Annotated in this window: 91 protein-coding genes (1 of these 91 running past the window's edge); 44 read left to right on the forward strand and 47 right to left on the reverse strand. The window is 65.7% G+C overall.

Features of this window, described 5'->3' with window-relative positions:
- Nucleotides 1-127: 127 nt before the first annotated feature.
- The 5 genes from AC07M9_RS14545 to AC07M9_RS14565 all read right to left on the reverse strand — a co-directional run bounded on the left by AC07M9_RS14545 (nucleotide 128) and on the right by AC07M9_RS14565 (nucleotide 7,915).
- Nucleotides 128-1,294, reverse strand: a complete 1,167-nt coding sequence (locus AC07M9_RS14545; RefSeq protein WP_494884535.1) for a hybrid sensor histidine kinase/response regulator — start codon at nucleotides 1,292-1,294, stop codon at nucleotides 128-130.
- Entirely contained in the window at nucleotides 1,294-1,863 is a 570-nt protein-coding gene (locus tag AC07M9_RS14550) for a chemotaxis protein CheB (RefSeq protein WP_494884536.1), read from the reverse strand. The genes AC07M9_RS14545 and AC07M9_RS14550 overlap by 1 nt, the downstream gene beginning before the upstream one ends.
- Nucleotides 1,860-2,702, reverse strand: coding sequence for a CheR family methyltransferase (locus tag AC07M9_RS14555; RefSeq protein ID WP_494884537.1), 843 nt, complete (start codon nucleotides 2,700-2,702; stop codon nucleotides 1,860-1,862). The genes AC07M9_RS14550 and AC07M9_RS14555 overlap by 4 nt, the downstream gene beginning before the upstream one ends.
- Nucleotides 2,703-2,797: 95 nt before the next feature.
- Nucleotides 2,798-6,211 (reverse strand): response regulator, encoded by a 3,414-nt coding sequence (locus AC07M9_RS14560; protein ID WP_494884538.1) that lies wholly within the window; start codon nucleotides 6,209-6,211, stop codon nucleotides 2,798-2,800.
- A gap of 150 nt (nucleotides 6,212-6,361) precedes the next feature.
- Nucleotides 6,362-7,915, reverse strand: a complete 1,554-nt coding sequence (locus AC07M9_RS14565; RefSeq protein ID WP_494884540.1) for a glycerol-3-phosphate dehydrogenase — start codon at nucleotides 7,913-7,915, stop codon at nucleotides 6,362-6,364.
- Between the two features lie 167 nt (nucleotides 7,916-8,082).
- Between AC07M9_RS14565 and glpK the strand changes: the two genes are divergently transcribed.
- Nucleotides 8,083-9,576: a glycerol kinase GlpK gene (gene glpK / locus AC07M9_RS14570; protein ID WP_494884542.1), complete on the forward strand. Its 1,494-nt coding sequence runs from the start codon at nucleotides 8,083-8,085 to the stop codon at nucleotides 9,574-9,576.
- Nucleotides 9,577-9,583: 7 nt separating this feature from the next.
- On the opposite strand, the gene AC07M9_RS14575 is transcribed toward glpK, so the two are convergent.
- The gene (locus AC07M9_RS14575; protein WP_494884544.1) at nucleotides 9,584-10,891 is read right to left on the reverse strand and encodes a sigma-54-dependent transcriptional regulator; all 1,308 of its coding nucleotides are present in this window, start codon (nucleotides 10,889-10,891) and stop codon (nucleotides 9,584-9,586) included.
- The gene (locus AC07M9_RS14580; RefSeq protein WP_494884545.1) at nucleotides 10,888-12,594 is read right to left on the reverse strand and encodes a sensor histidine kinase; all 1,707 of its coding nucleotides are present in this window, start codon (nucleotides 12,592-12,594) and stop codon (nucleotides 10,888-10,890) included. Before AC07M9_RS14580 ends, AC07M9_RS14575 begins: the two co-directional genes overlap by 4 nt.
- A gap of 235 nt (nucleotides 12,595-12,829) precedes the next feature.
- On the opposite strand from AC07M9_RS14580, the gene AC07M9_RS14585 reads away from it, so the two are divergent.
- Together AC07M9_RS14585 and AC07M9_RS14590 are read left to right on the forward strand one after the other, a co-directional pair.
- The gene (locus AC07M9_RS14585; RefSeq protein ID WP_494884546.1) at nucleotides 12,830-14,155 is read left to right on the forward strand and encodes a dicarboxylate/amino acid:cation symporter; all 1,326 of its coding nucleotides are present in this window, start codon (nucleotides 12,830-12,832) and stop codon (nucleotides 14,153-14,155) included.
- A 57-nt stretch (nucleotides 14,156-14,212) separates the two neighbouring features.
- Entirely contained in the window at nucleotides 14,213-15,667 is a 1,455-nt protein-coding gene (locus AC07M9_RS14590) for an alginate export family protein (RefSeq protein WP_494884547.1), read from the forward strand.
- Between the two features lie 103 nt (nucleotides 15,668-15,770).
- On the opposite strand, the gene AC07M9_RS14595 is transcribed toward AC07M9_RS14590, so the two are convergent.
- Complete coding sequence (locus AC07M9_RS14595; protein WP_494884549.1) at nucleotides 15,771-16,826, reverse strand: tyrosine-protein phosphatase; 1,056 nt, start codon at nucleotides 16,824-16,826, stop codon at nucleotides 15,771-15,773.
- A gap of 207 nt (nucleotides 16,827-17,033) precedes the next feature.
- Between AC07M9_RS14595 and AC07M9_RS14600 the strand changes: the two genes are divergently transcribed.
- From AC07M9_RS14600 to bglX, 3 genes are all read left to right on the forward strand, one after another.
- Nucleotides 17,034-18,218, forward strand: a complete 1,185-nt coding sequence (locus AC07M9_RS14600) for a TetR/AcrR family transcriptional regulator (RefSeq protein ID WP_494884551.1) — start codon at nucleotides 17,034-17,036, stop codon at nucleotides 18,216-18,218.
- Nucleotides 18,219-18,325: 107 nt separating this feature from the next.
- Nucleotides 18,326-20,608, forward strand: a complete 2,283-nt coding sequence (locus tag AC07M9_RS14605; RefSeq protein WP_494884553.1) for an FdhF/YdeP family oxidoreductase — start codon at nucleotides 18,326-18,328, stop codon at nucleotides 20,606-20,608.
- A gap of 91 nt (nucleotides 20,609-20,699) precedes the next feature.
- Nucleotides 20,700-22,970 (forward strand): beta-glucosidase BglX, encoded by a 2,271-nt coding sequence (gene bglX, locus AC07M9_RS14610; protein ID WP_494885041.1) that lies wholly within the window; start codon nucleotides 20,700-20,702, stop codon nucleotides 22,968-22,970.
- Here bglX and AC07M9_RS14615 read toward each other — a convergent pair.
- Nucleotides 22,936-23,745, reverse strand: coding sequence for an AraC family transcriptional regulator (locus AC07M9_RS14615; RefSeq protein ID WP_494884554.1), 810 nt, complete (start codon nucleotides 23,743-23,745; stop codon nucleotides 22,936-22,938). The genes bglX and AC07M9_RS14615 overlap by 35 nt on opposite strands.
- Nucleotides 23,746-23,852: 107 nt before the next feature.
- On the opposite strand from AC07M9_RS14615, the gene AC07M9_RS14620 reads away from it, so the two are divergent.
- Nucleotides 23,853-24,998 carry a methyltransferase domain-containing protein gene (locus AC07M9_RS14620; protein WP_494884556.1) on the forward strand — a complete coding sequence of 382 codons (1,146 nt, stop codon included), beginning with the start codon at nucleotides 23,853-23,855 and terminating at the stop codon, nucleotides 24,996-24,998.
- Nucleotides 24,999-25,053: 55 nt separating this feature from the next.
- Here the strand turns inward: AC07M9_RS14620 and AC07M9_RS14625 are convergent, their stop codons facing one another.
- From AC07M9_RS14625 to AC07M9_RS14670, 10 genes are all read right to left on the reverse strand, one after another.
- Nucleotides 25,054-25,725, reverse strand: coding sequence for a TetR/AcrR family transcriptional regulator (locus AC07M9_RS14625; RefSeq protein ID WP_494884558.1), 672 nt, complete (start codon nucleotides 25,723-25,725; stop codon nucleotides 25,054-25,056).
- Between the two features lie 59 nt (nucleotides 25,726-25,784).
- Nucleotides 25,785-26,618: an S-formylglutathione hydrolase gene (gene fghA, locus AC07M9_RS14630; protein ID WP_494884560.1), complete on the reverse strand. Its 834-nt coding sequence runs from the start codon at nucleotides 26,616-26,618 to the stop codon at nucleotides 25,785-25,787.
- The gene (locus AC07M9_RS14635) at nucleotides 26,618-27,730 is read right to left on the reverse strand and encodes an S-(hydroxymethyl)glutathione dehydrogenase/class III alcohol dehydrogenase (protein WP_494884562.1); all 1,113 of its coding nucleotides are present in this window, start codon (nucleotides 27,728-27,730) and stop codon (nucleotides 26,618-26,620) included. Before AC07M9_RS14635 ends, fghA begins: the two co-directional genes overlap by 1 nt.
- A gap of 91 nt (nucleotides 27,731-27,821) precedes the next feature.
- Nucleotides 27,822-28,736 (reverse strand): SDR family NAD(P)-dependent oxidoreductase, encoded by a 915-nt coding sequence (locus AC07M9_RS14640; protein WP_494884564.1) that lies wholly within the window; start codon nucleotides 28,734-28,736, stop codon nucleotides 27,822-27,824.
- On the reverse strand, nucleotides 28,733-29,623 hold the full coding sequence (locus AC07M9_RS14645; RefSeq protein ID WP_494884566.1) for an SDR family NAD(P)-dependent oxidoreductase: 891 nt from the start codon (nucleotides 29,621-29,623) through the stop codon (nucleotides 28,733-28,735). Before AC07M9_RS14645 ends, AC07M9_RS14640 begins: the two co-directional genes overlap by 4 nt.
- Nucleotides 29,623-30,177 carry a nuclear transport factor 2 family protein gene (locus AC07M9_RS14650; RefSeq protein WP_494884567.1) on the reverse strand — a complete coding sequence of 185 codons (555 nt, stop codon included), beginning with the start codon at nucleotides 30,175-30,177 and terminating at the stop codon, nucleotides 29,623-29,625. The genes AC07M9_RS14645 and AC07M9_RS14650 overlap by 1 nt, the downstream gene beginning before the upstream one ends.
- A complete protein-coding gene (locus AC07M9_RS14655) occupies nucleotides 30,167-31,063 on the reverse strand; it encodes an SDR family NAD(P)-dependent oxidoreductase (RefSeq protein WP_494884569.1) in 897 nt (298 codons plus the stop codon). The genes AC07M9_RS14650 and AC07M9_RS14655 overlap by 11 nt, the downstream gene beginning before the upstream one ends.
- Complete coding sequence (locus AC07M9_RS14660) at nucleotides 31,060-31,590, reverse strand: nuclear transport factor 2 family protein (protein ID WP_494884571.1); 531 nt, start codon at nucleotides 31,588-31,590, stop codon at nucleotides 31,060-31,062. Before AC07M9_RS14660 ends, AC07M9_RS14655 begins: the two co-directional genes overlap by 4 nt.
- 46 nt (nucleotides 31,591-31,636) lie before the next feature.
- Nucleotides 31,637-32,752 (reverse strand): AraC family transcriptional regulator ligand-binding domain-containing protein, encoded by a 1,116-nt coding sequence (locus AC07M9_RS14665; RefSeq protein ID WP_494884573.1) that lies wholly within the window; start codon nucleotides 32,750-32,752, stop codon nucleotides 31,637-31,639.
- Nucleotides 32,753-32,845: 93 nt separating this feature from the next.
- On the reverse strand, nucleotides 32,846-35,218 hold the full coding sequence (locus AC07M9_RS14670) for a TonB-dependent receptor (RefSeq protein ID WP_494884575.1): 2,373 nt from the start codon (nucleotides 35,216-35,218) through the stop codon (nucleotides 32,846-32,848).
- 742 nt (nucleotides 35,219-35,960) lie between these two features.
- Here AC07M9_RS14670 and AC07M9_RS14675 point away from each other — a divergent pair.
- Nucleotides 35,961-36,494, forward strand: a complete 534-nt coding sequence (locus AC07M9_RS14675) for a hypothetical protein (protein ID WP_494884577.1) — start codon at nucleotides 35,961-35,963, stop codon at nucleotides 36,492-36,494.
- 100 nt (nucleotides 36,495-36,594) lie between these two features.
- Here the strand turns inward: AC07M9_RS14675 and AC07M9_RS14680 are convergent, their stop codons facing one another.
- The 3 genes from AC07M9_RS14680 to AC07M9_RS14690 are packed head-to-tail and all read right to left on the reverse strand — an operon-like array spanning nucleotide 36,595 to nucleotide 42,392.
- A complete protein-coding gene (locus tag AC07M9_RS14680; protein WP_494884578.1) occupies nucleotides 36,595-38,025 on the reverse strand; it encodes an efflux transporter outer membrane subunit in 1,431 nt (476 codons plus the stop codon).
- Nucleotides 38,018-39,199, reverse strand: coding sequence for an efflux RND transporter periplasmic adaptor subunit (locus tag AC07M9_RS14685; protein ID WP_494884579.1), 1,182 nt, complete (start codon nucleotides 39,197-39,199; stop codon nucleotides 38,018-38,020). The genes AC07M9_RS14680 and AC07M9_RS14685 overlap by 8 nt, the downstream gene beginning before the upstream one ends.
- A complete protein-coding gene (locus AC07M9_RS14690) occupies nucleotides 39,192-42,392 on the reverse strand; it encodes an efflux RND transporter permease subunit (RefSeq protein ID WP_494884581.1) in 3,201 nt (1,066 codons plus the stop codon). The genes AC07M9_RS14685 and AC07M9_RS14690 overlap by 8 nt, the downstream gene beginning before the upstream one ends.
- Before the next feature lie 309 nt (nucleotides 42,393-42,701).
- Between AC07M9_RS14690 and AC07M9_RS14695 the strand changes: the two genes are divergently transcribed.
- Nucleotides 42,702-43,592: a LysR family transcriptional regulator gene (locus AC07M9_RS14695; RefSeq protein ID WP_494884583.1), complete on the forward strand. Its 891-nt coding sequence runs from the start codon at nucleotides 42,702-42,704 to the stop codon at nucleotides 43,590-43,592.
- Nucleotides 43,593-43,633: 41 nt separating this feature from the next.
- Here AC07M9_RS14695 and AC07M9_RS14700 read toward each other — a convergent pair whose 3' ends face one another.
- Nucleotides 43,634-44,935, reverse strand: a complete 1,302-nt coding sequence (locus AC07M9_RS14700; protein ID WP_494884585.1) for a replication protein RepA — start codon at nucleotides 44,933-44,935, stop codon at nucleotides 43,634-43,636.
- A gap of 551 nt (nucleotides 44,936-45,486) precedes the next feature.
- Here AC07M9_RS14700 and AC07M9_RS14705 point away from each other — a divergent pair.
- Both AC07M9_RS14705 and AC07M9_RS14710 read left to right on the forward strand, forming a co-directional pair.
- Nucleotides 45,487-46,704, forward strand: coding sequence for an AAA family ATPase (locus AC07M9_RS14705; RefSeq protein WP_494884587.1), 1,218 nt, complete (start codon nucleotides 45,487-45,489; stop codon nucleotides 46,702-46,704).
- A 168-nt stretch (nucleotides 46,705-46,872) separates the two neighbouring features.
- Nucleotides 46,873-47,853, forward strand: a complete 981-nt coding sequence (locus tag AC07M9_RS14710) for a ParB/RepB/Spo0J family partition protein (protein WP_494885043.1) — start codon at nucleotides 46,873-46,875, stop codon at nucleotides 47,851-47,853.
- A gap of 253 nt (nucleotides 47,854-48,106) precedes the next feature.
- Here AC07M9_RS14710 and AC07M9_RS14715 read toward each other — a convergent pair whose 3' ends face one another.
- On the reverse strand, nucleotides 48,107-49,228 hold the full coding sequence (locus AC07M9_RS14715) for a hypothetical protein (RefSeq protein ID WP_494884589.1): 1,122 nt from the start codon (nucleotides 49,226-49,228) through the stop codon (nucleotides 48,107-48,109).
- A 473-nt stretch (nucleotides 49,229-49,701) separates the two neighbouring features.
- Between AC07M9_RS14715 and AC07M9_RS14720 the strand changes: the two genes are divergently transcribed.
- The 3 genes from AC07M9_RS14720 to AC07M9_RS14730 all read left to right on the forward strand — a co-directional run bounded on the left by AC07M9_RS14720 (nucleotide 49,702) and on the right by AC07M9_RS14730 (nucleotide 54,106).
- Nucleotides 49,702-50,466, forward strand: coding sequence for an SDR family NAD(P)-dependent oxidoreductase (locus AC07M9_RS14720; RefSeq protein ID WP_494884591.1), 765 nt, complete (start codon nucleotides 49,702-49,704; stop codon nucleotides 50,464-50,466).
- Nucleotides 50,467-50,792: 326 nt separating this feature from the next.
- A complete protein-coding gene (locus tag AC07M9_RS14725) occupies nucleotides 50,793-51,986 on the forward strand; it encodes a mechanosensitive ion channel family protein (RefSeq protein WP_494884593.1) in 1,194 nt (397 codons plus the stop codon).
- Nucleotides 51,987-52,057: 71 nt separating this feature from the next.
- Nucleotides 52,058-54,106 (forward strand): transglycosylase domain-containing protein, encoded by a 2,049-nt coding sequence (locus AC07M9_RS14730; RefSeq protein ID WP_494884594.1) that lies wholly within the window; start codon nucleotides 52,058-52,060, stop codon nucleotides 54,104-54,106.
- Between the two features lies 1 nt (nucleotide 54,107).
- On the opposite strand, the gene AC07M9_RS14735 is transcribed toward AC07M9_RS14730, so the two are convergent.
- On the reverse strand, nucleotides 54,108-54,575 hold the full coding sequence (locus AC07M9_RS14735; protein ID WP_494884596.1) for an Lrp/AsnC family transcriptional regulator: 468 nt from the start codon (nucleotides 54,573-54,575) through the stop codon (nucleotides 54,108-54,110).
- Nucleotides 54,576-54,714: 139 nt separating this feature from the next.
- Between AC07M9_RS14735 and AC07M9_RS14740 the strand changes: the two genes are divergently transcribed.
- The 9 genes from AC07M9_RS14740 (at nucleotide 54,715) to AC07M9_RS14780 (ending at nucleotide 66,342) form a co-directional block, all read left to right on the forward strand.
- Nucleotides 54,715-57,048 (forward strand): thiamine pyrophosphate-binding protein, encoded by a 2,334-nt coding sequence (locus tag AC07M9_RS14740; protein WP_494884598.1) that lies wholly within the window; start codon nucleotides 54,715-54,717, stop codon nucleotides 57,046-57,048.
- A gap of 437 nt (nucleotides 57,049-57,485) precedes the next feature.
- Nucleotides 57,486-59,186 (forward strand): ShlB/FhaC/HecB family hemolysin secretion/activation protein, encoded by a 1,701-nt coding sequence (locus AC07M9_RS14745; protein WP_494884600.1) that lies wholly within the window; start codon nucleotides 57,486-57,488, stop codon nucleotides 59,184-59,186.
- Between the two features lie 57 nt (nucleotides 59,187-59,243).
- Nucleotides 59,244-59,804, forward strand: coding sequence for a 2OG-Fe(II) oxygenase (locus tag AC07M9_RS14750; RefSeq protein WP_494884602.1), 561 nt, complete (start codon nucleotides 59,244-59,246; stop codon nucleotides 59,802-59,804).
- A 286-nt stretch (nucleotides 59,805-60,090) separates the two neighbouring features.
- Nucleotides 60,091-61,314: an autotransporter outer membrane beta-barrel domain-containing protein gene (locus AC07M9_RS14755; protein WP_494884604.1), complete on the forward strand. Its 1,224-nt coding sequence runs from the start codon at nucleotides 60,091-60,093 to the stop codon at nucleotides 61,312-61,314.
- A 122-nt stretch (nucleotides 61,315-61,436) separates the two neighbouring features.
- Nucleotides 61,437-62,453 (forward strand): ParB/RepB/Spo0J family partition protein, encoded by a 1,017-nt coding sequence (locus AC07M9_RS14760; RefSeq protein WP_494884605.1) that lies wholly within the window; start codon nucleotides 61,437-61,439, stop codon nucleotides 62,451-62,453.
- 862 nt (nucleotides 62,454-63,315) lie between these two features.
- Nucleotides 63,316-64,530: a hypothetical protein gene (locus AC07M9_RS14765; RefSeq protein WP_494884607.1), complete on the forward strand. Its 1,215-nt coding sequence runs from the start codon at nucleotides 63,316-63,318 to the stop codon at nucleotides 64,528-64,530.
- Between the two features lie 170 nt (nucleotides 64,531-64,700).
- Nucleotides 64,701-64,913 carry a hypothetical protein gene (locus tag AC07M9_RS14770; protein WP_494884609.1) on the forward strand — a complete coding sequence of 71 codons (213 nt, stop codon included), beginning with the start codon at nucleotides 64,701-64,703 and terminating at the stop codon, nucleotides 64,911-64,913.
- Between the two features lie 149 nt (nucleotides 64,914-65,062).
- A complete protein-coding gene (locus AC07M9_RS14775; protein ID WP_494884611.1) occupies nucleotides 65,063-65,479 on the forward strand; it encodes a response regulator in 417 nt (138 codons plus the stop codon).
- Nucleotides 65,476-66,342, forward strand: coding sequence for a sensor histidine kinase (locus AC07M9_RS14780; RefSeq protein ID WP_494884612.1), 867 nt, complete (start codon nucleotides 65,476-65,478; stop codon nucleotides 66,340-66,342). Before AC07M9_RS14775 ends, AC07M9_RS14780 begins: the two co-directional genes overlap by 4 nt.
- A 9-nt stretch (nucleotides 66,343-66,351) precedes the next feature.
- Here the strand turns inward: AC07M9_RS14780 and AC07M9_RS14785 are convergent, their stop codons facing one another.
- On the reverse strand, nucleotides 66,352-67,698 hold the full coding sequence (locus tag AC07M9_RS14785) for a hypothetical protein (RefSeq protein ID WP_494884614.1): 1,347 nt from the start codon (nucleotides 67,696-67,698) through the stop codon (nucleotides 66,352-66,354).
- 422 nt (nucleotides 67,699-68,120) lie between these two features.
- Here AC07M9_RS14785 and cpaB point away from each other — a divergent pair, with 422 nt between their 5' ends.
- From cpaB to AC07M9_RS14845, 12 genes are all read left to right on the forward strand, one after another.
- Complete coding sequence (gene cpaB / locus AC07M9_RS14790; RefSeq protein WP_494884616.1) at nucleotides 68,121-69,050, forward strand: Flp pilus assembly protein CpaB; 930 nt, start codon at nucleotides 68,121-68,123, stop codon at nucleotides 69,048-69,050.
- Between the two features lie 23 nt (nucleotides 69,051-69,073).
- On the forward strand, nucleotides 69,074-70,273 hold the full coding sequence (locus tag AC07M9_RS14795) for a type II and III secretion system protein family protein (protein ID WP_494884617.1): 1,200 nt from the start codon (nucleotides 69,074-69,076) through the stop codon (nucleotides 70,271-70,273).
- Nucleotide 70,274: 1 nt separating this feature from the next.
- Nucleotides 70,275-71,441: a CpaE/TadZ family protein gene (locus AC07M9_RS14800; protein WP_494884619.1), complete on the forward strand. Its 1,167-nt coding sequence runs from the start codon at nucleotides 70,275-70,277 to the stop codon at nucleotides 71,439-71,441.
- Nucleotides 71,438-72,802, forward strand: coding sequence for a TadA family conjugal transfer-associated ATPase (locus tag AC07M9_RS14805; RefSeq protein WP_494884621.1), 1,365 nt, complete (start codon nucleotides 71,438-71,440; stop codon nucleotides 72,800-72,802). The genes AC07M9_RS14800 and AC07M9_RS14805 overlap by 4 nt, the downstream gene beginning before the upstream one ends.
- Entirely contained in the window at nucleotides 72,796-73,698 is a 903-nt protein-coding gene (locus tag AC07M9_RS14810; RefSeq protein ID WP_494884622.1) for a type II secretion system F family protein, read from the forward strand. The genes AC07M9_RS14805 and AC07M9_RS14810 overlap by 7 nt, the downstream gene beginning before the upstream one ends.
- Nucleotides 73,698-74,597, forward strand: a complete 900-nt coding sequence (locus AC07M9_RS14815) for a type II secretion system F family protein (protein WP_494884624.1) — start codon at nucleotides 73,698-73,700, stop codon at nucleotides 74,595-74,597. The genes AC07M9_RS14810 and AC07M9_RS14815 overlap by 1 nt, the downstream gene beginning before the upstream one ends.
- On the forward strand, nucleotides 74,597-75,286 hold the full coding sequence (locus AC07M9_RS14820) for a tetratricopeptide repeat protein (RefSeq protein ID WP_494884625.1): 690 nt from the start codon (nucleotides 74,597-74,599) through the stop codon (nucleotides 75,284-75,286). Before AC07M9_RS14815 ends, AC07M9_RS14820 begins: the two co-directional genes overlap by 1 nt.
- A complete protein-coding gene (locus AC07M9_RS14825) occupies nucleotides 75,283-77,130 on the forward strand; it encodes a TadG family pilus assembly protein (RefSeq protein WP_494884626.1) in 1,848 nt (615 codons plus the stop codon). The genes AC07M9_RS14820 and AC07M9_RS14825 overlap by 4 nt, the downstream gene beginning before the upstream one ends.
- Before the next feature lie 142 nt (nucleotides 77,131-77,272).
- Nucleotides 77,273-77,518, forward strand: coding sequence for a Flp family type IVb pilin (locus AC07M9_RS14830; RefSeq protein WP_494884627.1), 246 nt, complete (start codon nucleotides 77,273-77,275; stop codon nucleotides 77,516-77,518).
- A gap of 13 nt (nucleotides 77,519-77,531) precedes the next feature.
- A complete protein-coding gene (locus AC07M9_RS14835) occupies nucleotides 77,532-77,972 on the forward strand; it encodes a TadE/TadG family type IV pilus assembly protein (RefSeq protein WP_494884628.1) in 441 nt (146 codons plus the stop codon).
- Between the two features lies 1 nt (nucleotide 77,973).
- The gene (locus AC07M9_RS14840) at nucleotides 77,974-78,438 is read left to right on the forward strand and encodes a hypothetical protein (protein WP_494884629.1); all 465 of its coding nucleotides are present in this window, start codon (nucleotides 77,974-77,976) and stop codon (nucleotides 78,436-78,438) included.
- A gap of 251 nt (nucleotides 78,439-78,689) precedes the next feature.
- The gene (locus tag AC07M9_RS14845) at nucleotides 78,690-79,511 is read left to right on the forward strand and encodes a response regulator (RefSeq protein ID WP_494884630.1); all 822 of its coding nucleotides are present in this window, start codon (nucleotides 78,690-78,692) and stop codon (nucleotides 79,509-79,511) included.
- Between the two features lie 6 nt (nucleotides 79,512-79,517).
- Here the strand turns inward: AC07M9_RS14845 and AC07M9_RS14850 are convergent, their stop codons facing one another.
- From AC07M9_RS14850 to AC07M9_RS14865, 4 genes are all read right to left on the reverse strand, one after another.
- Nucleotides 79,518-80,204, reverse strand: coding sequence for an RES family NAD+ phosphorylase (locus tag AC07M9_RS14850; RefSeq protein ID WP_494884631.1), 687 nt, complete (start codon nucleotides 80,202-80,204; stop codon nucleotides 79,518-79,520).
- Between the two features lie 13 nt (nucleotides 80,205-80,217).
- A complete protein-coding gene (locus tag AC07M9_RS14855) occupies nucleotides 80,218-80,604 on the reverse strand; it encodes an MbcA/ParS/Xre antitoxin family protein (RefSeq protein ID WP_494884632.1) in 387 nt (128 codons plus the stop codon).
- An 82-nt stretch (nucleotides 80,605-80,686) separates the two neighbouring features.
- Entirely contained in the window at nucleotides 80,687-82,549 is a 1,863-nt protein-coding gene (locus tag AC07M9_RS14860; RefSeq protein WP_494884633.1) for a diguanylate cyclase, read from the reverse strand.
- 140 nt (nucleotides 82,550-82,689) lie between these two features.
- Entirely contained in the window at nucleotides 82,690-83,475 is a 786-nt protein-coding gene (locus AC07M9_RS14865) for an SDR family NAD(P)-dependent oxidoreductase (RefSeq protein ID WP_494884634.1), read from the reverse strand.
- 106 nt (nucleotides 83,476-83,581) lie between these two features.
- Between AC07M9_RS14865 and AC07M9_RS14870 the strand changes: the two genes are divergently transcribed.
- The 6 genes from AC07M9_RS14870 (at nucleotide 83,582) to AC07M9_RS14895 (ending at nucleotide 94,072) form a co-directional block, all read left to right on the forward strand.
- On the forward strand, nucleotides 83,582-84,478 hold the full coding sequence (locus AC07M9_RS14870; RefSeq protein WP_494884635.1) for a LysR family transcriptional regulator: 897 nt from the start codon (nucleotides 83,582-83,584) through the stop codon (nucleotides 84,476-84,478).
- Between the two features lie 298 nt (nucleotides 84,479-84,776).
- Complete coding sequence (locus tag AC07M9_RS14875; RefSeq protein ID WP_494884636.1) at nucleotides 84,777-85,526, forward strand: trypsin-like serine peptidase; 750 nt, start codon at nucleotides 84,777-84,779, stop codon at nucleotides 85,524-85,526.
- A gap of 35 nt (nucleotides 85,527-85,561) precedes the next feature.
- Nucleotides 85,562-86,971 (forward strand): patatin-like phospholipase family protein, encoded by a 1,410-nt coding sequence (locus AC07M9_RS14880; protein ID WP_494884637.1) that lies wholly within the window; start codon nucleotides 85,562-85,564, stop codon nucleotides 86,969-86,971.
- Nucleotides 86,971-88,548, forward strand: coding sequence for a S8 family peptidase (locus tag AC07M9_RS14885; RefSeq protein WP_494885045.1), 1,578 nt, complete (start codon nucleotides 86,971-86,973; stop codon nucleotides 88,546-88,548). The genes AC07M9_RS14880 and AC07M9_RS14885 overlap by 1 nt, the downstream gene beginning before the upstream one ends.
- Nucleotides 88,549-88,560: 12 nt before the next feature.
- Nucleotides 88,561-89,868, forward strand: coding sequence for a hypothetical protein (locus tag AC07M9_RS14890; RefSeq protein ID WP_494884638.1), 1,308 nt, complete (start codon nucleotides 88,561-88,563; stop codon nucleotides 89,866-89,868).
- Nucleotides 89,759-94,072 (forward strand): SIR2 family protein, encoded by a 4,314-nt coding sequence (locus AC07M9_RS14895; protein WP_494884640.1) that lies wholly within the window; start codon nucleotides 89,759-89,761, stop codon nucleotides 94,070-94,072. Before AC07M9_RS14890 ends, AC07M9_RS14895 begins: the two co-directional genes overlap by 110 nt.
- Here AC07M9_RS14895 and AC07M9_RS14900 read toward each other — a convergent pair whose 3' ends face one another.
- From AC07M9_RS14900 to AC07M9_RS14915, 4 genes are all read right to left on the reverse strand, one after another.
- Complete coding sequence (locus AC07M9_RS14900) at nucleotides 94,073-95,191, reverse strand: glycoside hydrolase family 130 protein (protein ID WP_494884642.1); 1,119 nt, start codon at nucleotides 95,189-95,191, stop codon at nucleotides 94,073-94,075.
- Entirely contained in the window at nucleotides 95,188-95,946 is a 759-nt protein-coding gene (locus AC07M9_RS14905) for an SDR family oxidoreductase (protein ID WP_494884644.1), read from the reverse strand. The genes AC07M9_RS14900 and AC07M9_RS14905 overlap by 4 nt, the downstream gene beginning before the upstream one ends.
- A gap of 71 nt (nucleotides 95,947-96,017) precedes the next feature.
- Entirely contained in the window at nucleotides 96,018-96,647 is a 630-nt protein-coding gene (locus AC07M9_RS14910; protein ID WP_494884645.1) for a glutathione S-transferase family protein, read from the reverse strand.
- A 55-nt stretch (nucleotides 96,648-96,702) separates the two neighbouring features.
- Entirely contained in the window at nucleotides 96,703-97,332 is a 630-nt protein-coding gene (locus tag AC07M9_RS14915; RefSeq protein ID WP_494884647.1) for a DUF4198 domain-containing protein, read from the reverse strand.
- 445 nt (nucleotides 97,333-97,777) lie between these two features.
- On the opposite strand from AC07M9_RS14915, the gene AC07M9_RS14920 reads away from it, so the two are divergent.
- Together AC07M9_RS14920 and AC07M9_RS14925 are read left to right on the forward strand one after the other, a co-directional pair.
- Nucleotides 97,778-99,100 (forward strand): AAA family ATPase, encoded by a 1,323-nt coding sequence (locus tag AC07M9_RS14920; protein WP_494884649.1) that lies wholly within the window; start codon nucleotides 97,778-97,780, stop codon nucleotides 99,098-99,100.
- Nucleotides 99,101-99,103: 3 nt separating this feature from the next.
- Nucleotides 99,104-99,673 (forward strand): hypothetical protein, encoded by a 570-nt coding sequence (locus AC07M9_RS14925; RefSeq protein ID WP_494884651.1) that lies wholly within the window; start codon nucleotides 99,104-99,106, stop codon nucleotides 99,671-99,673.
- A gap of 206 nt (nucleotides 99,674-99,879) precedes the next feature.
- On the opposite strand, the gene AC07M9_RS14930 is transcribed toward AC07M9_RS14925, so the two are convergent.
- The 10 genes from AC07M9_RS14930 to AC07M9_RS14975 form a co-directional block, all read right to left on the reverse strand.
- Nucleotides 99,880-100,155 (reverse strand): hypothetical protein, encoded by a 276-nt coding sequence (locus AC07M9_RS14930; RefSeq protein ID WP_494884653.1) that lies wholly within the window; start codon nucleotides 100,153-100,155, stop codon nucleotides 99,880-99,882.
- A gap of 173 nt (nucleotides 100,156-100,328) precedes the next feature.
- Nucleotides 100,329-101,894: a hypothetical protein gene (locus AC07M9_RS14935; RefSeq protein ID WP_494884655.1), complete on the reverse strand. Its 1,566-nt coding sequence runs from the start codon at nucleotides 101,892-101,894 to the stop codon at nucleotides 100,329-100,331.
- Between the two features lie 234 nt (nucleotides 101,895-102,128).
- A complete protein-coding gene (locus AC07M9_RS14940; protein ID WP_494884656.1) occupies nucleotides 102,129-103,130 on the reverse strand; it encodes a L,D-transpeptidase in 1,002 nt (333 codons plus the stop codon).
- The gene (locus AC07M9_RS14945; protein ID WP_494884658.1) at nucleotides 103,127-103,795 is read right to left on the reverse strand and encodes a hypothetical protein; all 669 of its coding nucleotides are present in this window, start codon (nucleotides 103,793-103,795) and stop codon (nucleotides 103,127-103,129) included. Before AC07M9_RS14945 ends, AC07M9_RS14940 begins: the two co-directional genes overlap by 4 nt.
- Entirely contained in the window at nucleotides 103,792-104,805 is a 1,014-nt protein-coding gene (locus tag AC07M9_RS14950) for a 2-hydroxyacid dehydrogenase (protein ID WP_494884660.1), read from the reverse strand. The genes AC07M9_RS14945 and AC07M9_RS14950 overlap by 4 nt, the downstream gene beginning before the upstream one ends.
- Before the next feature lie 7 nt (nucleotides 104,806-104,812).
- Nucleotides 104,813-105,610: a hypothetical protein gene (locus AC07M9_RS14955; protein ID WP_494884661.1), complete on the reverse strand. Its 798-nt coding sequence runs from the start codon at nucleotides 105,608-105,610 to the stop codon at nucleotides 104,813-104,815.
- An 82-nt stretch (nucleotides 105,611-105,692) separates the two neighbouring features.
- Nucleotides 105,693-106,901: a Na+/H+ antiporter NhaA gene (gene nhaA, locus AC07M9_RS14960; RefSeq protein WP_494884662.1), complete on the reverse strand. Its 1,209-nt coding sequence runs from the start codon at nucleotides 106,899-106,901 to the stop codon at nucleotides 105,693-105,695.
- Nucleotides 106,902-107,318: 417 nt separating this feature from the next.
- Nucleotides 107,319-107,639: a hypothetical protein gene (locus AC07M9_RS14965; protein ID WP_494884664.1), complete on the reverse strand. Its 321-nt coding sequence runs from the start codon at nucleotides 107,637-107,639 to the stop codon at nucleotides 107,319-107,321.
- Nucleotides 107,640-107,828: 189 nt separating this feature from the next.
- Entirely contained in the window at nucleotides 107,829-108,659 is an 831-nt protein-coding gene (locus tag AC07M9_RS14970; protein WP_494884665.1) for a 23S rRNA (adenine(2030)-N(6))-methyltransferase RlmJ, read from the reverse strand.
- A gap of 248 nt (nucleotides 108,660-108,907) precedes the next feature.
- Entirely contained in the window at nucleotides 108,908-109,795 is an 888-nt protein-coding gene (locus AC07M9_RS14975; RefSeq protein WP_494884666.1) for a helix-turn-helix domain-containing protein, read from the reverse strand.
- 110 nt (nucleotides 109,796-109,905) lie between these two features.
- Here AC07M9_RS14975 and AC07M9_RS14980 point away from each other — a divergent pair, with 110 nt between their 5' ends.
- On the forward strand, nucleotides 109,906-110,817 hold the full coding sequence (locus tag AC07M9_RS14980; RefSeq protein WP_494884667.1) for an SDR family NAD(P)-dependent oxidoreductase: 912 nt from the start codon (nucleotides 109,906-109,908) through the stop codon (nucleotides 110,815-110,817).
- A 10-nt stretch (nucleotides 110,818-110,827) separates the two neighbouring features.
- On the opposite strand, the gene AC07M9_RS14985 is transcribed toward AC07M9_RS14980, so the two are convergent.
- The 3 genes in view from AC07M9_RS14985 to AC07M9_RS14995 are tightly spaced (at most 16 nt apart) and all read right to left on the reverse strand, a layout consistent with a single transcriptional unit that may run on beyond the window.
- Nucleotides 110,828-112,399, reverse strand: coding sequence for a CehA/McbA family metallohydrolase (locus AC07M9_RS14985; protein WP_494884668.1), 1,572 nt, complete (start codon nucleotides 112,397-112,399; stop codon nucleotides 110,828-110,830).
- Between the two features lie 16 nt (nucleotides 112,400-112,415).
- Nucleotides 112,416-113,513, reverse strand: coding sequence for a Ca2+-dependent phosphoinositide-specific phospholipase C (locus AC07M9_RS14990; protein ID WP_494884670.1), 1,098 nt, complete (start codon nucleotides 113,511-113,513; stop codon nucleotides 112,416-112,418).
- Nucleotides 113,513-115,343: the 3' portion of a TonB-dependent receptor gene (locus AC07M9_RS14995; RefSeq protein ID WP_494884672.1), read on the reverse strand. Its footprint extends 1,235 nt past the window's final position; the window shows 1,831 of its 3,066 coding nt (coding positions 1,236-3,066); the start codon falls outside the window, past its right edge; the stop codon is at nucleotides 113,513-113,515. The genes AC07M9_RS14990 and AC07M9_RS14995 overlap by 1 nt, the downstream gene beginning before the upstream one ends.

Genomic DNA, 115,343 nt, shown 5'->3' on the forward strand with positions numbered 1-115,343 from the left:
GGCATCCAGTCGGGCTATGCGCACGACAGCTTTCTGTCGATCAAGGCCATTAACTGCCTTTCGGCTTTCCACCCATTCCCGACACAAGCGCCACCTTCCGCACGTCCCGATAGCCGCCGGTCGCGCCCTAGCCTGGCAGCACCGGCAGGCGCACGGTAAAGGTGCTGCCCCTCCCCTGCCCCTCGCTCGCCACCGCGATGGTGCCGCCGTGGAGCGCGACCAGCCGCCGGACCAGCGCGAGGCCTATGCCAAGGCCGCCTTGCGCGCGGGCGCGGTGATCCTCGACCTGGGTGAAGATCTCGAAGATCTGCGCCTGCATCGGCGGCGGGATGCCCACCCCGTCGTCGGCGACCGCGATCTCGACCATGGCGCCGTCCAGCCTTGCGGTCAGGTCGATCCGGCCGCCCGCGGGCGTGTACTTGGCGGCATTGTTGAGCAGGTTGGCGACGACCTGCGCCAGCCGCGTGTAGTCCGCCTCGAGCCACACCGGCGCCTCGGGGATATCGACCGACAGGCTATGCCCGGCAGCATCGATGTTGTGCCGGCTGCCCTCGATCGCCGAGAGCAGGATGTCGCCGAGCGCGACGCGGCCGGTCCGGAGCGAGACCTTGCCCTCGCTGATCCGCGAGACGTCGAGCAGGTCCTCGACGAGGCGCGCGAGGTGGAACAGCATGCGCTCCATCTGCGCGCGGATCTCGTCCGCCTGCTCGGGCGCGCGGGGGCGTTTCAGGAGGTCGAGCCCGCTCATCAGCGCGGCGACGGGATTGCGCAGTTCGTGCGCCAGCACTGCGAGGAACTGGTCCTTGGCGCGGTCCGCCTCGCGCAGCGTCTTGGTGACGGCGGCCAGCTCGTCGCGCTGGGCGGCGATCTGGCGGCGCTGGCGGTAGAGGTCGAAGAAGACGTCGGCCTTGGAGCGCAGGACGTGCGGCTCGATCGGCTTGTGGATGAAGTCCACCGCCCCCGCCTCGTAACCGCGGAACCGGCGCTGGCTGTCAGAGCTGCCGGCGGTGACGAAGATGATCGGGACATGGCGCGTGCGCTCGTTGCCGCGCATCAGTTCGGCCAGCTCGAAGCCGTCCATCCCCGGCATCTGCACGTCGAGCAGCGCCAGCGCGACATCGTGGCGCAGCAGCTGCTCCAGCGCCTCCTCGCCCGACCCCGCCTTGAGCAGCACGAGGTCGTCGCGCCGCAGCAGCGCTTCCAGCGCCAGCAGGTTCGCGGGCAGGTCGTCGACCAGCAGGACGTGGACCGGAGCCTCGGCGCCGGGTTCGAGCATCTGCATCGCCGCCGCCATCACCGTGCCCCGGCTTCCAGCAGGGCCGCGATGATGCCGTCGAGGCCAAGCACCGTCGCTTCCCGGCAAGCCGCCATCGCCGCCTGCGGCATGGCGCGCGCGTATGCCGTCGCCGGATCCTGCACGAGTGTCACGCCTCCCGCTTGCCCCACGGCCCGAAGGCCCAGTGCCCCGTCCTCGTTGGCTCCCGTCAGCACCACGCCGACGAGGCCCCGACCATAGGCGTCCGCAGCGCTTTCGAACAGCACGTCGATCGAGGGCCGGGAAAAGAACACCGGCTCGTCCGCGGAGAGCGAGATCGTCGCGCCCGGCTCGACCAGCATGTGGTAGTCGGGCGGCGCGAAGGTGACGGTGCCCGGCTCGATCGGTTGCTTGTCCTCGCCCTCGCACACGCGCATCCGGCATTTGGCCGCGAACAGCGTGGTGAGTTCGCTGCGCCGCCCGGGCGGTACATGGACGACCACCAGCACCGGCAACGCGTAATCCTCGGGCAGCGCGGGCAGGATCTGCAGCAGCGCCTGGATCGCGCCCGCCGACGCGCCGATCGCCACGGCCCCGGGCGCGCTCAAACCTTGCGCCTCTGGTAGATCTTCTCCTCGCGCACGAATTCGGAGAAGGCCTGCGCATGCTCGGAAAAGCGCAGGCTTTCCTTCGATCCCAGCCCGAGGAACCCGCCGCGCGCCAGCGAATCGCGGAACAGGCCGACCGCGCGGTCCTGCAGCGGCTTGTCGAAGTAGATCATGACGTTGCGGCACGAGATCAGCTGCATCTCGGAGAACACCGCGTCAGTGACGAGGCTGTGGTCCGAGAACACCACCCGCTCGCGCAGGGTCTTGTCGAACACCGCGCCGCCGTAGCCGGTGGTGTAGTAGTCCGAAAGCGAGGCCTTGCCGCCCGCCAGCCGGTAGTTCTCGGTGAACGCCGCGATGCGGTCGAGCGGGTAGATGCCGCGCGCCGCCGCGTCGAGCGCTTCCTGATTGATGTCGGTGGCGTAGAACAGCGTGCGCTCCTCCAGCCCTTCCTCGCGGAACAGGATCGCGAAGGAGTGCAGTTCCTCGCCCGCGCTGCACCCGGCGATCCAGATCTTGAGCGAGGGGTAGGTCTTGAGGTGCGGCACCACCTTCTCGCGGATCGCCTTGAAGTAGGCGGGATCGCGGAAGAAGTCGCTGACCTGCACGGTCAGGAAGCGCACCACCCGCGCGGCGACGGCGGGATCGTGGAGGATCCGGTCCTGCAACGCGGAGAAGGTCCTGATCCCCTGCCGCTCGCGCGCCTGCCTTAGCCGCCGCTTGATCGAGGCCTGCGCGTAGTTGCGGAAATCGTAGTGGTACCGCCGGTACAGCGCCTCCAGCAGGAGCCGGATTTCGATGTCCTCGATCTTCTCGCTGTCCATGCCGCTTTCGTTCATGGATCAGGAGCCCATTTCGCTGCAAGTTGTTCCCGCCGGACGACGGGCAACCGGTCCCAAACCCGCATCCGGACGAGATTTCACCATCCGCAGGTTCAGCGCGGCATCCAGACGCGGACCAGCGACAGCAGCTTGTCCACGTCCAGCGGCTTGGCCATGTAGTCGTTGGCGCCCGCCTCGATGCAGCGTTCCTGGTCGTCGGGCATGGCCTTGGCGGTCAGAGTGATGACCGGCAGCTTCGTCCAGCGCGGGTCCTGCCGGATGATGCGCGTGGCAGTGAGGCCGTCCATCACCGGCATCATCACGTCCATCAGCACCAGGTCGATGCGCCTGTCCTCGTCCCCGGCGGCGGTCTCCAGCGCGTCGAGCGCCTCCTGCCCGTTACGGGCGATCTCCACCAGCGCGCCCTGCGGCTCGAGGATGTTGGTGAGCGAGAAGACGTTGCGCACGTCGTCCTCCACCACGAGGATGCGGCGCCCTTCGAGGATGGCGTCGCGGTTGCGCGCGGCACGGATCATCGTCTGCTGCTCGGCCGGCAGTTCCGTCACCACCTGGTGCAGGAACAGCGAGACCTCGTCGAGCAGGCGCTCGGGCGAGCGGGCGCCCTTGATGATGATCGAATCCGAATACCGGCGCAGGCGCTGCTCGTCCTCGGGGCTGAGGTCGTGGCCGGTGTAGACGATGACCGGCGGGAACGAATAGGCGTTCTCCTTCGACAGCGTCTCCAGCAGGCTGAACCCGCTGGCGTCGGGCAGGTTGAGATCGAGCACCATGCAGTCGAAAGTCTGCGTCCTGAGCGCCTCGAGGCAGTCGGCCGCGCTCGCCACGCCCACCGTCTCGACATCGCCCGAGGCGAGCAGGCGGCCCACCGCGTCGCGCTGCACGTCGTCGTCCTCGACGATGAGCACGCGGCGGCTGGATGAAGCCAGCTTGGAAGCCAGCGCGTCGAGCACCGAGGCCAGTTCCTCGCGCTTCACCGGCTTGATGAGGTAGCCGATCGCGCCCAGCGCCAGCGCGGTCTGGGTATGGTCGCTGCCGGAGACGACATGGACCGGGATGTGCCGCGTCTCGACGTCGCGCTTGAGGCGGTCGAGCAGGGCGAGGCCCGACTGGTCGGGCAGGCCGACGTCGAGCACCACCGCGTGCGGCTTGTAGGTGCGCGCCAGGTGCAGCGCTTCCTCGGCGGTGCCGGTGACGAGGCACTGGAAGCCCATCTCGCGCGAGATGTCGCGCACGATGCCCGCGAAGGCGGCGTCGTCCTCGACCACCAGCAGCACGCGCTGGGCGGAGGTGAGCGTCTCGCGGTCGTCCTCGACCTGGCGCGGCAGCGGCGCCGCGGGCCGGGCCGAGACGGCGGCCGGGGCAAGGGCCGGCATGGCGGCCATCGGCGCCGGTTCGGGGCGCTCGGCCACGTCGCCGGGATGGTAGGTGACCGGCAGCGAGAGGGTGAAGCGGCTGCCCTGCCCGGCGACGCTCGTCAGGCTGATCGCGCCGCCCAGCAGGCGTGCCAGCTCGCGCGAGATCGAGAGGCCGAGCCCGGTGCCGCCGTACTTGCGGCTGACGGTGCCGTCGGCCTGGCGGAAAGCCTCGAAGATCGCCTGCTGCTGTTCCTCGGGAATGCCGATGCCGGTGTCGGTGACCGAGATCAGCAGGCGGTCCGCCCCGTCCGGCTCGACGGCGAGGCTGACGGTGCCGGCCTCGGTGAACTTGAAGGCGTTCGACAGCAGGTTCTTGAGGATCTGCTCGAGCCGCTGGCGGTCGGTCTCGATAGACTTGGCGCATTCCGGGTCGATGGCGATGGCGAATTCGAGGTTGCGGCTGGCGGCGATGGGCTGGAACACCTGCCGCAGGTCGCTCGCCATGCGTTCGACGAGGAAGGATTCGGGGCGGACCTGAAGGTGCCCGGCCTCGATCTTCGAGAGGTCGAGGATGTCGTTGATGAGCGCCAGCAGATCGTTGCCGGCGGACTCGATGGTGCGCGCGTACTGGATCTGCTCGCCGGTCAGGTTCTCGCCCCGGTTGTCGCCCAGCAGCTTGGAAAGGATCAGCAGCGAGTTGAGCGGCGTGCGCAGCTCGTGGCTCATGTTGGCGAGGAAGTCGGACTTGTAACGGCTGGACTGCTCCAGCTCGCGCGCCTTCAGTTCCACCGCCGCGTTCGAGCGGGAAAGGTCGTCGCGCTGGTTTTCCAGCAGCTGCGCCTGCTCCTCCAGCTGCGAGTTGGTCTGTTCCAGCTCGACCTGCTGCTGTTCGAGGTTGGCCTGCGATTCCTTGAGCGCGCGGCCCTGCTCTTCCAGTTCCTCGTTGGAGACGCGCAGCTCCTCGCTCTGGACCTGCAGTTCCTCGGCGTGGTGCTGCAGCTGCGCGCGGTAGCGCGCCGAGCGCAGGGCGACGCCGACCGAGGCCGAAATCTCGGAAAGGAACGCCAGCGTCTGCGGGTTCACCGGCTGAAGGAAGCCCAGCTCGATCACGCCCTGCACGGTCTGGTCCGCGAAGACGGGGGCGATGATGAGGTGGCGCGGCTTGTCGCTGCCGAAGGTCGAGCCGATCTTGAGGTAGCCGTCGGGGATGTCCGCCAGCAGCACCGGCTCGCCGTCCGCCGCGACCTGGCCGAGCAGGCCCTGGCGCAGCGAGAAGCGCTCGACGATCTCGGCGTCGGCGGGCACGCCGTAGGAGGCGATGCGGCGGTAGTGCCCGCCGTCGGAGGCGAAGATCGCCCCGGCCTGCGCCCCCACGAAGCGCACGAGGAAGGCCAGCACGCTTTCGCCCAGCGGATCGAGCGGCTGGTCGCCGAGCATCGCGGCACCGAGATCGACCTGGCCGCTCTGCAGCCACTGCCGCTCCTCGGTCGCCCGGGCCGCGCGGCGGACCAGCAGGCCGATCACCAGCGTCAGCACGATCCCGAGCACGCACGACAGCACCCCGCTGACCCAGGCGGACTGGTAGGCGGCCTCCATCTCGGCCTGCCGTTCGACCCGGAGCCGCGCTTCCTCCTGCTTCATCACGCTGAGCTGCGAGCGCAGTTCGTCCATCTCGATCTTGCCGCGATCGGTTTCGACGATCGCAAGAGCGGCGGCGGCCCCGGCGGTGCGGCGGGTGTCGATGGTCTCGCGCAGTTCGGCGAGCTTGGCGTCGACGTGGTGGCGCAGCGGCGCCAGCCGGGCCTGCTGCGCGGAATTGTCGCGCGTCAGCGTGGCGATCGCGTCGAAGCGCGCGTCGACGTCGGCGATCGCGGCGTTGTAGGGGTCGAGGTACTTGTCCTTGCCCGTCAGCAGGAACCCGCGCTGCCCGGTCTCGGCGTCCTGAACGGCGGACAGCAGCTCGTCCATCGCGACGATGACTTCGTGCGAATGGAAGATCCTCTGCGAATCGTCGCGCAACGTGCGCACGTTCAGATAGGCGACGGTGCCGCTGGCAACGAAGAACAGCACGGCGACCGCGAGGCCGAACAGGGGGCGGATATCGAAGCCCCGCTTGGAGGTGGGAGCAACGCGACTGGAATTGACTTGCATCTGCCTGCCAGGATGGGAGCACGGGGGAGACACCGCTTGCGGTGGAATCGCGCCGAGATCAAGGCATTCCGACCGGCTTGCCCCGATGTCCGGCGCGGCGATGCCGGGCGCGCCCGCCGCCGCGAGAGGCTGGGCGCACCGCCACGGGCGCTACCCCGTTGCAGGACCGGCGCGGGCAGGTTCGGAGAGGTACGCGTCCAGCGCGGCTTCGACATCGGCGCCGAGGTGGAGGCCGAGCTTCGAGCGGCGGAACAGGATGTCGCGCCCCCTGCGCGCCCATTCCTGGCCGGCGAGGTAATCGACCTCGGCCTGGTAGAGATCGCCGCCGAAGTGGCGGCCGAGCCCGGCAGGATCGGCCGCGCCGCCGAGGATCGCCTCGGCCCTGGTGCCATAGGCACGGGCCAGGCGGCGCAGCAGCTTGCCCGGCATCGCCGGGTGGCTGGTGGCGAGCGAAGCGACGAAGCGCTCGAAGTCGCCATCCGGGATATCGCCGCCCGGCAGCACCGCGCCCGAGGTCCACGCCCCGGTCGCGGAGGGCAGGAACGGCGCGAGCTTCTCCAGCGCGTGCTCGGCCAGCTTGCGGTAGGTGGTGATCTTGCCGCCGAAGATGTTGAGCATCGGCGCCGCCCCGCCTTGCGCATCGAGGTCGAGCACATAGTCGCGCGTCACCGCCGAGGCGCTGCTGGCGCGGTCGTCGTAGAGCGGGCGGATGCCGGCGTAGCTCCACACGAGGTCGCCTTCGCTCACCGGCTTCGCGAAGTAGCGTCCGACCGTGTCGAGCAGGTAGCGCGTTTCCGCAGGCGAGATGGCGGCAGCACCGGGCGCCTCGCCCCAGGCCTCGTCGGTGGTGCCGACCAGCGTGTATTCGCCCTGGTAGGGGATGGCGAAGACCACGCGCTTGTCGGGGTTCTGCAGCAGGAAGGCATGGTCGCCCTCGTAGAGCCGGGGCAGGACGATGTGGCTGCCCTTGACGAGCCGCACGCCGCGATCACTGCGGGCATCGGGCACGCGGCCGATCACGTCGGCCACCCACGGCCCCGCCGCGTTGACGAGGATGCGCGCGCGCACCTCGCGCGCACCGAGATCATCGGTGATCGTCGCCGTCCATTCGCCGCCCGCGCGCCCGGCCGAGACCAGCCGGGTGCGGGTGCGGACCTGCGCGCCTCGCGCGGCGGCATCCACGGCGTTGAGCGCCACCAGCCGGCTGTCCTCGACCCAGCAGTCCGAATAGACGAAGGCCTTCATCGCCCCCGACCTGAGCCCGTTGCCCCTGGCATCCCTGTCCAGCCGGGCGATCGTGCGCGTGGCGGGCAGGACCTTGCGGCCGCCGAGATGGTCGTAGAGGAACAGCCCAAGCCGCACGAGCCAGGCCGGGCGCGGGCTGTTCACCTGCGGCAGCACGAAGGACAGCGGCCAGATGATGTGCGGCGCCATTCCCAGCAGCCGCTCGCGTTCGATCAGCGCCTCGCGCACCAGCCGGAACTCGCCGTATTCGAGATAGCGCAGGCCGCCGTGGATCAGCTTGGTGCTGGCCGAGGAGGTATGCGAGGCCAAGTCCTCCTGCTCGACCAGCAGCACCGACAGGCCGCGTCCCGCCGCGTCGCGGGCAATGCCCGCGCCGTTGATCCCGCCGCCGACCACGAGGAGATCGAAGACGGTGTCGTCCGGCACGGGGGAGACTGCGGGCGCTGTGGGATCGGACATCGACCATCCTTTTTGGGTTCGGCGGCGGGCCGGCCGGCCACCGATTGACCTGCCGCCCTATATGGTTAGGAGATGAGCCTTGCCAGCATCAATCGCGATGCCTGAGCCCACCGACCACGAGCGCCATTCGGCCCTGTCGCACGGTTGAACGGACGGAAGAGACGAGAGTGCCAGCAGCTTCGCATGTCCTCGCCATAGACCAGGGCACGACCTCGACACGCAGCATCGTCTTCGATGCGCAGGGCCAGCCGCTCGCCGCCGCCCAGCGCGAGTTCGCGCAGCACTACCCGCAGGGCGGCTGGGTGGAGCACGACCCCGAGGACATCTGGCGCGACGTCGTCGCCACCGTGAAGGAGGCGATCGGGCAGGCGGGGCTCGCCGCCGCGGACCTCGCCGCGATCGGCATCACCAACCAGCGCGAGACCGTGGTCGTCTGGGACCGGGCGAGCGGCGAGCCGATCCACCGCGCGATCGTCTGGCAGGACCGCCGCACCGCCGGCACCTGCACCGCCCTGCGCGAAGCCGGACACGAGCCGCTGGTGCGGGCGCGCACCGGCCTGCTGCTCGACCCCTATTTCTCGGGCACCAAGCTGGCCTGGATCCTCGACGCCGTGGAGGGCGCGCGCGCGCGGGCGACACGCGGCGAACTGGCGTTCGGCACTATCGACAGCTTCCTGCTCTGGCGGCTGACCGGCGGCAGGGTCCACGCCACCGACGTCACCAACGCGGGGCGCACCCTGCTTTACGACATCCACGCCCAGCGCTGGGACCCGGAGCTGTGCGACCTGCTGCGCGTGCCCATGGCGATGCTGCCTGAGGTCCACGACAGCAGCCATGTCTTCGGCGCCACCGATCCCGACCTGTTCGGCGCGCAGATCACCGTCGCGGGGATCGCGGGCGACCAGCAGGCCGCGCTGTTCGGGCAGGCCTGCTTCGCGCCGGGCACGGTGAAGTCCACTTACGGCACCGGCTGCTTCATCCTGCTCAACACCGGCGAAGAGGCGGTCGCCTCGGAGCACGGGCTGCTGACTACGCCCGCCTACCGCATCGACGGGCGCATGACCTACGCGCTCGAAGGCTCGATCTTTGCCGCCGGCGCCGCGATCAAGTGGCTGCGCGACGGCATCGGCATCATCACCCACGCGAGCCAGACCGACGACATGGCGACGCGGGTGGGCGGCAACCACGGCGTCTACATGGTCCCCGCCTTCGTCGGCCTCGGCGCCCCGCACTGGGACCCCGAGGCGCGCGCCGCGATCACCGGCCTCACCTTCGACACCGAGCCCGCCCACCTCGCCCGCGCGGCGCTGGAGGCGGTCGCCTACCAGACGCTCGACCTGATCGAGGCGATGGTGGCCGACGGCGGCAGCACGCCCTCGGCGGTCCGCATCGACGGCGGCATGGCGGCGAACGAATGGCTGTGCCAGTTCCTCGCCGACATCCTGCAGCTCCCGGTCGAGCGGCCCGAGCATCTCGAGACCACGGCGCTGGGCGCGGCCTTCCTCGCCGGGCTGGCGGTGGGCATCTGGGCCGACCTCGATGCCGTGGCCGCAACCCGCTCGAGCAACCGGCGCTATCTGCCCGTGATGGACATGGCCACCCGCGGCGCCCTGCTCGACGGCTGGCACCGCGCGCTAAAGGCCACGCTAACGCGGCGCTAATGCCGCCTTAACGCACTCCCTTGCGCAGCGCGGTCAGGTCGATGCCGTGCTTGTGGACCTTGTAGTAGAACGTCTTGCGCGGAATCCCGAGCCGCGCGATCGCCGCCCCGATCTCCCCGTTCGCGGCCAGAACCGCGGCAACAATCGCCTCGCGCTCGAACGAATCGAGGCGCTGGGGCAGCGTTTCGCCCGGGATTTCGCCGGCGGGGCGGGGCGCCGCTTCGGTCAGGCCCAGCACGAAACGCTCGGCATAATGCGCCAGTTCGCGCACGTTGCCCGGCCAGTCATGGCTGGCGAGATGGCCCTGCACCGTGCCCCCCATCTCGGGCAAGGGCCGCCGCAGCCGCGCCGCCGACGCGCCGGCAAGGTGGGCGAAAAGCGCAGGAATGTCCTCGCGCCGCTCGCGCAGGGGAGGCATCCGCAGCCGCAGCGCCGCCAGCCGGTAGAACAGGCCGGGCGCGATCTTCTCCGCAAGCTCGCCGCCCTCGGTGCCACCCGTGGCGATGACCCTGAGGTCGAGCGGCAGCGGCTCGCGCGCGCCGGGACTGCGCAGGGTCCGCTCCTCGACCAGCGCCGCCAGCCGCGCCTGGAGCGGCCGCGAGGCCTGGTCGATGTCGTCGAGCAGCAGCGTGCCGCGATTGGCCGCCGCGATACTGGCCTCCCCGCTCGCCGCGAACAGCTCGTCCTCCAGCGCGTCGGGCAGCGCTCCGCAGGCGACCGCCAGAAAGCGATGGCGGACACGCTTGCCGGCGCGGTGGATCAGCCGCGCGAGCAGTTCCTTGCCGGTGCCCGTCTCGCCCTCGATGAACAGGTCGATGTCGGCATTGGCGAGCGTCGGGATCATCTCGCGCAGCCGCCGGATCGCGGGCGACTGGCCGACGAGGCCCGAGGGCTCGTCCCCCGACGCCTCGGCCCGCAGCCGCCGGTTGTCGAGCGCGAGCGCGCGCGCCGTTGCGGCGCGGTCGGCGGCGGCGACCAGCGCCGCGGGATCGAACGGCTTGGTGAGGAAGTCCCAGGCCCCGGCCTTGAGCGCGTCGACCGCCATGGTCACGTCGCCGTGGCCGGTCACGAGGATGATCGGCAGGTCCGGGTCGCGCTCGTGGAGGGCGCGGAACAGCTCGATCCCCGACATATGCGGCATCCGCACGTCGGTGACCACGAGCCCCGGCCAGCCCGCGTCGATCGCCGCCAGCGCCGGTTCGGCAGCGGCGAACGCCTCGACCGCGAACCCGGCGAGGGTCAGCACCTGCGCGGTGGAGACGCGCAGGTCGTCGTCGTCCTCCACCAGCGCAACGCGGCGCGCCCCGCCGTTCACGGCGCCCTCCGCAGGGTGATCTCGAAGCAGGCGCCCTCGGCCGACGGCAGCAGCCGGAGCGTGCCGCCGAAGTCCTCGGCGATGTCCTTGGCGATCACCAGCCCGAGCCCGAGCCCCGATGGGCGGCTGGTCGCGAAGGGGGTGAACAGGCGGTCCGCCACCTCAGGCGCAATACCGGGACCATTATCGCGCACGAGTAGCCGCACAGTTTTGTCCCGTGCGTCCAGGGTCACGCCAAGATGCGGTTCGGGGTGGCTTTCCAGAGCCTCGAGCGCGTTCTGCAGCAGGTTGACCAGTACCTGCTCCAGCCGCACGCGGCCGCCGAATACCAGCAGGCCGGGGGTATTTTCGGGCCGCTCGAACGTGACATGAGAAAGCCGCTCCTTGAGCAACAGGCAGGCGCCGTCCACCACTTCATCCAGCGCGATCGGCCCGCCCGCACGGCTACCCTTGCGCGCAAAACCTCGCAGTTCCGCCGTTACGGTGCCGATCCGCTCGGCCAGCCGGTCGATCGCCTTGAGGTTGGCCCGCACGTCATCCTGCGCCCCCATGTCGAGCAACTGGCGCGAAGTGGCCGCATAATTGCGGATCGCGGCCACAGGCTGCGCCGTCTCGTGCGCAACGCTGGCGGTAACCTGACCCAGCGTCGCAAGCCGGTTCGCCTGCCTCAGCCCCTCACGCAATTGCGCCGCATGTTCCTCGGCGGCGGCGCGTTCCTCGATCTCGCGGCGCAGATCGACGGTGCGTTCGGCGACAGCAGCCTCGAGCTGGGCGGTGCGTTCGGCGCGGCGGCGGCCCCGTTCGCGCAGGAACAGGGCAAGCGCGAACAGCGCCAGGGTCGCCAGCGCCGCACCGACCTGCGCGGCGCGCACCGTGGCCTCGACCCCGCGCAGCGGAAGGGCGAGGTTCACGCGCCAGCCGGCCGGGCTGGGCCTTGTGGTGGTCAACAGGAAGTCGCCGGGCACACCCGGAATCGCGACGTTTCCGCCGCGCCGGACCACGTAGGGTGCCGGGCGCAGGTCGCCGACGCCGATGATCGCGCGCTCGATGCGGCTGCGCTCCGGCGCCAGCTCGCGCGTCGCGGCATAGCGCCAGTCGGGGCGGCTGGTGACGAGGATCACCCCTTCGCGGTCAGTCACGAACGTGAGGCCGCTGGCCTCGCGCCATTGGTCCTCGACCCGGCCGAACTCCATCTTCATGACCACCACGCTGCCGCCGGCACCGCGGCGGGCGAAAAACAGGCCGGGCCGTTGGCTCACCGTACCAAGCGCGAACTGTTCGCCCGCACCACTTTTCAAGGCAGCGCGAAAATAGGGGCGGAAGCTGTAGTCCTTGCCGAGAAAGCTGCGAGGATCGCGCCAGTTGCTCGCTGCCAGCGTCAGCCCGTCGCGGCGGATGACGTAGATGATCGGAGAGCCGAGCTGGCCCGACAACCGCTCCAGCTTGGCGTTCATCACGGCTTCTGCGCCGGGCCGCCCGGCAACCAGCGCGACGAGGTCCTGGTCGTCCCCCAGCGCGAGGGGCAGCAGGCGAAAGCGCGCGACCTCGCTGGCGAGCAGCGCCTGGCGCAGCCGGGCGTCAGCCGCCGCCTGCTCGGCAAAGCGCGCGGTGACGCTGCCGCGCACTGCCGCTCCGACGGCGAAGGCGACGAGCAAAGCGCAGGCCAGCCCGCCCATGAACCAGAGGATGTTCCGTGCTCGCATCACGCGAATCCGAATACGCCGGGACACATCTATGTGCAAGTTCCTGCACTTTCCCCTCGTGGCTAGGGCAGATATCTGGACAGCCATGCGGAGGCGTTATTCGCAACCCATTGAAATTCCATAACTCGTCGTTTTTCTCAATTCTCTTTGCGCGCAGCGCACGAGAGGGCAATTTAGTCAGGCTCGAGCACCGCCCCAGGCGTTGCCGGCCCTAGAGGATGAGACAGGTCGCCCCATGAACACCATTGCCTCCACCGCTCCGTCGCACGCGCGCCCCGGCCGCTGGTACACCCACCTCTATGTCCAGGTGCTTGCCGCGATCACCGCCGGCGTGCTGGTCGGGCATTTCTACCCAACGACGGGCGAGGCGCTGAAGCCGGTGGGCGACATGTTCATCAAGCTGGTGAAGATGGTGATCGCGCCGGTCATCTTCCTGACGATCGTGACCGGCATCGCCGGCATGCGCGACCTTGGCTCGGTCGGGCGCGTGGCGGCAAAGGCCTTCGCCTACTTCCTGTTCTTCTCGACGCTGGCGCTGATCGTCGGCCTGATCGTCGCCAACGTGGTCCGCCCCGGCGAGGGCTTCAACATCGACCCCGCCACGCTCGATGCCAGCAAGGTCGTCCAGTATTCCGAGAAGGCGCACGAGACGACGCTGCTCGGCTTCCTAAACGGTATGATCCCCGACACGCTGGTCTCCTCGCTGGTGCAGGACAACATCCTGCAGGTGCTGGTGGTGGCGATCCTGTTCGGCATTTCGCTCGCCTCGATCGGCGATCGCGGCGCCAAGGTCCTCTCGATCCTCGAGGACGTGTCGGCCGTCATCTTCAAGCTCGTCTCGATCGTCATGAAGCTCGCGCCCATCGGTGCGTTCGGCGCGATGGCGTTCACCATCGGCAAGTACGGCGTCGGCAGCCTCGCCAACCTCATCCAGTTGGTGGCCACCTTCTACGCGACCTCGATCCTGTTCGTGGTCGTCGTTCTCGGCGCGGTGGCAAGGCTCTGCGGCTTCTCGATCTTCAAGCTGATCGCCTACCTCAAGGGCGAACTGCTGCTGGTGCTGGGCACCTCGTCCTCGGAAAGCGCGCTGCCCGCGCTGATCGAGAAGATGGAGCGCGCCGGCTGCCCCAAGGCCGTGGTCGGCCTCGTCGTCCCTACCGGCTATTCGTTCAACCTCGACGGCACCAACATCTACATGACGCTGGCGGCGCTGTTCATTGCGCAGGCCTGCAACGTCGACTTGACGCTGGGGCAGCAACTGCTCCTGCTGAGCGTCGCGATGCTCTCGTCCAAAGGCGCGGCGGGCGTGACCGGCGCGGGCTTCATCACGCTGGCGGCCACGCTCTCGATCGTGCCGTCGGTGCCGGTCGCGGGCATGGCGCTGATCTTGGGCGTGGACCGCTTCATGTCCGAGTGCCGCAGCCTCACCAATTTCATCGGCAACGCGGTAGCCACCGTGGTCGTCTCGCGCTGGGAAGGCCGCCTCGACCACGCGGCGCTCGACGCCGCGCTGAACGGCCATGCCATGCCGATGCCGGCCCACGCCCTACCCGCCGAGTAAGCCAGCCCACCCAGACACGCCGCGCGGCACACAGGACGCGCGCACAAGGGATATAGCATGACCACCGTTTCCGCGCGGCTCCTGGCCGCCACCCTTTCGCTTGCCTCCGTCATCGCGCCCCAACTGGCGCGCGCCGAGGCGGCAAAGGCCGCCTATCCGCTGGCTTCCAACGGCGACGCCGCCGCCAAGGACGGCTACGCCCTCTCCCGCTGGGCCGAGGACTGGACGTCAAAGGCCGACCCGGAAAAGCGCGACGACCCGCTCGACCGGCTCAAGTTCCTGCCGCTGGACGACGACGGCGACGTCTACCTGACGCTGTCAGGCGAACTGCGCCTGCGGGTGAACGAGTCGACCAACCCGAACCTGCGCGAGGCCGATGCGCAGCGTCAGGACATCACCCGCGTGGTAGCGGGAGCCGACCTACACATGGGCCCGCACCTGCGCGCCTATGGCGAGCTGGCGCATGGCGGCATTTCGGGGCGCAACCTTGGCGTACCTGCCGCAACCCTGCGCAACGACCTCGTCGTTCAGCAGTCCTTCGTCGAGGCCAGTGCCGAGATCTCGGGCATCGACTTCGGTGTGCGCTACGGACGCCAGGAGTTCACCGACGGACCCAACCTGCTCACCTCGCAGCGCGACAACAACACCATCCGCTACACGCTCAACGGCTGGCGCGCGTGGGCGCGCGGGACGACTCTGCGCGCGGGCATGTTCGACATGCGCCCCACCGCCTACGGCGATCTCGGCACCGATGACGACGTGAACGATCCGGCCCGGCGTTTCTCAGGCGTGAACCTCGGCTTCGTGCTGCCCAGCACCTTCCTCGGCAAGTCGAGCCTGGTGCTCGATACTTTCCTGTGGCGCCGTCACAACGACGTCGGCGCCTGGGGCGGGCGCATCGGTCCGGCAACGCGCAAATACGTGGGCGCGCAGTTGAAGGGCGACGTCGGTGCGCTGAACATCGACTGGTCGGTCAACCACCAGTGGGGCTACTACCTCGACCAGGACATCGACGCCTGGCAGGCCTTCATCGCCCAGACCTACCGCATCGGCGAGGGCAAGACCGCCCCGCGCGTCGGCGTCCATTTCGACTATGCGAGCGGCGGCGGCGGATACGGCGACGGCAAGCTGCGCAATGCCTATTCGCCCTTCGGCAACAACATCTACTTCAGCTACCAGCTGTTCCTCACGCCCTCGAACCTTGTGGCACTGACCCCCAACGTCAGCTTCACCCCGTTCAAGAACGCGCGCATTACAGCCGAGTACGAACTGGCCTGGCGCGACACCCTCCACGACGCGGTCTACCGCGCCAATGGTCAGCCGTTTGCGAATACGCAAAACGTGCGCGCCCGCAAGATAGCCGATCTAACGCGCCTCCAGCTTGTGTGGAACCTGACTCCGCGCGTCTCCTTCACCGGTCGATACGAGCACCTCGACGCCGGCCCATCACTCACCGAGGCGGGCTATCACAGCTCCGATTTCCTCGCAGGCTGGATCAGCCTGCGGTTCTGACCTGCCCCTCCCTGGACAAGGTCGGACGTCGTCCCCGCGAAGGCGGGGGCGACGGAAGTTTTCGTGGGGACGGAAGCCTTCCGCGCGGGTCCCCGCACCGCCCTCAACTCTCCAGCATGCTCGCCCGCAGCTTGGAAATGTCCGCGTCGGTGAACCCCAGCACCTGCTTCAGATACCCCTCTGACCCGCCATATTCCTTGTCGAGGTAGGCAAAAAACTGAACGATATGCGAGGCGCCGTTCCTGGTGAAAAGCGGCTCGGGCTGGTTACGCTGCGCCTCGCTGCGGGCGAAGTAATGTTGGACTATCGGGTTGTCCGGGTAATCCTTGGGATCGATCTTCGGCATCTCGTACTGCGGACGACGTAGGGCGGTCGAGAGGTGGTAGTCCCTGACAATCGTCTCCCGATCCACGCCCAGCACGTCATAAAGCAAGGCGGTTGCGATTCCTGTGCGGTCCTGCCCCGCCGAGCAGTGGTAGAGCACTGCGCCGTCGTTGGCGATAAGACGCTTGAAGATCGCGCGATACTGTGGCGCGAGCAGCTTCTCCATGCCCCTATAAAGGTTCTCGCCGCCACCCTTTGCGAAGTTCGCCATCAGGGGTTTGAGCGAATAGTCGTTGGCGAGGAACAGCGCGCCCGTGCGATCGTCGAGCTGGTCCGGCGCGACCTGCCGTTCCTCCAGACTGCGCAGGTCGACGACGCTGCCGATATCGAGCTGTCCCAGCAGTGCGTAGTCCGCATCGGTCAGCAGCGGCATCGCGCCCGAGCGGAACGCCTTGTCCCATTTCACCGCCTTTCCGCTTTTCGTCAGGTAGCCACCGACATCGCGAAAGTTGCTGCCCTGTTGGACCGCAACGACGCGCTCGGCGATGATGGTGTGCCTGCCGCCCTTACCCACGAGGATGACATAGCGCCGCTCGTTCGCCGGGATCGTCAACATAAGCTTAGTGCCCTTGCTGCTGGCGGCGAAGCGGTGGTCACCCTTGTCGAGCCTGGTGTCGGCGCTGATCCAAACCGCGACGGGCGCGGAATCCTCGCGCACCAGCTCGACGGTCTGCGCGTCCAGGCGGGTCATCGTCGCCAGTTCGCGCGCCGACGTGGGCGAAGCAGCGAACGCCGCGGTCAGGGCGATCAGCGCATTCGCGGTCATCTTCTTCATTTCAGGTCCTCCCGGTCAGAAGCTTAAAGATTCCCCTGTATGGACAGGGTAACGATAGAACGAATGTATGTATTTTGAGTGACGCTCCCCGGCGATCGGTGAGTAAGGATCAATCGGCCCGGTATTGCTCGATTGCAGCCCTGGTCTCTGCTACGCCAGATTGTGCACCTGCTCGCCATCCTATTTATAGGCATTCGAAAAAGCGTCATGGAACCATCATCTGATCGATTTGTCCAAGCCGTTCAAGGCCTTTGGGAGAACCACGGCAGCGCCGCATTGTCTGCCCGCCGCATCAGTTTGCTTGCTGGCGCGCCGGTATCGTCGATCTACCATCATTTCGGATCCCTGGAACATTTGTTTTCATCCAGCCAGCAGGCATCGCTGACGCGAGCCGACGCATGGATGAACGACCGGCTGACACAGTTCGAGGGCCTGACGGCCACGCCGGTCGCCTTTCCGGCCTTCTTCGCAGAGATCGTCGACGAATGGTGCAATGCCCAGCGCCGCCTCGCCTTCGTCTGGCGCGAGTGCCAGCTTCTGGCCGAATTCAACCCGCTGTTCTTGCCGTTGTCCGCCGAGTGGGACCGCCTCTGGTCCGGTTTCTGGCGGGAGGCGGGCGACCGCTTCGCGCTGGGGGCGGGCGCGCACATCGCCAGCCGCGTGTTCGAGAACGAGAGCTTCCTGCACATGATCCGGTGGCGCCGCCTGATCGACCGTGCCGCACTGGACGAGACCGCGCAGGTACTCGGCGCCTGGCTTGCCCGGCAACCGGTGCCCGAGACCCCGTGGCGCGATTTTGCCCGCGCCGAGGCCAACCGCTCGATGCCGAGCCTGCGGCAGCGCGACGATACCGCCACGCGGATCGTCAACGCCGCCGCGGAGTTGATTGCCGATGTCGGCGTCGCGCGCCTGACGCACCGCGCCGTCGCGGATCGCGCCGGGCTGACGCTCGGCATGGTCTCGCACAAGTTCGCCACCAAGTCGGCGCTGCTGGAAGCCGGGTTCGAGGGGCTTTACACCGCCAGCCTGAACAACATGAAGGGCAGCCCGGCGTCGCTCACATCCCCGGACCGGGACACGGTGCTGGCCGCGATCGGCGACATGATCCTGGGCGGCGCAAGCGTGCGCGGCAGCGACGAACTGTTCGTGGCGGTGGCGCGCGACTCCTCGCTCAGCGAGTTCGGGCTGCAATTGCGCTATCTGCGGGGCCGCACCTCGCTTGGCACCCTGCAGGCGCTGGTCGGGACGGGACGGGCGATAACGCCGACGGAGGCGTCGCTGTTCTCCTCCTTCACGACCTCGCAGATCCGATGCTTTGCGGGCGCAGAAAAGCCGCTGGCCCAAGCCGGCATCCGCAGCGAAATTGATACCTTGCTGGATTTGCTGACCTGACGGCGGCTGGCGCACTGGAATTCTTCAGGCGAAGCAACCATCTGGGAGCATATGGGCTCCCAGCCGCGGGCAACCCACCGTCCTTCCCCTTCGGATCGGAAACCTCGATGTCCCACTCACACGACGCCGAAGCAGACCTCGAAGGCATCAGCGACTACAAGGGCCCGGCGGGGGGCTGGGGCGCCCTTGGCGCAGTCGCCCGCACGGTCGCCGAGCAGATGCGGACGAGCCCGGACACCCGCGCGCTGCTGCAGATGAACCAGCCCGACGGCTTCGACTGCCCGGGCTGTGCCTGGCCCGACCCCAAGCACACCTCCTCCTTCGAATTCTGCGAGAACGGCGCCAAGGCGGTGACCTGGGAAGCCACCGTCAAGCGCGTCGATCCCGACTTCTTCGCCCGCCATTCCGCCAGTGAGCTGTGGGCGTGGTCCGATCACAACCTCGAGGACGCGGGCCGTCTCACCGAGCCGCTGCGCTACGACCCCGAGACCGACCATTACGTCCCCGTCAGCTGGAGCGAAGCCTTTGCGCGCGCCGGAGCCGCATTGCAGGCGCTCGATCAAGCGGACGAGGCGGAGTTCTACTGCTCGGGCCGCGCCTCCAACGAGGCGGCATTTCTCTACCAGCTTTTCGCGCGCGAGTTCGGCACTAACAACTTCCCCGACTGCTCGAACATGTGTCACGAGGCGACCTCGACCGGCCTGCCCAAGTCGATCGGCATCGGCAAGGGTACGGTGACGCTCGAGGACTTCGACCTCGCCGACGCCATCTTCTGCATCGGTCATAACCCCGGTACCAACCACCCGCGCATGCTTTCGACGCTGGCCGCCGCCTCCAAACGTGGGGTGCCAATCGTCGTCGCCAATCCGATGCGCGAGCGGGGGCTGGAACGCTTCAAGTCGCCCCAGCATCCTACCGAGATGCTGACGCCGGGCTCAACGCCGCTCGCCTCGGAATATCATCAGGTCCGGATCGGGGGCGACATGGCGATGCTCAAGGGCATGATGAAGACGCTGTTCGCGCTCGAGGAGGCGGAGGGCGGCATCATCGACCATGCCTTCATCGACGAGCACACCGAGGGATTTGAGGCACTGAAGGCCGACGTCGAGGCCGCCTCGTGGACCTGGATCGAGGACCAGTCTCGCCTCACCCGCGAGGCGATCGAAAGCATGGCGAGGGTCTATGCCGGGGCGGAGCGCGTCATCATCTGCTACGGCATGGGCATCACGCAGCACGCCCATGGTACCCAGAATGTTCAGGCCATTGCCAACCTGCTCCTGCTGCGCGGGCAGTTCGGAAAAGCCGGCGCGGGTATCTGCCCCCTGCGCGGCCACAGCAACGTGCAGGGCGACCGGACCGTCGGCATCACCGAATTGCCCACGGAGGACATGCTGGAGCGCCTCGACGCCGCGTTCGGGATCACCTCCCCGCGCAATCACGGCCATAACGCGGTCGAGGCGCTCGCCGCCATGCGCGACCGGCGCTCGAAGGCGCTGATCTCGCTGGGCGGCAACCTCGCCGTCGCCATGCCCGATCCCGAGGCCTGTTTTGCCGCGGTGCGCGGCCTCGACCTCTCGGTGAACATCGTCACCAAGTTCAACCGCACCTGCCTGCTGCATGCGAAGGAGACGCTGGTGCTGCCTTGCCTCGGCCGCACCGAACTGGATCTCCAGGCGGCCGGGCCGCAGTGGGTGACCGTCGAGGACAGCATGTCTATGGTCCATGCCTCGCGCGGCAAGCTCCAGCCGCCGGGCCCGATGGTTCGCTCCGAACCCGCGATCGTTGCCGGCCTCGCCCGCGCTGCACTGCCGCAGAGCACGATCGACTGGGAAGGCATGATCGCTGACTATGACCGCATTCGCGAAGGTATCGAGGCGGTCTATCCGGACTTCCGCGACTTCAATTTGCGTGTACGCAAACCTGGCGGCTTTCGGCTGACCATCGCCCCCGACGACCGCGTCTGGAAGACCCCCAGCGGCAAGGCACAGTTCATCCCCCACCCGCACGTCGAGGACGGCCCTGGCCAGCCCCTTCTGCTCACGACTATCCGGAGCCACGACCAGTATAACACCACGATCTACAGCTACGATGACCGCTATCGCGGCGTTACCGGGCGCCGCGACGTGATCTTCGCCAACGAGGTCGACCTCGCCATGCTCGGGCTGGCGCATGGCGACCGGGTAGACGTCAGCACCCCGGCCGGCCGAACGCTCAAGGGCTTCACGGTCGTCCGCCACGCCATCGCGCGCGGGTCGCTGGCCGCCTATTACCCCGAGGCCAACTGCCTCGTTCCACTGGATAATTTCGATCCTGCGAGCGGTACACCGGCTTACAAGTCGATCCCCGTCATGATCGCTGCAGCAGAACAGCCAGCGGCCCATCCCGCGTAAAAGGCGCCTCGTCTGCCGCAGTGCAACAAAGCGCGCCCCTTTCGTTTAGGGGTCCGGAATGCATTCCTCCCGACCGACCCGCCCTTCTGCGCTGAACTTCGACCGTCGCAGCCTGCTCTCGGGCATCGTCGGCAGCGCCCTCGCGCTCGGCATGAGCCGCATGGCGCTCGGCGCCGATGAGGTCACGCGCGTCGATGATCTCATCAAACGCATGACGATCGAGGAGAAAGCCGGGCAGATGACCTGCCTCGCCGACAGTTTCCGGCCCTTCAACCCGCCCAACCCCGACGCCGGCATCCAGGATGAAAAGCGCCTCGCGCAGGAGATCCGCAAGGGGCGCGTCGGCTGCCTGTTCAACGGCATCGGCGTGGCTGGAGCCCGCCGCGCGCAGGAAATGGCGGTGGGCAGCCGCCTCGGCATCCCACTGATTTTCGCGGGCGACGTGATCCACGGTCTCAAGACGATCTTCCCCGTCCCTCTCGCCGAAGCCTCCAGCTTCGACCCCGTGCTCGCCCAGCGCACCGCGCGGGCCATGGCGACCGAGGCCACGGCAGCGGGCCTGCACCTGACCTTCGCGCCGATGGCGGACGTCGCCCGCGACCAGCGCTGGGGCCGCGTGGTCGAGGGCGCGGGCGAGGACGTGACGCTCACCGCGCTGCTCTCAGCCGCCCGGGTGCGCGGCTTCCAGACCCGCGATCTGCGCCGAAACGACTCGCTGCTTGCGTGCCCCAAGCACTTCGCCGCCTATGGCGCGGTGGCCGGCGGCCTCGAATACGGCAGCGTCGACATCAGCGACGAGACGCTGCGCGAGACGCACCTGCCGCCGTTCGGCTCGTCCTTCGCGGCCGGCGCGCTTACCACGATGGCGGCGTTCAGCGAAATCAACGGCGTGCCCGCCACCGCCGACCGCGCGCTGCTCACCGACCTGCTGCGCGGCGAGATGGACTTTCGCGGCTTTGTCTTCTCCGACTACACCGCCGACGAGGAACTGATCGCCCACGGCTTCGCCGAGGACGAGCGCGATGCCGCCCGCCTCGCGGTGCTGGCCGGCGTCGACATGTCGATGCAGAGCGGCCTCTACATCCGCTATCTGCCCGAACTGGTAAAAAGCGGCGCGGTGCCGATAGCGACGGTCGACGTGGCGGTACGCCGCATCCTCTACGTCAAGGCGGCGATGGGCCTGTTCGAAAACCCCTGGCGCTCGCTCGATACCGAGGTGGAGGCCAGAGACATCGCCACCCCCGCCCACCGCGCGCTCGCCCGCGAGGCGGCTGCGCGTTCGGTCGTGCTCCTCCAGAACGACGGCATCCTGCCGATCGCCCCGGAGAAGCGGCAAACGATCGCGCTGATCGGACCCTTCGGCGAAGACCGCGACAACCTCTACGGCCCCTGGGCCTTCTACGGTGATCCCGGCAAGGGCGTGGACATTGCCAGCGGCCTGCGCGCCGCCTTGCCCGATAGCGCAAAGCTCACCGTCGTGCCCGGCAGCGGCATTCACGAAGCGATCGAGGGCGGCATCGCCGAGGCTGTGAAAGCCGCCAAGGATGTCGATATCGTTCTCCTGGCGCTGGGCGAGGCGCAGGACATGTCGGGCGAGGCCCAGTCGCGCACCACGATCGAGATCCCCCTCGCCCAGCAGGCGCTTGCCGATGCGGTCGCGGCAGTGGGGAAACCCGTCGTCGTGCTGCTGCGCCATGGCCGTGCGCTGGCACTGCACGAAGGCGTGGCCAACGCGAATGCCGTGCTCGCAACCTGGTTCCTCGGTTCGGAAAGCGGCAACGCCATCGCCGACATCCTGCTCGGCAAGGTCGATCCCTCGGGCAAGCTACCGGTCAGTTTTCCTTGGGAATCGGGCCAGGAGCCGTTCTTCTACGACCGCAAGTCGACCGGGCGACCGGTGCTGGGCCCGGGCAGCACCGAATACAAGGCCCGCTATGCCACCACCGACAACAGCGCCCGCTACCCGTTCGGCCATGGCCTCAGTTACACGCGCTTCGTCCTCGACAGGCTGGAGCTTTCGGATGCCGCGCTCCGCTGGGACAAGAGTATCGACGTGACCGTGCGCCTGACCAACAAAGGCCAACGCAAGGGCAGCGAGGTGGTGCAGCTCTACATCCGCGACCGCGTCGCCAGCCGGACCCGCCCGATCCGTGAACTGAAGCGCATGGAACGTGTGACGCTCGACCCCGGCGGCAGCCGCACGGTGCGGTTCGCTCTTTCGCGCACCGACCTCGAATTCGTCGGCGCCGGCAACAGGCGGATCGCAGAGCCGGGCCTGTTCGACCTGTGGGTCGGCCAGTCCTCCGTGGACGGCCTGCACGGCCAGATCACGCTCTATGCCGAGGAACCGCCCCGCGACTGACCCCCGCCGCCCGAAAGGCGCGCGGCGTCGTGCCGGTGAGACGGAGGAAGGCGCTGGCAAAGGCACTCTGGCTTTCGAAACCGACGTCGGCGGCGATCCGGGCGATGGAGTCCTGGCTGGTGGCCATCGCCTCGATCGCGCGCAGCAGCCGGGCACGGCGACGGTACTCATCCCAACCCAGACCGAGTTCGGCGCGGAAACGGCGGCGCAGCGTGCGTTCGGAGAGTCCGGCGGCGCGGCAGACCGACCCCAGCGTGGCTTCGGGAAGGTCGCCTAGTGTCGCCGCGATGGCCGCGCGCAGGGCGGGGTCGGCCGCAGTCGGCAGGGAGAACGGCGCCTCGTTGCGGATCCACTCGCCGCACAGATGGCCCAGAGCGGTGAAATAGGTTTCGCCGACCGCGTCGAGCGGGCGTTCCAGCGGCCAGCGCATGGCCTCGGCGATCATCTCGCGCATCAGCGGCGATACGCGCACGATGCGCACCCGCTCGCCGGGATCGGGCACCATGTCGGCCGACAGCAGGATCGATACGGAGGGAACGTGATGCACGCTGTTGCGGTGCGGAACCCCCGCCGGAATCCAGCCCGCCAGCGTCTGCGGCAGCAGGTGGCGACCCCGGCCGTCCTCCAGTTCCATGGCACTGGCAAAGGCATATTGCAGCTGATGCATGTCGTGGTGGTGCCACGGGCAGTCGAGGTCGAAGGCGTCCTGTATGATGACGCCCGCGCGCGGGCGCACTGCCGGATCAACCAGCGTAACCAGACCAATATCCTCCATCGCGCCTCTCCTGTTGGCCGCTTGGCACCAAAGATTGGCCGATGGCAGTGAGACGGTCAACCGGTTGGCGAGTACGATGCGGGCCAACCAAAACGACGGAGCCTGCCATGACCATTCGTGTCCACCCGCCCGAACAGCTGGCCTGGCGCCGGATCGGCGATATTGCGATGGGCGGGATGCGCGATCACATCGACCCGACCGAGCTGGAGGGCCGCCTCGCCTTCCACGAGGGAGGCGCGGATGGCCCTCAGCTGATGGAGATGCGGCTGCAGCCGCAGACGCTGGTGGCACCGCACAGCCACGACGATCCGGAAATCTTTTACGTCGTCGAAGGCTCGCTGCATTGGGGCGGGCAGACTCTGGGGGCGGGCGGCTCGATGTTCATCCCGGCCGGCCAGCCCTACAGCTTCCGCGCGGGCGAGCACGGCGCGCGTCTGCTCAACGTGCGCTCGCGGGCGGACCACAGCTTCGTGCCGGTGGAGCAAAAGGCGCAGGTCATGGACCAGTTCTCGCGGCAGGCGGAGGGCTATGGGCGGCTGACGGGCGCGATGGAGGGGGTAGATCGCAGTGCCGCGTTCCGCGCGCAGGTGGCCACCGGGCCGGACGACGTGGTCCTCGATGTCTGCTGCGGCACAGGCGCCATGGCTCTGAGTCTGGCGCCGCACGTGGCGCGAGTGACCGGACTCGACCTGACCCCGGCAATGCTGGATCAGGCGCGCGAGGCGCAGGCGCGAAGCGGGTGCCAAAACGCCGTGTGGGTGGAGGGCGATGCCTTCGCCCTGCCCTTCGCCAGCGAGAGTTTCAGCCTGGTGGTTTGCGGCGCTGCGTTCCATCACATGCTTGATCCCCGGTCGGCGCTGGCCGAAATGGTGCGGGTCTGCAGGCCCGGCGGCCGCATCGCGGTGCGTGACGTGACGCCCGCGCCGGAGAAGTCCGCCGCCTACGACCGGGTGGAGCGCATGCGCGACCCCTCGCACGCGCACGCGCTGACGCCCGATGAGATGGCACGCCTGGGCTCCGGACTGGCGCTAAGCCCGCCAATGCTGCACGCCAGCCTCGCAGCGGACCTGCCGCTCGACGCGGTGCTGGCGACCTCGTTCCCGGACACCTGCACGGTCGATGAGATCCGCGCCCTCTTCCGTGCCGATGCCGAGACGCGGGAGGACGCGCTGGGCTTCGATGCCCGGCTGGTCGCGGGTGAAATCCGGGTGTCCTATCCGCAGACGACGGCCATCTGGTTCAAGCGCCGATAGAAGGTTTTGCCGTGGATTTTCCGATCCGGCAGCAAAATTGCCTCGCGCCGGATCGTCAGCACGGCGCCTGAAGACTCTCCAACCCGCTGGCGAAGAAGCGCAACGCCGGGCGGGCGATGTCCTCCAGCCGCGCCACCGAATGATGATTGCGGCTGAGATCGTCGAGGAAACCGGGATCCTGCACCATGAATATGAGCGCCGCCTCGATCAGGTAGACCCCGGCGAGAAGGTTGCTTTCCGGGATTTCCGGCCGGTGAACCCGCAAACGTTCGGTCAGGATGCCGGAAACCACGCTCAGCTTGGCGAGGATCGGTCGCAGCTCCGGCATCCGGTATGAGCTCATCAGGTGCGAGGTCATGACGATGTAATTGCGCAGCGGATCGTCCGGGCGCGAGGCGGACTGGAGGAACGGCAGGATGAACGCCGTCACGATTTCCTCGAGCCCGAACGGTTCGGGCCGGCCCTCGACCTCGGCGAAGCTCGCTGCGATCGTCTCGCGCAGAAGGCCCAGTTTGCGGTCCAGCGCAGCTTCTAGGATGAGGTGCTTGTTGCCGAAATGGTAGTGGACCAGCCCCATGCGCACCCCCGCCTCCTGCGCGATGTCACGCAGCGACGTGCCGAGATATCCACTGCGGGCGAAGAGAATCTCGGACGCGTCGAGGATTTGATTCCTCGTCGCCTCGCCTTTGCGGGTAGCGGCCTTGGGTTTGCCCGCCGGCTCCGTCATCGCGGTGGAATGCGCAGGCGACAATCGCTGGACAGGCTGAACGGGGCCATCTGGCAGGATCAGTCCTTCAGGTGCTTGGCATGCCAGCCGACGTGCTCGGGCATGAAGGTTGAGATGAAGTAATAAGAGTGGTCATACCCCTCTTGCATGCGAATGGTAGCTGGCTGGCCGGCCGTTTCGCAGGCGCCGACCAGGAGCTGAGTCTTCAGCTGGCTCTCGAGGAAGCCGTCCGCCAGACCTTGGTCGACGAGGAGTGCTGGCAGACGTGCTCCGTCCTCGATCAGCGCACAGGCATCGTATTCCCGCCAGATCGAGCGATCCGCGCCGATATAGCCGGTCAGCGCCTTGTCACCCCATGCGCAGTTCAGCGGCGAAACGATCGGCGAGAACGCGCTCACGGAACGGAAGCGGTCCGGGTTGCGCAGTGCGACGGTCAGCGCGCCATGCCCGCCCATCGAGTGCCCGCAGATCGCCTGCCGTTCCAGGTCGGCCGGAAACTCGGCGGCGACCAGCGCCGGCAATTCGCTCTCGATATACGAGCGCATGCGGAAATGCCGCGCCCAGGGTTCCTCGGTGGCATCGACGTAGAAGCCCGCGCCCTTGCCAAAATCATAGGCCTCGTCGTCCGGCACGTCCTCGCCGCGAGGCGAGGTGTCGGGTGCGACGAAGATCACGCCATGCTGCGCGCATGCCGCGCGGAATTCGCCCTTCTCGGTGACGTTGGCATGGGTGCAGGTGAGGCCCGAGAGGAACCAGATCACCGGCAGCTTCGTGCCTTCCGCATGGTCCGGCACGAAGACGGAGAATGTCATCTCCGTCCCCGTCTCGCGGCTCTGGTGCCGATAGACGCCCTGCGTCCCGCCATAGCTGCGGCTGATGGAGACGGTCTCCATCAGAAGACCACGACGGAGCGGATGGACTTGCCCTCGTGCATCAGGTCAAACGCGGTGTTGATCTCCTCGAGACCCATGACATGCGTGATCATCGGGTCGATCTCGATCTTGCCGGTCATGTACATGTCGACGATCTTGGGCACATCGGTCCGCCCCTTGGCGCCGCCGAATGCAGTACCGCGCCAGTTGCGGCCGGTGACGAGCTGGAACGGGCGGGTCGCAATTTCCTTGCCGGCCTCGGCCACGCCGATGACGACCGACGTGCCCCAGCCGCGGTGGCAGGCCTCCAGCGCGGTGCGCATCACTTCGGTGTTGCCGGTGGCGTCGAAGGTGTAGTCGGCGCCGCCATCGGTCATCAGTACGATCTTCGCGACGACATCCTCGCGGCTCATGCCCTTGCCGTTGAGGAAGTCGGTCATGCCGAAGCGGCGGCCCCATTCCTCGCGGTCGGGATTGATGTCGACGCCGATGATCTTGCCCGCACCGGCAAGCCGCGCGCCCTGAATCACGTTGAGCCCGATGCCGCCGAGACCGAACACGACGACATTGTCGCCGACCTGCACCTTGGCCGTGTTGATCACCGCGCCGACGCCGGTGGTGACGCCGCAGCCGACGTAGCACGAACTCTGGAACGGTGCGTCCTGGCGGATCTTCGCGACGGCGATCTCGGGCAGCACGGTGAAGTTCGAGAACGTCGAGCAGCCCATGTAGTGAAAGATCTGCTGGCCCTTGTAGCTGAAGCGGCTGGTGCCGTCCGGCATCAGGCCCTGGCCCTGCGTGGCGCGGATCGCGGTGCACAGGTTGGTCTTGCCCGAGAGGCACGACTTACACTGGCGGCATTCGGGCGTGTAAAGCGGGATAATGTGGTCGCCGGGCGTCACGCTGGTGACGCCCGCACCCACTTCGCGCACGATACCCGCACCCTCGTGCCCGAGGATCGAGGGGAAGATGCCCTCGCTGTCGAGCCCGTCGAGTGTGTAGGCGTCGGTATGGCAGATGCCGGTCGCCATGATCTCGACGAGAACTTCGCCTGCGCGGGGTCCGTCGAGATCGACCTCGACGATCTCGAGCGGCTTCTTCGCTTCGAAGGCTACGGCGGCACGGGTCTTCATCGAAACTGTCTCCTGTTCACGCCGCGCGTTCTAACGGCTTGCCGGAGGCTCGTTAATGGCTTTCTCGATTAAATCCGCAACTTCGTGAACCTCAGGCCTCGCCGCGCGCCATGGCGAAGCTTTTCGCCATGTGCTCACCGAAGCCGTTCTCGACCGGGTGGAAGGTCCAGAGCGCGGAATCGTCGCGAATGGCGTCGAGGTCCGCGGCGACCTCGTCGATGGTCCATTCCGGACGGTAGACACCCCGGGTCTCGGTGACGAAAGCGCGCGCGATGCGGCCTGCCATCGAAACGTAGAGCTCGCCTGAAACCGGGCAGCTCTCGTGCGCCAGCAGGCCGACGACCGGCGCCACGAGTTCAGGCCCCATCGGCGGGTATTGCGTCACATCGAGCCCCTCGGCCATGCGGGTGACCGCGCCCGGCAGGATCACATTCGATTTCACGTCACGGTCCGCCCCCTCGATCGCGATCATGTTGTTGAGGCCGATCATCGCGCTTTTCGACATCGCGTAGTTCACCCCGTTCGCGATCGAATATAGCCCGCCGATCGACCCGCTCAGCACCACGCGGCCATAGCCCGCGGCCGCCATGCGCGCGAATGCGGGACGCACGACGTTGAAGGCGCCGAGCAGGTGAACGTCGATCACCGCGCGGAAATCCGCGTGGCTGATCGCATCCAGCGCGCCGTAGCGGACATTTCCGGCGCTATGGATCAGCACGTCGATGCGGCCGAACGCATCGAGCGCCGCCTCCACAATCGCCTGTCCGCCTTCGGCGGTGGCGACGCTCTCGATGCAGGCGACCGCCTCGCAGCCGGCAGCGCGCAGGGCCTTCGCGGCTTCCTCTGCCGGACCGACGTCGGCGCCCGAACCGGACATGGCGCTACCATTGTCGTTGACGATGATTTTTGCCCCGAGCGAGCCGAGAAGTTGCGCATACGCAAAGCCAAGCCCGCGCGCCCCGCCGGTAATGACGGCGACCCGTCCGTCGAAGCGGCGTTCTGTCATTCTGCTCTCCATGTCGTGTCGCCAGCCGCCCACAGCGGCGCGCCCCGAGTTTCGCGCAGCGACGGGATCGTGCGCCCGTCACTGTCGGTGACACCGTATCCGGCCGCCAGTTCGGCATTGATGAACGTCCCCCCCGACTTCGCCGCCACGTCCGGATCCATGGCAAGGGCCGCGATCACCCTGCCCGGAAACTCGGGCGAGGAGCCGACCGCGCTACCCAGCTGGCTGGCCATGCCGGGGACCGCCTTGAGGTTCTCGGTCGCACGCTCGGTATAGGTAAAACCTTGCCAGAGCGAGACGGCGCTGACGCCGGTGCCCTGCAATTCATGCCCCATGTCGCGCATCATCCGGTCTGTCGCGGTCTTGGTGGTCCCGAACACCACATCGTACGTATACGTAACGCCGACATAGCCCGACAGTGCTGCGATCAGGCCTGAGCCTTGCGGCACCATGATCCGCGCCGCATGCCATGCCGCGACGAAGGCCGCGCGCAATCCGGTGTCCCAGATCTGCCACTCGTCCGATAGCGGCTTCTCCCAGAAACCGACGCGCTGCGTCATCGAATCCGGGATGGCCATCGCATTGTTGACAAGCAGGTCGAGCCGACCTTCGTCGCGCCGGACCCGGTCAAACACAGCGGCGACCTGGCCCTCGTAGAGCAGGTCCATGGCGACGGCCACACCCCGTCCGCCCCGCGCGTCCACTTGCGCGACGGTTTCCTCCAGGGAGCCTGGGAGCGCGTGTTCACCGGCGCTGACCGTCCGGCCGGTCACGTAGACCGTCGCGCCATGCTCGGCGAGCGCCAGCGCGACGCCCTTGCCGATGCCGCGACTGGCACCGGTAACGACCGCGACCTTGCCGGCGAGCCGGTCGGACCGGGCGCTCATCAGGGTTTTGCCGGATTGGCGGGTACGCGCCTGTTCACGAGCGGGCGCTGATAGGACGGGTCTTCCTTGCTGCGCGAGGACACCCCGTTGACCGCGATGTCAGGCACGTCGGCGAAGGGGATCGGCATTGGCGGCGGCAGGCATCCCCACTCGATCACGTTGGTGCGCAGCGCGATCTTCCATTCACCGCCGCGCCGCTCCAGCCGGTCGATATAGCGACCGCCGGCGATCCACAAACTCTCGTCGCGATTGCGACCGACGAACTGGTAGTAGGTCTCGGAATGCGCAGTGTCGCCGTCGAGGTCGATGGTGGTCTGCAGCAGCGCGTGGTGGGTCACGATCTGCCCGGCTTCGTGCATCGGCACCGCCCAGTCCCAGCAGTCCGCCGCGCTTCCGACGAAAGGACCCGCGGCCATTTGCGCATCGTTCCAGAACGCCGAGAGGTAGATGGCGCGGTCGAACCGGTCCATGCCCCGCGAAAAGCGGGCAAGACACTCGTGAATGTCCTGCTTGTCCAAAAGCGCTTCGAGCCGCGCATCACGCTCAGTTGCCACGGTAGTTGACCTCCGAAATCGGTTTCCAGATGGGCGATCCGCGCGCAGCACGGGCAGAGGCGATCACGCTGCCATCCACGTCAGTGATGCCATATTCCTGCGCCAGTTCGGCGGTCACATACTCGCCGCCCGAGCGTTTCATCACATCGGGGTCGGCGGCCAGCGCGGCGATCACGCGTCCGGGATGCTCGACGGTGCTGCCCTGCATCGAGGTAATGGACTTCGTCATCTTGTCGCCCATCTTCGCCAGATTGTCCTGAGCCTTCTCGGTGAGGGTCAAGCCCTGCCACAGGGTCAGCGAGGCGACGCCGTGCGGCTCAAGTTCGATCGCCATGTCGCGCGCCATGCGGTCAACGGCGGACTTGGAGGTGCCGAAAATCACGCTGTAGGTGTACGTGACCGCCGCAAAGCCGGAAATCGCCACGATCAACCCCGATTTCTGCGGGGCCATGATCTTCGCCGCATGCCAGGCCGCGACGTAGTTCGATTTCACCCCAACGTCCCACATCTCAAGGTTCGAGAGCGGCTTTTCCCAAAAGCCCCTGGGCTCGAGCAGGTCGTCGGAGAGCGTGAAGGCATTGTTGACGAGAATGTCGAGCCGGCCCTGCTCCGCCGCTATCCGCTCAAAGAGCACCGCCACGGCCGCATCGTCGCCATGGTCGCAGGCGACCGCCATGCCCTTGCCGCCACTCGCGCGCCCCCGCTCGTCACATTCGGCGGCGGTACCCCCCACCGTGCCGGGCAGGTAATAATCGCCTTCATGAACGGTGCGGCCGGTGACGTAGACGGTCGCACCCTGCTCTGCGAGGACCAGGGCGATACCCTTGCCGATACCTCGGCTGGCGCCGGTAACAAGTGCGACCTTGCCTGCGAGAGGTGCGCTCACGCTGCATCTCCCGCGAACCAGCGTTCGGAGAAATCACCCTTCGCACGTCCGGGGAAATGCTCGCCGCTGAAGGGGTAGCCCATCACCCCCTTCGACCAGTCGGCCGCCGGACCCCAGTCCTGCTCCCAGTCGTAAAGCATCACGCGGTCGGCGATGCGCCAGTCGCCGTCACGCTTTTCGAACGTGTCGAGATAACGCCCGCCGATGCAGGTGTCGCGATCGCCCGCACCCATGTCGACCCGGTGATAGGAAAAGACGTGGGTCTCGGCCCTGGCGGTATCTCCGGCGAGTTCGACGTATGTCTGACCAAGCAGATGCTGCGTGTCCTTGATCGCATCGGCGCCGGGTACGACCCAGGCGAGGTAGGTCTCGAAATCGCCGCTGTGGACGCCGTAGTCGAAGCGCGCCTCGGGCCACCAGCTCGCGCGGATCAGTTCAGCGCTGCGCCGGTCCTCACCGCGCGCCAACTGCGCAACGCAGGCGCGGATCGCCTCGCGGTCGACCATCTGCAGTACAATCGCGTCCATCGTCCTCTCCATCGCCGGGCTGCCCTTCAGACAGTCTCCGAGTTGGCTATCCCACTTCACGGCGCCCTTGCTTGACATTTTCAGACGAAAGGCCCGCCGGCGCAACCGCCGCCTCGCGCAATCGCCGGGGCGACATCCCGAAGGCCCGGACGCAGAAGCGAGCCATCACCGACTGCTCGGCGAACTGCAGCTTGTCGGCGATCCAGGTGAAGCGGTGGCGGGTGCCGCGCACGTAATAGAGCAGCGCCTCGCGCCGCACCTCGTCCTTGATCTGCTGGAAACTGGTCGCCTCCTGAGCGAGACGGCGGTGCAGCGTGCGGGTGTGAAGGCCAAGGTCTCCCGCCACCTCGGCATTCGAGCAGGCGCCCGAATGAAGCCCGCGCAGGATCGCACCGCGCACGGCGGCATGGAGCGGCGGCGCCTGCCAGGTGAAACGTTGCTCTACGGACGCGACCAGCCGCGCCTGCTCGTCCGAATCGGCATGGATCACCGGGCTGGCCAGATCGGCATCGGAGAGGATAAGTCCGTCGTAGGGCTGGTCGAACAACGGTTCGAACCCGAAGTGAGCGCGGTAAACAGCCAACGGGGCGACCGGCTGATGGCGGAACAGCACCTGCCGCGCACGAGCATGGCCTCCGGTAAGCTCTAGTGCCCCGAGGTGGCCCGACAGGATCACCAGTTCGATCGCCTGGTCCTGCCGTTCGTAGCGATCGACGAGCAGCTCGTGGGAAAACAGATGCTGGCGGCGGGCCGCCACGGGCCGACGCGTGATCCGCGCGGCGCGGCTATGGACATGCATGTGGCTCGTCGCAAAATCGAGGGCGGCCCCGAGCGTTCCGGAGTGACGCATGACGGAACCCATCGGGCCATGCATTCCGCCGCCCGCCTGGCGCGCCGCCAGCCGCATCCCGAAATCCGGGCAGGCGAGCCTCTCCGCGGCATCCGATAGCACCGCAATGGTCTGGCGGTAGGTCCCACGCGCCGTACCGTCATCGGCGCGCCACGCAATCCCGGCAGCGGCGAGCAGGGATTCGGGATCGCCGCCCAGTTCCCAGCAAAGCGAAGTGAAACCTCGCAGGAGATCGGCATTGACTGCGTCGAAGGCGGTGTCGCCCTCTGCCGGCATGTCGATGTCGCGGGTCCAGTTCACGCTCTCCAGCATGCACTTGCCCCCAGGCGCGTCAAGCGTACGGCGGGAAACGCCGGAGGGCGGGCGTCCCTTCGAACGCCCGCCCTCCGACCGGATCGCTTTACTTCAGCGCGAGCCGAAGGCGTAGCGCACGTTGATGCCGAACTCACGCGGCACGGTGGAAGTCACCGCCGTGTAGGTGCTGGTGTAGGTTGTCGCCGCAAAGCCTGCGGCGGCGTTGCGGTAGGACGTGAACAGCGGATCGCTGCGGCTCAGTGTCTTGGTGGTGTCGAACAGGTTCTTGGCAAACAGCGAGACCTCCCACGCGCCCTTCGGATCGCGAATGCCCGCGTAGAGGTTAAACAGGCCGTAAGAACCGAGATCATCATAGATGTTGTTCGGATCGGTCTGCGAATTGCCCGAGAAGCTCATCAGCCCGCGAACATAGGCATCGACCCGGTTGCTGACCGAGAAGTTGTATTCGCTGGTGAGCGATGCGCTGAACGGCGCCTGGAAGCCCGAACGCTGCGACACATCACAGGCCGACAGGTTGTTGCCGCCGGTGGCCGCCTGCAGCTGCGCCAAGCTGGGCGCGGAGGTGTTGGCATCAGGGATGCCGTCGCCGTTGAGATCGTTGCACGGGATGCTGCCGTTCTTAATCTTGCCCATCGAGTAACTGGCAACCGCGCTGACGCTCCAGCCCGGGATGATGTCGAAGGAGACGTCGCCCTCGATGCCGTTCACCTCGACCGGCACGGCGCCGACGAAGTTGAACTGCGAGACCACCGGGTTCGCGGGGTTGGTGTAGTCGACGAAGTACACGCCGCGGCCGCCGACACGGTACGGGTAGTTGTTGAACTTCTGGTGATAGCCGGTGAGGTTGGCGCGCAGGCGGCCGCCCATCAAAGTGCTCTTCAGGCCGATTTCATAAGACTTGGAGGTTTCCGCCGGAAGGTTGATGAAGCTGCTCTCCAGCGCCGACTGACGCTGGCTGAAGTCGCCCACGACGTTGATGCCGGGGCGCCACGAGCTGCCGGTGCTGGCATAGATCATGAAGTCGGGCGTGAAGTTATGCTTCACCGATGCCGAGTAGATCCACTTCTTGGCGTCCTGCCCCTGCGTATCGGTGAGCGCACTGTTCACGTAGAGCGCGTTCTCCGACGTGTAGGAGATATGCCGCACGCCGCCCGAAAGCTCGGTGCTGGACCCGAGGTGCGCCGTGAGGTTGCCGAAGAACGACTTCTCATGGCTGTCGCCTACGCGGTCCACGGCGGTCTGCACGACGGAGAGGATACGCCCGCTGGTCGCGCTCGTCGGGATGCCAATGATGGTCGGGCGGGTCAGTTCGGTCGGCTGGCTGGTCCTGTAATCGAAGTAGCCGACGACGTAGTCGAAGATGTCCGCGATGCGCGCGTCGTTCTGCAGGCGGATTTCATGCGAAGTCCACTTGGGGTGCGAGTAGGTGAGCTGGTTGACGTCGCCCGGGAAGAAGTTACCGAAGTCCTGGTTCTCCGGCGCGCTGATCTTCTGGGTGTTGTGCTGGCCCTGGTAGATCAGCACCTGGCCCATCGCCGAGGCTTCGGCGCGCCAGTTGAAGATCTCGTAGACCTGGTGGATTTCGCGTGCCGATTCCTGGATCGATCGGCGATCGGAGGTGTCGATGTAGAGCGGGCTGGCAGGTGCGGTCGGATTGACCTCGCTGAACGAGGCAACCTGGTCGTAGGTGAAGGCGCGGCGGTCCATGTACTGGTACAGGCCCTCCAATTTCAGCCAGTCGGTCGGCTGAACGAGCGCCGAGACGCGACCACTCTTGGTGCGCGCGAAAGGATCGCGGCCGGCGGTGACGGGACGAACGCGGTCAGCCTCGTTCTCGTCCCAGACGCCGGCAACGCGGATCGCGGCGACGCCTTCGATCACGGGCAGGTTGAGGCCGCCCTTGAAGTTGAGAGTGCCGATGTCGTTGGCGGTCATGTCGGTGAAGCCACCGATCTCATAGAGGTTCGGCTTCTTCGCGCCGATCGTGATGGAGCCCGAAGGCGCCGCGCGGCCGCGCAGGGTGCCCTGGGGCCCACGCTGCACTTCGATCTGGCCGATGTCGTACATCTGCTGCAGGATCGCGCCGGCCGTGATCGGGGCGTCGTTGAAGTAGAATTCGACCGTCGGGTTGCTGCCGCTGGCGGTGATGTCGAAATTGACCCCGCGCAGGCGCGCGTTGCCGCCGGTGCCATTGGCTTCGGTGGTCAACTGCAGGCCGGGGACAATGGTCGAGACTTCCTTGAAGTCACGCAGATTGAGCTTGGCGACGTCGTCGGCGGTAACGGTGTCGATGACGGCGGGCACGTCCTGAACCGCTTCGTCGCGGCGGCGGGCCTGAACGATGATGACATTGCCGACTGCGGCATCTTCCTCTGCAGCGGGCGCCGTGTCCTGCGCGAAGGCAGGCGCCGAGAGACCGACTAGGCTGGCCGAGCACAGCAGTACAGACGAAAATAGCCTCATAACATCTCTTCCCTAATCATTGGTCTTACCGTTCTGGCCCCGAACCTGCCGAAGGCATGACCTTTTGGTCAGCGCCATCGAGCGAACACAGCCACGGATTTCTCGCCTTTTGACGAGAAGAGCGTCGTTCGGATATTTACCGTGTCCGACACCTGTCCGGCCAATCGAGACCATGACTGGCCTGCAACCGACTGGCGGAACATACGAGGCACCGCGCAGAGAATGAAGCAGCGCGGACCAACATCCCTATGGCGATCAATGGGGGCAGCCGCCTTCGCCCGGGCGATTTGTCGGCTTAGCGAAAAACGCGCATGAGGCGCGCACCGAGTGCGATCTTTTTTCATCTCTATGACAAATAAAGGCTTTTCGACGAACTGGAGGCGAACTCCGTCATATCGCAACAGCCGCCCAGATTGGTTTTACCAAATAGGACGATCAGAAGTCGAATGTCGAATCATGTCCATTGGCCGTCCAGATGTCGCGCGGTCAGGACGAGGCTGATTGCTGGCGGCCCGCCCTCACAGCCAATAATACGCCTGTCAGGGAGCGCGCTGCTTTCGCCTGCCATAACAAAGCAAGTAAAACGTCGCCCATGACACTTTGCCGGCGGTAAAGTGTCATGGCTGACAAAGCGACGGGCGAGCCTGAAAGGGGATTCTCACGATTCCGTTTATGTGCTCTATTTTGCCTCGCTATGTTCCTTGACACGCCTCCCATCCCGCATCGCGGCCAGGCCAGCGACATGGGCGAACTGCTGGACCTTGTAGCGCACACCAGCACTCGCCCGCGCTACGCCTTCATGGTGCTCAGCCTGATCGCCGAGATCGCGCGGCCCGACGGCAGCGCCGGCCCCATGGTGATGCACGGCGGCCGCGCCACGCTGCTGCGTGACTGGCTTTGCGATGCGCTGGCCCCGATGGGTGCCCGAGATCCCAAGCGCCTCATGCTGGCCGAAAAGGTCCGCGCCGAAGTGATGGTGTCTGGCAAAATGCCGACCGAACCGCAGGCGGTCGAAGAAGCCATCGCCGCCGAAGTCCACGAACGCATCCGCAAGTCCGGCAAGACGAACCTCAGCCGCGCGGTATCCGAACTCGTCCAGGCTGGCCTGATCCGTCGGCACTACCAAGGTTTCCGGGTCGATCACCACAACCGCGGTGCCGGTCGTCACGTCGTCTACGCCCTCGTCGGCCGCGCGCGCTGCCTCCTGGGGCGATCCTCGCCCTCCCCTCTCCCGGTCGCTGTCGACCGGCGGCAGGGTGAGCTGCGCCTGAACTAGTCCGGACGGACCAGAATCGGCCGCCGTCTACGCAAATGCGCCGCCCGGAAACGAAGGCAGCCTCGTCCGAGGCAGGGCGCCCATTTGGCCGAATGGAGCCTCAGCGTGACGCCGCAATCGCCGGCCCGGCGGGAACCCCGCCGCCTGTCGCCCGAACCAGTTCGACGTTCGCCTGCATCCTTTGGGTCTGCACCGAGAGATAGGCGCGCTGTGCTTCGAGCGCGTCGGTCTGCGCGGTCACCACGTCCAGGTAACCGGAGGCGCCGTCGCGGTAACGCGACATGGCGATGTCGCTGGTGCGCTGCGCAGCCTCGGCAGCCTCATGCTGCGCGACCGAGGCGTCCGACAGGTGGCGGATCGCCGCGATCGCGTCCTCGACCTGGCGGAAGGCGGCCAGCACCGTGCCTCGGTAGTCGGCGGCGGTTTCCTCGTATTCCGCGCGCGAGATATTGACCTGCGCCGTGCGCCGCCCGCCGTCGAACACGGTGAGTAGGCTCGTGAGCGGGCCGAGCGCCCAGAACGTGTTGGGCGTGGTGAGCAGGTTGCCCCCGGTCGTCTCCCAGCCGCCCGACGCACCAAGCGTGAGCGAGGGGAAGAATGCGGCGCGGGCCACACCGATGCGCGAATTGGCGGCGAAGACGCGGCGCTCTGCCGCCGCGATGTCGGGGCGGCGCTGCAGCAGTTCGGACGGCGTGGCCGTCGGCACTGCGGGCGGGTCGAGCAGTTGGACGTTGGCAGCGAGCGTGAAGCCGGACGCCAGTTCGCCGACGAGCGCGGCGATCTCGTGCTCGGTCGCCGCGCGCTGGTTGGCGATGGTGGCCACCTGTGCGCGCGCATTTCCGAGCACGGTCCGGGCACGATTCACGTCGATGCCCGAGGCGATGCCGCCACTGTGCCGTTTCGAGGTCAGGTCATAGGCGCGGGCAAACGCGTCGACCGAGCGGTCCAGCAGCTGCGCCTGCGCATCCAGGCCCCGCAGGCGGAAATAGGCGTCGGCGACGGCGGCCTGAAGGCTGAGCCGGGCGGAAGCGAGATCAGCCTCGCTCGCCTGTGCTTCGGCCTTTGCCGAGCGCACCTGATTGCGGATGCGGCCCCACAGGTCGAGTTCGTAGGCGATCGAACCGCCGACGACGTAGTCGCTGTATTCGCGCGCGGTCCCCGTGCTGAGCGGACGGCCCCGCGAGAGGCGTTCGCGCGAAACATCGCCGCTCACGCCGGCCTGCGGATAGAGATCGGACTCCTCTACACGGGCGGCAGCGCGCGCCGCGTCGTAGCGGGCCAGCGCAGCGGCGAGCGTCGGGCTGGCGGTGGCGGCGCGCTGTTCAAGGTCTGAAAGGACGGGATCGTCGAAGGCGTCCCACCATGCGCCGCGTACCTCGCCGTCGCGCGGCGTGGCGCCGGTCCAACCGGCCACTTCCTTGAACTGCGTGGGCGCAGCAGTCTGCGGCGGCTGGTAGTCGGGCGCCATCGAGCAGCCACCCAGCGACAGGACCAGTGTCGCCGCCGAGAGCGCGAGCCACCGCCTAGCCATTGGGCTTGGCCCCCTTGTCAGGCGCCGCGACCTGTACGCGGTCGCCTGTGCGGATCGAGTCCGGCGGCGAGTCGATCACCTTGTCGGTCACCTTGACGCCGACCGAGATCAGCACCGTCTTGCCCTCGTCGCGCGCGATGGTGACGCGGCGCAGGGTAACGCGCCCGTCGCTGCCGAGAATGGCGACGCTCGGGCCGTCCTCGGCGGGGAGCACCGCGCTGCCAGGCAGGCGCAGGCCGCCCCCTGCCCCGTCGATGGGGAAATGGACGTGGGCATAGGCGCCGGGCTTCAGAGCGCCCTCGCCGTTGTCGGCCTGAAGCTCGATGAGCATGGCGCCGGACTGGGCATCGACCGAGTTGGCGCTGCGAGTCAGCGTCGCGGCGAATTCGCGGCCGGGGAACTCGGGCAGGCTGAGCTTGGCCTGCATCCCGGCTCGCACCTGCGAGGAGTAGACCTGCGGCACCCGCACGTAGATGCGCATGCGGTGCACGTCGGACACGGTGAACAGCGGCTGCGTGGCCGCGTTGCCCGCGACGACCAAAGCGCCGATCTGCGCCGAACGGCTCGTCACCACGCCGCTGAACGGCGCCACCAACCGGGTGAATCCCTGCTTGGCGTTGAGTTCGCGCACGCTGGCGAGCGAGGCATTGGCGAACGCCGTCTTGGCGGCGAGGTCACCGGCTTTCTCGTCCGCTTCCTGCTGCGAGACGGCATCCTGCGCCAGCATCGAATTCCAGCGCTTCGACGTGGTCGCGGCCAAGCGCTGGTTTGCCACCGCCGTCTGGTAGTCCGCCCTGGCCTGCGCGAGTTGCTGGTCGATTTCCGGCGCATCGAGGATCGCGAGCGTCTGGCCTGCCTGCACATGATCGCCGATGTCGGCCAGCCAGCGGCGCACGTAGCCGTTGGTCCGTGCGTTAATCGCGGCGCTGTTGTAGGCTTGGATCGTGCCGGGCAGCACCAGCCCTTCCCCGCCCTCGGCACTGGTCGGCGAGACGACGGCGACGGTGGGCACGGAGGCCTTCTGCGCGACATCCTCGAGATCGCTGGTGGCATTGATCCGGGTCGCGATGCCGAAGCCCACGAGCGCCACGGCGACGACGGCGGCGCCGATCCCGACGCGCTTGAGGGTGCGGCTGTCGGGGCCGGAATTGTTGAGAGTCTCAGGTTCAAGCATGGCTGGGCTGCATTTCCACAGGAGAGGTTCGCTCGCGGCCCTGGCGGCGGCGATGGACGAAGCTGAACACGACGGGGACGAAGAACAAGGTGGCGATCGTCGCGCAGACGAGGCCGCCGATCACGGCGCGGCCGAGAGGCGCGTTCTGCTCCCCCCCTTCACCCATTCCGAACGCCATCGGAGCCATGCCGATGATCATCGCGAGCGCCGTCATGAGCACGGGGCGAAAGCGCACAAGGCCGGCCTGGATCGCGGCTTCGAAGGCGTCCCCGGTCTCGGCCAGTTTCTCGCGCGCGAAGCTGACGACGAGGATCGAGTTCGCGGTCGCCACGCCCATGCACATGATCGCGCCGGTCAGAGCCGGCACCGACAATGTGGTGCCGGTGGCGAACAGCATCCACACGATGCCGGCCAGCGCGGCGGGCAGCGCGGTGATGATGACGAAGGGATCGACCCAGCTCTGGAAGTTCACGACGATCAGCAGGTAGATCAGGAAAATCGCGCCGAGCAGGCCGAAGCCGAGGCCGGAAAAGGCCGTGTTCATCGTCTGGAACTGGCCGCGGATCGTCACGGTCGCGCCCTTTGGCTGTTCCTTCTCGAGCGACTGGATCGCCTGCTGCACGTCCGCCGCCACGCCGCCGAGATCACGGCCCTGCGTCGTCGCGTAGACGTCGATCACCGGCTGGATGTTGTAGTGCGAGACGACCGGCGTCGTGCTCGACCGCGTCAGGGTGGCGAGCGCGCCGAGCGGCTGGGTCGGAATGCCCGCAGCGCCCGACACGGGGATGTCGGACAGCGCGTTCATCGAGCCCACCTGGTATTCGGGCGCCTGCGCCACGACCGGGTAGGACACCCCGTTCTCCGGGTTGACGAAGAACACCGGCGCGGTCTGCGAGGTGCCTGCCAGCGAGCTTGCAAGGCTGGTCGTCACGTCACGCTCGTTCAAGCCGTACTGGCCGATGCGTGAGCGGTCGACCTCGACGCTGAGCTGCGGGGCGTGGGCCGGCTGCTGGATGCGCAGGTCGGCGAGGCCGGGGACGCGCGCCAGCTTCGCCATGAGCTTGTGCGCATACTCGCGCGAGGCAGCGACGTCCCTGCCCGCGATCTGGATGTCGATCGGCGAAGGCGATCCGAAGTTCAGGATCTGGCTGGTGATGTCGGCCGGCAGGAATGCGAAGGTCGCGCCGGGGAAGCGGCGGGGAAGCTGCTCCCGCAGTGCGGCGACGAAACCCTCGGTCGGCGCGTGGCCTTCCTTGAGCGTGATAAGTACGTCGCCGTCCTGCGGTCCGATGGTGCCGCTGTTGCTGTAAATGGTGTTGATCGCGCTGACCGGCAGGCCGATGTTGTCGGTGATCGTCGCCACCTGGTCGGCCGGGACGATCCGCCGCACCTCGCGGGTGATCTCCTCGAAGCGCGATGCGGCGGTCTCGATGCGGGTGCCTGAAGGCAGGCGGACGTGCATCGCGACCTGCCCGGAATCGACGGTCGGGAAGAAGTTGCTGCCCAGGAACGGCATCAGCCCGAACGACACCACTACCACAGCCATGAATGCGATCATGAAGCCCCGGCGCGCATTCAATGCGCGGTGCAGGATGCCGATGTAGCCCGCGCGCAATTTCTCGAAGCGCGCCTCGAAGCCGCGCTGGAAGCGCACGAACATGTTGGCCGAGCCGGGTTCGCCGGCGTTGTGGATGTTCTCGTCGTGGGCCTGGTGGGGCTTCAGCAGATACATCGCCATGGTCGGCACCAGGGTGCGCGACAGGACGAATGAGGCGATCATCGCGAAGACCACCGACAGCGCCATCGGCACGAAGAGATAGCCCGCGACGCCCGGCAGGAAGAACATCGGGACGAAGACGATGCAGATGCACAGCAGCGAGACGAAGGCCGGCGTCACGATCTGGGCGGCGCCGTCGAGGATCGATTCGATCACGCCCTTGCCCTGCTCGAGGTGCCAGTTGATGTTCTCGATGGTCACCGTCGCGTCGTCGACGAGGATGCCGACCGCGAGTGCGAGCCCGCCCAGCGTCATCACGTTCAGCGTCTGCCCGAACAGCGCCAGCGCCGCGACCGCCGCAAGCACCGCCAGCGGGATCGACAGCGCGATGATAACCGTCGAACGCCACGAGCCGAGGAACAGCAGGATCATCAGCGAGGTCAGCGCGGCGGCGATCGCGCCTTCGTGGATGACGCCGCTCACCGCGGCCTTCACGAACAGCGACTGGTCGCCTACGCCGAGGATCTTGAGCGATTCCGGCAGCGTCTTCTGAATGTCGGGAAGCTTGTCCTTGACCCCCTCGACCACCGCCAGCGTCGAGGCCGCGCCGTTCTTGAACACCGTCAGCAGCACCGAGCGCCCGCCATCGACGTGGACGACGTTTTGCTGCTGCGCGCTGCCGTCGCGCACGAAAGCGACGTCGCGCATGTAGATCGTGGCGCCGTTGACGACCTTCACCGGTAGCTCGTTGAGCGCGTCGATCGAAGCGGGCGAGTTGTTCAGGCGCACGCTGTATTGGGTGGCACCGATCTTGACGAAGCCGGCCGGATTGATCTGGTTCTGCGCGGCGATCGCGTTTCCCACGTCCTGCGCCGAAAGCCCCCTCGCCTGCAGCGCCTGCGGGTTGATGTCGATCTGGACCTGCCGCTGGCGACCGCCCGAAGGATAGGGCATCGCGAGGCCGGGCACGGTGACGAGGTTCGGGCGGACCTGGTTCTGGCCGATGTCGAACAGCTGCTGCTCCGACAGGCCCTTGCCCGACATCGCCAGCTGCAGGATCGGCACCGTCGAGGCGGAATAGTTGATGATGACCGGCGGGCTCGAACCGGGCGGAAGCTGCCGCAGGATGGTCTGCGAGATCGAGGTGACCTGAGCCGTCGCCGTGCGGATGTCGACGGTGGGCTGGAAGTAAATCTTGACGACGCCGATGCCTTGATAGGACTGGCTCTCGATGTGCTCGATATCGTTGACGGTGGTCGTCAGCACGCGCTCGAACGGCGTGACCATCCGGTCGGTCATCTCCTGCGGCGGCTGCCCCGCATAGGACCAGGCGACGGCGATCACCGGCACCTTGATCTCGGGAAAGATGTCGATCGGGGTTCTCAGCGCCGCCAGGATGCCGCCCACGGCAATCAGGATGGCCATGACGATAAACGTCAGCGGGCGGTTGAGGGCGACTTTGACGATACCGATCATCGACTTCTCCGTTCACCGCGCCGCACGGACCTGCCCCGTGTCTTACGAAGCCTCGACGCCATCCGCTCCCGTGTCTGCCGCCTCGCGCTCAGTCGCTGCTACGACCGTCCAAGGTCCTGCTTATGTGTGTTTAGGCGCTTTTGCAGGAAGGCGAAGCGGTCGCCGATCCCGGTGAGGAACAGGCATGCCACCAAGCTGCAAGGAGATGCCCTCGCATTTCCGCGGATGCTCGCTTCACTCTTTTGTGTCCAATATATAAACGGGCTTGATTGATATCCCAAACCTCTCAATCGTAGGCTCGAGCTTACCATGGAATTGCGCCATCTTCGCTATTTCGTCTGCGTCGCCGAGGAGCTGCATTTCGGCAATGCGGCCCAGCGCCTCGGCATTTCGCAGCCGCCGCTCAGCCAGCAGATACGTATTCTCGAGGAGGAACTCGGCGTTCGCTTGTTCGATCGGACCAGTCGGCGTGTGCAGTTGACGGAAACAGGCCGGCAGTTCCTCCCACAAGCCCAGGAAACGCTGGCACAGGCCGAGCGCGCTGCCCGTATTGCGCGCCTTGCGCACACCGGCGAGGTCGGCCGCTTGAGCCTGGGTCTTTCTCCTTCCGTGCCATTCATCACCAACATCATGGACACCCTCGCCCGCTACAGGCGCTCGTTTCCGGCAGTCAGCGTCGAACTGAACGAACTTCCTCGCGACGAACAGATCGTCGGGGTCGAACGCGGTACGCTCGACATTGGCATCGTGCGTGCGTTCTCAGCCCTGGAGCTGCCTCCCCAAATGGAGGCGCTGCATCTCCAGCGCGAAGGCATGGTGCTGGCGATGCGCCGCGATCACCATCTGGCCAATTTCGGCCGCGCCCTATACCTCGCCGACATTCAGGAGGAACCGCTCATTCTGTTCGGGTCGATGAACGGCGCAGGCTTCAACGAAATGCTGATGGCCCACTGCGAGATCCTGGGTTTCCGCCCCAAGGTTACGCTTGAGGCAGCAAGTTTCGGGACGTTGGTCGGGCTGACGGCGGCAGGGCTGGGCGTTACCATTCTGTCGCGTTCGTTGGCGCGGCTCAACGTCGACACGCTTGTCTTCCGGCACATCGAGATGCCGTTTTCGAGCCAGTTACTGATGTTCCATCTGCGGGAGGGATCCCCCGCGACGCTAAACTTCCGGAAACTGATCGATCAGCAGGGCAAATGACGGCTGGTATGCAGGCCTTGAAACGGCTCGGACATCATCGGTCATTCGCCATCGGAATTCGCCCGTCGCTTGGCATAGCTGACGACGAATGCCTCCCACACCCGCAGCCACTCGGTTTCGCTCCGTTCTCGGCTGATGCCCGGAAATCCTGACCTGAAAGCATCCGCCATTTGATCGACCGACCACGGATGACCCTTGTCCACACCGATCCTGCGGAATGGCGCTTCGCGATTACCGAAACTGAGGCTTCCAGTCGGAAAAGCACAAGTGGCTTCGACAAGAGCAGGCGTGCCTTTGGAGCCCGTCTTCGCGGGCACCGATGATCTCGGTGCCGTTTCCGCCGCCGGGGCCCCCAACAGGCGCAAGTGAGGACCAATCAGCTTGCGTTCGAGCGGGGCCGGTGACGGATTGAGTACGACCTTGCGGCCTGACAGATCAACATCGGCATTGGGATAGACGGCGGAAACGAGCTGCATCGTCTCGCGCACGGTCTGCCGGAATCGCTTGCTATCCGCCTCGTTGCCGAGATGGCGCGCAAGCTGATCCCACGAAATTGTCTGCCCCTTGCTGCTGCTGATACGCGGCAGTCTATAAGCGAGGTATGTGTAGAGATCGAGCGCGGTGGGCGTACCCTTGAGCTCGCGAATGGCGATCTCGTTGAGCGGCACCGCATGTTCGATCAGATGGCTGTAAAACACCTCCGACATGCGGATTTCCCGCGCGAAAGCGCCGTTTTTCTGAAGTGAACCGGCATATTCGTTGGATATCTTCACGTCGCGTACGGCAAAGGCGTTGTCATCCGCCTCCGTGCCGTCCCAGCGGATCTGCCATTCACAAGCGAGCAACCGGTCCACCTGTTCGCGCATCCGGTTTGCTGTTCCGCGCGGTCCGTAGGAAACGGTCTGGTAACCCAACCGCCGCATCCACTCGGTAAAGTTGCGGCCGAGGTAGACGTCTCGCGACCGCTTGGTCACGGCTTGCGAAAGGAGATAGATCAACGCAACGCGCGGATAGGCGCCGTAAGGCACACCCAGGCTTTTCAGAACGGGCTTGCCATCAACCGTCTGCAGCACCGGCCGGGGATTGATGGCCAGCGCATATTTGCCATCCTCACGCAGAATGGGTTGCGTGTCGTCCTTGGGCCGCTTGGTCGGCAGCGACATGGCGCAAAGCGCAGAGTGGAGAAATGCCGGCACCGGTTCTTCATCCTGAACGCGCAGGAATGCATCCATGGTGATTTGCGATCCAGCGTGCCTGGCAAGCGTACGAACCTGTTCCTCGCCCCCGTCCAACATGGCGAGGGCGTACTGGTGTCCGATCGGCTTGGTGGTATCTCCGTTCATTCTACCCTGCCCTGGCCCCGACTCAAGGGGCTGTCATGTGGGTTTAAACAACAGGTTTGACGCAGATTGGCAAGCACGTTGGCAGTTTTGGCGGACTTAGGCGGTTGAAACCTACAAACAGACCGATGATCTCGGAGCGGTCTGTTGGACCGGGGCTCTATTTGCACCATTATCTCAAACGCCGATTCGCGAATCGGATTTGATTAGGGATTCCTGTTATAGGTATGCGCTCTGAGATCATCGGTGACGTCGGCTCGGAGATCATCGGGAAATTGCACCGGGATCATCGGCCTGCACCGAAATCATCGGTTCGCAGCGTTCCTTCGTCAGATAGCCGCGATTCCCCGCTGCTCTGATGGCCTGAGGCTTAACTATCTTCCAAAGCGCACCGAGATCATCGGTGATGGAACATGACGTTATCGCCTGGATCCCATATTATGAGGCCGAACGGCTCGGAGATCATCGGCGTATTTGTAACGCTGGTGGACGATCGTTGCTCGAAACTTCCAACACGAGTATCGTCGCCGTTCAATCCCACAAGAATGGTATTCATGGCGACCCATCCCGCATCCGATGCCCGCTCCGACGTCCTCGGCGATGAATTGCTCGAAGACAGCCTCGATCTCCTTCATCGCAAGGCCCTCACCATCCTCAAGCGCATTCGTGACGGTGCGCTCGACCCTGAGACTGGACAGAAGGTCGGACCATCCTTCTCCATCTCCAAGGCGGCGTCGCTGGTCGGCCGCACGGCTTCCGCTATCCGCGAAGCCGAACGCGATGGCCGGCTGCCGGAACGCGACCGTACGGCATCAGGGCATCGGGTGCAGTATACGTTGGAAGAACTCGATCACATGCGCGCCGTATTTGGCACGAGGCCATGGCGCGCACCCGACGATGTTCCGGCGATCATCTCGATCTCCAATTTCAAGGGCGGTGTCGGCAAGTCGACCCTGGCCCTCCATCTCGCGCAGCATTTTGCGATTCGGGGTTACCGGGTCCTGTTCATCGACTGCGACAGCCAGGCCAGCTCCACAATGATGTTCGGCTATCGCCCGGACGTCGACCTCGGCGAAGACGACACGCTCTATGGGCATTTCCACAATCCAGAACTGCTGGGTGTGCGCTCGATCATTCGCAAGACGCATTTCCATGGGCTCGATCTGATTCCGGCGAACCTCAAGCTCTACAATCTTGAATATGAGATCGCGGGCTACCTGGCCCAGAACCAGAGCTTCGATGTCATCGACCTGATCGGACAGGCCATCGACACCGTGGTCGACGACTACGACATCGTCATCATGGATCCGCCGCCGGCGCTCGGCATGGTGTCGATGGCAGTGCTTCAGGCCGCCAATGCGATGGTCATCCCGGCGCCGCCCAGCGTGATCGACTTCGCCTCGACGGTGTCGTTCATCGACATGGCGCGCACCACCATGCGGCAGCTGGAGAAGCTGGGCGGCAGGGTCAAGCCGGCTTACAACTTTATCCGGCTGGTCGGCAGCCGCGTCGACGAAAGCAAGTCGATGCATCGCGAAATCCTTTCGATGATGCGTCAGGTCTTCGGCGGTTCTATGATCAATTCGGTCCTCAAGGTCAGCGCCGAGATCGACAATGCCAGTTCGCGAATGAAGACGGTCTACGAGCTCGACCGACCGGTGACCTCGCATGAAGTGCACAACCGCTGCATCAGGTTCCTGAACGATGTTTGTCACGATATCGAGCAGGATGTTTTGCGGACATGGGCCAGCCGCGCGGGAAAGATCGGCTGACGGTTGCCACGTGGCAACGGGGAATTTAATCCATATATTTCAACCCAATGTATGACAATTCGCTCAGTGTGAAATTGAGCGACAGGCATAGGGAAATCGTTTCTGCATCGTTGTTGCCACGTGGCAACCGGTCACCTGCAGCGCGATTTCTTCAAGAAGGACGGTGATATGAGCAAGGGTAATCGCGGCTTCGGAAGTAGCCTGACAGAGGGTCTCGACGACGCGGATCTGGATGTGTCGATGCCGTCCGAAAGCATCATGGCGAGCCGCAGCCAGACGCTCGCGAGGTTGGCTGCGGGCAAGGTCGTCACCGATCGGACCGAGTGGGTCGATCCCGCCCGATGCCGTCCCTGGCGTCTTCACAACCGTGACCTCGATCATCTCGACGAGGAGACGTGCCGCGATCTCATCGATGCTTTTCTGTCGGCAAAGAAGCAGCGCATCCCCGCAATCGTTCGCCGCCTCCAGAACGATCCCGATCATGACTTCGAGATCATTGCCGGGGTACGGCGCTGGTGGACCGTGCAGTGGCTGCGGGCGCATCACCATCCTGATTTCGAATACCTCGTCACGATACAGCACGTGTCCGACGAAGAGGCGTTCCGTGTCTCCGACATCGAGAACCGCTCGCGCAAGGATATCTCGGATTGGGAGCGGGCGAAGGAGTACATGCGGGCGCTCGACGAATTCTACGACGGGTCGCAGAGCGAGATGGCAGAGCATCTCAAGATTTCGCGTTCGTGGCTCAGCCGTCTGCTCGACGTCGCTCGCCTCCCAGCGGAGATCGTCGAGGCCTTCGCGGACACGCACGAGATCACCGTGCGCGTTGCGCGCGATATCAAGCCACTCGCGGGCGACGCGCGCGCGCTGGCGCTGATGGCTCAGGAGGCCAGGCTGATCGGTGATGAGCGGTCAGATTTGGGCACCAAGCTCAGCGGTCCGGAAGTAGCTAGGCGCCTCGTCAAGGCCACTGTCGCCAAGGCCAAGGTCAAGGATGATGCCGAGTCGGTGGTGAAGGCGGCGAATGGAAAGCCGATGCTGCGTTACACTCGCTCTGTTCGAAGCGGACTGACCTTGCGGGTCTTGCCTAAGTCGGGTGCTTCGGTGGACGAGGTTCTGGCGGCGATCCGGCGGTTGATGGCGGATTAGAAGATGTGCGCGCTTGCCGATGCGTGCGGGCATCGTGGGTCAGTTTTCGGGCGACAAAAGGCCAAATGTCTCGAAAATGCCGTTAGAGGGTTTTGGAGCGCGTTTTTCGGCTAGAGGCACTTTGGGCCAGAATTTGTCATTTTGGCGCTGTAGGGTGTGTTTGCGGCGACGTTGAAATTGAGGTTTTGAACAGGAAGTGGTGCGAGCTAGGGCAAAGATTGGCCTGGGATGATCCCCCCGGGCCTCCTGCGATTCAGTTCTTGGCACCGCGTGCCAGCAGGTTATCGAGCAGGGCAATCGACTTGTCGAAGTCGTCCAGAGCATCTGCCGAGAATGCAAGTTCCCCGGCATCGCCCGATATTCCCAAGCTTGCGCGATGGCCGATGGATGCGGAATAAAGGATTGATCCGGAAATTGTCCTGCGCTCGACCAGCCCGTCGCTTTCGAGCGTAGCCATCATTCCGCGTACCCCCAGCCGGCTTGCCCCAAGCACGCTTTCCATTTGGGCCGATCGCATGGGACCGAACCCGGCCAGGACTTCCCACAAGGCCGGCGCGCGCGATGACCTGCGACGGCCCGCCGGGCGCTGTCGCATGGATTGCGATAGCGGCGATGCTTCACGAAGTTTTTGGAGCATGTCCTGAGCTATTTTGCATAGCGCATCGGCTCGTTTGATCCGGGCGATCTCAGGGCTGTTTTCTCTCAGCGCATCCACGCCGATCAAGCCCATCACGGGGAGGGGGATGCACAGAAAGCCCGCCGCGTGCAGATCCTCGCCACATTGCAGTTCGATCGCCCATAGAGGGGGAGGAGCATGTTCTGCGGCAGACCATCGCGGCAGATCTTGTCTGGTCGATGGGACATGTCGTTCAGGCGGTGCGAAGCGGACACTTCGCAGGACATCGCCATAAAGCGTAGAAAGCAAAGCAAAAGGCGTGTCCCCGGCTGCGCGTCGGTGCTGCTCGACCAGGACACGGGCATGGCTGACGATGGCGTGAATTCGCGAGTGGGCGTTTTCCGCCTCCAGATCCTGCGGCGCAAGAAACGCTGACTTCATTCGGATCGCGATGTCTTGGAGAGGTGGCCAACCACAGTGAGCCAACTCAGTGAATACCGCTTCACACAGCACCCGAGGCGGATTTTCTTGCCGGGTGTGTGTATCCGAGAGAGTGGTCAGGCCCGCAAACCATGCGTGGAAACGGTGTTCTGTGAAGGCATGACCTTCCTGGCGAAGGGTGGCGATCAGCGTTTCGCGCAGCAGCCGCGCTGCGAAAATGCGCAAGGCGGGCGGCGCACCATGCTCCAGAGCGCCATCAAGGCGGCCCAGGGCCAGTGCAGCGCTACATTCGGCAATTGCGCTGGGCGTCACTTCCATCTTTCATCACAATGATCGATGCCACGAGAATCGCAGAAATCAAGGCTTTGAGCGTTGCATTGTATAGTGAAGTGCATTTATATTTACAACTGCTGGTGCGCCTTGGATTTTGTTCCCGTTGAGGTCTCCATGGCCATCGCCGACGCCACGTTTTCGTCAGGCGGACAGCTACAATCCGAGTGTTCTGGATTTACAGGAAACATGTATGGAGCGCCGCTCAATGGCAGCCCCTCCACACTATCATGAGGCCAGCACGAACGGCAGTCACGCGCGTGACAATGCAGGCATCAAGCGGACACAGACGATCGAAAACCGCCGTGCACTGCCGTCATGCCTGACGGGGCAATTCATGCGGGTGACGCAAGGGGGGGGCGATGTCGATCACCCTCGGCCGGCTCCCAACCCCGTTGACGCACGGTGTCGTTTGGCCGTTGTTGCCCGACAGAGCGTCCAAGACATAGCGAGAGAAGATCATGATGCTACCTCAATTGCCCAGTCTGCGTCTCGATGGCCGCCGTGCGGTGGTGACTGGAGCGGGGCGGGGTATCGGTCTTGCCGCCGCCGCCGCGCTGGCGCAGGCGGGCGCGGACGTCACCCTCGTCGCACGTACGGCATCCGAGATCGAGGTGGCCGCGGCGGCGATCGCGGGGCAGGGCGGCGCGGCTGTCGCCGCGACACTCGACGTGTCGGACATTGGCGCCGTGGCAGCGTTCTTCGAGGCGCAGGAGCCTTTCCATGTCCTCGTCAACAATGCTGGAACCAACCGGCCCAAGCCAATGTGGGAGGTCACGGACGAGGACTACGATGCGGTGCTCGACCTCAACCTCAAAAGCGCGTTCTTCGTGGCGCAGGCATGTGTCCGGCAGATGATGGCCGGGGCGGTCAAGGGAAGCCTGATCCACATGGGTTCCCAGATGGGGCACGTCGGCGGGCCGAACCGGACGCTGTACTGCGCGTCCAAATGGGCGCTGGAGGGCATGAACAAGGCCATGGCGCTGGACCTCGCGGCGCACGGCATCCGATCCAACACCATCGCCCCGACCTTCATAGAGACGCCCCTCACCAAGCCTTACTTCGAGGACGAGGCATTCAAGGCGAGCGTCCTGTCGAAGATCAAGCTGGGCCGCGTCGGGCAGGTTGAGGACCTTATGGGCGCGGTGGTGTTCCTGGCGTCGGACGCGTCGGCGCTGATGACCGGGACCAGCATGATCGTCGACGGAGGCTGGACGGCAGATTGAAGGGCGGTCGGGCGATTTAGCAAGGCGCTAAGGATGGGTTAGCGCCGCGATAGCGCGATCCGGCGGCGTGTCTGGTCGGCAGGGGAGCCGGCGACGAAAGCTCGGGCTGTGCGTGTGCCGCCACCGCTTCACCGCCTTTCGGGAACAAACTGGGTTGTCCGACGATTACACGGGCTGCGCCGCGACCGGGGTTGCAAACTGGCCGGGTTGCAAACTGGCCGGGTCGCAAACTGGATCGCAAATGTCCGAGCACCGCCGGTACGGTCGGTCGGAAAGGCCCGTCGGCATGGTCCGGTGGATACAAAAAGCAGGATGATCAACACGCGATGAGCGTAACCAACAGCCCAGCTTCCGCTTCGACTTCGGCCGCAATTGCCGCCCGCGATATCTCCGCGCAGATGCGCGACCTCTGGGGATCCACGCTGGCCTGGTTCCAGACGTACTGGCTGCAGATCATCATCGCCGGTGTAATTGCCGTCACGATCGTCACCGCGCTCTATGCGCTGCGGCGGCTGGGCGCCAAGCTATGCCGGCCGGACCGGACACGCGGCGACTGGCTGGTCGTGGTGGGCCGGGTCGTCTCGAAGACGACCAACTATTTCATCATCATGGTCGCGATCCGCGCGGTGGACGGATATGCCCAGACGCCGCCGACGCTCGACCAGTTCATCACCTTCTTCTTCACGCTGGCCGCAGTCCTGCAGGGCGCCATCTGGGCGCGCGAGTTCATCCTCGGCGCGATCGAGCACCGCACGTCCGCCGAGCATTTCCAGGGCGAGGCGATCATCAACGCGATGGGGCTGATCCGCCTTTTGGTCAGCGTGGTGGTGTTCGCGGTGGCGGCGGTTGTGCTGCTCGACAACTTGGGGGTCAACGTCACCGGGCTGGTCGCGGGCCTCGGCGTCGGCGGTATCGCGATCGGTCTGGCGGCGCAGGGCATCTTCGCCGACCTCTTCGCGGCACTGGCGATCATCTTCGACCGGCCGTTCAGCAAGGGCGACCAGGTCAGCTTCGACAGCAGTTCCGGCACGATCGAGGCGATCGGCCTCAAGTCCACGCGCATCCGCGCCTATACCGGCGAACTGCGGATCATCTCGAACAAGAACCTGCTCGACAAGGAAATCCTCAACGTCAGCGGGCGGGATCACATTCGCATGCCGTTCACGATCGGGGTCGCCTACGAAACGCCGCCGGAGACGCTGGCGCGCGTTCCCGCGATCCTCAAGGAACTGGTCGAGGCCGAGGGCGGCAGGGCCTCGCGCGCCGGGTTCGAGAGCTTCGGCGCCAGTTCGCTGGACTTCTCGCTGCTGGTCGATGTGCCGGGCAAGGACTGGAGCATCGCGCATCCGCTGCGCGACAGGCTGGTGGTCGCGATCATGAAGCGCTTCGCGCAGGAGGGCATCTCGATTCCCTATCCTACCCAGACAACCTTGACGGCAGCCCCCGACGGGACGCTCATCATGCCCTATTCCGCCAGTCCGGACGCACTGCCGGCGGCGCGCGAGCGGATACACAGCTAGAGCATAAAGCTCTGCGTTCCCCGCTGTTCGGGGATGCAAGCTTCCCGAAATTCGTATAGCTCTGCCCGGCGATGGAGATTTCAGGACACATCGCCGCCGATCCGCACGAACCGTCGATGCCGGCCGTCCCCGATGTTGCGGGGACGCCGGTCGTATCGGCGCCCCGCAAGTCGTTGTGGAAGCGGATCAAGCTGGGTCTGGCGGCGGCGCTGTTCCTGCTGGTCGCGACGATCGGGTATCTGGCCGTGACCGCGCCGCTCTCGAAGTCGCTGCAGCCCATCGCGCCGCCCGAGATCACGCTGCTGGCGGCCGACGGCACCCCGATCGCGCGCAACGGGGCGATCACCGATGCGCCGGTCGACGTGTCGAAGCTGCCGCCGCATGTCGTCCATGCCTTCCTCGCCATCGAGGACCGGCGGTTCTACACGCACTGGGGCATCGATCCCCGCGGGATCGCCCGCGCCGCCTGGAGCAATCTCACCGGTGGGAGCACGCAGGGCGGCAGCACGATCACGCAGCAGCTCGCCAAGTTCACCTTCCTGACCGCCGAGCGGTCGATGACCCGCAAGGCGCGCGAACTGCTGATCGCGTTCTGGCTCGAGGCGTGGCTGACCAAGGACGAAATCCTCGAGCGCTACCTTTCGAACGCCTACTTTGGCGACAACACGTACGGCCTGCGTGCCGCCTCGATGCACTACTTCCACCGTCAGCCCGAGAAGCTGACCGAGGGGCAGGGGGCCTTGCTGGCGGGGCTGATGAAGGCGCCTTCCAAACTGGCGCCGACCAACAATTTTGCGCTCTCGCAAAAGCGCATGCGGCTGGTGCTGCAGACTATGGTCGAGGCGGGCTACATGACCGCGCAGGAGGCGAGGGCGGTGCCCACGCCCCGGCTCGATGTGCGTGACCGCAGCGAACTGCCGACCGGCACCTATTTCGCCGACTGGGCGCTCCCGCAGGCACGGCAGATCGAGGCGGCGGGCTATGCCGGGCAGACCTATCGCACCACGCTGGATTCCCGGCTCCAGGCCGCCGCGCACCGCGCCATCCGCGAGGCCGGGGGCGGGATGCAGGTGGCGCTGGTGGCGATGCGCAAGAACGGCGAAGTCGTGGCGATGGTGGGCGGGCGGGACTATTCCGCCAGCCCCTTCAACCGCGTCACGCAGGCCCGGCGCCAGCCCGGATCGACCTTCAAGCTGTTCGTCTACCTCGCCGCGCTGAAGGCAGGGATGGATCCCGAGGACACGATTGCCAATACGCCGATCGAGAGCGGATCGTACCGCCCGCAGAACGCCGGCGGCGCCTATTCGCCCACGATCACGCTGGAGGATGCTTTCGCGCGGTCGAGCAATGTCGCGGCCGTTCGCCTGTTCTCGCAAGTGGGAGACGAGGCGGTCATCGACATGGCGCGGCGCCTGGGCGTCACTTCGCCGCTGCCGGCAGGCGATCCCAGCCTGGCGCTCGGTACCGCAACCATGACGCTCATGGAACTGACCTCGGCCTACGCGGGTGTCGCCGCCAACAGCTTCCCGGTGGCGCCGCGCGCGTTTCCGGTGCCCGAGGCGGGGTGGTTCGACTGGCTCATAGACGGCAAGCGCAGTCTTTCCTCGCACGACCACGAGGCGATCGAGGGGATGTTGCGCGCCACGATCAACCGCGGCACCGGCCACGCGGCGATGCTGCGCGGACCCAACTTCGGCAAGACCGGCACCAGCCAGGAGAACCGTGACGCGCTGTTCGTGGGATATTCGGGCGACCTCGTGGTCGGCGTATGGGTCGGCAACGATGACAACTCGCCGCTCAAGGGCGTGTCGGGCGGCACCATACCCGCCCGCATCTGGCGCGACTTCATGCGCGATGCGCTGGGCGAGCGGCCGACACCGCGTCCGAAGGCGGCAGACCCCGATGGTCCGGTCCAGCCGCTCGACGTGCCGGAGATCGGCGACATTCCGGTCGGCGACGACAGCCATATCCGCATCGAGGACGGGCAGGCAGTCCTCAGTACGAAGGTCGAAGGCGTGCCGCTCGACCTTCGGCTGGACGGGCAGGGGCTGCGGGTCGGGCCGGGCGAGGGGGCCACGCCAGCGCCGAAGATCACGTCGTCGCCGTCTCCCTCGCCGTAACTCAGACCGGGATCTTGGTTCGGTATACCACCGGCCGCAGCGCGAAGCTGGTCGTGACCTGTGCCACGCCGCCGATGCGGGTCAATTTCGAGCGCAGGAAGTCCTCGAACATGCCGAGCGAAGGCACCAGCACGCGCAGCTGGTAGTCCGCCTCGCCGGTCATCAGGTAGCATTCCATGACCTCGGGGAACGCCATCACCGCTTCCTCGAAAGCCTCCAGGTGGCGGTCGCCCTGCTGGTCGAGGCGGACGCGGACGAACGCGGTGACGCCAAGGCCCACCGCCTCGGGATCGACGAGCGCCACGTAGCGCGTGATCACGCCGTCGCTTTCCAGCTGCTTCAGCCGCCGCAGACAGGGGGAGGGCGACAGGCCGACCCGCTCCGAGAGTTCCTGATTGGTGATGCGCCCGTCGGACTGGACCTGTTCGAGGATGCGCCTGTCGAGGGAGTCGAGAGCATGGCTTGGCATGATATGGCGCCTTGAGAACAGATATCGGCAGAAGCTGCCAATATCTAGTGCATCCCGGCACGACTTGGCAAGGACATGCTACTCGCGCCGATGTATCCTGCCTCTGCGCCGGCGAGCGCTGCGTTGAGGGACTGAAACCATGGCCGATACGATTTCCCGCGATCGCGACGAACTCGTCGACACGCTCGAGGCGCTCGAGAAGCGCCTGCTGTGGCTATCGGCCTGGACGATCCACAATGCCAACCACCTGCGCCCCAAGCGCGACGGCCTGAAGGTCGGCGGCCATCAGGCCAGCTGCGCCTCGATGACCGCGATCATGGCCGCGCTCTATTTCCACGCGCTGCGCCCGCAGGACAAGGTAGCGGTCAAGCCGCATGCCGGGCCGGTGCTCCACGCGATCCAATATCTGCTGGGCAACCAGTCGCAGGACAAGCTGGAGCGTTTCCGCGGCCTCGGCGGCGTGCAGAGCTATCCTTCGCGCACCAAGGACACGATTCCGGTCGACTTCTCGACCGGCTCGGTCGGCCTCGGGGTGGCAATCACCGCCTTCACCAGCCTGGTCCAGGATTATCTCATCGCCCACGACCAGGTCCGCGAGGAGGACGCCGGGCGCATGATCGCGCTGATGGGCGACGCCGAACTCGACGAAGGCAACATCTACGAGTGCCTGATCGAGGGCTACAAGCACGACTTGCGCAACTGCTGGTGGGTGGTCGACTACAACCGCCAGTCGCTCGACAGCACGACGGCCGACCGCATGTTCCGCCGCTTCGACGACATCTTCGAAACCTGCGGCTGGCGGGTCGTCACGCTGAAGTACGGCAAGCTCCAGCGCGAGGCATTCAAGCGGCCCGGCGGCAAGGCGATCGAGGAATGGATCGATCAGTGCCCCAACGCCGACTTCGCGGTGCTGACCTACCAGGGCGGCGCGGCCTGGCGCGGGCGGCTCATGGCCGACATCGGCGAAAAGCCGCAGGTGAAGGCGCTGCTGGACAGCTTCGACGACGACGGTCTCGCCGCGCTGATGACCAACCTTGGCGGGCACTGCATCCAGTCGCTGGTCGAGGCCTTTGACGCTTGCCAGGACGACCGGCCGACGCTGTTCATCGCCTATACCGTCAAGGGCCACGGGTTGCCGCTCGCCGGGCACAAGGACAACCATTCGGGCATGATGAACCCGCCTCAGATGGAGCATTTCCGGGCGAGCATGGGCATTGAGCCGGGCCGCGAGTGGGAGCCCTGGGGCGGCCTCGGCGACAATGCCGCCACCCGGCTCGAGGCTTTCGTCAAGCAGAGCGCGCTTGCCCGCAAGGACCCGGAGCCCGCCGCACCGATGATCTCGGTGCCGTTGCTGGCGGCGCCCGAAGGCCAGGAGCAGTCCACGCAGGCCGCCTTCGGACGCATCCTGCTCGATATCGCCAAGTCGGGCGAGGAACTGGGCGACCGCATCGTCACCACCGCGCCCGACGTCACGCAGACCACCAACCTGGGCGGTTTCGTCAACCAGCGCGGCCTGTTCCGCCGCAGCGAACTGGTCGACGTGTTCCACAAGGCGAAAATCCCCTCGGCACAGAAGTGGCGGGCGCACGGCGCGGGCCAGCACATCGAACTGGGCATCGCCGAGAGCAACTTCTTCACCCTGCTGGCCTCGCTCGGCCTGGCTGCCCCGCATTTCGGGACGCGGCTGCTGCCGGTCGGCACCGTCTACGATCCCTTCATCGCGCGCGGCCTCGATGCGCTGAACTACGGCTGCTACCAGGACGCGCGGTTCCTGCTCGTCGGCACCCCGGCGGGCCTGACGCTGGCGGCGGAGGGCGGTGCGCACCAGTCGATCAACACCCCGCTGATCGGCATGGGGCAGCCGGGCCTGACCTACTTCGAGCCCGCCTTCGCCGACGAACTGGCGCTGATCATGGGCTGGGCCTTCGAACACATGCAGCGCGACGACGGCGGCTCGGTTTACCTTCGCCTGTCGACCCGTGTGATCCCGCAAATCGCGCGCGAGGACGAGACGTGGCGCGAAGACGCGCTCAAGGGCGGCTACTGGCTGCGCAAACCCGCGCCCGGCGCGCAGGCGGCAATCGCCTTCTCCGGGACCGTCGCGCCCGAGGCGCTGTCGGCCTGGGAGCAGCTCGCCGACGACCTTCCCGGCCTTGGTCTGCTCAACGTCACCTCGCCCGACCTGCTCCATCGCGGTTGGTCGGCGCGCCGCGCGGCGCGCTGGAAGGGCGTGCGGCCAGAGCCGTGCCATGCGGAAACACTGCTGGAGGCGCTGGCGCCTGGGGCCGGCCTCGTCACCGTGCTCGACGGCTCGCCCGGCGCGCTGTCATGGCTGGGCGGCGTCACCGGCATGCGCACCAGTCCGCTCGGCACCGACCGCTTTGGCCAGACCGGCGACCTGCCGGACCTCTACCGCACCTATCGCCTCGACGCCGAAGCGATCATCGACGCTGCGGCCGAGCTGTTCCTCTAGGATCGACCTCGCCATTGCGAGTTAGCAGCGCGATCAGGGCCGCGCGGACCGTCCCGGATCGCTCCGCTACGCTCGCAATGGCGGAAGGTTCGGCGGAAAACGCGCGCAGTCGGCCAGGCAGACCGCGTCGTATCGGCAGGGTCGCAATCATATCGCAGCCGATCCGACTGGTTTTCCTTCAGGTCGTATCCGGGAATCCCTCACCCCCCGCAGTCTCGAAAACGCGCAAAACCGGGTATCAGGCTGCGCCCAGAGCGGACTTTGCGCGGGATCCGCGGGTGCATTCCACGCCTCGCGCGCCCTTTTGCGCCATCGGCGGGGTCATAGGGCCGGAGCGGCTCCAATTGCGCGTGAACCCACGCCGCGCGTCCGTAGTCTAACCGGCAAGGGCGCATACCGCACCCATTGGCGAAGATCGGGCAGGGCAGCCGCGTATCATGAGGGCACTTTCTACAACCACGAACGGGAGGGCGGCCCGGCACCGATCGCTGCGCGGCAGCCTGCTCGCCATCGGCGCTGCCTTGGCGGCGTTGGTGCAACCGGCGCTGGCGCAGGGCACGGCGCCCGAGGTCAACGAGTCCCCCACGCTCAATCGCGACCGTCTCGACCGCGTGGATGCCGCCGTTCCGCGCGCCGCGGCTCCGGCCCAGCTGCCGTCCGCTGCGGTCAGCGTCGCGGCGGCCGCTCCGGCGCAGGTCGCCCTGACCCAGGTCCGCTACGAAGGCGCCACGCTCGCTCCCGAAACGCTCGACGCCGCGACGCGGCCGTTCGTCGGCTCGCCGCTAGACCGCGACACCCTGCAGAAGCTCGCGAACGCGGTGAGCGCCGCTTACGCGCAGAGCGACATCGCATTCTACGCCGTGAGCATTCCCGCCCAATCGGGCGCCGGCGGCGTGCTCGTCGTGCGCGTGGTCGAAGGGCGCATCGTCGAATACAAGCTGGCGAGCGAGACCCGCAGCACCCCCAGGCACCTGATCGACGCGCACGTCCGCCGCCTCATGCGCGAGACGCCGACGCACAAGTCGACGGTCGAGCGCACGCTGTCGCTGCTGCGGGACATTCCCGGCCAGACGGTTGAGGCGAACTTGCGCGGCACGGCCAACCCTGGCGAACTGGCACTCGATCTCGATGTGAAGCGCAAGCAGGTCGAAGTGACGCTCAACCTCAATAACCGGGGCGTCTTCAACGTCACTACGGGCATCCAGGCGCAGGTGGCCGTGGCGGTCAACGGTCTGCTGCGCGAAGGCGACAGCACGCGTCTATCAGGCTACGTCCCGTTCGAGCCGCACCGCTACCAGTTCTATTCGGCGAGCCACTCGACGCCGATCGGATCGAGCGGAACGACACTGGGGTTGAGCGGGGGCTACGTTCGTACCCGCACCCGGGGTCTGGAAATCCTGGGCAAGGCCAAGCAGCTGGGAGCCGTGATCGTCCATCCGCTTATCCGCTCATATAAGCGCAACCTGTCGCTGACCGCCTCGCTCGACGGCACCAACAGCAATAACTATTATCTCGATACCGCATTCGGCGGCTTTCGTACCCGCGCGGTCCGGCTGGGTGCGAACTGGTCATCGATCGGCAAGACCAGCGGTTACGGCGTTTCTCTCAGCCTGAGCCAGGGCCTCGATGCATTGGGCGCGCGGCCGATAGTGGGTTATTCCGAGACGGGCTTCCGCAAGGCGAACCTCCAGGCGACCCTCATAAAGGAAATCGGCCCAAGGCTGGCGGCGAAAGCAACCCTGCGCGCGCAATATAGCGCGGACCTGTTGCCTACGACCGAACGGTTCGTGCTGGGCGGTGAAGGGGCCGGCCTCGCGTTCCGCGATGGTTTCCTCACCGCCGACAAGGCCGCCGCCGCGGGCGCCGAGGTATCCTACAGGGTTCTGGGCGGAAAGGCCGATGCTCGCGGGCTGACCATATTCGCTTACGCCGACGGTGCGATAGCGAATTCCTACGCCCGGCCCGTCTACCGGTTGCCCGATAGCAATTATACCCTGGCCTCGGCCGGCGGAGGTGCAAGAATTGCACCTGTCAAGGGATGGCTTGCGACAGCACAACTTGCCATACCTGTCAAGAGTCCTTTTGACGGGATGAGCAAAAAGGCGCGCTTCTTCTTCAGCGTCTCCCGCACACTCTGACACCGCCGTTTTGCGTATACGCAAAACTCTCGCTTCAGCGGCGAACAGGACATTACCATGCAGAACATCTGGGAAGTCTGGCCCGATGCCCTCTCCGAGGCCGAGTGCGATGCCATCGTTGCGCGCGCGGAACATTACGCGCCAGCGGAGGCGACCGTCGGCTTTTCTGAAAGTCTCCGTAGCGACGGCGGGTACCGCACCTCCACCATTCGCTGGTTTGACGTATTCCGCGAAAAGGAAATAGTCAGCCGCGTCATGGACTTCGTGCACTCTTCCAACCGCACTAACTTCGGTGTCGATATCGCGGCGCCCTACGAACTTCAGTTCACAGAATACCGTGCGACCAACAAGGGTCACTACGATTGGCATCATGACGTCTGGATGGAATCCCCACGTCCCTACGCCCGCAAGCTCTCGGTCGTCGTGCAATTGTCATCCCCAGAGGATTACAAGGGCGGCGAGTTCGAGTTCTTCGGCATTCAAAGTCCTGCGACCACTTTCACCGGACGCGGCAGTCTGCTGATCTTTCCATCTTTTCTCCAGCATCGGGTCCTTCCGGTAACCGATGGATTGCGCCGCAGTCTGGTGACCTGGGTGGAAGGTCCGAACTGGCGCTGAAGTCTGCCGCGCCAATCGCAGCCACAACGGGGATGCTCGTCTTGTGGCATCAGGATTATACCCTCTCCCCTGCGCAATTCGAAGGAAAGGGCAAAATGATAGGACAGAGGGCAGTGCCGCGAGGCACAAAATTGAACGCAAAGTGCGCAAACATCCGTGCCAGTCGCGACTCCTGGATGTCTTCGGAACGAGGCTAGTTCGGCTGGCAAAGCACCGGCCCTGCTTCACTATTCTTGCGAACATACACTGCCGTCCATCACCCCTGGGTCCAGCGAAGGAAATGATCTTGCAAAAAATCCTGTCCTTGACTGCGATAGCCCGCCTGTGCGTCGGGATTTTGGCGGCGCTTGCCGCAATTTGTGGCTCCTCTGCGCAGGCGCAAACCTACGGTTCCGACGCGACGACACCCGGTGAGGCTTCCGTTGCCGGGGCGCTGGATACGGTCGTAAATTCGGATGCCAGCCCTTATGCCCAGATGCTCGGTACTCTTGATGCTCTACCCAGCGAGTCTCGCGCCGATGCGCTGGGACAGTTGGGGCCTCGGAACTACCGTTTGATGCCGCGGCTTTCGATCCAGTCGATGGACGCCATCGATCGCGAAATCCGCGGCTACCTGGCGCAACGGCGCGAGATGATGCTCGACGCATCGGCGGCAGTTCCCACGAGCGGCGACAAGACGATCACCGCGATGTTCGGCTATGGCTTGAAACAGGGCAACTACAAGGCGCGTATCGATCGGCCGTCAGCCAACTCCGACAGTCGTTCGGTACGCGCGGGCTTCGACATAGCGCCGTTAAACGGCCTGATCGTGGGCGCGTCGATCGGCATCGATGGCGTAGACGCCAATCTCGATCGCAGTCAGCGACCGCGTAGCACCGTGTTCAATGCGGGGGTGACGCCGTACGCCAGCTATACCAAGGGGCGTTTCTACGTCGACGCAACCGCCGGATATACCCGCAGCTGGTACCAGCTGCGCCGTCAGATTTCGTGGACCGGGTTCAACAGCCAGCTGCAGGCCGGAGCGGAAGGCGATAACGCCTCAGCTTCTGCCGAGGCTGGCGGCATCCTGCAGCTCGGCGCCCTTCGGGCGCAACCCTTCGCCGGGCTGCAATACCGCTATGCCGACCTCGGCGGCATAGTAGAGAGCGGAGGCGCGGCTTCCCTGGCGATTGCCAAATTCAAGACCGAGTCGGTGCGAAGCACTCTTGGTCTGCGCGCCTCCGCTACACTTCACAGAGGCAACTGGACGCTTCGCCCCATGGTCGATGCCCAATGGCAACGCGAATTGCGATCGCATCCCGACAGTCGCATCGAAGCAACGTTCGCGAGCGGCGGCACCCCGATTTTTACGCTGCCTGCCGGCCGTTACGACCGCGACGCGGCCATCTTCGGCGCGGGTGTGAGTGCCGTCCATGGCGAGCGCACGGCGGTTTGCCTCTCGTACTCGGGCGAGTTTTCAAATGATCGCCGAGTTCACGGTTTCGCGGTCACTGCCAGTCGTCGCTTCTGATCCGAGCAAGAGCCGGACAGCGAGCCGTTTGATAGAGCCGATCCGGACATAGTCTTCGCGGCAGGACGATTCTGCATTCGCTATGCATGTGCCAACGGATCATGGCAGCAGGGGAGCGGCTGATGGGTGGCTTTGTTCGGGATATTCTCACCACGCTTTCCTACGAACCCGATGCCGCCGACGCTTCGCGGGCGGAGGGTCTGGAACTCTCGCGACTGGACCAGCGGCTCGCCGGTTTCGTCCAGGGCAACGGGCGCCGGACGGCGATTTCCATTCGGCCCGGCGATTGTTCGGTGTGGGATGGCAATCCGCGCGACGTTCCAGGGCTCTCTGCCGACAGCTGCCGGACATTGATTGAATCGATTGCACAGGAAGACGGAAACCGCATTCCTGTCCTCGTGAGGCAGAATCCGCCGGGCTCCGAACTGCCTTACGAACTGCTTGTGGGTAGCCGGCGCCGCTTCTCGGTCAACTGGCTCAATCACAATGGCCGGCCTGAAATCCGACTCAACGCCATGGTCGTCGATCTGAGCGACGAGGAGGCGTTCAGGCTCGCGGACATCGAGAACCGCGAAAGGCAGGATATCACCGAACTGGACCGCGCGCGCAGCTATCAGGGCGCCGTGGATCGGTTCTACGGAGGGGTGCAGTCTCGCATGGCCGAGGCGCTCAACCTTTCGAACAGCCAGCTCAGCCGACTGTTGTCGATGGCGCAGATGCCGGATGACGTGGTCGATGCCTTCGCCACGCGCGAAGAATTGCGCGTGCGACATTCAGAGGTGCTCACGCCGCTGCTCCGGCGTCCCGAGCAGCGTGACCGCGTGCTGGCGGCCGCCCGCGCCATAGGACAGGAACAGCAACGGCTGGCAGCGGCGGGCGATCGCATGATCCCTCCCGCCACGGTTCTGACCCGTCTCAAGCAGGCCGCCATGGACGGTGGAACATCACGCAGCCAGGATATGCAGATCGTCGTCGGCGAAAACCAGGTCGGGCGGATCAAGCCTGGGCGCGATGGGCTCTCGGTTGATCTGGCGATCGCTTCGGATGCGGATCTCGACAGCGTGCTGTCCGCTCTGCGCGCCGCCATTCTGGACAGCCGCGCCCGAGTCGCGGCGGAAGTCGATCCAAACCTCGACTGAAGATCTGCCCTTGCGAAGAAAAAGTGCAGGGGTCCTTCACGAACAACTTTCAATCCGGCTCCATTGCCCGGCCGACGCGCAAGCCCCCACTTGCGCGTCGGCCGTCTCTTTTTGCGCGGTATCCACGCCGTCCGCACGGGGTTTGCGGGCACTGTGCGTATTTCGCGCGTGGCTTTACACGCATCTAGGGGGCTTTCCTGGGAGCCTCTAAACGCCGTCTTATTCAAGCAGGCACGTGTGGCCGCAGCGGCTTCTTCTTGGCGCGATCTCGCCTCCGACTGTGCCTAACCCTTTGCGGACTGGGCATGTCATGGAGGACAACACAATGCGTAACACACCGCGCCAATCCGCGAGGCACATCCTGCTTTGCGCCACGGCCATCCCTCTTCTTCTCCTGGGCGCTTGCGCCGATGGCGTCGGCTTTCGCGTAGGCGCCGGCGGCGGCGGCACGCCGTCGGGTCCATCCGGGCCGAGCGGTCCATCCGGTCCGAGCAGCCCGTCGGGTCCGAGCAGCCCGTCGGGTCCGAGCAGCCCGTCGGGTCCGAGCAGCCCGTCGGGTCCGAGCGATCCATCCGGTCCCACCGGGCCTGCAGGTCCGACTGGCCCCGGAGGTCCGACTGGCCCGGGAGGTCCGACTGGCCCCGGAGGTCCGACTGGTCCCGGAGGTCCGACTGGTCCCGGAGGTCCGACTGGCCCCGGAAGTCCGACTGGCCCCGGAGGTCCGACCGGCCCCGGAGGTCCGACCGGTCCCGGAGGTCCGACCGGTCCCACTGGCCCCACTGGCCCCACCGGCATGACCGGCCCGGTCGCTGGTGTCACCATCGGCGGTAACCCGATCCTCGGTCCGAGCGGCCCAGGGACGTTGATCGATGTCAATGTCACGCCGGGTACCTCGACGCCCAACGGAGGCACCATCGCGGTCGATGTGCTGACCGGAAACGGCCAGGTAGTGAACGTCGCCCTGCCGACCACGGCGGCGCAGGCGCAGGAAGCGCTTGCTCCGGTGGGCACTCTGGCCGGATCGCTCCTTGGTCCGCAGGTCGGCTCGACGGTCACGCAGCTCACGAATGGGCTTTCGCCCGCCGTGGCCGGCGTCACCTCGACGGTCAGCCAGGTGACGACGCCCCTGCTCGGTACCGTGGACGCGGTGCTGGCGCCGGTCGTCGGTCAGAACGGCATCCTTGCCCCGGTTACCGGACAGCTCGGCGACCTCGTCGGCGGACTTACGGGGAGCTTGCCGGGCGGCGGTTCGGGCACGGCCCCGGCTTACGCCGGGCCGATCCTCGGCGTCGACCTCGGCAACAATGCCCTGACCGGGCCGAGCAGCGCCGGAACGCTTGCGGGGGTCAACGTGCTCTCGAACAATCCGGGGCTCGTCGCGGGTCAGTTGGTGACGGCAGACGTGCTTGCTGATGGCAATGTCCTTGCTGTGACGCTGCCGACCACCGCCGCGGGGGTTGCCCAAGGGCTGGCGCCCGTGGGCAACTTGGCCGGCTCGCTGCTGGGTGCGCAAGTCGGTACGGGTGTCACGCAAGTGACCAACGGCCTGGCACCGGTAGTGGCGCCTGTCACGAACGCCGTCGATGCGGTGGCTTCGCCAGTGCTCGACGCAGTGAACGGCTCGCTCGGACAAGCGGTCGGCGGCATCGGCTCGGGCGGGACCGGTAACGTCCTGGCTCCCGTGACCGGCGTGGTCGGGAACCTTCTGGGCGGCACTGGCGGCGGCTCGGGTACGGGCGATGTCCTCGCTCCGGTAACGGGAGTGGTGGGCGGCCTTCTGGGCGGTGCCGGCAACGGCTCGGGTGCCGGCGATGTGCTGGCTCCGGTTACCGGTGTCGTCGGCGGCCTCCTGGGAGGTACGGGCGGCGGCACCGGGAGCGGAAACGTCCTGGCTCCGGTGACCGGCGTCGTGGGCGGTTCGCTCAGCGGCACGGTCGGCGGCTCGGTGAGCGGCTCCGTGACAGGCTCCGTCACCGGCGTCGTCGGCGGTCTGCTTGGCGGAACGACTGGCGGCTCGTCCGGCACGGGCTCGCTGCTGTCCCCCCTGGGCGGACTGCTGGGGCGCGCGGGCAACTAACGAGGCTGGCGTGTCCGCCGCTCTGTTGCCCTCCCCCTGGTTGGACACGCTGCAGCCCGACCTCGGATGACGAGGTGGGGGGAGGGGGTGGCCCCCGCCATGGGCCACCCCCTCCATTTTCTTTTCCCGCAAGCTGGGGGAGGCTTGCGGGACAGTATGAGGAGGAATTCATGCCGAACCACACAGCACCTTATGCCCGCGACCTCCTTCGCATCGCCCTCGATCTGCTGAATGACGAGGAATCGCTGGCCGCAGTCGCCATGATTTCAGGGGCGATCGAAGTACTCGACCACAAGGCCGAGCAGCCGGCCGCACGCAGCACTCTCGGCTGGAAAGGCGGTCACCGCCATGCCGAACGAACGAGTTGCCGCAGCTGCGCCTGAAACTACTAAGGACTTATCCTCAGCTAACAGAGCTACCGGAATAATCCCTCATTGTTATTGATTTGGAAACGTACAACAACCTAAGTGACAGTAAGTAGCACCGGCTTGGACAAAAATCGGGCTGCGGGAGAGCAGAAAGAGGTAGTCACATGCGCAATGAAAACGCGCTGGTCCTCCTCATCGATGATGTGAACGAGATCGTTGAGGAATTGCTGACGTTCATGGAGCTTCACGGCATCCCCGCAATCGGGGTGTCGGATCTCGACGAGGCGATCGCCGCTCTGGAGGACAACCCTTCGATCCGGGTGCTCGCCTGCGATGTCCGGCTGGGGCGAGATTCGGGGCTTTCGATCATTCCGCGCATTCGCACTCATGCCGAACTTCATATGCGCGCGTTCCGCTACCTTTTTATCACCGGCGACCAGATTCGGCCGGACCCGGCGTTGATCATGCCGGACCACATGGTTCTGACGAAGCCCGTGCGACCGCAGGTCCTGATCGAAGTCCTGCGGGATTTGTTGGGCGAACTCGAAATATCGACGCAGCATGGAGACGGTTCACGATGAGACCGAACGAAATCACGCAGCGCGACATCGAAAACTGGAGCCGATCGACGCCCGCGAAGCAGTCGTGCCGTACAGCTGAAGATACTGTTGCCCCGTCTCCGTGCGGTAGCTTCGAGCTGGATGAGGCGCGTCAGTGGTTCGATACCCTGGCCGCGAAATCGCGACTGGCCGATCTGGGCGAGCAGTCGTGCGCCCTCGCGCATGAACTGCGTCAGCCGCTGTTCTCGATCTCAGTCGCGAACGAGAACCTGCGCATGATGCTGGGGCGGTCGGACATGACGAGGGGGCAGCTGGACAAGGCGATCACGCGCATCGCCGAGCAGGTCGAGCGCGCGCAGACCATCATCGCCCGGACCCTGGCTTATGCGGCCGGGCGGGACATGGGTACGGTTCGCGCGGATATCGGGCTGGCGGCGAGCAATGCCGTGGAATTCCTCAGACCCCTGTTCGAAGGCGCCAATATCGAAATCGACGAGGGCGGACCGCACATGCATGCCGGGGTGGCGCTGTGCCAGGTCGAGGCGGAGCAAATATTCGTCAACATATTGCGCAATGCCGCCGAAAGCATCGAGGGGCGGCGCGAGGCGGGCTGGGATGGCCGTGGGCGCATCGCGATCAGGTTGAGGCAGAAGGGCGATACCGTCCAATGCGTGGTTTCCGACAACGGCGCCGGGCTAGCCAGCGGCTTGGCGCAGGCTGTGTTCGAGCCGTTCTTTACCACCAAACCGCGGATCGGTACCGGCCTTGGTCTTCATATCTGCCGGCAGGCGGTGGAAAAGGTTGGCGGCACCGTCCGGCTGATCGCTGACGAGCAGGAAGGCGCGCGCGTCGAGATCGACCTGCCGCTGGCCTCCGCGTCCTAGGTCCGGATATCAGATGTCGTCGCGGCCCAGTCGGATGATGAAGCGAACGGGCTGACGGTCGCGTACCAGACACCGGAAATCGCTTGAGGCATCCCGTGCTACCTGCTCGAGCAGCCACAAGGTGGCCTCGTCTATGCGGCGGCTGGGCATAGCCTGGCCAGACGGGTCAGTCGATTCCACCGTGATGACGATATGGGCCGGCGTGACCGCCGCATGCAACATCACGTCACCGCGCAGCTTCTTGCCGTCCGGACCGAGGAAGCCCCCAAAGGCGCTGAGCAGCGCCGCCACGGCCATCATCTCCAGAGCGCCATGCTGACCGGGCACGAGATGGTCGAGGGCATTGCCTTTCAGATTCACCGAGACGCCGTGATGGCGCACGTTCGATTTCGTGGCCGCCAGCGCGCGCTCCAGCGCACTGCGCACGGTCAGTTCTCCGTCGCCGTCGCTGCCGTCGCGGCCGAACCAGCGGAACAGGCTGAGAATACTCGCTGCGCCTTCGGTGTGGGAAGCGATCCGCTTGACCCGCTCCTGCAGTTGCAGGCGGCTTTCGTCCTCGATGCTCAGGTGCTCGATGATATAGTCCATGTTGGCGTTTGCCATCGAGATCACGTTGAGGGGCTGCGCAAGGTCGTGGAGCATTCCGCTGGTGATCCTGCCAAGCAGCAGGTCGCGAGTTACCTCGCCGAGGCCACCGTCGCCCCAGGCCAGCAGCCTTGCGTCGACCACCGCAAGATGGCGGGTGATGCCGGCCCCGATGAACGCGGCGCAAACTGCCGCGATCGCGACCGCAGCCTGTACCACGGGTCCGGTCAGGATGAAGTGAAGGCTCAGTCCCACGCTCCCTATGATCATGGCCAGCAGCCAGGACCATCGTGATGCCTGAAGCAGCGCGGGTGCCAGACGTCGTGGAAAGACCGCAGCCGCGACCATGAGCACGAGATCGGCCCAGTAGACTGCGGATTGGCTTGCGCCTGGCACATAGAAAAGCCCTATCGCGAGCAACCCGGCAATGGCGAGCGCCATGACAGTCCGATGCAGGACGAACAGCCCGCCGGCCGCGATGGCGCTTAGGACACCGGCGCCTGGCGCCGCGGCCGACGTCAGCCCCAAAATCAGGGCGCAGATGGCGACGGCGGCCGGGTAGAGGCGGGTACCGTCTTCCCAGGGCCGTGCTCTACGGGTGCGCTGCGAGAACGGGATTATCGGCCTATCCCCTCGATGCCTGATGTTCGGATTGGTCGTTGTCGCATCGTCTTCCTCATTATCGTGCCCGCATTCTCCGGGACTGCCGAAAGAGAGGGTCGCGCCGTTAAGTGCACGAACCGTCGATTGGCTCCCGAGCGTGATACGCAAACCGTCGTCGACTCGCCGAAAAGTTCGTGTGAATCCAAGGAAATCCGTCCGAGACCCAGCCGGGCGGATTCCAGACAACAGTGTTGCAGAAGCTTCAGTTCTTATTGCCCGCAGCATTAGGGCAAGTCACGAAAAGAACCGATGTGAAAGTGACGGCAAATTTGATCGGGCCGCATCAATACCCGGCCTGCAAGGCACTTGCATGCCGGGTATTGCAGCGGCCGGGCGATGTGCGGGGCGCTGCATTTACGGGCGAGGTCGGATGCCCTCGTATCGGCTTCTTCTCCATGACCTCGTGAATCGGCGACGCGCTATCATTCACGAATGAAGTTGAGCCTGCCCCGGGATGGGACGCTTGGCGGATTTCGGATCGCAGGGGCAGCGATACGGTTTGCGTAAGCGCAAAATATAAGGGGAAATACATGCGCCTGGGTTCGAAGGCCAAACTGACGATAGGGGTCGGCCTTGTGGCAGCCGTCACGTTCGGTTTCCTCGGCGTTCGCGAACTGGCGCGCTCTTCGGCCTCTCGGGCGACGCCGGTCGTGACGGTCGCCGGGCAACCGGCACAGGCGGCGGGCATCATTTTCGCGGCAACCACGCGCGACGTGAAGATCGGCGAGACCATTCGTGCCGACATGATCCGCAACGCGGCATACGATCCGGCGCGCGTTCCCACTGCGGCGACTCCAGCTGAAGTTATCGGCCGCGTCGCCACCCGGGACATCGCGGCGAACACGCTTATTCCTCGCGAGGCGTTGGAGCAGGAATCCAAGTTGGCGATCCGCGTGCCGGTGGGCATGCGCGCGATCAGCATCGACACTACCGCGGAAATCGCGGTTGCCGGCCTGGTTCGTCCGGGCGACCGGGTCGATGTTCAGGTCGTGTACCCCGGCGAAGACGCCATCAGCGGAAGCCGGGGCAACGGTCGGAGCCGCGCCAAGGCCTTGCTGCAGATGGTGCCGGTGCTGGCGGTGGGCGACGTCGTGCTTGGCACGCAGGTCAAGGACGGCGTCACGGACAGCGTATCTGCGCCCCCGCCGCCCGCCCGGACGGTGACGCTGGCGCTGACGCCGCAGCAGGTGTCCGAACTGTCGCTCGCGAAAAGCACCGGCGCGCTCTACCTCTCCCTGCGCAATCCCGAAGACAGCGTGGAAGTCTCTTCCGTCCAGATCGCTTCTTCTCCGGAACCGGCGGCGCGTGCACCTGCCGCCATGCCGGTCCCGATGATGGCCCCGCAGGTCGCGGCCAGGCCGGCTGCACCCGCCGCGCCGCGCCGGCAGGCGCCGCATGCGATCGAGCTCGTCGTCGGCGGAAACCGCGAAGTCATCTATTCGGGGAGTGGTTCGCGTTGAAAGCCCTTATCGCAGCAGGCCAGATGGCCATCGGAATACTGGGCCTGTCGACCGGCGCCAATGCGCAGGAGCAGCGCACTCTGCAGGTCGACGAAGCACGCACGCTCTCGTTCCCGCGTTCGATCGGGCGGGTCGAGGTCAGCCGCGAGAACGTCATCTCGGTGTCCTCGCCCTCGGCGCGGTCGCTGCGTATCACCGGGCTTACGGCGGGTCAGGCGACAGTCAGCGTCTATTCGGCCGACGGTTCGCTGATCTCCGATACGCTGGTGCAGGTGAGCCCCGCCGCTCCGTCCTTCGGCGGTTCGGGCGGACCGCTGCGGCCCGGCGAGAAAGTCGTAGCGGTCGACGTGCAGTTCGCGGCCGTGTCCTCCTCCACGCTCAAGGCGCTGGGATTCAGCTTCGCGAAGCTGACCGGCGACCTGCAGGGGGCGATCGTCTCGCCCAGCGCGCTGAACGGGTACACGTTCAACGCGTCGCCTCCCCCAAGTGGCAGCACCAACTACGGCCGCAGCTTCACCACGACCAACTCGGCCCCGATACAAAGCGCTTTCAACCTGTTCCTGGCCGCGCCCAATCGCGGTATCGGCGCCGTGCTGAGCGCGCTGTCCACGAACGGGTTGTCGCAGCTCCTGGCACAGCCGACGCTGCTGGTGCGCTCTGGCGAGAAGGCGAGCTTCCTTGCCGGCGGTGAGTTCCCGGTGCCGGTGCCCCAGTCCAGCGGTGGCGGCGGCAACACGATCGCGATCCAGTACAAGGAGTTCGGTGTGCGCCTTTCGGTGACGCCTTACGTCCTGTCCGAAAACAACATCGTCCTCAAGCTGGCGCCGGAGGTCAGCGAACTCGATTACAACAACGGCGTCCAGCTCCAGGGCTACGTCGTGCCCGGCATCCGGCGGCGGTCCACCGAGACCACGGTCGAACTGGGCAGCGGTCAGAGCTTCGTCATCGCCGGGCTCAATTACACCAACAGCTCCGTGAGCAAGGACAAGGTTCCGTTCCTCGGCGACCTGCCGGTCCTGGGGGCCTTCTTCAAGCGGCAGCAGAACCAGAAGGAGCAGCAGGAGCTGATCATCGTCGCCACCCCGCGGCTCGTCGAGCCTGAAGCCGTGCAACCAGTGCTGGCCAAAACGATGCCTTCGCTCGATCCGAGCATGGCGCAGATGATCGTGGGCAACGACGGCGTCGAAAAAGCCGTCAGCGCCTTCGGTGTGGTGAGGCGCTGACATGGTGCGCATCCATCTCCTCTCGATCGACCGCGCGCTGGCGCAGCGCATTTCCGACGCGATGGGCGCGCATGTCTCGGTCGAGATGGCACAGTCGCTCGACGACGCCACGTTCGACGGGCCGGGCATCGTCATCATCGACCACGCCTCGATCCCGGCCGAACGCGCCATGGCCTCGGTCATTGCCGAAGTGGCGCAGGCTGCTCCGGGCAGGGCAGTGGTGCTCGCGACGGAGGACATGTACGCGGTGCAGGTGCTCCAGGCGATCCGTTCGGGCGCGACCGACGTCATGCCGCGCGGCGCGGTGGCTTCGGAAGTCAGCGAAATCCTCTCGCGCGTGCTCAACACCGCGCTGGCGACGCAGGGCCGGCTGGGCCGGCTGACGCTGGTCCTCGGCACCGACCGCGACGCGACCGCGATGCTCGCCACCGACATGGCGCTGGCGCATAGTCTCGACGGCCCGGCGACGCTGCTGATCGACTGCACGCTGCCTTCCAGCACGGCCGAGGCCTATCTCGACCTCAAGGTGGACTATGGCCTCGCGGCGGCCGTGACCGACCTCGATCGCATGGACGCGAGCCTGCTCAGCGATGCCCTAGCGCGCCACGAAGTAAGCGGGTTGTCGCTGCTCACGCTCGACGGCGGTACGGGGGCGGAGCCGGTGGGCATCGGTCCGGCGGACATCGTCGGCCTCATCCAGCTGCTGCGGGCAAGCTGCGCCCATGTCGTGCTCTGCGGCGGCAGTCTGCGCAATGGCGGACTGCTGCGCGAACTGGCCTCGCAGGCCCAGAGCATCGAGGTGGTGTGCAGCCAGTCCATCCGTGAACTCGACGCCTGCCGCCGTCTACTCGACCGTGTCGCGCTCGACACCGCCAGCGCACAGCGGCTGCGGCTGCTGGTGTGGGACCACGACCCGCGCATCCTGCTCGATGGCCGCCGCATGGCGGACGCGCTCGACATCGATTCGATGATGGGTATTCCGACCGACCGGGTGAAGATGCGCAACGCTCTCAACGCGGGCCGACCGATGATGACGGAGCGCGACGGCGGCCTCTATGCGCAGGCGATCCGGCGCGCGAGCGGCATCACCGCGCCGGGCAAGTCCACGAACTTCGGCATCGACAGGATGCGCAAGGCCATCCTGCGGTCCGTGGAGCGCACCGCATGAGCCTGCTGACCAACGACGGCCCGTCCAGCGGCGCCGAGGGTACGGCCGTCGAGGGGCGCCGACAGGCTCCCATCGCGCAGCCTGCGGCGCAGCGGATGAGCGACAGCTACCAGTCGGTCAAGGCGCAGACCTGCAGGCAGGTCATCGAGCAGCTGGAGACGCAAGGCGTGACTGCCGAGGCGCTGGATCGGCGGGGGCTGCGCGCCGAGATCGAGCAGGTCATCAACAGCCGCAGCCGCCGCGGCCAGCTGGCGCTCAACAGCGCGGAACGGCTGCTGCTGGTCGAGGACATCGAGGACGAGGTGGTGGGCCTCGGCCCGCTCGCCCCGCTGCTGCGCGACCCGACCGTGGACGATATCATCGTCAACGGCGCCCACACGATCTATGCCGAACGCGGCGGCATCCTCGAACGGGTCGAGACACGTTTTCGCGACGATGCGCACCTGATGAACATCATCCAGCGCATCGTCGGCCCCATCGGTCGCCGCGTGGACGAGGCGACGCCCTTCGTCGATGCCCGCCTGGCCGACGGCTCGCGCGTCAACATCGTGATCCCCCCGATTGCGCTCGACGGGCCGCTGGTGTCGATCCGCAAATTCCGGCTTCAGGCGCTCAGCGTCGATGACTGCGTGGCTGGCGGCTCAATGAGCCAGGCCATGGCCGCCTACCTTACCGCCGCCGTGCGCTCGCGCCTGAACATCCTGATCTGCGGGGGCACCGGTGCCGGCAAATCCACGCTGCTGAACGTGCTGTCGAGCTGCATCAGCAACGCCGAGCGCCTCGTCACCATCGAGGATGCCGCTGAGCTTCAGCTGCGTCAGGACCACGTCGTGCGTCTCGAGACGCGGCCGCCCAACGTCGACGGCAGCCGCGAAGTCAGCGCCCGCGACCTCGTCCGCAACGCCCTGCGCATGCGGCCCGACCGCATCATCCTGGGCGAGGTGCGCGGGGTCGAGGCGGTGGAAATGCTGCAGGCCATGTCGACCGGGCACGACGGCTCGATGGCGACGCTGCATGCCAACACGCCGCGCGATGCGCTGTCGCGGCTGGAAATGCTGCTCGGCTTTGCGGGCGCGCAGAGCGACGTACGTGCCGTGCGCCGCTTCGTTGCCAACAGCATCCACGTCATCGTCAATATCCAGCGCCTTACCAACGGCAGCCGCCGCATCACCTCGGTGGCTGAAGTCACCGGTGTCGAGGGTGAGGCCTATACGTTGAACGAGCTGTTCCACTTCGAGGAGCAGCCCGCGATGTCCGGTGAAGGCCTGTTCCGCACCGTATCGCCGCGCCCTTACCACGTCGCGCGACTGCGGGACTACGTAATGCCGCTTGTCGGCGCGAAGGACGGCGCCGCATGGTAAAGGGAGGCGCCTATCTGTTGCTGGCGTTCCTGATCCTGGGCGCGATGGCCTACACATGGTTCTCCGCGCGGGCGCAGGGCAAGGTGATCCTGGACCGCCGGCTCGCCGCGATGTCCGCACGGGGGATCGAACCCCCGCGAGCCGCCCTTGCCGTGACCGTGCCCGAGCGGATCGCGCCCCTCCTCGCCCGGGCGCAGGTCGAACTGACCATACCGGCGCTGCAGATCATTCTTGGCGCCGTGCTGATACTGACGCTGGTGGTGCTCCTGATCGCCGGCCCCGCAGCGGCGTTGATTGCGCTCCTGGGGCTGCCGGCCGCAGGGCTGGCGTGGCTCCAGGGCCGCGCGCGCAAGCGGGTCGAGGCCCTGACCGATGCGTTGCCGCTCTATCTCGACGGTGTGCGGCAGTTGCAGGCGGTCGGCAATTCGCTCTCGCAGGCGCTCGAGCGCTCGCTCGCCGACTCGCCGGATTCGATCCGTAGCTACTTTGCGCCCGCTGCGCGCAAGCTGGCGATGGGAGCGCCGGTGGCCGAGACCATGCAGCAGCTGGCCGACCGGTTGCAGATCCCCGAACTTTCCATGTTCGCCGCCGCGATCCGCACCAACCTCAAGTATGGCGGGTCGATCTCGACGGTGTTCGGCAACCTCGCCAACATCCTGCGCGAGCGGGTGCGGATCCGCCGTGAACTGGCTGCGGCGACGTCCGAAGCCAAAGTCAGCTCGCGCGTGCTGATCGGCATGCCACTGATCTGCATGGCCATCCTCGTGGCGATGAACCGGACGTATATCGACTTCTTCATCTCCGACCCGCGGGGGCAGAAGATGTCGCTCGTCGCCATCGTGCTGGAGTTCGTGGGCATCATGATCATCCGCCGCATGATGAGGCTGGCCTTCTGATGGTCGGGCTGCTCGCCTTCCTGTCTTTCGCCATTGCCGTTGGCGGCCTGCTGCTCGCGGTCGCGGGCGTGCGGTGGCTGCAGGTCGACTCCCGGCTGCGCGCGCGCATCGACGGGCAGGCCATGCGCTCCGCACCGCCCGCGCCGCGCGGATGGCAGGGGCTTCGCCCGCCGCGCATTCCTCTGGGGCAAGGCCGCGACCGCAACGAGATCGAACAGCGCCTGCGCACTGCCGGCTATTTCGACCCGGGCGCCGTCGACGTCTTCGTGTTCCTGCGCATCGCCGCGTCCGTGGCGGTGGCGGCGGCCTGCATGGGGACGTGCTGGGTGGTGACCGGCAACCCTTTCAAGCCGGTCTTCCCGACCTTCGCGCTCACCGGCCTGACCTACATCGGCGCCAAGTACGCGCTTCAGATGCGCGCGAGCGGGCGCGAACGGATGCTGACGACGGAGTTCCCCTTCCTCCTCGATCTCATGCTGATGATGCTCGAAAGCGGCGTGTCGCTCGACCAGTGCTTCCGCGGCATCGCACGCGACGAGCGCGTGGCAGTGCCGAACCATGCGCGGCTGGTCGCGATGCTGGTCGAGGATCTCGACCGCGGACAGGATTACCAGGTCGCCTTCGAGCGCTGGGCGGCGCGGGTCAACGTCAACGGTTCGCGTGAGCTGGCGGCGCTGTTCCGGCAGTCGCTTTTCCAGGGAATGGAACTGGTCCCGGCGCTTCGCGAATTCATCCGCGAATTCTCGCAGCGCCGCGTCGCCGCCGCGCGCGAGGCGATCGGCAAGATCACCGTGCGCATGGTGGTGCTGATGCTGGTTTTCTTCATGCCGGCGCTGTTCATCGTCCTCGCCGGGCCGCCGGTGGCCGCCATTTTCGACACCTTGCGGAGTAGCTCGTGATGATCCGCTTCCTCCTTCTCGCAACGGCGCTTCCCCTGTTCCTGTCGCCATCGGTGCCGGCATTGGCGGCCGGTGCCACCGCCGATGCGGCGCAGGATTCCACCCGGGGCCTTTACATGGCGCTCATCCGCCAGGCCCGCGCCGACGGCAGGCCGCGCGCCGCGATCGCCTATCTCGACGATTTTGACCGGCAGAACCCGGATGACCGGGAAGGGCAATTGCTGCGCGTCAACTGCCTGCTCGATCTCGATCAGGTCACCGCCGCGCGCGCAGCGCTCGCGCGTATTCCGGCAAGCGACCGGAGCGGGCCCGCACAGGCGGTCCGCGGTCACGTGCTCGCCGCGGAGGGCAACTGGGCGCAGGCAGTGACGCAATATGCTGCGGCGTTGCAGCAGAGCCCGGCCGATGCCTTCATCGCCAATGCGCTGGGTTATGCGCGGCTCCGATCCGGACAGTCCGGTCTGGCGGTCGAGACCCTGCGCGGGGCCCGGGACCTCGCTCCCGACGATAGCGTCGTGCGCAACAACCTCATCCTGGCGCTGACCATGACCGGCCGTCTCGGCGAGGCCGAGGCAATGCTGGCGCAAGTGCCCGACGCGGCCGAGAAGGGCAGGCTTCGGCAGCAGGTAGCGGGCGAGGCCGCGCGCCTTGCCGCAGCGGGAGGCGGCGCCGCGCCGCGCGGGTCATGAGCGCGCTTGGCGTCCGCTTGTGCCGCAGGGGCCCGCGCAAACTTGCGCGCGACGAGCGCGGTGCCATCGGGCCGATGATCGCGGTGCTCGCGCCGTCCCTTCTTGTCGCGACCGGCCTCGCACTCGATGTGGGACTGTATTATTCGGGCAATAGCCAGCTCCGGGTGGCGACTGAAGCTGCTGCCATGGCGGCGTCGATGGAGCCCACCCAGGCCAGGGCGCGGGCGGAGCGCTACCTGCGCAGCAACGGCTATGACCCCTCGGTACTGCAGAACGTCGAGGTCGGCTATTATTGCGCGGATATCAGCCGGGCGTCCGGCTCGCGGTTCTCCGCATCCGGTGCCGGGTGCGCCGGAAGTCTCAAGGGGACGAACGCCGTGCGGCTGACCACGCGCAAGGCCAGCCGGCAGTTTCTGTCCGGCGTTCTCGGCGCGGCGAGCCCGATCCCCCAGCTCACCGCCACTGCGAGCGCCGCCCGCATAGACGAGGCCGGCGTTTCCGTGACCTCCGGCCTGTTGACGGTCACCAACCCGCTGGTCGTGGCCGTGAATGAGCTGCTGGGGGGATTGCTGGGGATCAAGCTGCGCCTGTCGACGGCGGACATCGAGGCGCTGCTCGGAGGAAACGTCGATGCGGGGCGATTCTTCGATGCCCTGGCCCGGCGTGCCAGCTTCACGGGTACGTACGGGGATTTGACCCAGCGTTCGTTCGATCTTCAGGACATTTCGCTCGCTGCCGCGGAAGCCGCCGGCACGCCCGCTACGAAGGCGGCGCTCAATGCATTCGGAATGGCTGTCGGCCGAGGCTACAACGTGCCCTTGAAGGGGCTTTTCAGTGTCGGCGTCTGGAAGAATATGCCGGTCGGCGGGGCAGACGTGCAGCCCGCGCTGCGCGCCGGGCTCAACGCTTACCAACTGATCAGCTATGCGGTCCAGGAAGGACCGGTCGTCGTTGAGTTGTCGAAGGTGCTCCAGCCGCTGGTCACACCTCCTTTGTTGACGGGCAGCGAGGTCAAGATCGGCGCCGTCGTGTCCGGCCATCCGGATCGGCCGCGTTTCGCATTCGGCCCGGCGGCGGCGGAGACCAAAGTCGGCACCTCGATGCTGCGGCTGCAGGTCAACGTGACCCTGCTCAATCTGCCGCTCAATGTAGCCAGGGCGAATGTTCCGATTCTGATCGACGTCGCCGCCGCGGAAGCAGAGGTCGCGGACATCAGTTGCGTCGAACAGACCGAACAGAAGACCAACACCAGGGTGCAAGTGGCGGTCCGGTCAGCGCTGGTGAAGGCCTACATCGGGACGCCGCCGGCAAATGCCATGACCAAGCCGCTGCCCCCGATCAATGCCGGGCAGATCGGCTACACCGAGATCGCGCAAGTCGGGATCAAGGTTCTTCCCGTCCTACCCATCGAACTGGTGTCGTTGAAGGGCAGGGCCATCGCCGAACCTGTCCTTGGCGGAGGAATACATAGCGCGGTGCTGACATTCGGGCCGGGCGCGGGCAACGGAACCATCGGCAGCCCGACCGCGCCTGGCAGTCCTCTCGTGGTGCCCAACGAAGCGCAGATCGGATCCACCGTCCAGGGGTTGGTGAACAGCCTGACGGGTAACGATCCCAGCGGGCAGCAAGGTATTCAACTCTGCCTGCTGGGCGGGCTGTGCGGGATCAGCGACACGCTTGTCCGTACCAATCTTCTGCCCGCCATCACCACGCCGCTGACCGGCGTGGTGACCAGCGTCGTCGATCCGTTGCTGACCAATGTGCTGGTCGCGCTTGGTGTTCAGCTGGGCCACGCCTCGGTCTGGGTCAATGGCGCGCGCTGCGGGGTTCCGGTCTTGATATGAACGAAGTCGATGCGGTCGGAGTGCAGGAGAATTGCAGCCGGATTGACCTTATTAACAAAAATTACACTACCAACTTCGTAAAGTTACTAGGCGATATGGGTCGCATATTAAACCAATACTTTCCATCACGTCGAAACATGTGGTGAAGAATTATAGCGCTTCCGGGCCCCTTCTGCTCGAAATGCGTGATCCATCGAAGAAGGAATGGGGAGTGCTGCATATGATTACTTCGATTCGTAACCTCGTCGTCCGTCTCCGCACCGACGAACGCGGCCTGACCGCCGTCGAATACGCCGTGCTGGGTGGTATCATCGTAACCGCGCTGATCACCATTGGCGCCACATTCACGGGAGAACTGGGTGATGCTTTCGCCGACCTGATTCCCTGACGGAGACAGGGTGATGCGCATATCAGCCAGGACGAGCTTTGGACTGCTGAAGTGCGATCGCGGAATCGCGGCGCTGGAGTTCGTCCTGCTGGCTCCGGCGCTGCTGTTCCTCGTGTTCGGCATCATCGTCTATTCGATCTACTTCACCGCCGCGATGGGCGTGAGGCAGGCCGCGGCCGAGGGTGCACGGGCCGCCGTCGCCGGGCTCAACACGGCGGAGCGCGGAACATTGGCACGGGCGCGGGCCGCCGAGGTGATCCAGAACTACCGTTCGATCCTGGGCGGCACCGTTCAGCCCACTATCACGGCAGTCGCCGGGACCACCACGGGCACGTTCCGCGTCAATGTCAGCTATGACATGAGCGGCAGCCCGATCAGGCGATTCGTCAATTTCATCCCCCTGCCTTCCAGCAACGTGGAGGCAAGCGTCACCGTGACCAACGGAGGATACTGACTTGGAAGCTGCGGGATATTTCTACCTCGCGCTGTTAATCCTGGTGCTCATGCCGGTGGTCGTCCTGCCCTGGGAAGGGCGGACCGCGCCGGACTGGCTTTACCTCGTGCTGGCCGGATTCGGCCTTGCCGGCGCCGCCCTCCTGGGCGGCTTGCCGGCTTTCGCGCTGTCCTGCGCGGCCGGACTCGGGTGCCTGCTTGTCGCCGGAGGCGGGGTTACCGCGCTGCGCTCGCGGACGCGGGCGCGGGTGCTTACCGGCGGGCAGATTAAATTATTGTCAGCGGGAGCTACATGGCTGGGCGTGAGCGGCGCGGCGACTATGATCGCGGTTGCCGTCCTCGCGCTTTTCCTGATAGCTGCTGTGCAGAGGATAGGGGCGGTCCGGCGACGTCCCGATGCATCGGCCATCGTCGCGATCGCAATCGTGTCGGTGGCGATGCAACAACATCTGCCGGGAATGTGGTAAGGCAATCGCAACAAGATAATCGGCGGGGTGGCGCGATGCCTAAGAATTGGCGAACAAGACTTGGGTCGATACTCGGACCCAACGGTCCTGATGAGGAAGATGGGCATTCGGAAGGCGGGGGCAGCTACGTGCCGAGCCCTTCGGACATCCCCAAGGCAATCGAGGCGGGGGTATTCCAGCAGATCGAGCCCGTACTCATCGTCGACGACGATGCGGATTGGGGCAAGGAATGTGCCTTCAGCCTGAGGCAAATGGGCTACGAGCCCTTCGTGGCGTCCAGCTCCGACGAAGCGCTGGCCTTGTTCGTGGACCATGACATCTCGATCGCCATCGTCGACTACAATCTGCCCGGACTCGACGGGATCACGCTGATCCAGGAAATGGCGCAGCAGGCCGAGGCCGAGGGCAGGCAGCTGCGCTTCATCATGGCAACCGGCTATGCGACCAAGGACGTCGCCATCGACGCAATGCGCGCCAACGCCATCGATTTCCTGGAAAAGCCGATCAGCCCGGCCGACTTGCGCCGCGCGCTCCAGCGCATCAGGGGAATGCCCCCTGCGAAGGGTGCGCGCCGGGCCTTGCTGGACCAGATTTCCAACCTCAGCACCGAACTGCAGCGGCTCTCGCACCTGATGGACGAGCCTGGCCGCTTGGCAACGCCGGAAGCCCCGGTCGAGCCGGCGGAACGGGCAATCGCAGCGCCGCCGCGCGCACCGGGCGATCCGGTCGAGCCGCCGCAGTTGATCGGCTTCATCCGTGACCAGTTGCGGCGGGAAACCAAGCGCCGTGAAATCGGCGGGGGAGAACTGTTCGGCGATCCGGCCTGGGCCATGCTGCTGGACTTGCTGCTTGCGAAGATCGAGGGTCGCCGTGTCTCGGTGTCGAGCGCCTGTATCGCTTCGGGCGCGCCGATGAGCACGGCGCTGCGCCTGGTGCGCCGCCTGGTCGACGAGAGCGTGTTGTGCCGACTGCCGGACGAACAGGACCGCCGGCGGCACTTCCTTGCGATCAACCCCAAGTTCGAGCAGCCATTGGTGGATTACCTGTCGGAACAAGTGCGCCAGCGCGGCTAGGCGCGCTCAGAGTGTTCCGAAGGCGCGCTTCTCGTAGACGGTGGTGATGGCCTGTCCGTCCCAGACGTAGCACAAGTGGCGCTCCTGCCGGCAGTTCGAAAGCAGGCGCGGGCGGAATACCGCGGCGCATTCCCCGCCGGCGTTGCGGACGCTGCCATAGACGATGCCATCTGCGCCTTCGGCCCGCAGCGTCAGGGCCAGTGCCTGCGACGCGCCGTAGAAGTCGGGATCGTAAATGGCCGGCAGCGAGTCGCCCAAGGCGCGGACGTCATGCATGCGCGCGTCGAGATCGACCGCGTAGACGCGCATGTCCAGTTCCTGCGCGGGCTCCTCGGTCCAGCCCATGAAGCGGGCGCGGTGGTAGGTCGTTTCCGCCAGGGCGGTCTCGACCGTGCTGGCGGCGTAGAAAACGCCGAAACTGCCGTCGGTGAAGCGGTCTCCCTGCGGATTGAGGTGCGTGAAGGCGGCCATCACCGGCGTGGACCCAGAACCCGAGACACGGTCACCAGGCGGGACCAGCGAGAGGTCGCCCATTTCCTCGCGCAGACGGTCGTTGGTCATTGCCTCGAGCGCAAATACGGCGTCGAGGTCGGCCGGATCGGCCACCGCGTCGAATACCGAGATCGGCGGAAAGCGGCTCGGCACGATGCGATAGCAGGGCGTCCAGCGGACCGGGCAAACGGGGATGTCCATGCGCTTGGAGCGCTCAGCCGCGCTGGGCGTCGATGTACTGGCGCACCACGTAGAGGTCGGCGACATTGCCCGAGATCATGCGGTCGAGTGCCGAGCGGCCGCCGAACACCGGGCTGGCATTGGGCCTACGGACCCATTCGTCGGCGGTGCGGGGCAGCAGAATCTGGAGCCCCTTGTAGATGCCCAGGACGTAGGAAATCCGCTCCAGCGCGTCCTTGGGGATGGCCGATACCGCCCCGCGCTTCCACGACTGGAAGGTCGAGCGGCTGTCGAGGCCGAGCAGGCGCATCTGTTCCTGTTCCTTGAGGTCCCAGGCCTCGGCGATGCGAAAGAAAGTGCGCAAGGCCGGACCGGTGAGTTCCTTGCGGTCCGGTGCCGCAGCGAGAGATGCAGTGGCCATCGCGATCCTTTCGGATCACAGTATGTGCGATATATAATCAATTTTCAAGATAATGATTATATGCGCGTCGGTATCGGCGAGGTCAGGCTGCGATGGATTCCGAACGGGCGTCCAGGACCACCCGGTTCCGGCCCTCTCGCTTGGCACGGTAGAGCGCGGCGTCCGCGGCCTTGATGAGGGTCGAGCCATCGCGCTCCATTGTTTCTTCCCAGGTGGCGACCCCGAAGGACATCGTCAGCGATCCCAGCGTGCGCCCGCCCTGTTGGACCATCAGTTCGCTGATCCCCTGCCGCACGATCTCGACGCGGTTGGCGAGAATGGCGGCGGAGGTACCCGGTGCGATGATCGTGAACTCCTCGCCGCCGAACCGGCAGATCACGTCGCCGTCGCGGAAGCGACTGCGCATTTCGGCGGAAACGGCCTGGAGTACTGCGTCGCCGGCCTCGTGACCGAACTCGTCGTTGAAGCGCTTGAAGTGATCGACGTCGCACATGACGAGGCTGAGCGGGCTGCCCGAGCGCGAGGCGCGCGCGATTTCGAGCGCTAGCGTCTCTTCCATGTAGCGGCGGTTGAACAGGCTGGTGAGGGGATCGCGGATGGTCTGTTCGCGAAGCCCGCGTTGGAGGCGGTGGTTGACGAGGGCGGAGGCGATGTTCTCCGTCAGCACGGTCAGGCGGAAACGGTTTTCCGTGCCCACGACACCCTTAAGGTACAGCACGCCGATCACTTCGCCCCCCGCGAGCAGCGGCTCGCAGTGGTAGTGGTGAGTCTCGTCCCCGCCCTGTGGTCCCGCATGCGAACTGGCATGGGCACAGACGATGTCGGAGCCCGGCTCGACCACGAAATGGCTCTGGCCGCGGCGCAGGGCCCAGCACTGGTCCGGTGCGAAGCCGGCGGCGGCAACTTCCAGTCCCCCCCAGGCGGCTATCGGCACCAGCAGGTTGCGTGAATTGTTGTGGGCGTAGAGTGCGCCTGGAATCTCGGGCAGCACGCGGGGTACGAAGACGCGGATGATCGAGGCCAGTTCCTCGTCGGTGCGCGCGGCCTGCATGCGGTGCGCCATGCCGCCGAGGAGTTCGATGACCTCGCCGCGCTCGCGCAGGACCTCGCTGTTCTCGCTCAGTTCGAGATTGGCGACGCGGAGGCGTTCCTCGCTGTCGACCTGATCGGCGACGGCATGCTCCAGTTCATCCGCCATGGCGTTATAGCCCTTGGCGAGACGTTCGAATTCGCTGGATTGCATGGCCTCGATCACGCGCGCGCTACGGTCGCCCGCGCCAAGCTGGCCCATGACCGTCATCATCTCGTCGACCGGCTTTCGGACCCGACGGATCAGCCCCATCGCCATGAAGCCGATGAAGGCCAGCATGATCGGCGTACCGACGAGCACCAGCCACCGGTTATAGTTCAACCGGCGCTCCATGGCCTGCGTGCGCGCCAGCGACAACGCGCGCTCCTCGTTGAGGAAGTCGTTCACGCGGGCGTCGACCAGTTGCATGAGATAGCGGCCGCGACCGGAGGCGACACTGGCCTCGGCGCCGGAGAAGTTGCCCGCGCGCGCCAGCCTGGCGACACCTTCAAGTTCGTCGACGCGCTGGGCGACCACGGTGCGGATCTGGGACGCCCGCGCATTCTGCGCGGGGTTGTCCGCCGTCTGGACCATGAGGTCGCCCGTGGCGCGCCGTGCCGCCGCGAGTTCGATCTCGACCGCCTCGCCGAATTCCGGGTTACGGGTAAGGGTGTAGCCGCGTTGGCCCGATTCGGCCTGCTGCAGGTGCCGCAGCGAAGCGTTCGCCGTCTTGAGCACTTGTGACGAATGGGTGACCCACGTCAGGCTGTCCCGCATCTGCGCGGCGCTTTCCAGCAGAAGACCCGCAAGCACGACCAAAAGCAGGCACAGAATACTGCACAGGACGACGATGCGGTTGGACAACGATCCTACCAAGGGAATCTCCGTAGAACGGTAAGGTTCTGCCCTCGGTCAATTGGCGGTGCGTTGCAATCGAATTCCTTCCCTGTCGTGCGACGACCCATTGCGTGTCCACGACGTCGCTTTTCCGGCGCTCGTCGTGGACACGGGGGCAATCAGGCGATCGTCGGGATGATCCCGCCTTCGACGCGGATCGCGGCGCCGTTGGTGATGGCACCCAGCGGGCTTGCCAGGAGGGCGACCTGCGCGGCGATCTCCTCGGCTTCGATCAGGCGGCGGATCAGCGAAAGCGGGCGCAGCTTGGCGAAGAATTCCGCCTCGCGCTCCGCCTCCGGCGCGTTCTTGTTGTCGACCACCGAGCGGATGAATTCGACGATGCCTTCCGAACGCGTCGGGCCGGGCAGGACGGAGTTCACCGTCACGCCGGTGCCGCGCGTCTGTTCGGCAAGGCCGCGCGAGATGGCAAGTTGGGCGGTCTTGGTCATGCCGTAGTGGATCATCTCGCCGGGGATGACGAGTGCGCTCTCGCTGGCGATGAAGATGACCCGGCCCCAGTCCTTCGCCAGCATGCGGGGGAAGTAGTGGCGGGCAAGGCGCGCCCCGCTGACCACGTTGACCTCGAAGAACCGGTGCCAGTCCTCGTCGCTGATCTCGGTGAAGGGCTTGGCTTCGTAGATGCCGAGGTTGTTGACGAGGATGTCGATATCCGGGGCAGCGGCGATGAGCGTGGCGGCGCCCTCGGCCGTGGCGGGATCGGCGAGCACGGCGCGGACCTTGCCGAGAGCGCCTACCTTGGCGGCGGCTTCGTCGAGCTTGGCCTGGTTGCGGCCAGAGATGACGACCTCGACGCCTTCGGCGGCGAGGCGTTCGGCGATGGCGAGACCGATGCCGGCGGTCGAGCCGGTGACGAGCGCGGTCTTGCCGGAAAGCTTGAGATCCATGGTGACGGTTCCTTGATTGCGTTGAAACGGAATGTAGGCAGCATGGCTATTGATGAATACCCGGTCATCGATCACCTTAGAAGTGACTGGAAATCACAGGTGGCTCATGGATAACCGCTTCGGCGAAATGCAGATATTCCTTGCCGTCGCGCAGGGCGGGAGCTTCGCGGCGGCGGCCAAGGCCCTGCGGTTGACGCCCTCGGCCGTGAGCCGCGCCATTGCCAGGCTCGAGGCAAGGCTGGAAGCGCAGCTCGTTGCGCGCACGACCCGGGCCCTGACGCTGACTGCCGAAGGAGAGGTATACCGCGCGCGGGTGGCCGGCCTCGTCGCCGAGATCGACGAAGTGGAGCGCGGCTTCGGCAGGGCCGGCGAGGCACCGCGCGGGCCCTTGAGGATCAATGCCTCGGTGCCGTTCGGCACACAGTGCCTGCTACCGATTCTGCCGCGCTTCCAGGCGCTGTATCCGGAGGTGTCCGTCAACCTTGCGCTGTCGGACACGCTGGTCGATCTGGTCGAGGAACGGGCGGACATCGCCATCCGTATCGGCCCGCTGCGCGACACCGGGCTCAAGGCCAAGAAGCTGGGCCGCAGTGCCATGGCTGTCGTCGCCAGCCCTGCCTACCTGGCCGAGCGCGGCGAGCCTGTACATCCGCGGGAGCTTGCCGGCCATTCGTGCTTGCAGTTCAGCTTCCGCCGCTCGATCGACACGTGGCCGTTCCGGATCGGCGGCACCGTGGCGCAGCGCGCCGTGGGCGGCGCGTTCCTGGGCAATTCCGGCGAGGTGGTGCGGCTGATGGCGACGGCGGGGGGCGGTATCGCCCGGCTGGGCCGCTTCCATGTGGCCGCTGACATCGCATCGGGCCGGCTGACGGAAATCCTCCGCGATTTCAATCCCGGCGACTACGAGGACATCCATGCCCTCTACGTCGGCCACCAGCGGCTCGCCTCGCGCATCCGCGCATTTCTCGACTTTCTGGAAACACACCTGACGCTTGCAGATTAGGCGGCGATGAAGCAGGTTTCCGATATGTATTCCCTACATATATTAAATATTGTCTAAATCGTCTTCAGCAAATATAGAAAGTACAAATATCCGATCCCTCGGAGTCGCGAAATATATTTAACTGAACTTTGAGAATTTGGTTTTTCTAACCGATTTTCCATAGTTTTCAGTAACGCATCGCGCTTCGTGGAGGATTATGCAGGGACAGGTTGACAGGCAAGGTGTGGGGGCGGGCTTTTGTGGCCCTGCCAGGTCGCGGCCTCTGGGAGCGGAAGCGCGGCGTCTCATGGGACGTGGTTTGTCATCCGGCCCCTCGGATGGCGGCGGTGCCGTCGACGTGGGACAGGTGGACGAGCGCCAGCGCGTCCACGACACCAGGAAAGCGCCGTTCCGCATGATCTGCTCGATCGAGGTTGCGCAATCCTCGGGCGGTTTCCGGCCGATAGGCACGGGCTGGCTGGTAGGTCGTACCACCGTGGTCACTGCCGCCCACGTCCTGTGGTGGGATCGCAAGGTGAGCCGGGTCCGCATTCTTGCCGGACGGGATCATGACCTGCACGTCGGGCAGGCGCTGGAAAGCGCGCAGTTCGATTTTCATCCCGGATGGAACGGCAGCGCGACGGACCGGGTCGATCTCGACATCGCGGCCATCCGCCTGCCCGTCGCCCTCGGCGACCGGATCGGCTGGTTCGGGGTAGCGGCGATCGAGGATGCGCACCTCGGCGGCGGGCAGGTCAACATCGCGGGATATCCCGAGACGGTGAATGGCCGTAGCGCGGGATGCACCGAACTGTGGTGGCATGCGCATCGGATCGCGACGTTGCAGCCGAACCGCATCTTCTATTCGGCCGACACCTCGGGCGGGCAAAGCGGCGCGCCGGTGATGCTGTGGCCGGACCCGCTGTCCGCCCGAGCCGGGCCCACCGTCGTCGGCGTGCATTCGCGCGGATACGAACGCGGCGGAAACGAGAATTCCGCGACACGTATCAATGGCGAGAAGCTGGGGCTGCTGGGCGGATGGGTGGCGCGTCACAATGCCGAAATCTGATCGGATCGCAGCGCAGAATTGGGGATGGGGGAAGCATGGGGTACGGGACTGATCGATCATCAGGGCAGTACGGGGGCGGCTTCGCCGCAGCGGTCTGGCGGGCCCTGCTGGGACTGACCCTGGCAGTCACCGCGGGCGGCTGCGCGCAGCAGCGCATCCAGGTGAGCGGATGTTCGCCGCGGCTGCTTCCCGTCAAGCTCGACCGCGCCAGCGGGATCGAGGCGGCGGGGGTCTCCGACGGGAGCTATGGCGCCGCGATCGACGCGAATGCGCGCGGGAACGGGCAGCCGGAAGCGGCCGGGACCGTGATTGACCATCTCGTCCTCTCGGGCGGGGGCAAGTGGGGTTCGTTCGGTGCGGGCTTTCTCCATGCCCTGCCGGACAGGCCGGTCTACCGCGTCGTTACCGGCGTCAGCACCGGAGCGCTTCAGGCCAGCTTCGTCTTCGTCGGCGACCAGGAGGTTCCCGCCGGACGCGCGAGCATCTACACCGCCGCGAACGACCTGGCGCTGGAGGAAGGCGATGTCCGGCCCGGCGCCGGACGCCGCTTCATCGATGACCTGCCCCGGGCCTATACCGTCATGCGCTCGCAATCGGTGATCCTGCGGCGCGGCGGACTGGTCACGGCGGCGCGTAAGGGGGCCGCAGGTGACTTCGCGCCGCTGCGCCGCCGGCTGGAGTTGCTGCTCGACCCGGACATGATGGCCCGCATCGCGGCCGCCGGAGACGCATCACGCGGGCTTTACGTGGGGGTGATCGACGTCGATACCGGCGATGCCTATGCGGTCGACATGGTCGATCTCGCGCGGCAGGCGGGCGCGAGCGCCGAAAGCTTCCGGGCGGCCCAAGCATGCTACATCGACGTGCTGATCGCCAGTTCGTCGGAGCCGCTCGAGGCGGCGCCGGTGTTCTTCAACAATCCCCGGCTGCCGGCGCTCAACCCGCACATGTATATGGACGGCGGCGCCCGTTTCGGCGTGTTCCTGGAGGAAGTGCTCGACAGCGAGGGCAACCCGGCGCTTGCGCGCAGGCCGCGCATCGACACGACCGTGGTCGTCAACGGCGCAATGCGCGTGCCGACCTATACCGCGGATTCCCCGGCCCGATGGGGTGAGCGATGGGACCTGCTGCAACTGGCCGGCCGCAGCAAGGACATCCTGGTCGACCAGGTCTACCACTTCTCGGTCGACCGCGTGCTGCGTTACGGCAGCGAGCGGGGCGCGGTACGGCTGGCGACGGCGCGCGGCTACGAGGACCATCACTATCCGGGCGCGGACGGCCCGACATGCGCACAATGGCGCAGCACCGAAAAGGACATTCCCTTCCCGCCGACCTTCATGAAGTGCCTGATCGACTTCGGTCGCTGGAAGGCGGCGCAGCGCCCACCCTTCGACATCGTGAAAGACCCGCCGGGAGAAGCCGGCCCCGGAACCGGAGACAAGTGATGCCCGACAGGAAAGATGCCGACGAGCAGGACAGAATCACGCTGAATCTGGCGCGGTACGTCGTGTCCCCCGCCATCCTGCAGACGCTGCGAAATGCGGACGGCACGCCGAAGGCGGATACCGAGAAGGCGTCGACCATCGTCGAGCTGAACATCAATTATACCGGCGGCATAAAGGAGTATCCCGCCGGCATAAAGGAGGCCCGCGAGGTCGCCGCCGTCTGGCTGGGCGAGGAAGGCGTGGAAGCCGGAGACCTCGATGCAGACCGTAGCAGCTACAACATCTTCGCCCGCCTTACCGAGGAGCAACTCCACAGGATCGAGGCAAGGGTGCGCTCCACCCATCCCAGTCCGATCTTTCGCATCTGGCCGGACGAGGAACTCAAGCCGCTGATGAATCGCTCGGTGCGCACGATCAAGGGGGATGCCTGCTTCACGGTCTACAAGTCGTCGGGCGAAGAGATCGTATGGGCGGTCGCGGACAGCGGGGTGGACGCCGGCCATTTCCATTTCCAGCGGCATCGGACCACCGATCTGGAAGAAGGCCTGAAGCATCGCGATTTCACGGGCGCGGCGCTGGGCGAGGGCAAGGCGCTGCGGGACGCCTACGGACACGGCACCCACGTTGCCGGTATCATCGCGGGCGAGACCCGGCTGATCGAGGAAAGGCCTAAAAGCGGCACTAAAGCGGTGGTGCAGGTCGAGAAGCGCGATCAGGAAGTCCCGGCGGTCCGACTCGTCGCCAGGCGGATTTCGGACCGGGAAGTCCGCGCGGAAATCAAGGACCTGCCGGGTTCGCTCACGGGAGTGGCGCCGCTGGCTAAGATCATGAGCCTCAAGGTCCTGGACGACGAAGGCAATGGCCGGGCGAGCAACCTGATCGCGGCGCTGGAATATCTCGAGGAAGTCAACACGCACGGACGGTTGATCCGGGTGCATGGCGTCAATCTCTCGGTCGGCTACGCATTCGATGCGGAACTGTTCGCGGCGGGTCATTCGCCGCTTTGCACGGCGGTCAACCGGCTGGCCCGCAGCGGCGTGGTCGTGGTCGCGGCGGCCGGAAATGACGGCGCCGCGCTGCTGACGCCGGAGGGTAAGGCTTCAAGCAAGCGCATCGGCCTCGACCAGTCGATCAACGATCCCGGCAATGCGGAGATGGCGATCACCGTAGGCGCGACCCACGGCGAGGAGCCGCACCGCTACGGCGTCTCGTACTTCTCGTCGCGCGGACCGACGGCTGACGGACGCATGAAGCCCGATCTCGTGGCTCCTGGCGAGCAGATACTGTCATGCGTGCCAAGCGATTCGATAAAGGCCAGAGACCTGCTCGGCCGCCTTGATGGCCCTTGCGCATTGCCGGACGGGGCGGCGCTCTACCGGGAACTGAGCGGCACCAGCATGGCCGCGCCGCACGTCTCCGGCGCGATCGCGGCCCTGCTCTCGGTCCGGCGGGAGTTCCGCGGCGAGACGGAGAAGGTCAAGGAGATCTTCTTGAACAGCTGCACCGACCTGAAGCGCAAGGTGGACTTCCAGGGCGCCGGTCTCGTCGATCTGATGCGCGCCATGCAATCGATCTGAAGGAGCCGGATCATGCCCGACATCTGCGGACTGCCCTTTCGCATGCTGGCCTTCGACAAGGATGGCGACTGTCTCACCGCGGACGATCCGCTGTGCCCCGAGGACACGACTGACCTGCTGGTGCTCAGCCACGGCTGGAAGAACGACGAGCAGGATGCGCGGGCGCTGTACGCAGGCTTCGTATCGGGCATGCTGGAGGCGGCTGGGGGGGCGCCGGCGGGGCGGCGCTTCGCTGTCGTCGGCATATCCTGGCCCTCGTTCCGGTTCCGCTCCGACCTGACACTGCTGGTCGACGATTTCACCGAAGCGGACGGGGGCGGGGCATCCGATGCGGTCGGTGCCGCCGATCTCTCCGATGCGAAACTGGAGGCCTATGCGGCAGAGATCGCCGCCGACATGGGTATCGAGGATGTCGCCGTCTTTGCCCGGACGGCCAAGGCCGCGTCCCAGCGGGACGATGCCGCCGATGCACTTGCCGCCACGCTGCGCAGTGCCGTCCGGCCGGTGCGCGGCCGTCTCGCTGACAAGAAAGAGCACGCGCCGCTGTTCACCAAGACCGGGCGTCAACTTGTCGAGCGGTTGAAGCCGCCGCCGCCGCTTCCCTCTGCGTCGCCGCCGGGTGATATCGCCGACGGCGCTGCCGCGGGCTTTGGCAGCGTCGTCGGAGCGAAGTTCAAGCGATGGCTGACGGGTGGCAGCGCGGCCGTGGCCCGGATGCTCAACCAGTTCACCTATTACGAGATGAAGGCGCGCGCGGGCACCGTCGGTGCGGCGCTGGCGAAAATTCTCGATGCCCGCTGCCCGGCGGGCGCACGCATCCACATGGTCGGACACAGCTTCGGCGCGCGGCTGGTGACATCGGCGACCCATGCCCTCAAGGTTCGCAAGGTCGCCAGCCTGACGCTGCTGCAGGCCGCTTTTTCCCACAATGCCTTCAGCGCCGCCCGGCCGACGGGTGCCTTCCGCGGTGTGATCGCGCCCGGCAAGGTCGATGGTGCGATCATCGTCACGCATACCCACAACGACACGGCTGTGGGTTTCTTTTATGCCCTCGCGTCGCTGGCGTCGGGCGACGAGGCGAGCGACACCGCGTTGTCGCGGATCCTCGGCGGGCCGGGCGACAGCCATGGCGGGCTCGGCGCCAACGGAGCCCAGCGTCTGACGGTCAAGGAGGTGGTCCAGATCATCGGCGCCCCGAACGTGGCCCCCGATGCCAGGCCGGGCCGCGTCACCAACGTCCTGGCCGACAGCTTCATCACGCATCACAACGACGTCGGCGCGCCAAAAGTGGGACACATCCTATGGTCCGCCATCAGGTGACTTGAACCCCCGGTGGTGGAGATTTTCGATGTCCAGTTACTTCAAGCGCTATTACCTGGATGACGTGAAGCTCGCGCAGCGGGCCTTGCTGGAGTTCCATCGCAGCCTCCGCTCCGGCCGCATGATCGCCTTCACCGGCTCCGCCACGACACGGGGCAACGGCTATGGCACCTGGGATGAACTGGTCGAGACTTACGCGCGCATCGCCAGCAACCTCGTGGGGCGACAGGAGGCTCTGGGCGTGGAAAAGCTCATCGAGCCAGCCACGTTTGTACATGCCGACGCGATAACGCGCATCCTCGCGTATCGTGAACACAAGCACCGCTTCGACGTTCGGGTGGCGCTCGGCCTGATGGAAGAGGTCGTGCTCAGCCCCAAGGAGGGTCGGCGGCGTCCGCTTCCGGCCTGGGCGCATGGCGCTACCGACCCTTTCGAGCATGACGCGATTCGCCAGCCCATAGACATCCTGTCGGTCGAGGCGGCCCGCTATTTCCGCAAGCCTTGCCGCCGCGCGGAACTGGAGAAGGCGCTGGCCCAATTCAGGGCGGTGCCTCCTGTCAGTCCTTCGCCCGACATGGTGCAGGTAGAGCCCTCGCTCGACGTGGTGCAGGCGCTGCTGCGTTCGCTCGGCATCCGGCGCTTCGCCACGCTGAACTACGATCTGGAGATCGAACGTCAGGCGATGCTCGGCGGGAAGTCCGCAACGGGAGGGGCCGAGAGCGACCCGTTCACGACCTTGCGGAACCTGAGAGGCAAGGCGGGCGAGGAATCGTTCGACTGGCGGCTCGACAGTGGCCGCATCCGCCGCGTGCTGGCCAACGGCCAGGCGATCGAGAGCGACATCCTCAACCGCGAGCGGATCGACCGCATGCTGGAGTTCGGCATCGGCGCCGACGATGTCGACCATCACATCCTGCACCTGCATGGGCGGGCCTGCGATCCTTCGTCGATGATCCTCAGCTACCGGGACTACGACCGGCTCTATCGCAGCAATGACCTCTACAAGCTGCCTTTCGAGTTTGCCCAGCGCATCATGATCGGCGGCAATCCGGTGCTGTTCGTGGGCCTCGGCATGTCGGAGGGCGACGTGAACAAGGCGCTCGAGGATTTCGTGAGCAACAGTCCCTATCAGCGCATGGCGCCGACCTTCCTGTTCTGGAACCATCACAAGTCGCGTGCGAGCATGGACGAAAACGACTGGAGCGAGGTGGAAATGCTCCGCCTGGACCGCTTCCACAGGCTGGGCGTCCTGACCATCTTCGACGTCGATATCGACATCGAACAGGAAGGCATGTGCAAGGACAACGGTCTGATCGACCTTGCGCGGTTCCAGGATGACGAGAACGCGCGGTCGATAGCGGAGATTCACAACCTGCACTGGCTGGTGGAACACGCGGCTCCCTATTCGGCGCTGATCGCGAAACGCGAAAATTACGTCGACGCCGGGCGCTGGCGGACGATGAGCGCAAAGGTCACGCGCGCGAACGATCACCCGGTCATCCTGTGGGAGGTCGTCGGCGGCCGTTCGAGTTCGCGTTGCGAGCAGGAACTGGAAGAAGCGCTGGAGAGCTTGCGCACCAAGTCCCGGCTTATGCGCGGGCGGAGCCTGTGCATCATCGGATCGCAGGGGTGCGGGCAGGGCGCGCTGGCGCTGGCCATCGCGATGCAGGCGCCGCGCTTCGGCTTTACCTGCGACAACACCCTTCTCATCAACGGCGGCTTCAGCTTCGATACCGACAGCATGCTCGACGGCATCGTGCGCTTTCTCGACGCCCGTTCGGACCTCGGGCATTTCGAATGCGACGCTGCGGGCTGCTCCCGGCCCAAGAGCAGCCGCGGGACTTTTTTCCGCGAATACCGGGAGAGGTCCAAGAAGAAGCGACCGCCACTGCTGATCGTGGTCGCCGGCATGGCGCGCTTCTTCAGCATCAGGGGAGACATTCTGAGCGCGGAACTCGACGAACTGCTCAGCATGGCCGGCCAGAAATTCTTACCCAACGTTACCTGGGTGTTCCTCGGTTCCGAGCGCATCGCCCATTACATGGCCGAGAAGGGCATGCGGCTTGAACGTGCCGAGGAACTGGGCCTGGCCCCCCCTACCGCCGATCGGCCGCTGCCCTCGGACCGGCTGCATTCGATCCAAAAGGCGTTCGAAGGCGAACTGCGCGAGGCCATAGACAACCTCGATCCCGCCCGCACGCGGATGCTCGGCGATGCAATGGGGCGCTACCGCGCGATGTCGGCCAGCCGGCTCAGCGGCGACGGCATCGAGGTGTCGCGGGCGTTCTACGACCTCTACCTCGGCCACGCGTTCAACGAGGTGCTGCTCAAGGCTACGGGTGCGATAAATGGGGACCGCGTCGCCATGGGCCGCGAACTCCTGCGCGCGCTTGCGTTCATCGGACTGCCGACGGAACTCGGCGTTCTGGCGCACGTACCGCGGATCCGCGCGCTGCAGAGCACGGCTGGGGAAGGCCTCATGGAGCTGGCCCTGGAATACATGGTCAAGCTGTGTCTGGTCATCAAGATCCGCGGTTATGGCGACCATTCGAAGGACGGACTGGACCGGCCGCGCTATGCCTTGCCGCGATCCCTGCTCACCGAACTGCGCTATCGTTTCAGCGTACCGCTGTCGGAAGCCAAGCTGTCGACGTCGTTCAACATGTCGCTCTACGTCGCGCAGCCGGTGGACGGCTTCATTCCCGAGCCGGACATCCATGACGAACTGGGCGAGCTCATAGATCATCTGATCGGCGCCTATCGCGACGAGGCGAAGGGGTCAGGGATCGTCCCCGGGCTTCCCGAAGGGCAAGCCGCCCGGGAAGCATTGAAGGCCGTCGCCAGCACGGTATCGTTCCATGAGCGTCCGCTGTCTGGCCCGGACAAGCCCAGTGCGAAGGCGCTGGCCGAACGCCAGATGCGGCAGGCGCACGTCCTTTGCCACGCAAGCCATGCCGACCGACTGCGCGCTGCGCTGGCGCTGGTGCGGGGCTATTACACCACTACCGACCTGCTCACGCTCGATGTCGGCGATCGTTTGATCCGCGAGGACCGCGACGGTATCCTGCTCGAACATGCCGAGCGGCTGGATACTCTGATCGACGCTTACGGCAAGACCGCGCTGGCGCGCCAGGCCCTGCGCACCGAGTTGGCGAGACGGGGACTGGCCGACACTTACGGAGAAACCGAGGCGTTCTATCCCGACGAACTTGTCTGGCTGCACAACGAGCGCGGGGTGGTGCGCCTCGTCATGGGCGATCTGGTGGAGGCGGGAGCATCCTTCGACCGAGCCTTCGATATCAACCAGGGCCACGTTGAGAGGCGCGACCGCGTCCATAACTGGCGGCGAATCCGCCTGAACCAGTTGACGCTCGACATGGAGCGCGGCGAAATCGGTCTGGCCCTGCGCAGGATCGGGGAAATCCTGTCGGTGTCGAAAGGACTGGAGATCGATACCGGCAAGGGCCGGGACAGGGACATGCGTCTGCGCGAGGACCGGCTCGCCGTCGCGATAGCGCGCGGCTACCGCGGCCGCGCCTTTCACCTCCAGGGCAACGCGCGGAGCGCGGTGGTGGAGTACGATTTCGCCATCGCCGAACTCGCGCTCCTGGACGAGACGCGCGCGCAGGCTTATTTCCTGCGGATGCGCGCCGATCTGGGCGAGACCACGCGGGAGCAGGACATCCAGTCCGCGCTACACCTCGCCAATGCCACGCGGCAGATGGACATCGTCTATCGGCTGCGCATCATGTCCGCGCTCGACGACCTTCTCGGCCGCTCGAAGCGTGGAGGCGAGGCGGAGGACCGGTTGCGGGCGCAGCGCATACTCGACGAGGCGGTGCGCTATGCGCTGCAGACAGACATGCACCGTGTCCGGGTCGAGGCCGGCGCCGCCCTGGCGGACGCGAGGTTGCTTTCCGGCGATTACGAGGGCGCGCTGCGCAATATTTCCGATGGCCTGATGGTGGCGACCCGCTTCGGCATGGAGCTGAGCAAGATCCAGCTGCGGTCGGTAATGGCGCGGATCATGGTCAAGCGCGGCCATCCCATCACCGCGTCGAAGCTGGCGATGACCACCATCAAGATCGCCAGCCGCCGCAAGTTCCAGCTGGCTATCGAGCATGCCGAGGAAACGCTGCTGACCATCCCGAAGGTATCCGCGATCACGGACGTCATCGACGCATCCGCCAGACGGCAGCTTTAGTCAGGCGCTGAAAACCGCCTTGGGAATATGCGTAATCCGGCAGGCCAGGTCGGCTTCGCCCGAGGCGACGACGTAGTGGTCGCCGGCGTCGGCAATGCCCGTGGTGAACACCACGTCGCGCAGGTACATCAGGTCCTCGATCGGGCGCGTCAGGTCGGGGGAGGCTTCCAGCAGCGGCTCGTGCTGCGTGCGCAGGACCACGCTGGGGTCGTCCTTGTCGAGCAGCGACCAGTAGGTGCGATAGATGCCGACGATTTCCTTGGGCTCTACCCCGTGCCACAGCGTCAGCCATCCCGCGTCGGTCAGGATCGGCGGGGCACCGCCGCCGATCCGCGCGGTCGCGACCGTCGCGGCATGGGGGCGGATGCCCGGCTTGTGCCACGGCTTCCAGAACAGCGCGTCGGGCGAATGGGCGAGGTTGATGGAGGGCCCTGCGCGCCATTCGCTGCCGGGCGGGTAGGCGAAGTAGAGGTCGCCGAGCGGCCGGGTCTGCGCCCAGTACTCGCCGCCGACCAGCCCCTCGAAGATGAGCATGTCCTTGTTCTGGTGATCGAGCACGATCGCCTCGAACGTCCAGGCGAGCCCGTCCGGCGAACTGTAGAGGGTGGTCGAATGCCGTTCGGGACTGACCGAGCAGGTGGTCATCAGATAACGGCCTTTCACATGGCTGATCCTCGCGTCCTCGACCCCGTAGCACTGGAAATCGTGGGTGGGGGCAACCGCGCGGTCGTAGTGGAACGCGAGCACCTCCAGCCCGTCCGGCGAAAGTTCCACCGGCAGCAGCCAAGACAGCGATGTGAGGGCCATGACCTTCCACTCGCCCCCGTGGAGCATGAACTTGCGCGGGTCGGCAGTGTCCGCATACTCCAAAGGCCAAGCATCGAGCAGGTAGCGGCCGTTGTCCCAGCGGATCGCATGGACGTGGCCGCCCCGGATCGGATGCCGCAGTGCCTCCGCCACGCGCACCATCGCCAGCAGGTTACCGCTCGCCAGCCGCGTCAGGCCCGGATTGAACGCGCCCAGCACATAAGTCTCGGCATCGAGGTGCCCGGCCAGCGGCGAGCGGGCGAGATCGATGTCGCCGGGGGTGATGACCAGCCGGTCGACGGGGAATTTCATTCGCCGTCCTGCGCGCGCGGGACGATGGTGAGCTGCTGGACCACCGCACGGCGCGGCTGGGTCAGCAGGTACTGGACGCCGACCGCGATGTCCTCGGCGCGCAGCATGGTTTCGGCGCGGATCATCTCGCGCTGCTTTTCGGCGGGAATGTCGGGATACTGGAAGTCGGCGCCGGTCTTGCCGGGCTCCACCAGCGCGACCTTGATGCCGCGGGGCCCGAGTTCGCGGCGCAGCGCCTCGGCGAACCCGGCGATCCCCGCCTTCATGCCCGCGTAGACCGTCGAGCCGGGGCCGAGGACATGCGCGCTCATCGACCCGATCAGGACGATGTCGCCCTTGTCGCCGAGCACTTTCTCGGCGGCATGGGCGCTCATCACGTATGCCGTGAAATCGGTGGCGAGCGCATAGCGGACCTCCTGCGCACTCATGTCCGAGAGCGCGCGGGCCGGTACGGCGGCGTTGACGACGACGATGTCGGGCGAGGGCAGGCAGGCCTGCGAGGCGGCGAAGAAGCGCTCGACCCCGCCGGGTTCGGCAAGGTCTAGCGCGATGCCGTCGCCTTCGCCGACTTCGCGAATGCGGGCGAGGGCGTCTTCCAGATGTTCGGGCGTGCGTCCGCAGATGAAGACCTTCACGCCCTCGCTGGCCAGCAGCACGGCGATGGCGCGGCCGATCCCGGTGGTGCCGCCGGAGATGATCGCCTGCCTGCCTTTGAGCGTCGGCTGCTCGGTATGCGCGTCTGCCAGATCGGTCATGCTGTCTCCCGGGGAACTCGCGGAGCGCGAGCACCAAGGTTCAACGGCGGCGGCGCGCGGGCGTTCCCGGGTCAGGCGTACTTGTAGGGGCCGCCCTTCGCGAGCGCGGCCTGGTAGGCGGGCCGGGCATGGATCGTGTCGAGCCAGGCGCTCGTCGCCGGGCGCGAAAGGCCGAGTCCGGCGCGGTCGCGGGCGGCTTCGAGGGGGAAGCTCATCATGATGTCGGCGGCGCTGAATTCCTGGCCTGCGAACCACGGACGGGCGGCGAGTTCGCTTTCCACGAAGTCGAGATGGACGTCGATCATCGGCTGGATGCGCTTCTGGGCGGCCCTGCCCAGCAGCGGCACTTTGCCGAGCACCAGCTTGACCAGCAGCGGCGGCATCAGCGAGCCTTCGGCATAGTGCAGGAAATAGCGATGCATTAGCGCCGCATTAGCGTCGATGGAAGGCCCCAGCCGGCCGCCCGCCTTCGCGACGAGATACTCGACGATCGCGCCGGTCTCGGCCACGGTCAGCGCGGTGTCGCCGTCGACGATGACCGGCGACTTGCCCAGAGGGTGGACCGCGCGCAGTTCGGGCGGGGCGAGCATGGTCTTCGGGTCACGCGCGTAGCGCCTGACCTCGTAAGGCATCCCCAGCTCCTCGAGCAGCCACAGGACGCGCTGCGAGCGCGAATTCTCGAGGTGGTGGACGGTTATCATGCGCGGCATCCCTTCGGGCGCAGAACGCCGCGAAGGGATGCAGGTTGCAGACGGCTCAGTCGACGAACGTGGTCGTCGCGGTGCGATAGAGAACCGCGACCTTGCCTCCGGAGGTGTCGGCGCCGCCCTTGTCGGTCAGCGTGGCGGAGAGCAGGTAGCGCCCCTTGCCGCGCACGGGAACGGTCAGCGTGCCGTCCGCGCCGGTCTTGAGCGTCTTCGACCACTTGTCGGGCGAGATCACCGTCACATTGGTGTCGGCGACCGGCTGGCCGTCGCGCACCAGCCTGAACCGGTTCGATCCGGCGCTGACGGGGGCGATCTCGAAAGGCATCACGGCGCGCGCTTCGCTGCGGCCGGCGCGGGCATAGTAGACGATGCCCTCCTTCTTGTCGTCCGGGCCCCAGGGCGCGAAGACCGCGTCGTCCTGCGCCCTCACGTCGCCCGCGGGCACCGCGACTTCGAGATAGCCGGCCTTGCGGATCAGAGGGGCATTGCCGCCACCGACCACCTTGGGCGCCTTGAGATTGCCGAACTCGGGATCGCCGCCCTCGGGCAGGACTTCCGCCGGCTCGCCGAGGTAGATGCGCGCAGGCCCGGCGCCGTCGCGCTCGATCCACACCTCGTGCGCCTGCGCGGAGGAAAAGGCGGTCAGGACGAGCAGCGGGGCGAAGTAGCGGGCTTTCATTTCAGGCTCCTAGGACTTTACGGATTATATTGCGAATGCGTCACAGTAGCGTTGAAATCGCCCGCCGCCACCCGGAAAATCACGCTCCGTAGGCCGCTGCCGTTCCATGACGCGCGGAAGCCGTTGGGCAAGGGGGGTATGCCGTGCTTGGGTACGGCAGCTTTGCGCCCATTGTTGCCGTAGAGCGGTTTAGTTTCATTGCTTCGAAGCAGCCACTCGTTCGAGTTAGATTGGGCCATCCGTGCTTGAAAAACCGACATTTGCACAAAAAATAGGACCGCCTTATAGCGGACGAACTTTGCTCAAGAATGACCTTTTGTGCATCTGATCGAAGCGCCTTCACTCAACTGTGCCACCTGAAGCTTGGTTGAAATAGGCCGAGCAGGATGCTAGCTCGCGGCAATATGACAGGAGATAGGCCATAGCCGCTGATCAAAATTGGGGGATGCACCGATCAGGCAGCCCTGAGTGGCGTGTCGATTTGCGTGATTTTGGCCGGATTGAGGAAGCGTCAATCACGATGGCTCCGTTAGTGGTACTCGTAGGCCGCAACAATTCGGGAAAGAGTTATGCAGCCTCGTTGCTCTGGAGCCTTTTCGACATCGAAGATAGCTGGCTGGACACACATAGCGCCACGCCAGAGTGGTTTGACACGATGCTCGCTCGTGGAAATTCGAAAGAAGCGGCCGACCTCGGATTGCTGCAGGATTGGCTCAATAAAAATCTTGAGAATTCCAAAGCTAAAGTCGTGCGCCGCCTTCTATCCTACGACGAGGCTTCGATCAAAAAAATCGAAGTGTCGTTGCAGTATTCTCGACACTGCATATTTGAGCAGAACAGCCCTGATGACGACGAAGAATACGTTTTGTCTCGTAGTCGTTCCGACGCTGATGGCGAAATGCTGGTCACTTACGCTCTCGGTTCATACGATGATAGTCACTCAAGGAATATTGTAAGCGGAACTCTTATTGCTGATGCCGTGGAAGGCACAATGTTTGGCTATCGCGGTTTTTCGCAAGGAAAACCAATCTACCTACCAGCGGCCCGAACAGGGTTGATGCTGTCATTGCCTTTTATAGTCGGCGAACTTCTTGGTGCTTTGGGAGTAGGCCGGGATGACCGCGAGGCTGCGCGTCTGCCACAGCCAACTATAGAGTTTTTACGGCAACTGGTGAATCACAAGGGGAGAGAAGACCCTAAACTTGTCGTTATCGCAGAATTTCTTGAAAGAGAATTGCTCCACGGCAAGATCGCGCGGGATGAATCTACGTCCCCGACATTCTCCTATACACCGGACGATGGTGCCCGTTTGCCACTACATACGGCCTCATCAATGGTATCCGAGTTGGCTCCTTTGCTGATTTTGCTCCGCACGGCGCGGATGGATCGCGGATTGATTTTCGAGGAACCTGAAAGTCATTTGCATCTAAGTGCACAGCGCCAAGTCGCCCGTGCGGTAGCACGGCTTGTCAATTCGGGCATTCCGGTCGTGCTCACCACGCACAGCGACACTTTTCTTCAGCAGCTGAATATTCTGGTTGCACTTCATGGTCACGCCAATCGTGATGCGCTCATGGCTGAATACGGCTACACGCCTGATGATCTGATCGACCCGGGTATGATCAAGGGGTATGAATTCGTCGATACCGAAAGCGGGCGTTCCCGCGTAGTACCAGCACCGCTTGTCGAAACCGGGCTTGTCATCTCCTCGCTCAACGACGTCTTGGTCGAATTGAGCGAGGAAGCCATTGCGACCCAGGATCGCTGAGGCATGCTCCCGCTAACGCCAGTCCGCCGACGCTTGTTTAATTCGTCATACGTTCAATTTAGTGATCAGCCTTCTACTGTAACCATTACTGAAACCGATCCGAGCGGCGCAGTGACGGTCGATTTTCTAGTTAGCGCTCCGAGTATTACTGTGCATGGCAAGTCGGGTGGCAGTATTTATTGGCTAAGTAGTCAGCGATGTGCCGATGGCGCAATTGTCATATTGTGCGGCGACCAAGCGCACGTTCATCTCGTTGAACTAAAACAATCCATCAGCGCTAAATCTTGGGCACATGTCAAAACCCAATTTGACGGAATGCTCGCCAACGTCGATGCCGTCTTAGGGGCGGCACGCCTTGCCCCGCCAACATCGATTACTTGCCACGTCGCATATGATAATGACAATCTCGCTGCTTCACCAGTGCTATCAAAAGTCATTAATACCATTGCAGGGCCGCTTGCGCTAGCGGGGGCAGAGTGGGCTTCAGGAGTGATCTCCATGCCAGATCAACCCACAGTTCCAGTAAACAAAATAAAATGGGGAAGTGGACCCACCAAGATTTCCTGTCCATAGTCCAGCGTGGTGGAATTTACATCTCGCCCGAACAGCCGCAATGCTTGACAGTACTTGAGAGCGCGCGGTTGCCGCAACCTTACGATTGATTTTTTGATATTTTTGCCTGATAGAAATGGAAACAGAGGAGCCGCTGGCGACTTTCTCAATGGACCATTTTCAACCGGCGCGCAAAACTGAGTATGACTTAGATACCGTGGACTTCGTTAATGTAGGCCCATGGTTCTTGCCGTGAACAAATCGATTTTGGTTCGTCCGAACATCTGGCGGGCCTTGAGGCGGTAGATTTTCCCTTCGATCTGTCCGCTGGACCAAGGCGTGGCGATTGCGGCGGCGATGGCTTCCTTTTCCTCTCGACGCCCGGGGGCAGCGCTTAGTGTCTGCCGGTATGGCAACCATCGACCGAGCCGCGCCTCGTCCTTCGGGTGCATCATCAGACGGAAGCGATCGAGGAGTTCACTTGCGGCGATCAGCGCACGCACGGCCTTTCGATCACCGAGTTGATCAGAGCGGTTTGCGCCGAACTGCTCTCGTGTTCGATAATCATGCTGCGCGCAATGTTCCGGTCGATCAGACCAGACAGGCAGCTATCTGCTCCTCGCGCCCAGTAAGCCGTCAGTCAGCAACCGGCCATTTGGGTAGGTAGCTGCCTACCTCACCCCACAATACGTTTGATCGCAAAGGCTCCGCCTATCAGAAGGTCGCCGTCTTCGAGGATGGTTGTGATACCGCCGAAAGCGTTCCACATGGCGCTGTCGTCAGGGAAGACCCACCGCGCCTTGACCTCGCCCGTCGTCCAGTCGAGGCCGGCATACTCGTAGGTCAGGCCACGCTTGTTCGCGGCATAAAGCAGCCCCGTGGCAGCGGATACGACTGGCACCATGATGTCGCTATTGTCGATCTCGGCGTTGAGCCAGTCTTGCTCGAACCGCCGCGTCGCCGGATTCCAGTTGAACTTCTGGATGCCCTTCGGGGCCGGGCGCGTGACGCCTGCCATGAACCCGTTATGGAAGCCCGGTTCCGGGAACGGATCGGGATAGGTGCTGTTGACGATGGCGACGCCGTAGCCAAGCACGTTGGGCGATGGTTCGATCGTCGCCTTCGAAATCTCGATCCGGGCCTGATCCGCGATGCGGCGCGACTTGGTCCCCGGCTTCTGCTCGAAATCGTCGGGGATTTCGTCGCGCCAGAAAGCGACGAGGTTTGTGCCGCCTTCGGCGCCGTCCGCGATGACGACAAGTTTGTCCGGGTCGTCGCCGAATCCCATCAAGGTCGGCGTCGTCCCCGAGCCGCGCGAGATCGAGCCCAGAGCAAAGGCCTTTTCATCGGGCATCCATTCATAGCCGGATTCCCAGGCGCCATCCTTCTCGTCGGATGAGAGGGTCTCGCCGTTCCAGACGACCTTGATCATTCTGCGCGAGGTCACGACGTAGATGCCGCCGTTTTCGTCCACCGGCACGGCATTGTCGACGGCCTCGCCCGAGAAGGCGACGTACGACTTCACATTCAGGTCGCGGTCGAGAATGATCACCGCGCCGGGCGCAGCAGCGACCAGAAAGCCATCGTACGTCATGCTGAGCGCGATGATGCGACTGACCGATTGCGCGACTTCGGCGGGCACGGCAGTTGCCACGTCAGCCAGTTTCACGACGCGAGCGGGCGCCCGGACCTCGTTGTCGTCGGTGCATTTGAGCACCCGCGTGCCGCCGAAAACGCAGTAGTGGAAACCGTCACGGTCGAACAGGTTGTAGACGCCGTTGATGCCGAGAGCGTGGGTGAAGCCAAGGTCGCTGATCCCCCGGATGGCCTCGATCAGTTTTGCGTCGTCCCCCTCGCGCCGCGCTGCGTCCCATTTCGCCAGCAGAGATTCGACCGTCGCCTCGTCGGCACCTTCGAATATCGCCTCGAAGCCCGGGTAGGCCATGTAGGAAATCGATTCGAGGGACTTGCCCGTGAGCAGCATCTTGCGCAGGCCGAACATGCCGCTGGCGAAGGCGACGGTATCGCCCCCGATCTTCTTCAAGGTGGGGTTGGAGACCATGAAGTTGCGAACGAACTTTGCGTCGTCGCCCTTTATCAGGGTCTTCCCATGGACCGGGCCCGCAATGGCCACGGAATCCGTGGCCCCTGGATTGAAGTGGGAGGTAGGATAGACGCTCTGCGTCAGCCACGGGTTGTGCGCGGGCATATTCGCCGTAAGAATTTCATGGGTGTCTGACATATGGCGCCTCCTTTTCAGGAGTGACGATGGCCGTGACCCTGCAAAAGACGCTATCCGGGATACCCGCTAGAACCGCAGGAGGTTTCCCCCATGCGGAGCCGCAACGTCCGCAATGGGCGGGCTTTGGGAACAGAAGCTATGACGGCACCGCATCTGAAAGGCGCCCAGCAGCTATTCGCTCCTTACGCGCAGTAAGGCGACATTCCGCAATCGGCCAAGCCCTCTCCCCGCCGCCTAAGGCGTGGGCACCACCGCGTCGAGCACGGTCATGGGCTCGCCCGGGGCGGTGCCGACGGCGGAGTTGGTGATCAGGATCGTCGTGCCCGGCTCCAGGGCGGAACGCACCGCCTCGTAGAAGCGGCGCGGCAGGCGGAGGCGGTTGATGACCGCTTCGTCGAGGTGGCGGCCTTCCTCCTCCGCGTGGCCGGGCAGGCCGACGTAGATCCAGCGCGGCCGGCCGTCGGCGCCGCGGGTCAGGGTGACGAGGTGGGTGCCCGGATCGTCGTCGGCGATGTCGGCGACGCTGCGGCCGATCTCGATGCCGTTTCTCAGGACGACGACGCGCTGCTCGCGCTTGGAGACGACGATCGTCATCTGGCCCCGGGGCGAGCGCTCGGGCGCCCAGGTGAACTGTCGGTCGCCGAGCGTGTCGGAGGCCAGCCTGCGGCCGCTGGCGTCGTAGGGCGCGAGCAGGCTCGCCTCGGTCGAGCGGACGTGGTCGATGGCGTCGCCGTCGATCACCACGGTGGCCCCGATCGCGGTGATCGCGAAAAGCGAGCGCGAGAAGCCGTAGGGCAGGTGGACGCAGCCGTGGCTCTCCGGGTAGCCGGGCAGGCCGCCCGCATGGAGCGCCACGCCGTCCCAGGTCAGGCGCTGCTGGTAGGGCATCGGCGCGTTGTTGTAGACGCTGGAGTGGTGGTCGGCGTCCTTCTGGAGGATCGTGAAGACCCCGGTCGGCGTCTCGTGCCCCGCCTTGCCCGAGGATACCGAGGTCACGCCGATGCGCACGCCGTTGCGGTAGACCGTCGCCAGCTGGCGCGAGAGGTCGACGTAGACCAGCACCGGGCCGCTCGGCGCGATCGCGGGCGCCCAGACCCATTCACCGGGCTTCAGCCGCTCCGCGGTGCGGGCGAATTCGGCCGGCGAGCTGGCGGTCGATCCCTGCGCGGCGGCGGGCGCGGCCCAGAGTGCGGCGATCAGCAGCGCACCCGGCAGGGCGAGGCGGGTACGGATCATAGGAACAGGGCCCCCAGGGTGAAGGTGACGGCAATGCTCGTGATCATGCCGATCGAGGCGTCGAGGAAGGAGCGCAGGCGTGACTGCCCCAGCTCCCGCCGGAACCAGCGAACCTGGACGACGCCGTAGAAGGCGAAAGCTGCCGCGACCGATCCCAGCCCCGCGATCTGCAACCACGGGTGATGATGCAATACCGCGGTCAGGCCGCTGCTGAACAGCAGCGCGAACGGCGAGATCGCGTAGCACTGCGCGTAGAACGGGGGCTTGAGGGTTTCGCGGTCGAGGTTGACGCTGCTGCGGTTGACCTTGCGCGTCGCCAGCATCAGCGCGAAGGTCCCGAACAGCACCACCCGCAGCAGCAGCAGGGACGTATTGTCGTTGACGAGCCCCGCCAGTCCGCGGTGGCTGGCGACGATGGGGCTGGTGCCGTCGATGGCCAGGCCCACACCCTGTATCAGCACGATCGTCAGGATCAGCATGATCGGCGGGCTGACGGTGCCGCGATACTGCAGGTCGGGCTCGAGCAGCAGTTGCTCCTCGGCATACTGCATCGTGGCGAGGGGGTGGCGCAGGATCTTCCACAAGGTGACGGGGAAGAACACCAGCCAGCTCATCAGCTCGTAGAGCAGCTCGTCGAGCGAGTTGAGCCACTGGACGAAGTTCATCGGGCCTCGCGCGGATCGGCTTGAAGCGCGTGGGCGAGCGGGCGGCCGGCCTCGAAGTCGGAGAGGCTGGTGAGCGTGGTCTCGGCAATGGCGGCGAGCGCTTCCTCGGTGAGGAACGCCTGGTGGCCGGTGACGAGGACGTTGGGGAAGGTCAGCAGGCGCTGGAGCACGTCGTCGTCGATGATCTCGTTCGAGAGATCGCCGAAGAAGATGCCCGCCTCCTGCTCGTAGACGTCGAGCGCGACGCCGCGGATCCGGCGCGCCTTGAGCGCGTCGATCAGCGCCTGCGTGTCGATCAGCGCGCCCCGGCTGGTGTTGACGATGACGAGGCCGGGCCGCGCCTCGGCCAGCGTCTTCGCATTGACGAGGTGGCGGGTCTCCGGCGTCAGCGGGCAGTGCAGGGTGACGATCTCGGCCTCGCGCAGCAGCGCTTGCGGCGTCGTGTAGCGCACGCCGATCGCCTCCAGCGCCGGGTCGACGACCGGGTCGCTCGCCAGCACCTCGCACCCGAAGCCCGCGCGCAGGGTCCGGGCCACCAGCGCGCCGATCTGGCCGGTGCCCACGACCCCGACGAGGCGGCCGTGGAGGTTGCGCCCCACCAGTCCGTCGAGCGCGTAGTTGTTGTCGCGCACGCGCGACCAGGCGCGGGGGATGTGGCGGTCGAGCGCCAGCAGCAGCCCCACGGTGAACTCGGCGACGGCGTGGGGCGAGTAGGCGGGAACGCGGGTCACGGCGATCCCGGCCCCGGCGGCGGCGGCGAGGTCGACATTGTTGTAGCCTGCGCAGCGCATCGCGACGATGCCCACCCCCAGCGCCGCCAGCCCGCCCATCACCTCGGCGTCGAGCCTGTCGTTGACGAAGGCGCAGACGCCGCCGCATCCCGCCGCCAGCGGCACGGTCTGCGCGGTCAGCCCGGCGTCGAGGAACACGAGGTCATGGCCATGCCCGGCGTTGCCGGCAGCCAGGAACTGCCGGTCATAGCTGCGGGCTCCGAAGACGGCGACACGCATGGCAGGCCTACTTGCAGCCCTCGTAAGTGCCCACGTCCACCATGTTCTGCACCCGTCCGTCGGCCACGCCCATCTGCACGCATTGCCGGGTACGGCCGTTGTACCAGTAGGTATAGCTGCTGTTGCCGCTTTTCAGGCCGCCGACGTTGCGGAAGCCGCGGCTCTGCATCTCGCCGTCCGCGCTCGACCCGCGTGCGTCGACGAGGTCGTTGACGTTGACCGAAGGGCGGTACCCCGCGCCGTCGGCGCGGTGGCCTTCGCGGTAGCTCGTTTCATGGCCATGTTGGGCGACGCCGGATTCGTATCCGCGCGAGTAGGGCTCGGACTTTTCGTAGTTGTGGTAGGGTTCGTTGTAGAGGCCGTCGCGGTAGCCGCGCTCGAAACCGGCGTCGGAGGCGTCGTCCGGGTAATGTTTGCCGTCTTCGTGGTTGTGCGACTTGTGCGCCAGTGCGATGGCGCCGATGATCGCGGCGACGCCCACGCCCGCAGCGATCGCGGCGCCGTTCGAGCCCTTGCCCGCCTTCTGGTTGCAGTCGGGCGCGGGGGTGGGAGTGATGGCGTCGAACCGGCCGTCCATCACCGCGATGCTGACGCATTCCTTTTTCGACGGCTGCCACCAGTAGCTCCACTTGCGGTCGTCGCCGGTCTCGGTCTTGATGTGAACCCATCCGCGCGTCTCGAGCTGGGTTTCGCCGCCGGCAGCGCGCGCACCGACCAAGTCGCGAAGACTCGAAGGCGCCTGCGCATGGCCGCTCACGGGCAGAAGTAGTGCAGCGGAGATCATGAGGATTATGGGTTTGCGCATCTCAGGTCCCCGTCGTCTATTGGAATAACTACCTATCTATCGTCGCACAGGAGGTGCGACTTTCCAACAACTTGGCCGAGGATTATTTCGCGACGAAGGCATCGGTTCGCGATGGGGTGACCGGCATGTCGCGCCGGGCCACCCGGAGCAGGGCATAGCCGAGCAGGCCGGACAGGAACGACCCGGCGAGAATTCCGATCTTCGCCTCCGCCTGCAGGGTCGCTGCGCCGGGGAAGGCCAGCAGGGTGATGAACAGGCTCATGGTAAAGCCGATTCCGCACAGCAGCGCGACGCCGACCAGCTGCAGCCGTCCGGCGTGCGCGGGCATGTCGGCAAGGCCGAGGCGGATCGCCAGCATCGAAAAGCCGAGCACGCCGATCGGCTTGCCCAGCAGCAGCCCCAGCCCGACCCCCAGCGTGACCGGGGCGACGAAGGCGTCGGGCGAGAGGCCGAGGAAAGCGACGCCCGCGTTCGCGAAACCGAATATCGGCACCACGAGGAAGCCGACGGGCAGGTGCAGGGCATGTTCGAGCCGGTGCAGCGGACTGCCCGCTTCGGCGTCCGGTCGCCCCGGTGTCGGCCGGAGCGGGATGGCGAACGCGAGGACGACGCCTGCCAGCGTGGCGTGGATGCCCGAGCGCAGGACCAGCACCCAGAGCACTGCTCCGAGCGCGAGGTACGGCGTCAGGCGGACGACGCGCATCCGGTTCAGGGCGAACAGAGCCGCGATCACCGCCGCCGCGCCGGCCAGGTCGGGCAACGACAGCCTGGCGGTGTAGAACAGCGCGATGATCACGACCGCACCGAGATCATCTATGATCGCGAGCGCGGTCAGGAACACCCGCAAGGACACCGGCACGCGGCTGCCCAGCAGGGCGATGACGCCGAGCGCGAAGGCGATGTCGGTCGCCGAGGGGATCGCCCAGCCGCCGATCGCCGGCCCGGGGTTGAAGGCAATGTAGATCAGCGCCGGCACCGCCATGCCGCCCGCCGCCGCGATCCCCGGAAGGATGCGCCGCGGCCAGCTCGAGAGCTGCCCGTCGAGCACCTCGCGCTTGATCTCCAGCCCGACGAGCAGGAAGAACACCGCCATGAGCCCGTCGTTGATCCACTCGTGGAGCGACAGCGGGCCGAGGTGAGCGTGGAAAACGGCCTCGTAGCCGGCGGCGAGGGGCGAATTGGCGACGCCCAGCGCGAGCGCCGCGGCGGCCATGAGGACCAGCCCGGCGGAGGACTGCCCCGTGAGGAAACGGCGCAGGGCGCTGACATGCTGGCGGCGTGCTGAGGCCATGGGTGCTCCGGACGAAAATTCAGCGCCCTGGCGGCCCGACCAGCGCAACGACCCTGTCCGCCCCCAGGGACCGAACACCCGCCCCCTCTATCGCACTGGCAGGCCCGATGCACAACGCCGCTTCGCCGTGCGCTGTTGCGCGCTCAGACCGGCCAAAATCCGTCCAACGTCCGGCTGTGCACGCCCCGCATGCCGGCGCCCGCAGGGAGGCAGGTTTGGCCCACGTGCGCATTCATGACCTTCGCCACAGTTTCGCCAGTCACGCCGCCGGTATGTCCGAAAATGCTTCCCATGATCGGAAAGCGCCTTGGGCATTCGAGCATCGCCATGACCGCCCGTTACGCGCATCTGGACGATGCGTCCGTCGTCGACGCTGCGCACAGGGTCGGATTGGCGATCCATTGCCTTTTCATGGACTTAGTCGCCGTTGGCATCAACCATGAAAACCGTGGGCTTGCCTCGCGACGCAGGATCCCATCCTGCCGATAGTGCCGCCCGAACTCCTCGCGCAGCAATCGCGTCGTTGATGTGCAAACGCCCTTTCGGCAGTCCTTTCATCAGGCGCTTGGGTGTCGGAAATTCGAGCACGGCTTCGCGCGGCATGTCTTTCTGACGCAGCGAGACAGTCATCCCCTTCCAGCCATCGGACGAGGACAATTGAGGCTCGCTCAGCAGTTCCCAATCATATTTTGAACCGTCGATCTCGACGGTGCCGCTGCGGCCGGGTGCTTGAAACATGTCATACCCTTAGCATGTCGGCAGCGATACTCCATCCATGGCATCACAGGGTTTTCTGGCTCCCTCCGTCGCCAACGGGCGCATGAACACAATCGTCGGGAGCAGAGCCAGCCAGCGTGACCCAATTCGCTTGGAACCTGAAGCGGGGCAATTCCCCCTTCGGAAAAAGGGAGGGATGAGGGTCTATTTTCAATCGCCCAACCAATCGGATATAATTTCGCCCTTATGTCCTTCGGGCGCCAGCGCCGCGCGCAAGGCTTCCAACAGTGGCGGCAGCGTCTGCGTGAAAGCGTAGGGCGGATTGACGATAAAGAGGCCCGCGCCGTTATAGATGCCGGGTTGCTCGCTATCGTACAGCCAATGCTCCACCCGCAGCAATTTCGGGATGCCGAGCTTGCGTAACTGCTCCTTCCACCGCCAATGCGTGGCGTGGTCTTTCAGCGGAAACCAGACCACCGTCACACCATGCGCCCATTTGCGGTGAGCGGCGGCGAGGGTGGCGGTGATGCGCGCGCGCTCATCCGGTTGCTCGTAGGGCGGGTCGACCACCACCACCCCGCGCGCGGTGCGGGGCGGCAACATGGCCAGCCACAATTCGTAGGCGTCGCGTTCATGCACGGCGGCGCTGCTGCCCCGCATCACGCCGCGCAGGGTGGAAGCGTCCTCCGGGTGCTTTTCGTTGAGGACCAGGAAATCCTGCGGGCGCAAAAGCTGAGCCAGAATCTGCGGCGAGCCGGGATAAAGGTGCGGTCCGTCACCCACGTTCACCGCCTGCACGGCAGCACGGTAGTCGTCCAGCAAGGGGTTCGGATCGGCAAAGGCCCGCAGCACGCCCTGCGTGGCCTCGCCGGTGCGTTGGGCTTCGTCGCCGCCAAGGTCGTACAGCCCGCAGCCGGCATGGGTGTCGATCAGAGTCAGCGCGCCCTGCTTGTGCTGCAAGGCCCGCACCAAGGCGATCAGGAGGCTGTGCTTCACGACATCGGCGCTGTTGCCAGCATGGAAGGAATGGCGATAATTCATTTGTGATTCAAAATTCTGACGATCCCCCTTTACACAAGCTGCTGGACCTTCTGCAAAGCGAATTTATGGCAGCGCCGGTATTGCCGGGCGCAGAAGCCGAGCGCCTGGCCGAGCAACCAGTCCGGTGCCCGGATAGAGGCTGGCGGAGGTGAACGACCCCAGTCGGTCGTTCAGATCGCGATCTGCAATCCTCAGGTGCAAACCGTCCGGTTCCGGCAACTCGCCGTAAGCTGCCGAGCGGCGGTTGTTTAAGGTTTGCGGCCGTGCGTCTCTGCAGTGACGGTCGCAGAGGCAGCGCATAAGCGCTGAGCATAGGCTTGGATCTCGCGCACGCCGAGGTTGGCCGGAAATCCGGTGGCGACCAATTGAAAGGCAACCGAACCTGATGGCGAGAACACCGGGGCCGCGATGTAGCTGACACCCGGTCCATCCCCTCCTGCAAGGTCGAATAGCTGTATTTCATCGGTTGAAAGCTGGCCGACAAATGTGTGGACGCGCTCCCGGAATGCGCCATCGCGCACCTGGTTGCTCGCGATAGCCATCGCTTGCCGGCTTGCAGCTGAAGCTTGCCCGTTAGCAGCAATCGCGTAGCCCCGTTGACGGATCAGAGGCAACGACGCGAGCAGGTGTTCGCGCTTCTCGGCGGTCAGGTAGCTTTCTACTTCGCCGACATAGCTGTCGATCAGCGACTGCTCTCCCCAAGCCACATGGCACATGCCGACCGGCGGTAAAAGCGGACGGCGCTCGCCTACGCGGGTCAATCCCAAGTGGGATTGCGCAGTGCCCTCCTTGACCAGCACGACGATTTCGCCGTGATCGATGCAACTCGCGCTGCACTGCGCCTTCAGGTCCGCCGCAAGCAGCGCCAGTTCACGCCGGGCGATCTCTATCCCGCTGTGCTTGGTGATCGCCGCCTGCCCGATCGCCACCAGACTGATGCCCAGCGAATAGGTTCGATGCTTCTCGTTGCGCGACAGGAACTGGCCTGCAGCCATTGTCGTCAGCAACCGATGGGCCGAACCATTGCTGAGACCTACCTGCCTGGCGATCTCGGCTAATGTGAATGCTTCCGTTGGATGAGCCGTGAGAAATTTCAGCACGTCCATGACGCGCTTTGTGGGGTTCGATGCGTCCATCACAACAGGCTCCCGCTATCGCCTCGGCGACATTGACTTGGACCTCCTGATAAGCGCATCATTCCATAATGAGCAATGTTTATTCCATAATTGGAAGGATGGAAAATCCCATGAACAAGGTTTCAGAAAATGTGGCCTTCGCGAACAGTGCCGGCGTGGGCCCCGATTACCCTTCGATACCGACGGAACGGCAGCATGAGCACAGTCTTGAAGGCAAAGTCGTGATCATTACTGGCGCCAGTCGCGGCATGGGCAAGCAGGCAGCGCTCGATTTCGCACGCAAAGGCGCCAAAGTCGTCCTGGCCGCACGCACGGTAGAAGTTGATACAGCGCTTCCTGGTACGATCGGCGAGACGCTTGCGATCATCGAGGCGCAGGGCGGGGAGGCCATCGCTGTTGCTACCGACCTTGCGGAGGAAGCGGATTTGCGCGCTCTCGTTGACGCAGCGGTTCAACGATTCGGCGGTATCGATGTGTTGGTCAACAATGCCGCTGCGACCACCGGCGAAATCTGGGGCAAGCCATTCCTCGAACTCACGCGCGAGGAGTGGCTCTACCAATTTGCCGTCAACGTCCACGCGCCTTTCACGCTTACGCAGATGGTGGTTCCCATAATGGAAGCGCGCGGCGGCGGGAGGATCATCAACCTGTCGACCGGAAGCGGTGAGGTCTTTCGCAATGCGGAAGAATTGCCCAAGCTCGGCGCGGTGGGCAACTTTAGCTTGGCGGTCCCCGGTTACTACTCGAGCAAGCGCGCGCTCGATCGCTTCGGCAATGCGATGGCGCCCGAGCTACATAGGCGCAACATTGCTGTGATCGGTCTGCATCCGGGCCTGGTCGCAACCGAGTTGGTCGCCATCCGCGTCAAGGAACGGGGCCTCGACGATAGCGTAGCCGTGCCGATGACGGTGCCTGCGCGCATGATGGTCTACTTTGCCGCCTGTGAGAACCCATGGGAATATACGGGGCGTCTGTTTTGGGCTGAGCGCGAGTTGGAAGGCTTAGGCATACCGCTTGACTGAATCCGGCGCGTCAGTCCAGATAGACCGGGTTTCCGATCAGGATGCGGCGGCCTGACGCATCGCGCACATCGGCGCGGATCCAACGGGCCTTGTCGCCCGCCTTCAAGGTGAGCGTAACGATCTGATCGTAGGATGCGAGCTCACCGCCTTGCGGGAGATGCTCCACCGGATGGCCGTCGATGAGAAGATCGATTCTGTGCCCGGCCATGCCCTTGACGTGGACGGCCACCTCGACCGGCTCTTGCTGGCCTCGGTGCAGGGTCGCACCCATCGCGACGGGCGGCTGGCCAGCGATGCCAGCCGAGATGTCCAGCATGCGATCCGGGTGGGAACCCTCGAGGTCGATGAAGACCCGGCCCGACCGCACACCTGCGAGGATACCCGCTTGCGAAAGTTCGCCGGCGTAGACGACAGTGGTGGGGGTGCCGACCGGAGCCTGGGCACCGACCGGCGAAGTGCCCGCCTTGCCGTCGATCGCGTCGTGGTTGTCGCTGCCGCCAATGGCAGTCAGATGGAAGCCCCTGTCCAGCAAGGCCTCCCACCAGGCCGTACCCGATCCCTTGCCGTCGTCGAATGCGCCGCCATGTTCCGCGGCGCGGCCACCGTTGGCCACCTCGATCGCGTTGACTTTGGAAAAGTCGGTTCCCGGTGCCGACCAGCCGCAGCCGATGCAGTTCTCGTCGGTGGGGATGGCGGGGTGGTTGATCGAGATCAGTGCACCCGTACCACGTGCCTCGTCGAACATGCCGTTGATGTCGGTGACAGGGGGCAGGCCGACGCGGAATTCGGCGAAATCGGCGAGGCCGATGAAGTTGGAATGCCCGAACTGGGTCGTCATCTCGCGACCGGGAATGACCAGGAGACCATCGAACCACGGCGCCAGTTCGGCCAGTTCACCCAGGTGCGAGGTCACGTTGTGATCGGTGACCGAGACGAAATCGAGATGATTGTCCGCCGCCGCCTTCAGCGTGAAGTAAACCGGGCACGGTACCGGCTTCGCGCCGCTCCGGCTCATGCATTGGCCGTCGCTGTTGCCGGTATGGGTATGAAAATCGCCGCGATACCAGCCGGCACCCTGGCGTACCGCGCCGGACGTGATCTCCTGCGCCGCCGCGCCGCGATCGAAGCGCACCTTGACAGAATAGGGAGCCACCATGCCGGGGCGGATGCTGGCCACGGCGATGCTCAGCTTCCACTTGCCGGGGACCAGCGGTCCCTGCTGGTAGGACGGGGTGGCGAAGCCTTCGGCGACGACGAAATTGGGCTTGCCGAGCCCGCCCCATCCGCGCGAGCGCTCGGGATCGTAGAGGCCGAGAACCAGATAGACGCCCTTCCCCCGCCCTGCCCAATCGACGTCCACGGACATCCTGGTGACGCCTGCGGGAACCTCGAACGGTAGCTCCAGGTAGCGGCCGGCGTCCTTGTCGGTGAAAGTGCCGGTCAAGATGACCTCGTCACCGGCCGGGACCACGGGCGCGGCGCCGGTCGCGGGGGCGGCGCGGACGGGCGCGGGCATGGCCACCGGCGCCAGGATGGCCGCCAAGGGGATGGCGGCCAGCGCCATGGACAGGGATTTGGGCATGGCGTTTCTCTTCTCGTCAGTTCGGGGGGCACGCAGCGGTAAGCGGATCGCAGCGACGCAGCTTGCCGTCGATGGACTGGCGAAATCCCAGCCCCAGCGGATCGGGCACGCCCTCGTAGTAGTCGCTGGAAATGAACTGCGCACCCGAGGCCAGCGCGGTCGCGAGCCGGGCATGGTCGCCGGCGCGGGCCTCGCGCGTGTCGGCGTCGGCGCGGGTGCGCACGAGGAAGCCCAGGCCCACGAGGTGACGGATGCGCTGTTCCCCGGCCCCGCGCGGGTCCTGGATGTTGAACACCGCCGCCTCGGGCTGGTCCTCGGCGTAGAACCCGAACATCGCCCGGCCGCGCAGCGAGGTATGCCCTTCGCGGTAGAGCTGTTCGTGCCGTTCGTTGCCGTCGAGCACGAAGAGGAAGCGCCCTTTCGCCTCGCCTATGCGCGGCCAGGCGTGGGCGAGCAGGGCCTCGCGCAATGTACCATGCTGGCCACGCACGTCGTCGGGCACGATCAGGTGGGCGGCGCCCATCGTCTCGCGGATATCGGTGTCGAGCGCGTCCAGCGTCGCCGCGTCGAACCGGGCGGGGTTGGCCCAGAAGCCGGGGATCGGCTCGAAGTCGCTGGCGTTGACGAGCACCGTCACGGGCGCGTGGCCGGGATGCGCGTCGGACCATTGCCGCAGCCGCGAGAGGCACGCGCGCAAGGTCAGGCAGTGGCTCTCGATGTCGACTTGCGGGAAGTGCAGGACCTTGGCTCCCGGCGCCATCATCTCCGCACGGATGCGCGGCAGGTCGAGGTGATAGGGCGCGGCATAGAGCCCGCCGGTCGGGTCCGGCGCGACGTCGAGTTCGATCTGCCGGATGCCCAGCGCGAGTTGCGCCTCGAGCGGAGGGTGGCCGTAGGCCAGTCCCTCCGCATGCTCGGCTGCCAGTGTCTCGATCCGCGTCTGCGACGCGGGCGACGGGAACGGGCGGTAGCTGTTGTGCGAGCCGATCTGTTGCACCTGGTCGAGCCGCAGCGCGCGTTCCGCCGCCGTTTCCGCGCCGTCTGCCCCGGCAGCGGCGGGAACCGCCGTGCCGAGGAGAAGCGCCCCGCCCAGGCCGGCAAGGACCTTGGACATCACCATTCGAACGACGCGGTCAGCTTGAAGAAGCGCCCGGTTTCGACATAGGAGCCGTTCCCGCCGCCATCCTGCGTGCCCAGGTAGCGGGTGCTCTTGCCCATCGTCTTGTAGAAGCTCTCCTGGTTCAGGATGTTCTGCACCTGGCCCGAAAGCGACCACTTGCCGAAGCGATAGGTCGTGTTGAAGTTGAGCTGGCGGTTGGGCTGTAGGTACGTGTCCAACTGGTCGTTGAGGCTGAGGAGCTGGCGCCCGACGTACTGCCAGGCCAGCCGGGCCGAGAAGGCCGGGCGCTCGAAGAACAGTTCGGCATTGTAGATCACCCCCGGCGCGCGCGGCAGGGCCGTCTTGCTCCGGCCCGCGAGACCGCTGTCCGCCTTGCTGTCCTGCAGCGTGAGCGAGCCTTCGACGCCGAATCCGCCGAGGAAGCCGCCCAGTTCGAAGAACTGCTTGCGGGCGTGGAATTCGACGCCGTACAGGTCCGCGCCGTTGCCGTTGAGCGGCATCGTGTAGGTGACGCCGTCGATGGCAGTGTCGCCGGAGCCTGCGGCGGGTGTGCTGCCGGTCGCGCTGGCGGTGAACACGAAGTTGGTCAGGTGCTTGTAGAACGTCGCCGCCTCGATCACCGCGCTGTGATCGGGATACCATTCGATCCCGGCGTCGAAATTGGTCGCCTCGGTGGGCTTGAGGTCGGGATTGGAGCGGTTGACGAAGGCGAGGTCGCCGGTGAGGTCGTTGTAGCTGTAGGTCTCGGGCCCGGCGATCAGCGCGAAGGCCGGGCGCGAGAAGCTGCGCCGGACGGCACCGCGCACGACGAGCCGGTCGCTCGGCCGCCAGGCGAGGTTTAAGTTCGGCAGGAACTGGTCGTAGGTGTTGCCGTCCTGGGTGAAGCGACCGGTATCGCCGGCAGAGGCGCCGGCGCTGTCGGTCAGGACGATCCAGTGCCGCGCGCTGAAGTCGGTATGTTCGTAGCGCACGCCGGCCACCACCTGCACCGGGCCGAGTTCGGCTTCGGCCTGCACGTAGCCGGCCAGTACGGTCTCGGTGCCGTAGACCGTGTTCCGGTTGTAGTCGTTGACCGTGTAGTAGCCCGGGTTCGGCGAACCATCCGGGGTGAACTGGTCGGTATAGGCGTAAGGCAGGATCGCGTCTTCGAAGTAGGCGCGATCGTAGATGCGGAAATTGGCGTAGTTGCCGCCCATGAAGTTCAGGTTGCGCCCATCGAGCGAAGCCGCCGTCGGGCCCTGCGCGGCGGTCGAGCCGGGCCGGCTGCCGTCTGCGGCCGCGATCACGAAGTTGTCGCCGTTGTTGCCCAGCAAGCCGCGATCGTACTGGAAGCGCTTCGAACGGTTGACGTCGAAGCCCCATTTGAGGTGCTTCACCAGGCCGTCGATCGCATAGTCCATGTCGAGCTTGAAGGCCAAGCGCCTGTCGCTGGACTTCACGTCGCGCGCCTGGAACTTCCACACGTTGATCGAATTGGCGCTGAGGATCGCGTCCTTGTAGGCGGGGTCGGTGAAGGTCAGGCCGATGTTCGTGGGATCCGAACTGTCGATCAGCACGCCGCCCACTGGCGCGCCCGTGCTATCGACGATGAGGCCGAGGTTGCTGTACATGCTGCCTTCGACGTAGTTCGGGCGGCGCTGCTCGCTGTAGCCGTAGGACGCACGGGCCGAGACCGTCAGCTTGTCGGTCACTTCGTAATCGGCGCCGGCCTGGATCGTGCCGAGCTGCGAGATCTGGTCACGCGCCTGGAAATAGCTGCCTGCCAGCGTGCCGTAGGGCGTGTAGGCGCCGCTGGCGTCGTAGTAGGGCGCCGCGCCTATCTGC

The organism is Novosphingobium sp. GW821-FHT09E05 (assembly GCF_059416165.1).

What these genes read in the sequence shown, in the direction of transcription:
- AC07M9_RS14965 (WP_494884664.1), bottom strand. Translation starts at nt 107,639, where the DNA reads ATGTTTCAAGCACCCGGCCGCAGCGGCACCGTCGAGATCGACGGTTCA.
- AC07M9_RS14810 (WP_494884622.1), top strand. Translation starts at nt 72,796, where the DNA reads ATGGTAAAGGGAGGCGCCTATCTGTTGCTGGCGTTCCTGATCCTGGGC.
- AC07M9_RS14560 (WP_494884538.1), bottom strand. Translation starts at nt 6,211, where the DNA reads ATGCAAGTCAATTCCAGTCGCGTTGCTCCCACCTCCAAGCGGGGCTTC.
- AC07M9_RS14565 (WP_494884540.1), bottom strand. Translation starts at nt 7,915, where the DNA reads ATGTCCGATCCCACAGCGCCCGCAGTCTCCCCCGTGCCGGACGACACC.
- AC07M9_RS14845 (WP_494884630.1), top strand. Translation starts at nt 78,690, where the DNA reads ATGGGCTACGAGCCCTTCGTGGCGTCCAGCTCCGACGAAGCGCTGGCC.
- AC07M9_RS14635 (WP_494884562.1), bottom strand. Translation starts at nt 27,730, where the DNA reads ATGAAGACCCGTGCCGCCGTAGCCTTCGAAGCGAAGAAGCCGCTCGAG.
- AC07M9_RS14825 (WP_494884626.1), top strand. Translation starts at nt 75,283, where the DNA reads ATGAGCGCGCTTGGCGTCCGCTTGTGCCGCAGGGGCCCGCGCAAACTT.
- AC07M9_RS14710 (WP_494885043.1), top strand. Translation starts at nt 46,873, where the DNA reads ATGAGCAAGGGTAATCGCGGCTTCGGAAGTAGCCTGACAGAGGGTCTC.
- AC07M9_RS14900 (WP_494884642.1), bottom strand. Translation starts at nt 95,191, where the DNA reads ATGAAATTCCCCGTCGACCGGCTGGTCATCACCCCCGGCGACATCGAT.
- AC07M9_RS14690 (WP_494884581.1), bottom strand. Translation starts at nt 42,392, where the DNA reads ATGATCGGTATCGTCAAAGTCGCCCTCAACCGCCCGCTGACGTTTATC.
- AC07M9_RS14835 (WP_494884628.1), top strand. Translation starts at nt 77,532, where the DNA reads ATGCGCATATCAGCCAGGACGAGCTTTGGACTGCTGAAGTGCGATCGC.
- AC07M9_RS14705 (WP_494884587.1), top strand. Translation starts at nt 45,487, where the DNA reads ATGGCGACCCATCCCGCATCCGATGCCCGCTCCGACGTCCTCGGCGAT.
- AC07M9_RS14760 (WP_494884605.1), top strand. Translation starts at nt 61,437, where the DNA reads ATGGGTGGCTTTGTTCGGGATATTCTCACCACGCTTTCCTACGAACCC.
- AC07M9_RS14585 (WP_494884546.1), top strand. Translation starts at nt 12,830, where the DNA reads ATGAACACCATTGCCTCCACCGCTCCGTCGCACGCGCGCCCCGGCCGC.
- AC07M9_RS14720 (WP_494884591.1), top strand. Translation starts at nt 49,702, where the DNA reads ATGATGCTACCTCAATTGCCCAGTCTGCGTCTCGATGGCCGCCGTGCG.
- AC07M9_RS14580 (WP_494884545.1), bottom strand. Translation starts at nt 12,594, where the DNA reads ATGCGAGCACGGAACATCCTCTGGTTCATGGGCGGGCTGGCCTGCGCT.
- AC07M9_RS14555 (WP_494884537.1), bottom strand. Translation starts at nt 2,702, where the DNA reads ATGAACGAAAGCGGCATGGACAGCGAGAAGATCGAGGACATCGAAATC.
- AC07M9_RS14870 (WP_494884635.1), top strand. Translation starts at nt 83,582, where the DNA reads ATGGATAACCGCTTCGGCGAAATGCAGATATTCCTTGCCGTCGCGCAG.
- AC07M9_RS14590 (WP_494884547.1), top strand. Translation starts at nt 14,213, where the DNA reads ATGACCACCGTTTCCGCGCGGCTCCTGGCCGCCACCCTTTCGCTTGCC.
- AC07M9_RS14815 (WP_494884624.1), top strand. Translation starts at nt 73,698, where the DNA reads ATGGTCGGGCTGCTCGCCTTCCTGTCTTTCGCCATTGCCGTTGGCGGC.
- AC07M9_RS14640 (WP_494884564.1), bottom strand. Translation starts at nt 28,736, where the DNA reads ATGACAGAACGCCGCTTCGACGGACGGGTCGCCGTCATTACCGGCGGG.
- AC07M9_RS14770 (WP_494884609.1), top strand. Translation starts at nt 64,701, where the DNA reads ATGCCGAACCACACAGCACCTTATGCCCGCGACCTCCTTCGCATCGCC.
- AC07M9_RS14595 (WP_494884549.1), bottom strand. Translation starts at nt 16,826, where the DNA reads ATGAAGAAGATGACCGCGAATGCGCTGATCGCCCTGACCGCGGCGTTC.
- AC07M9_RS14935 (WP_494884655.1), bottom strand. Translation starts at nt 101,894, where the DNA reads ATGTCAGACACCCATGAAATTCTTACGGCGAATATGCCCGCGCACAAC.
- cpaB (WP_494884616.1), top strand. Translation starts at nt 68,121, where the DNA reads ATGCGCCTGGGTTCGAAGGCCAAACTGACGATAGGGGTCGGCCTTGTG.
- AC07M9_RS14715 (WP_494884589.1), bottom strand. Translation starts at nt 49,228, where the DNA reads ATGGAAGTGACGCCCAGCGCAATTGCCGAATGTAGCGCTGCACTGGCC.
- nhaA (WP_494884662.1), bottom strand. Translation starts at nt 106,901, where the DNA reads ATGGCCTCAGCACGCCGCCAGCATGTCAGCGCCCTGCGCCGTTTCCTC.
- AC07M9_RS14665 (WP_494884573.1), bottom strand. Translation starts at nt 32,752, where the DNA reads ATGCTGGAGAGCGTGAACTGGACCCGCGACATCGACATGCCGGCAGAG.
- AC07M9_RS14985 (WP_494884668.1), bottom strand. Translation starts at nt 112,399, where the DNA reads ATGCCCAAATCCCTGTCCATGGCGCTGGCCGCCATCCCCTTGGCGGCC.
- AC07M9_RS14735 (WP_494884596.1), bottom strand. Translation starts at nt 54,575, where the DNA reads ATGCCAAGCCATGCTCTCGACTCCCTCGACAGGCGCATCCTCGAACAG.
- AC07M9_RS14725 (WP_494884593.1), top strand. Translation starts at nt 50,793, where the DNA reads ATGAGCGTAACCAACAGCCCAGCTTCCGCTTCGACTTCGGCCGCAATT.
- AC07M9_RS14885 (WP_494885045.1), top strand. Translation starts at nt 86,971, where the DNA reads ATGCCCGACAGGAAAGATGCCGACGAGCAGGACAGAATCACGCTGAAT.
- AC07M9_RS14865 (WP_494884634.1), bottom strand. Translation starts at nt 83,475, where the DNA reads ATGGATCTCAAGCTTTCCGGCAAGACCGCGCTCGTCACCGGCTCGACC.
- AC07M9_RS14950 (WP_494884660.1), bottom strand. Translation starts at nt 104,805, where the DNA reads ATGCGTGTCGCCGTCTTCGGAGCCCGCAGCTATGACCGGCAGTTCCTG.
- AC07M9_RS14670 (WP_494884575.1), bottom strand. Translation starts at nt 35,218, where the DNA reads ATGAGGCTATTTTCGTCTGTACTGCTGTGCTCGGCCAGCCTAGTCGGT.
- AC07M9_RS14915 (WP_494884647.1), bottom strand. Translation starts at nt 97,332, where the DNA reads ATGAAAGCCCGCTACTTCGCCCCGCTGCTCGTCCTGACCGCCTTTTCC.
- AC07M9_RS14600 (WP_494884551.1), top strand. Translation starts at nt 17,034, where the DNA reads ATGGAACCATCATCTGATCGATTTGTCCAAGCCGTTCAAGGCCTTTGG.
- AC07M9_RS14685 (WP_494884579.1), bottom strand. Translation starts at nt 39,199, where the DNA reads ATGCTTGAACCTGAGACTCTCAACAATTCCGGCCCCGACAGCCGCACC.
- AC07M9_RS14675 (WP_494884577.1), top strand. Translation starts at nt 35,961, where the DNA reads ATGGGCGAACTGCTGGACCTTGTAGCGCACACCAGCACTCGCCCGCGC.
- AC07M9_RS14645 (WP_494884566.1), bottom strand. Translation starts at nt 29,623, where the DNA reads ATGAGCGCCCGGTCCGACCGGCTCGCCGGCAAGGTCGCGGTCGTTACC.
- AC07M9_RS14925 (WP_494884651.1), top strand. Translation starts at nt 99,104, where the DNA reads ATGCTCCCGCTAACGCCAGTCCGCCGACGCTTGTTTAATTCGTCATAC.
- AC07M9_RS14970 (WP_494884665.1), bottom strand. Translation starts at nt 108,659, where the DNA reads ATGAATTATCGCCATTCCTTCCATGCTGGCAACAGCGCCGATGTCGTG.
- AC07M9_RS14545 (WP_494884535.1), bottom strand. Translation starts at nt 1,294, where the DNA reads ATGGCGGCGGCGATGCAGATGCTCGAACCCGGCGCCGAGGCTCCGGTC.
- AC07M9_RS14920 (WP_494884649.1), top strand. Translation starts at nt 97,778, where the DNA reads ATGCACCGATCAGGCAGCCCTGAGTGGCGTGTCGATTTGCGTGATTTT.
- AC07M9_RS14905 (WP_494884644.1), bottom strand. Translation starts at nt 95,946, where the DNA reads ATGACCGATCTGGCAGACGCGCATACCGAGCAGCCGACGCTCAAAGGC.
- AC07M9_RS14625 (WP_494884558.1), bottom strand. Translation starts at nt 25,725, where the DNA reads ATGACGGAGCCGGCGGGCAAACCCAAGGCCGCTACCCGCAAAGGCGAG.
- AC07M9_RS14775 (WP_494884611.1), top strand. Translation starts at nt 65,063, where the DNA reads ATGCGCAATGAAAACGCGCTGGTCCTCCTCATCGATGATGTGAACGAG.
- AC07M9_RS14695 (WP_494884583.1), top strand. Translation starts at nt 42,702, where the DNA reads ATGGAATTGCGCCATCTTCGCTATTTCGTCTGCGTCGCCGAGGAGCTG.
- AC07M9_RS14855 (WP_494884632.1), bottom strand. Translation starts at nt 80,604, where the DNA reads ATGGCCACTGCATCTCTCGCTGCGGCACCGGACCGCAAGGAACTCACC.
- AC07M9_RS14700 (WP_494884585.1), bottom strand. Translation starts at nt 44,935, where the DNA reads ATGAACGGAGATACCACCAAGCCGATCGGACACCAGTACGCCCTCGCC.
- AC07M9_RS14895 (WP_494884640.1), top strand. Translation starts at nt 89,759, where the DNA reads ATGCCAGGCCGGGCCGCGTCACCAACGTCCTGGCCGACAGCTTCATCA.
- AC07M9_RS14660 (WP_494884571.1), bottom strand. Translation starts at nt 31,590, where the DNA reads ATGGACGCGATTGTACTGCAGATGGTCGACCGCGAGGCGATCCGCGCC.
- AC07M9_RS14795 (WP_494884617.1), top strand. Translation starts at nt 69,074, where the DNA reads ATGGCCATCGGAATACTGGGCCTGTCGACCGGCGCCAATGCGCAGGAG.
- AC07M9_RS14910 (WP_494884645.1), bottom strand. Translation starts at nt 96,647, where the DNA reads ATGATAACCGTCCACCACCTCGAGAATTCGCGCTCGCAGCGCGTCCTG.
- AC07M9_RS14740 (WP_494884598.1), top strand. Translation starts at nt 54,715, where the DNA reads ATGGCCGATACGATTTCCCGCGATCGCGACGAACTCGTCGACACGCTC.
- AC07M9_RS14955 (WP_494884661.1), bottom strand. Translation starts at nt 105,610, where the DNA reads ATGCGCAAACCCATAATCCTCATGATCTCCGCTGCACTACTTCTGCCC.
- AC07M9_RS14820 (WP_494884625.1), top strand. Translation starts at nt 74,597, where the DNA reads ATGATCCGCTTCCTCCTTCTCGCAACGGCGCTTCCCCTGTTCCTGTCG.
- AC07M9_RS14980 (WP_494884667.1), top strand. Translation starts at nt 109,906, where the DNA reads ATGAACAAGGTTTCAGAAAATGTGGCCTTCGCGAACAGTGCCGGCGTG.
- AC07M9_RS14620 (WP_494884556.1), top strand. Translation starts at nt 23,853, where the DNA reads ATGACCATTCGTGTCCACCCGCCCGAACAGCTGGCCTGGCGCCGGATC.
- AC07M9_RS14880 (WP_494884637.1), top strand. Translation starts at nt 85,562, where the DNA reads ATGGGGTACGGGACTGATCGATCATCAGGGCAGTACGGGGGCGGCTTC.
- AC07M9_RS14730 (WP_494884594.1), top strand. Translation starts at nt 52,058, where the DNA reads ATGGAGATTTCAGGACACATCGCCGCCGATCCGCACGAACCGTCGATG.
- AC07M9_RS14750 (WP_494884602.1), top strand. Translation starts at nt 59,244, where the DNA reads ATGCAGAACATCTGGGAAGTCTGGCCCGATGCCCTCTCCGAGGCCGAG.
- AC07M9_RS14975 (WP_494884666.1), bottom strand. Translation starts at nt 109,795, where the DNA reads ATGGACGCATCGAACCCCACAAAGCGCGTCATGGACGTGCTGAAATTT.
- AC07M9_RS14605 (WP_494884553.1), top strand. Translation starts at nt 18,326, where the DNA reads ATGTCCCACTCACACGACGCCGAAGCAGACCTCGAAGGCATCAGCGAC.
- AC07M9_RS14890 (WP_494884638.1), top strand. Translation starts at nt 88,561, where the DNA reads ATGCCCGACATCTGCGGACTGCCCTTTCGCATGCTGGCCTTCGACAAG.
- AC07M9_RS14780 (WP_494884612.1), top strand. Translation starts at nt 65,476, where the DNA reads ATGAGACCGAACGAAATCACGCAGCGCGACATCGAAAACTGGAGCCGA.
- AC07M9_RS14615 (WP_494884554.1), bottom strand. Translation starts at nt 23,745, where the DNA reads ATGGAGGATATTGGTCTGGTTACGCTGGTTGATCCGGCAGTGCGCCCG.
- AC07M9_RS14945 (WP_494884658.1), bottom strand. Translation starts at nt 103,795, where the DNA reads ATGAACTTCGTCCAGTGGCTCAACTCGCTCGACGAGCTGCTCTACGAG.
- AC07M9_RS14800 (WP_494884619.1), top strand. Translation starts at nt 70,275, where the DNA reads ATGGTGCGCATCCATCTCCTCTCGATCGACCGCGCGCTGGCGCAGCGC.
- AC07M9_RS14990 (WP_494884670.1), bottom strand. Translation starts at nt 113,513, where the DNA reads ATGTCCAAGGTCCTTGCCGGCCTGGGCGGGGCGCTTCTCCTCGGCACG.
- AC07M9_RS14940 (WP_494884656.1), bottom strand. Translation starts at nt 103,130, where the DNA reads ATGATCCGTACCCGCCTCGCCCTGCCGGGTGCGCTGCTGATCGCCGCA.
- AC07M9_RS14680 (WP_494884578.1), bottom strand. Translation starts at nt 38,025, where the DNA reads ATGGCTAGGCGGTGGCTCGCGCTCTCGGCGGCGACACTGGTCCTGTCG.
- AC07M9_RS14745 (WP_494884600.1), top strand. Translation starts at nt 57,486, where the DNA reads ATGAGGGCACTTTCTACAACCACGAACGGGAGGGCGGCCCGGCACCGA.
- fghA (WP_494884560.1), bottom strand. Translation starts at nt 26,618, where the DNA reads ATGGAGACCGTCTCCATCAGCCGCAGCTATGGCGGGACGCAGGGCGTC.
- AC07M9_RS14805 (WP_494884621.1), top strand. Translation starts at nt 71,438, where the DNA reads ATGAGCCTGCTGACCAACGACGGCCCGTCCAGCGGCGCCGAGGGTACG.
- AC07M9_RS14850 (WP_494884631.1), bottom strand. Translation starts at nt 80,204, where the DNA reads ATGGACATCCCCGTTTGCCCGGTCCGCTGGACGCCCTGCTATCGCATC.